Genomic DNA, 114647 nt, shown 5'->3' with positions numbered 1-114647 from the left:
CCATTGGCGCTTCTGTTTCATAATCCACTGACACGCCGTTGCTGTTGTTGGTGACGGTCACAGTATAGGTAGCCTTACCCATTATTTACTCCTTATGCGTGTTGACCACTTTACCGATGCCCGCACCGCTGAGCGTGACGGCAGGATCCGCGAAAAAGTCGATATTAAAATAGGTGTCGTCGGTCAGAAGCTCAATGCGGTGCCATTTTTGCGGTGGGGAGATGCCAAAAGAACCGGCCTCAATGACCACTTCCAGATCGGGCTCGGTGGCGTCGCCATCGGCAAAGCCAAAGTAACGCACCGCACCCTGCATGACGGACAACCGACCGTACACGCCGGCTTTGGTGTTGTGATGGGTAAAAAGCGCTTTTGGGGCGGTCTCTTTATTCCAGAACGGCGTCGAGCGGGTATGAACAAAGTTTTCAGGAATACGTAACATCATAGTTTCCTTCATGTTGGCGGGTGCTTAAAGGGACTTAAGCACCTCAGGTTCAACAAAGAATTCAATATTGAACAGGGTGTCGTCGGTCATCACCTCAATGTGGTGCCATCTCTCTGGCGGGAAAACGCCGAAACGACCCGCTTCAATGACGAGCTCGCTGTCAGGCTCAGGTGTAAATTCATCAGCATAGCCCAGATAACGCACTGCGCCACGCATCACCGAAAGGCGAGGGTAAACGCCCGGACGCGTGCCCGTATCAAGGTGACGTTTAAAAATGCCAGCTGGGGCCGTTTCTTTGTTCCAGAAAGGCGTGGAACGGGTGTGAATGCAACTCTGCGGAATGCGTAGCATGTTTCCTCCCTTAAAAGCCTGCTGTTATTAAACTGCTTTCTGCGGGGATGGATTTATCAAAAAGTGCATTTAATTTGCATGTTATCAATAATAACCGTTTTGCTTTACCCGGCGTTGTTACACAAGGTACTCAGTTGTTATTATCCATAGTATTTAAGTGGTTATGATGTAACGAAAAAACTTGATCTGTGTCAACATATGACGCATATTGCGTGCGGTTATTTTTCGGCTCAGGTAAACAGAATGACGTTGTATCAAAAGATGTTGGTGTTCTACGCAATCATGGCCTCCATCTGCGCATTAATCACCTGGTTCCTGTCTAAAGATCGTAAACGTATTCGCCTGTTGAGCGCATTCCTGGTGGGTTCCACCTGGCCGATGAGCTTTCCTGTTGCCCTGTTGATCTCTCTTTTCTGAAGCACGCTTCCAGAATCGGCATCCAGACATAGCATTCCATACATTGAGGCTGTATAAATATACAGTCTGTCATACATGGAGTGCTTATGAACAGTTTCTATTCGCAGCAAGCAGGCTGCACTGTGCGCTGGCAGGATCTTCCCGGTTTCGGTGACCCGGTTGTGTTTATCCACGGGTTGGGCTGTGCATCGTCGTATGAATATCCTCGTATTGTCTGTGATACCCGTTTCGGGGGGCGCAGAGCCATTCTGATCGATCTTCCCGGTAGCGGTTACAGTGACAAACCTGACATCTACCGTTATCGCACGAGCGAACAGGCGCAGGTGGTGGTTGAACTGTTAAACCATCTCGGCCTGGATAGTCTATGGCTCTATGGTCATAGCATGGGGGGGAGTATCGCGATCGAAACGGCAACGCTGTTAACGTCGCGCGTTAAGGGCCTGATAGTGTCTGAACCCAATTTTCATGCGGGTGGCGGGATGTTCAGCCGGGCAATTGCGGCCCAAACGGAACAACATTTTCTGGCTCAGGGCTATGATGACATGCTGCGGGCGGAAACGTCGCCGTGGGCTGGAAGCCTTCAAAGTAATGCCCCCTGGGCCGTCTGGCGCGGCGCAACAAGCCTGGTCGAGGGCGTTAAACCTGACTGGGAACACCTGTTCTTGTCATTGCGCTGCCCGGTAATGTTAGTTTTTGGTGAGCGATCCCTGCCTGATGACGATTTTAATCGTCTGCAACAAAACGGCGTTGCTGTAAAAATTATCCCTGATGCGGGCCATTCAATGTCCTGGGAAAACCCGTCAGCGTTGGCTCAGGCTTTGTCTGGCTTCATAAACGGCTCATGAATGGGCAGCCCGCATTGTTGCGGGCTGGAATGATTAAGACAGCAAGGCAGACAAGGCTTTCCGTGCCGCAGGCTGAACGTCATACGGACACTGATAATCCACGTTCTCAATCGCGCGGGTGTAGAGCGCAACCAACCAGTCATAGACATAGGCTGTCGCCGCATGGACAGGCTGCTCGCCAAGTCGGGTAAGACGGGGTGAGGCGCTGCTCACAACGGGCGTCACAAAAATTGGCTCACCTTTGCGGATCCGGCTTGCAGGCCGTTCAGAGACGGGTGTCAGTTCATAGCCAAGCCAGCTAATGAAATTGCCTGTCGCGGCATGCAGCTGCGCGGCGCTGCTTTTATCTTTTTCTGCAATGCGTTGCAGTTGCAGCGGCAGATCCAGCCGGTAGCTGGTAACGATCAGCACATCCGCAATCTGCTGTAGTACCTCTGCGTCCAGGCCCAGACGGGCAGCCGCCGCGTCGTTGCGACTCCACTGACGAAGATGGTTAACCCACACGTTATGGGCCAGCCGCGCTTTGTCTTTGGTCTGCAACGCGCCAGGATTTTCCTGCGTCTCTTCCGCAAACAGATCGATAACATCGTTAAACAGGCCGTTGACCTGTTCCTCACGAGGCTGGTGGACGGTCAGCAGCGTCTCAAACGCGTTTAACGGCGGCAGAAGCCCCTCAAGCAGTTCACCATGACGAGCGGCACTGCCTTGCAGCGTTCGGACCATTTTTTCGGCCATTGCCCGCCCTGCGCCTGGCTCCTGAGTGAGAGGCGCGACATATGGGCGCATCAGCGTTGACAGCGACTCTTGTAACAGCCTTTTCAGCGCGCGGAGACGCTTCTGGCGCTGTGCCGGCAGGGTAGCCTGCGACAGCCACTCAATCACTCGCTGCATGCTGTGGCTATCGAGCGCCTGAAGCGTGCCCCAGCGCAGACCCGGCTGGCCCAGCAATTGCTGCACCGCTTCGTCCAGATTCTGCTTTGTGGTAAACCGCGCATCATGAGGGGTAATGGCCCAGACCAGCCCCGGCAACGCGGATTCTTCAACCGGCTGCGTCTCTTTGACCCAGTTTTGCAAGAGCCTTGCCGTTTTCGCGGTCTGCTGGTGGTGCGCCGTTGCATTGCAGATAACCAGGACATCTGGCTGAATGTGCTGACGATAATGCTCCAGCAACCACAGGCATTTTGCCTGCATCATCAGCGGCGTGTTTTCCTCAGAAATGGCCGGAATATCAATGACGTCAACGTTATCCAGCACGCAGTTCTCAACGGGCAGCACCACTTCGCGGGTCAGAGATGCCAGTACATCAACGGGCAGGCTAATGGCGTTAAGCAGCTCGCCGTTTTTTACCGGATGAAGCAGTGTTTCCTGTGCTTCCGGCACGGTAAACGCCCTGTGAGTAAGAAAGCCTTCGCAGGGTAGACCAAAGCTGTCCACCAGCAGACTCAACGGCGCCGCAAGTGCGCTGGCATGGCTGGTTTGATGCAGCACCTGGGCGAATTTAAGCCACTGCTGGGTTAACTCCTGCTGCTCACCCCACAGCAGAGACCAGACGCTGGCGCGGGTGCTGAGATCAAGCGACGGAACCAGCAGAGCAAACTGGTGCCACAGGGCATCATCAATATGCTGCTTAGCGCCGGGTACTACGCTTTGCCAGAACCGGGCTATGGTCGCGACTTCCCGCGCCGTCATTCCCGGCACGCTCTGCGGTTGACGCAGCGCCCGCCACTTCTCAAGCCGTGCTTCAATCACCGATTTATCCACCGCGCGGATCTGTGGATCCAGCGTGGTGCGCGCGATAAACAGCTGCACCAGCTCGGCCTCCGTTACCAGGCGCAGGCGCAGGGGAAACGCGTCGTCTGCGACCTCGCGGGACGCTCTGCTGAAACGCACGGCCATGTTGGTCGGTGCATGCCCGGGGTTAATATGCGAGAAGTAATCAAACGTGCGTTGACCCGGCGTAACGTTCAGCCGTTCGTCCCCGCTGCCGCACAGGGCAGCCAGCAGGTGCGCTTTCGCGGCCTGCGAGTGGCCATATAGGCCGATACTGCCCTGGCTGACAAGGGCGCGATCGAGCGCCTCTTCACGCGCGCTTACTGCGTTAAGGCGGGCAAGCAGGGCGTCGGCTTCGTTATCCAGCATCGGGGCGTGCTGTCGCGTCTCGTTGATCCACCCGATTAAGGCCTGAGTGGTGGCAGTCGTCGCAGTCATTTGAGGTATACGCTCCCGCTGTCGATCCAGTAGTGGCTGCCGCTGTGTCGGCGATCGGCCAGAGTATTCAGTTTAAAGGTCAGGGCATCCGGCGGCACTGGCGTGCCGTCCTGTAGCCAGGCATCACTCAGCTCGAAAGATTCCGGACCTCCCTGCTTAGTGCCGCCACGCAGCTTCAGGCGCACGTTCAGTACGCCGTCGCCCGCAATGGCTTTCGCCAGCTCGGCAGAGTTGATGCTCAGGGTATAGAGCGGCGTCGCGGGCCAGCGGGCATTGGCCAGCTGCCGGAAGCCGAGCGTAACGTTGCCGCGCAGCGGGAAGTGCAGACGGGCGTCCAGTTTCGCGCCGGGTTTATCGAGGTCGATATCGTGATACCAGACGTTCTCGTCCCGCAGGGTATTGATCGTGTTATCCAGCACGCCCAGATAGCGCACCGTAGAGTACGCGCCGATATCCGCTGCTTTAAAGTTAAAGCGCGGCAGACGAAGATCCAGCGCCAGGCTACAGAGCATCGCTCCCACCGCAGCGGTGGATTTCGGGTTGCCGATCCGTCCCTGCTGGCTGAACGGATACCATTCATGAACCTGGTATTTATCCAGCCAGACGATGCGGTTGACGGGCACCGGTTGCAGGTGGCGAATCAGGGCCTGAACGCCCGGCAGACAGCCCGGCCGTCCCGTGATCAGCAGGATATCGCAGCTGTAGTGAGAGATCGCCTCACATACCGCATGAAGCGGGGCGGCAAGCGTGAACTGACCCGCCAGCATGGCGTCCCGCATCTCCCGAAAGCTGACGTGCAGCGGTACGCTGAACAGATCAAAGTGTTCTGAGCCGGCAGGCAACGCATGGTCAATCGCCTGCTGGAGATAATTCATCACGTTGCGCGTCGGTTTTTGCGTAAGCAGGTCGCCAAAGGTGGCATGCAGCCCGGCCAGCGGATCGTCAACATCGCTCGATTCCCACGCCGCCAGGATCGCGTGACCTATCGGCATAAAAAGCTGAAGCGCCGTCTGCTGGCGCAGGACCGCCTGGGTATCGATCCGCCCGGAATCACCGAACAGGGATGCCATCAGTTGGGAGGCATCGGCTATGCCGGATTTCTGAAGCTGGGTTTGCAGCGCGGGCAGAACGTAGCGCTGGATCACGTCCAGCAGCGTATCATCGCCAGCGACCTTGAACCCTTCGCGGAACAGCAGCTGCGGGGTGATTTTGACGTTATTTCCGGAACCATCATCTAACTGATAGTGCGTGATGGCCATATCCGTCGTGCCGCCGCCGATATCAATCGAGGCCACGCGCAGCGCACGCCCCGGCAGGACGCCAGGCTCAGGCGCGCGATCCGGACGGGCGAGGGAGGCGAAAAAGGCCTCGGTCTGGCCACCGAAATGGGAAATGGCTTCGTTATACAGCCACACCAGCTGGCCGCAGCTGGCCTCGTCCCACTCCATCTGGATCTCAGGGACCGGCACCACGCTTTTTTCCTGCTGCTTGCGGCTGGCAAAATCTTCATCCTGCGGGTGCCAGCCCATCGCTTTCCAGACGATGGCGATGGCTTCGAACATGCGGCGACGGAAAATCTCGCGCTCCTGTTTCGGCATTGCCGAAGGCAGGGTGAGGATCAGCGTCCGCAGCTGGCGGGGAGAGGCCGGGAAGCCGAGCCGCAAGCGGGTGGCCACGCTGTTAATCTGGCCAAGCGCCTGAGCCAGCAGCTCGCAGAGCATGTGCGTCATCAGGGTGCTGCGGCTGTACTGCGGAGAGAACACCGGCAGACGCTCATCCTGCGGCAGCGTAAAGAGTGGTTCCCCGTCGTCGTTCATCAGGTTCATCAGCGGAAACGCAGTTGCCAGCGGTTCGCGCTGGGTTTTGCTGTTCATCTGGCTAAAGCGCCAGTCCTGCACTACCGGCGTCTCGTCCCACAGATAGCGACGCGGGCTGGAAATTCCACTGTTGCCTTCCGTGCCCAGACGCTGCATTGCCAGCTTACGCGCTTCATCACCCACGCGGACAATGGACGGCCAGACGAATGCATCCTCCCGGCCGCTTTCCACCGAGAAGTGCTGCTTGCCAAAACGCGCTTCGGAAAATTCAAGACGGCTGGTAAACAGCGGCTCATTCAGGAACTGTGGCTCACTCAGAGATCGTACCTGAAGTTCAGCCGTCTGGCGCAGGCCGTCGTTGGCATCACCATGATCTTCAATAATCACGCCGCAGGTGTGGGTGTTGCCTACGTCAAGGATCAGATCGACAGGAATAGCAGGGGTGCTCAGGGTATGGGTGACAAACTTCACTTCCGGCACGGTGAGTTGTTCCCCGAGCATGGAGAGCAGGTTGAGCCAGTGTGCCTGATATTCAAAGCTGCGCATGGCCTGATGCAGCTCCCGCTCGGAGCGTTTTTCAACCCCGTCGGCAAATTGCGTAAAGGCTTCGCGCAGCCAGCCGTCAATCCAGGTCTGGTCAAGGAAACTCTCAACCTCACTGTCGCGCCAGGCGAGCGCGAAACGCGTGCCGTTAAGGATATCGTTTTCAACCGGCGACAGCGCAGACGTCGCATGCTCTGCAATCTGGCTGTCGAGCGCGACGGTGACCCGGTGCGTATTGCCAGCCGCGTCGGGCGTGGAAAGCTTTCGTACCTGGACGCGTGCCCAGTTATCCGGGCCATCAACAAACGTCCGCGGCGGGTTAAAGCGCAGGAAAGGGAGCGGCAGCCAGACGCCGTCCAGCACGTTCAGGGAGTTACGCAGTGGAATGGTGCTTTCAGGCTTGACCACTTCCGGCTGCCCGCCATCGGTGGCAGGCAGCGTGTACCGGCCGTTAACCAGATCAAAATCCAGGCGCAACAGCGGGCCATTTGCCGTTTTACGCACGAAACGCCCGTTGCTGGCGGTGTCCTGCGGAGTCAGGCCAAAATCGAGAAACTGCACGCCGCTGTTAGCAATCAGCGTCACGCTCTGTTTATAGTCGCAAAGATTAACCAGCATAGGATCAGACACCTGCTTTCTTGAACGTCAGAGGAACGATGGTGTTGGCATCGTAACGTGCGGTGCATTCCGCCACGTCGCTGGCACCTGCCTTACAGGTCACTTCCGGCATCGGATAGCGTGAACCGTCGGTGCAACGAGCGTTTCCGCGCGTTTTGATCAACAGCTCGCCGTTGCTGTGTAATCCGGAAAAGACGTCTACCCGGCAGACAATGTTGTCGCCATGCACAACCCGGGCGAAACCTTTATTGTTCTGGATCTGGTAGCGCAGCGACGGCGGTTTGCCGGTGAGCGGATCCTGCACATCGAGAAACGCGCGCCAGGTGCCATTCAGGAAGCGCGTTAACCCCGCTTTGACCTGGTTTGCCTCCATCACCATCGCATCTTTCGGTATCGCGGTAATGACCACTGGTTCGGCTGCCGGTGCAGGCGTTTTCACCTTCGGCTCTACCACTTCGGCCTGGTGCAGCGGGAGTTTCAGCTCAAGCGGCTCGACCGTCTTTACGGGGGCCGGAGCAATGGCGACAGGCACTGGCGCTGGTGTGGCAACAGGCGCTGCGGTCGGGGCCTGTTTTGGCCAAAGCAGCGGGGTGGCAATGGCCGCAATAATGACGGCGGCAACCGGCAGCAACCACAGGGGGGAGCGACGTTTTTTCTGCATGGCCGCCGGTGCGGGCTCTGGCGGCGCGGCGTTCATGCGCACCGGCTCTGGCGTATACAGTTCATCTTCGGTGATACGGACGGAAGCCACAGGCGTGATAAGCGGCGCGTCGGCCTGCTCAAAGGTCACTACCGGGGCCGGTTCTTGCTCCTGTTCAGGTTCAGGCTCGTTAATCACCACTGGCTCAGGTTCAGGGACCAACGATTCGCGCAGGCAGTCCAGCACGTCGTCGCGCGCGTTCTCGTTAAGATTGACGAAACCCCAGAAGCAGATCACCGGTTTGCCATCCACCAGGAAAACAAAGTTTTCACCGGGAAACTGAAAGGCTTTTGAGAGCAGAGAGCCAAACAGTTGCTGCGCCGTTTTCGGTGACTGAAGGCATTTTTTACTCAGCGACTCCACGCTGGCGAGCGTGTTTTCCAGATAGCGTAGGGCGCGATAACGATCATCTTCATCCGCCGCCTTCCAGCTGGAGACGGTTCCCTCAACCGGGGAGTACCAGTCAACGCGATCGCCGCCGTCGTAGACCTGGGGGATGGCCAGACAATCGACGATAGCCTGTTGTTTGCGCAACCGAAGCGCTTCGCGGATTTGCAGCGCTGATTCAAAAACGGCCTGTCCGCCGCCACCAACGGCCTGAAAATCATCCAGATTACCGCTGCGTAAAAGTGTTTTTGCCACGATTTGGTCCTGTAGACTTCTTCACGCCATTACTTTAACGAAACAGCTAAGCAAGCAAACGGCGGAGGAGACGATAAAAGGGACGATTTCTTGCGGCATTGATCGTGATGGTTGTGCTTGACGAATAATGAACCTTAAGGCAAATCGGTTTCTGCGGGGTGATGCTAAAACCAGCGAAATGTACGGCTTTAGAATAACCTGATAGTGATTCGTTATTTGTCAGGCCAATACGTCTGTGCTGTTATTACTGTTCACTATAATAAAACCGAAAGGGTAATAACCATGTCTACAGGGAAAACCGTGCTCGCCCTCGCGCTGAGCGCGCTGCTACCGGCAAGCGCCGCATGGGCGGCAAATAAAGACACCATTATCTACTGCTCCGAGGCGTCGCCGGAGTCGTTTAACCCGCAGATCGCCAGCTCTGGACCTTCGTTTGTCGCCAGCTCGCAAACGCTGTATAACCGTCTGATTAACTTCGACCCGGTAAAAAACACGCCGGTGCCTTCTCTGGCCGAGTCGTGGACCATTTCGCCAGACGGCAAAACATACACATTTACCCTGCGTAAAGGGGTAAAATTCAACAGCAATAAATACTTCAAACCTACCCGTGATTTTAACGCTGATGACGTTATTTTCTCCGTTATGCGTCAGAAAGACCCTAAGCATCCCTATCACAATGTTTCCCAGGGTAATTACGAATACTTTAATGACGTGGGCCTCGACAAGCTCATTCAGGATGTGAAAAAGATCGACGATTATCACGTCCAGTTCACGCTGAGCGAACCCAACGCGGCGTTCCTGGCCGACTGGGGAATGGACTTCGCCTCGATCCTCTCTGCCGAGTACGCGGACGCGATGTTGAAAAAGGGGACACCTGAAAATGTGGACACCTGGCCAATCGGCACCGGCCCGTATGTGCTTCAGCAGTACAAGGTGGATTCGCTGATCCGCTACGTCGCCAATCCGAACTACTGGGACGGTGAGGTGCCGACCAAACACCTGATCTTCTCCATCACGCCAAACGTTGAGACGCGTCTGGCGAAGCTGCAAACGAACGAGTGTCAGATCATTCCTGCGCCGTCGCCGGTGCAGTTTGAAGCGATCAAGAAAAACAAAGACCTGACCCTGCACTCGGTGGATGCGCTGAACGTGGGGTACCTGGCGTTCAACACGGAGAAAAAACCGTTTGATAACGTGCTGGTGCGCCAGGCTCTGAATTACGCGACGGACAAAAAGGCCATTGTGAACGCGGTCTTTATGGGGTCTGGTACGGTCGCTAAATCGCCGATCCCGCCGAACATGCTCGGCTTTAATAAAGACCTGAAGGATTACGGCTACGATCCGGAAAAAGCGAAAGCGCTGCTGAAGCAGGCGGGTCTGGAAAAGGGCGCGGAAGTGACCCTCTGGTCCATGCCGGTTCAGCGTCCGTACAACCCGAACTCGCGACGCATTGCGGAGATGATCCAGGCTGACTGGGCGAAAGTGGGTGTGAAGGCGAAAATCGTCTCTTACGAGTGGGGTGAGTACCTTTCCGGCATGCGCAAAGGCGAGCATGATTCCGCGCTGTTCGGCTGGATGTCTGATAACGGCGATCCGGACAACTTCGCCGATGTGCTGCTGGGTTGTAACAGCATCAAAACCGGATCTAACGCCGCGCGCTGGTGTGATAAGGGGTATGATGAGCTGGTGCAAAAGGCCAAACTGACCAGCAACCCGGACGAACGTGCGAAGCTGTATGGACAGGCACAGGAGATTTTCTATCAGCAGGCACCGTGGATTGCGTTAGCTAACGGCAAAACGTTCTACGCGACCCGCAGCAACGTGACCGGGTACAGCGTGAGTCTGATGGGCAGTGACTTCTCGAAAGCGAAGCTGAACTGATCGTATTCTTGCCGGGTGGCGGCTATGCCTTACCCGGCCTACAGCTAGCACCCGTAGGCCGGGGAAGCGTAGCGTCACCCGGCACGTGATAAGGAGTGACAATGTCACATTTAAACAAAGTTATCGCCCGCGTCGATGCCACCATCGAAGAGAGCGTGATTACCCACATGAACGAACTGCTGATCGAATTAAGCGATGATGCAGAGCTCAGCCGTGAAGATCGTTATACCCAGCAGCAGCGCCTGCGTACCGCGATTGCGCATCATGGCAAGCAACATAAAGAAGAGGCGGAGGCACGCCATGCCCACCTCACGCAGGGTGGGACTATCCTGTAAGGGTTAAAACTGGCGCCGTGCCACCAGCCAGGCGCCAACCACCAGCATCACTGCGCCGCAGACCGGGCCAACCAGCGCGCGCAGGGGAATGCCGTTGCTCTTGAGGATGTCCATCACCAGACCGCCAATCAGCTGGCTTGCCACCAGTACGGCAATGGTCGTTGCCGCGCCCACATTCTGATATCCGCTAATACTGGCGAAGACAAAAAAAGACCCCAGCAGGCCGGGGATCAACGTCCACCAGCGCACCGTTGACGCCAGTTCGTTAAACCCCGCCAGGCCATTTTTCACCAGTAACATGCTGACAAACAACACAATCCCCACCAGCGAGTTCAGCAGCATGGCGATAAGAATGGTGGAAGAGGATTGCGTAATGCGCACCATAAGGGTGTTTTGTACCACCAGCCCAATCCCGGCGGCCACCAGAAATGCTAACGTCAACGATTGATTCATGGCAGAGCATCCGGATCGCTGCGCTCATCGAGCTGGAGTTGCATAAAGGTTAAATCCAGCCAGCGACCGAATTTGGTTCCTACCTGCGGCATGTTTCCGGTGGTAACAAAGCCCAGGGTTTCATGCAGATGAATCGACGCCTGGTTCTGCGCCTCAATACCGGCAACCATCACATGTTTACCAATCTGGCGGGCTTCCTTAATTAATTCCATCATTAGCAGTCGACCAATGCCTTTGCCCTGATGATCGGGATGAACGTAAACCGAGTGCTCCACCGTATGGCGAAAACCGTCGAATGCTCGCCAGTCGCCAAATGAGGCGTATCCCGTCACTACACCTTCTTCTTCACTGACCAGCACCGGATAACCCAACAGCGTGCGCGCCTCAAACCATGCAATACGGTTATCGGTATCGACAGTTGTATCGTTCCAGATTGCGGCGGTGTGCAGCACCGCATGGTTATAAATTTCACCGATAGCGGCACAATCTTCTTTGCAGGCATGACGAACAATCATGGTTAACCTCTGGCTGTGTTGTTCACTATAGTAGTATGATTTTCTCACAATATTACACAGTTCATGTATTCCATCGCTACGACAAAATCCCTGTTTTTTTGTCACAAAACTCCCCCGAAAAACCATCCGTACACTATAGTATGACGTCATGAATACAATGACAGACAATATGAATCAACGCATTAGCGCCCGCATACGCCTTGAACGCGAGTCGCGTGGCTGGTCATTAAGCGAACTGGCCGAACGGGCAGGTATCTCACGCGCCATGATCCATAAGATTGAACGGGGTGACAGTAGCCCAACGGCGACGCTGCTTGCTCGGTTATCCGGTGCCTTCGGTATTAGCATGTCTACGCTCATTGCGCGCGCGGAAATGCAGGAGGGCAAACTGTTACGTCTGGCGAACCAGCCCGTCTGGCGCGATCCGCAAACCCACTATTTGCGTCGCCATGTGTCGCCGCGCACCGATATGCCTATCGACCTCGTCCAGGTGGAGCTACCCGCAGGCAGCGATGTGCCGATGCCCGCTTCCTCTTACGCGCTGGCGCGACAGCTGATTTGGTTGCAGGCAGGTGAACTGGTCTTTCTGGAGGGGGATACCCGCCATGAAATGAAGGCCGGAGATTGTCTGGAACTCGGGCCGCCGAACGACTGCCGGTTTATCAACGAAACGGATGAATCGTGCCTCTATCTGGTCGTGCGGCTTAATCAGTCCGGCTCATAATGCAAAGGCGATCCGCAGGATAACGTGCCAGACTTGAATGACATTTTCAGCAGTAAGGAGCGAAGAATGAATCAATCAACTACGCAAAACCGACGCTGGGTACTGGCTTCCCGTCCACACGGCGCGCCGGTTGCCGAAAATTTCCGCCTGGAAGAGCAGCCGATCCCCACGCCCGCAGAGGGACAGGTGTTATTACGCACCGTATGGCTCTCGCTTGATCCGTACATGCGGGGCCGTATGAGCGATGCGCCATCCTATTCACCTCCTGTCGAGATTGGTGCGGTGATGGTGGGCGGCACGGTAAGCCGCGTCGAGACCTCCCGCCATCCGGATTATAAAGAGGGTGAATGGGTGCTGGGTTACAGCGGCTGGCAGGAGTATGAACTGTCCGACGGGCAGGGGCTGGTGAAGCTGGGTGAAAACCCGTCGCATCCTTCATGGGCACTCGGCGTGCTCGGGATGCCGGGCTTCACCGCGTATATGGGGCTGCTCGATATCGGCCAGCCTCAGGCAGGAGAAACCCTCGTCGTGGCGGCGGCCACGGGGCCGGTTGGCGCAACGGTGGGGCAGATCGGAAAAATCAAAGGGTGCCGGGTCATCGGCGTGGCTGGCGGGGAGGAGAAATGCCGTCATGCGGTCGACGTGCTCGGTTTCGACGCCTGTCTGGATCACCATGCGGATGATTTTGCCGAACAGCTGGCGAAAGCCTGCCCGCAGGGCATTGACGTGTATTATGAAAACGTCGGCGGTAAAGTCTTTGACGCCGTGCTGCCGCTCCTGAATACCTCCGCGCGCGTGCCGGTTTGCGGACTGGTCAGCGGCTACAACGCGACCAACCTGCCGGAGGGGCCGGATCGCTTGCCGCTGCTGATGGGGACCATCCTGAAAAAACGCATCCGCATGCAGGGCTTTATCATCGCTCAGGACTATGGTCATCGTATCGGCGAGTTCCAGCAGGAAATGGGACGCTGGGTGCAGGAAGGCAAAATTCACTATCGCGAGCAGGTCACCGAAGGGCTGAACGCGGCGCCGGAGGCGCTGATTGGGCTGCTGGAAGGGAAAAACTTCGGCAAGGTCGTGATCCGCGTGGCGGCGGACTAAACAGAGCATCGGTTATGGCGGGCAAAGTCCGCCATAATTATTTGTGAAGATACGATATATTGTCTTTAATTAATCCATAAGCATTGCGCGCCATCGGCCCAGCTGAGCCAGAAGTGGTAAACGTAATAGTAATTGAACAATTTTTATTTTAACGCGCGCCCTTCATACCAGGCATGACGATACAGGATATATCAAACCGGCGATGTTTTTTTAAACAGTCGCTGAAAATGGCATTTTGTTTTGGCTACGGGAATTAAACATGCTTGATTTGGAAAACCTGGAAAAAGCACAAAGAATCAGTCTGACGATGCAAGTTGAGAACAGTTTAAAGGGAGCGTTAATTACGGGCTCATTAAAACCTGGGGCTCGACTCATCACGAAAGAGATTGCGGATAAATTAGGCACCAGCATCACACCAGTGCGCGAAGCCCTGCTGCGTCTGGTGTCGGCAGGTGCATTACAGGCCACGCCTGCTCAGGCGTTTTTGGTGCCAGAGGTTACGCTGGAGCGTTATAACGAAATTAACGCCATCCGAAAACAGCTTGAGCCGATGGCCGTTGCGGCGGCATGTCAGAATATGACCGAGACCAAACTGGGTGCATTACGCGCGCTGTCAGATAACTTCAGCACCGCCATGCATCAGGGCGACGTGCAGAAAGCGATCCATGCCAACCGCGTGTTCCGGTTTACGCTCTATCAGTATGCCGAAATGCCGACCCTGAACTCGCTGATTGAGCAGCTATGGGTACGGATTGGTCCGTGTATCAACTACCTGCACGAAGAGATGAAAGATATCCCTGCCACGACTTACCATTATGCCGATCTGCTTTCTGCGCTTGAGCAAAGGGACGTGACGGCCAGTCGGGAAGCGATCGACCGAGCCATTGATGAAGCCAATATCCTCCTGCAACGGCAATACTACAGTTAAGGATCGCACTGGCGCACTTATTTTTTTATTCGTTTTAAACTTCCCTGAGTATATTCCCGGCGCTTAAGGCTACCGGGAATGATGTTATTTTTTTACCGGCAACGTGCGCTGCCGGAAAATGTTTTACTCAAAGCGATAAGAGACCGACAGGCCCACGCCATAGTTACGGCCAGGGGCGGGTTCGTAATAGCGATTGTAGCCGGCGTTTACAATCTCTGAACCGACGTACTCTTTATCGAACAGGTTATCGACGCGACCAAAGATGTCCATTCCCCATTTGCCGTAATTGAGTTTATACCCGGTATTCAGACCGACCACGGTATAAGAGGGCGCTTTGGCGGTATTGGTGTCGTTTGCCATCACGTCGCTCATGTAGCGGGCATCTGCCCCCGCGTACCAGCCTTCCTCAGGCTCCCAGCCAAACGACGCATACCCCATATTACGGGCAATCCCCGGCATTCGGTTGCCGCTACAATCTGCTTTATCGCAGACGTTGGTACGGTAGGTCGCATCGAGATAGGTCCACGCCATTTTCAGCTTCCAGTTTTCGGCAAACTGCTGGTCAAGCGCAATTTCCACACCCTGACGGCGCGTTTTCCCCGCATTTTTGTAGGTAGTGCGACCATCTTTGTTTTCGTCCACTACGATCTCGTTGTCGGTATCCGTGCGGAACAGCGCCGCCGTCAGGATGCCATTGCCGATGCGGGTTTTGCTGCCAATCTCATAGGTGTTGTTGGTTGACGGTTGCAGGTTGATATTGAGGCCGCCTTTGCCATCAGAACGGTATGAGAGTTCGTTGATGGTAGGGGTCTCAAATCCCCGTCCCGCCGCGGCATACAGGTTCCAGGCGTCGGTCACGGCGTATTTCACCGCACCAGCCGGGAGCCATTTATGGTAGCTGGCGTCACCGCTGTCATCGCCGTTTTGAGGGGTAATGTAATGATCGTTGGAGTCAAACCAGACGGAGCTGTAACGCACGCCCGCCTCAACGGACAGCTTTTGCGTGAGCTGCCATTGGGTTTGCAGGTAGGGATCAAGGTTCCACATCAGGTTACGTTCGTCACGGCGTTTGTTACCCTTCACGCCAAAATCCGGCACGCCGTTGTTCATCACGAAGTTTTCATACCCGCGGCGATTTTCACTCATATTTTCGTAGTTCAGGCCGGTGGTAAACGTTACCGGCACCAGAAGCTCACCGCGGTGGGTCCAGCGGGTATCAATACCCTGATAGTGGCGCTGCATATCAATTACGCCACCCGAATGCGCAGGATTTTCAGTCTGCGCGGTATCCGGAATGGACTGGTACTGGGTCATTTCACGCTCACCGGCGTACATCATCACGCTGAGGTCGTCCTGTTCGCTCAACTGACGGTCGTAGCGGATCCCGGCCTGGGTCTGCTTAATGGTTTTACGCGTGTTGTACTGATCGCCACGGGGTGACTGGCGTGGGTTGTTCTGCCACTCCTGATAACTCAGTCCGCCCGGATCGTTGGCTTTCATGTCGACGCTGTTAAAAATCAGCGTTAGCTTGCTGACATCATCAATGCGTACGCCCAGTTTCGCATTGGCGAGGTTTTTCCGTGCGCCGCTGTGGTCGCGATAGCCATGGGTGGTGAAGCGGGTTGTGGATACCGCATAGTCCACATCCCCCGCCTGAGTCCCGTCGCCCACCGCACCGGTGGCCTTCATGCCGTAACGCCAGGTGCCGTAACTGCCGTAATAGCTGCTGGCTTCAATTGTGGCTGGCTGTTGTCCGGTCTGGGTGTTGATGTTGATTACGCCGCCGGAGGCATTGCCGTACAGGGCAGAGAAGGGGCCGCGCAGCACGTCGACGCTCTCAATGCTGTTGAGGTCTATGTTTGACGTCTGCCCCTGGCCGTCGGGCATGGTTGCCGGAATGCCGTCCACGTACATGCGGATCCCGCGTACGCCGAAGGTTGAACGCGCGCCGAATCCGCGAACGGAAAGTTGCAGATCCTGAGCATAGTTCTGGCGGTTCTGGATTTGCAGGCCAGGCACGCTCCCAAGGGATTCAGAAAGGTTGATGCGCGGTGTGGCATGTCGCATATCCTCGCCGCTCACCACGCTGACTGCGGCCGGGGTGTCCAGTTCGGAGACAGTTTGCGGCGTGGCGCTGACGATCAGGGTCTGTTCATCCGCGGCCATCGCACTCAGCGGGCCAAAAATGACGGGAGCGAACAGCAGGGGTAGTGATGCCTTGCGGGCAGTAATAATTTTCATGGAGTAAACCGGTTAAGAAAAATTCGAACCAAATCAACTGGAACCTGTGTATATATGTTAAATCCTTTGTAAATGTTATGAAAACTATAACCGCACATTTCGTGAATGTAAGGCTTTGAAGGAAAGAAATACTCCACATTCAACTGATTAATGATTACTATTCTCATTAAAATAACGGCAAAGCGATGACTTTGCCCACCGGAAGTGATGTCAGCGGTAAATCTCCTCATTTAAAAAGGAATTGTTATGTCTTTACGTCATCTGTGCTCGCCGCGCCTGCGTGGGTCTCTGCTGTTGGGCTCTTTACTGTTTGCCGGTACGTTCCAGGTTCATGCCGCTGAAGAGATGTTGCGCAAAGCGGTCGGCAAGGGCGCGTATGAAATGGCCGTCAGCCAGCAGGAAAACGCGCTGTGGGTTGCGACGTCACAAAGCCGCAAAACCGATAAGGGCGGCGTGGTTTATCGTCTGGATCCGGTCACGCTGGAAGTGACGCAGGCGATTCATAACGATCTCAAGCCGTTTGGCGCCACGATCGATAACGCCACCCAGACGCTGTGGTTCGGTAATACCGTCAACAGCGCCGTGACGGCGATTGACGCCAAAACGAGCGAGGTGAAAGGGCGCCTGGTGCTGGACGATCGCAAGCGTAGCGACACGGTGAAGCCGCTTCAGCCGCGCCAGCTGGTGGCCGATGACACGACCAATACGGTGTACATTACCGGCATCGGCAAGGAGAGTGTGATCTGGGTTGTTGATGGCGCAACGCTGAAGCTGAAGGACACTATCACGAACACCGGCACGTTCAGCACCGGACTGGCGCTGGATGCGAAGGCAAAACGCCTGTATACCACCAATGCGGACGGCGAGCTGGTGACCATTGATACGGCAACCAACAAAATCCTCAGCCGTAAAAAAGTGCAGGATGACGGAAAAGAGCACTTCTACCTGAACCTGAGCCTGGACACTGTCGGCCAGCGTGCGTTTGTGACGGATTCAAAACAGCCAGAAGTGCTGGTGGTGAATCTGAAAGATGGCAGCGTGATGCAGAAAATCGCCGCGCCAGAATCGCTGGCCGTACTGTTTAACCCGGCGCGTAACGAAGCCTATGTGACGCACCGCGAGGCGGGCAAGGTGAGCGTGATTGACGCCAAAACCTACAAAGTGACCAAGACCTACGATACCCCGGTTTACCCGAACAGCCTGGCGCTGTCCGCGGACGGTAAAACGCTGTACGTAACGGTGAAACAGAAATCAACCCGTCAGCAGGAAGCGACCCAGCCTGACGATGTGATTCGTATCGCGCTCTGATGTGGGATTTGCCCGGTGGTGGTGCGCTTACCGGGCATAAAAAAACCATGAAATGCAGGCCGGGTAAGGCGAAGCCGCCACCCGGCTTTTTTATTAACGCGACGTCTCTTCCACCAGCGGACCGTCCTGTTTGTCATCTCCAGGATGAACCGGTGCGGTACTGTGGATTTCATTCACGCGTTTACGAACGCCAAACCAGCCAGCAATCAACAGCACCGCCAGCAGCGGTATTGTGGCGATGGTGTAGGTACCGTTCGGGTAGTCGAAGGCCATCAGCACCAGCACGCTCAGCAGGAACAGCAGGGTAAGCCAGGAGGTCACCGGTGCGCCCGGCAGCTTGAAGCTGACGTCAGCCGCTTTTCCTTCTTTGATCGCTTTGCGCAGACGCATCTGACACACCACAATAAAGGCCCAGGAGGCAATAATGCCCAGTGCAGCGACGTTCAGCACGATCTCAAACACCTGAGACGGCACCAGATAGTTCAGGAACACGCCAAAGATATACACCACCAGAGTGGCCAGAATACCCGCGTAAGGCACCTGCTGCTTGCTCATCTTCGACATAAACTTCGGCGCAGAGCCCCCCATCGACATGGAGCGCAGGATACGGCCCGTCGAATAGAGTCCGGAGTTCAGGCTGGAGAGCGCGGCGGTCAGTACCACGATGTTCATGATGCTGCCCACGTACGGCACGCCCAGCTTAGAGAAGAAGGTTACAAACGGGCTTTGGCCCGCCTGGTATGCGTTCCACGGCAGCAGCAGAACCAGTAGCACCACGGAGCCCACATAGAACAGGCCGATACGCCAGATCACGCTGTTGATGGCTTTTGGCACCATCGTCTGCGGATCTTTGCATTCACCTGCCGCCGTACCGACCAGTTCGATGGAGGCAAAGGCGAACACCACCCCCTGCACCAGAACCAGCGCTGGCAGCAGGCCGTGCGGGAAGAAACCACCGTTATCGGTAATCAGGTGGAAGCCGGTTGCGTTACCGTCCAGCGGTTTACCGGTGCCGAGGAATACGGTACCGACCACCAGGAAGATCACAATGGCCAGCACCTTAACCAGCGCGAACCAGAACTCCATTTCGGCGAACCATTTCACGCCGATCATGTTCATGGTCCCGACAATTGCCAGCGCTCCGAGGGCGAACACCCACTGCGGCACATCGCCAAACGCGCCCCAGTAGTGCATATACAGCGCAACGGCGGTGATATCGACAATACCGGTCATTGCCCAGTTAACGAAGTACATCCAGCCCGCGACATACGCGGCTTTTTCACCAAGAAACTCGCGGGCGTAAGAGACAAAGCTGCCGCTGGAAGGGCGGTGGAGTACCAGTTCGCCGAGGGCACGAAGGATGAAGAAAGAGAAGATCCCGCACACCAGATAGACCAGGGCGAGAGCGGGGCCAGCCATTTGCAGACGTGCGCCTGCACCTAAAAACAGACCTGTACCGATAGCGCCGCCGATGGCGATCATCTGCACCTGACGGTTGCCCATCGCCTTGTGATAGCCCTCTTCATGAGAGTTCAACCAGCGACGTTTCGCAGCATGATGATCGGCTGCGCTTTTATTGCTTGTTTTCATTGAGTTACCTGTTTGCCTGTCTGAACCATTAACGTGATAGTCCTGCCTGGCAGATGCCGAAACAAACGATTGCTTCTGCGCAGACACATGCTGCCTTTCCAGTCATTCTGTGTATGGATAAGGCAAAACATGGCGAGGCATCCTACCCGCAATTGATAAGCGACGCAAAATATAACCGTGCCGAAAGTGATGCACGTCGAAGGAAATCGTGTGGTCAGAGCAGACGGGGATCACAACGCGCTGAATCGTGGCGTTTTTTTAGGCAAAAAGGTCTGCGAATGCTGATTTAATCATCAGGTTTACTTAATAGTTACTTATAGGTAGAGACTATGTATGCCGCAGGGCTGCAATAAGTAATGCAAAGGCGGTAGTGTGCTGGCGGCGGCTCGGATAATACAGATGGTATCCCGTAAAAGCCGGACACCAGGCTTCAAGCACACCCACTAACCGGCCCTTAGCAAGGGCGTCCTGAACCGCATCTTGCGGAACATACGCCAGCCCCAGACCGTTTTCGGCGGCATCGATGCGCTGCGGCAGGCTGTTTAGGATCAGCTGGCCGTCAACCCGCACGCGCAGCTCACGTCCGTCCCGTTCAAATTCCCAGGCATATAATCCGCCGCGTGTGGGCAGGCGCATATTAATGCAGCGGTGCTGATCGAGCTGCTCCGGCGTTTTCGGTATGCCGAAACGTTGCAAATACTCTGCTGACCCGACAACCGCCATGCGCATGTCCGGCGCAATACGTACCGCAATCATATCTTTCGCCACCTGCTCACCCAGACGCACCCCCGCGTCAAAGCGGCCATCGACAATATCAGTCAGCCCATTGTCCACCGTGACTTCAACGTTGATGTCAGGATACTGCGCCATAAAGGGTTTAAGCACAGGCCACAGCACCGTAGACATGGCGTGTTCCCCGGCGTTAAGGCGAATATTCCCGGCAGGTCTGTCGCGGGTATCACGCAACGCGGTGAGTTCCTGCTCGATCTCCAGCAGATGGGGGCTTAAGCGCCTAAAGAGTTGCTCGCCGGCCTCGGTAGGGGCCACGCTACGGGTGGTGCGGGTTAACAGACGGACTTCCAGCCTCGCTTCCAGCTTGCGCATTGCGTGGCTGAGTGCCGACTGAGATACCCCAAGCTGCGCCGCGGCGCGGGTAAAGCTGCGCTCCCGGGCGACGACCATAAAGGAAAGCAGATCGTTGAAGTTGTCTTTTAACATGGCGGCTTACTCGATTTATGAATTGAACTCATGGTTCCTTTCTGATTATGCACTCTAATGCTCCCCATGGCTTTACGCTACTGTTAACGCAACAGCAAACGAGGAGTAAATCATGAAAATTATCCGTAGCGGTTCGTTACCTTCCGTTCAGGGTCCAGAGGCCTGGTTTACCGGCAGCGTGCGCATTGACGCGCCTTTCCAGGCGACTGAACCGGCAAAAGTCGGTGGCGCGACCGTCACCTTTGAACCCGGCGCACGTACCGCCTGGCATACGCATCCTCTTGGACAAACGCTGATCGTGACGCAGGGGCGCGGCTGGTTACAGGAGTGGGGGAAAGAGGCGGAACCGCTGAATCAGGGGGATATCGCCTGGATCCCACCCGGCGTGAAGCACTGGCACGGCGCAAGCGCGCAGACGGCGATGACCCATATCGCCATCGCAGAAGCGGTCGACGGGAGTCCGGTGGCGTGGCTGGAGAAGGTCACCGACGAGCAGTATCCGAACGAGTAGTCTGGCGTTTCGTAAACAAATTATTAACGTTATGATTCGATCCGTTTTCTTCAGCATTTGCAGGCGGAACGGTGAAAATCAATATCATAGGTACCAGCGGAAGTGGGAAAAGCACGTTTGGCAGGCGAATCGCGGAGGCGCTGGCTATCCCTTACATTGAGATGGACAGGCTTTACTGGCGAGCGAACTGGCAGGGAACACCGGACGATGAGTTTCTTGCAACCCTGGAAAAAGCGCTCGCCGCCTCGCCTGACTGGGTCCTGGACGGGAATTACAACCGCACACGCGACGTTAAGTGGCGCGACGTCGATCTGGTGGTGTGGATAGATCGTGGGTTTATCCGCACGCTCTGGCAAGCGGTGACGCGGGCCTCCAGACGCGCCTGGCACAAACAGGAGCTCTGGCCCGGCACGGGGAACCGCGAAAGCTTTCGTCGGTCGTTCCTTAGCAAGGACTCTATTATCATCTGGACGATCAAAACCTGGCGCAGCAACCGCAAACGCTATCAAGCGGATATGCAAAACCCGCAGTACAAACACATTCGCTTTCTCCGCATTACCCGACGGCAGGATGCCGAAAGACTCATTGCCTCGCTTAAATCACGCCGATGACAGACTCTCTATTGCCGTTTTCCGGCAATCCAAATGTAAATTAATTGTTTCTCAGAGGTGAAATCCGCCTTTAATAATGACGACATGTTAAGTCAAACGAGAACGCAACATGTCATGGCGAATCAGCATTCTGGATAAAAGCCCTGTCGCAGAACACGAAACAGCCGCCGATGCGCTGGCGCGAACCTTAGCACTGGCGCAGCAGGCAGAAACGCTGGGTTATCACCGCTTCTGGATTGCCGAACACCACAATACCCCGCAGCTTGCCAGCCCCTCGCCGGAGCTGCTTATTGCCTGGATCCTCGGGCAAACAAAGCGTATTCGCGTGGGCTCAGGCGGCGTCATGCTGCAACATTACAGCCCCTACAAAGTCGCCGAAAATTTTAACGTACTGGCCGCCATTGCGCCGGGCCGGGTTGATCTGGGCGTTGGCAAAGCGCCCGGCGGTCTGCCGCTCTCTACCCGCGCCTTGCAGTACGGCCTAAATCCGCAGGAAAAAGGCAGCTTTGCGGACCAACTGACGCAGCTTGATCGCTGGATCCGCCCTGAAAATCAGTCAGCGGAGGAGGACGTTCGCGCCACCCCGCTGCCGCCGGTGCCTGCCCGAGGATTTCTGCTGGGCGCCAGTACCGAAAGCGCGCTGCTGGCGGCCTCCCTCGACTGGCATTTTGTCTTTGCCGCCCATCTGAATGGTGATCCTGAGCTGCTGCGCGAGGTCGTCACAGCCTGGCGTCAACACAGCGTCCGGGAGGTGATTGTGGCCGTGCAGGTCATTGTTGCCCCAACCCAGGCTGAGGCCGATGCGCTGGCGCAGAAGGTTGAAGTGTGGGGCGTGGAGCTGGCAAACGGACAGCGCGTCACCGTCGCCAGCGAAGAACAGGCCTACGCCTTTGCGCGGCAGGCGGGGAGTGAACCGGTGCGCATTGCGCGTCGGGCGCAGTCTCTGCTGGCCGGAACGGCGGCGTCGGTGCTTGAACAGCTCAACGCGCTGCATCAGCAGTGGGGGATTGACGAATTTATCATCGACACGCCGGTCGCTGATGGCGCAACGCGCGTGCAGTCCCTGCGACTGCTGGCCGAGGCGCGTCTTAACAGGGAGGTTACCGTATGAGCATTAGCGAACAACTGATTGCCTGGCGCCGTGAGCTGCACCAGAACCCTGAGCTGTCCGGTCAGGAGGTCGAAACAACGGCCCGCCTGCGCGAGTGGCTGACGGCAGCCGGGATTGCACCGCTGCCTTACGATCTCCAGACCGGGCTGGTTGCGGAGATCGGCACGGGCAACGCACTGGTTGCGCTGCGCGCCGATATCGACGCGTTACCCATCGACGAGCGCAGCGGGGTGCCGTTTAGCTCCCGGCGTGCCGGGGTGATGCATGCCTGCGGACACGACATTCACACCAGCGTGATCCTCGGCGCCGCGCTAAAGCTGAAAGAGCGGGAAGCCTCGCTTAACGGTCGCGTGCGGATCCTGTTCCAGCCTGCGGAAGAAAATTTCGGCGGAGCGAAAAGCATGGTGCGGGCCGGGGCGTTACGCGACGTACGCGCGATTTTCGGAATGCATAACGAGCCTTCACTGCCGGTCGGCGAGTTTGCCACGCGCGGCGGCCCGTTCTATGCCAACGTCGATCGCTTCGTTATTCACGTGACCGGCAAAGGCGCGCATGCCGCACGTCCCCATGAAGGCAACGACGCCATCGTGCTGGCAAGCCAGCTGGTAACCGCGCTGCAAAGCGTAGCCAGCCGTAACGTCAATACGCTGGATTCGGTTGTTCTGAGCGTGACGCGCATCGCCGGGGGGAATACCTGGAATGTGCTGCCGGAAAGCGTTGAGCTGGAGGGCACGCTGCGCACGCACCGCACGGAAGTGCAGCAGAACGTGAAAGCGCGCGTCGGTGAAATCGCCGCCGGATTTGCCAGCGCCTTTAGCGCGCAGATCAACATCACCTGGTACGCCGGGCCCACCGCGCTGGTGAACGATGAGCACTGGGCCGTGTTTGCCACCTCGGTCGCGCGCGAAGCGGGATATGAAACCCGGCATGCGGAACTGCACATGGGCGGGGAGGATTTCGCGGTCTATCTGCAAAACATACCCGGCGCGTTTGTCAGCATTGGCAGCAACAGTCCGTTTGGGTTACATCACCCGGCATTTAACCCGGACGAAGCATTAATCGAACCCGCTGCCCGCTATTTTGCTCAGCTCGCGGAAAAAGCCCTGCAACACGTTTAATTAATTTGAGGTGAATATGACTGCACATCGTCAATTGCGGCTGGGGACCATTTTGCATGGTGCATCCGGTAATATGTCTGCCTGGCGCCATCCCGCGGCGGTCGCGGATGCCAGCATTAATTTTGATTTCGTTAAAGAAACGGCTTTAAAAGCAGAAGAGGGCAAGCTCGACTTTATATTTGTGGCCGACGGCCTTTATATTAACGAGAAATCCATTCCGCATTTTTTAAACCGCTTTGAGCCGCTGACGGTGTTGTCCGCGCTGGCGAGTATCACCTCGCGCCTGGGGCTGGTCGGCACGTTATCCACCTCGTACAGCGAGCCTTTCACCGTTGCACGCCAGTTCGCCAGCCTCGATCACCTGAGCAACGGACGCGCGGGCTGGAACGTGGTGACGTCACCGCTGGAAGGGTCAGCGAAGAACTTCTCACGTGAAAAACACCCGGAGCATGCGCTGCGCTACCGCATTGCCGATGAGTATCTCGACGTGGTGAAGGGGCTGTGGGATTCCTGGGAAGGGGATGCCTTTATCCGCAATAAAGAGAGCGGACAGTTCTTTGATGCGTCGAAACTGCATACTCTTGATCACCACGGTGATTTCTTCCAGGTTTCCGGCCCGCTGAATATTGGCCGCACGCCGCAGGGACGTCCGATAGTCTTTCAGGCTGGTGCGTCCGACGACGGTAAAAAGCTGGCGGCAAAACACGCTGACGCCATCTTTACCCACCATGACACGCGGGGAGAAGCCCAGGCTTTTTACCGCGATGTTAAACAGCAGCTGGAAAGTCACGGCCGTCGCGCAGAGGATTTACATATATTCCAGGGCGTCAGCGTGATTGTTGGAAACGACGCCGATGACGTAGAAAACCAGTATCAAACTACGGCGGCACTGGTCTCCATTAATGATGCGCTGAATTACCTCGGACGATATTTCGAGCATCACGACTTCAGCCAGTATCCCCTCGACGCGCCGTTCCCGGATATTGGCGATTTGGGCAAAAACAGCTTTCGCAGCACCACCGATGAAATCAAGCGTAACGCCCGTGAGCGGAACTTAACTCTGCGTCAGGTCGCGCTGGAAGCCGCATCGCCGCGCCCGCGTTTTTCCGGCACACCGGAGCAGGTGGCCGATGGTTTACAGGCCTGGTTCGAAGAGAAGGCGGCGGATGGCTTCATCATTCAGGGCGGCACGCCGGACACCTTTCCGCGCTTTGTCGACCAGGTGGTGCCCGTTTTACAGGCGCGCGGCCTGTTCCGCACCGACTATCCCGGCACCACGCTGCGCGAAAGTCTGGGCTTAGACGAGCCCAAAAATCAGTTCACACAACAATAAAAGAGAAAAACGCTATGCAGAAATCATCGCTTATTCTGGCGCTTGCGCTGGCCTTTACCCCTGCCGTCTGGGCAGAGAACGTCAATATTAACGGCACCGGCGTGAGCATTGAGGCCAATAAAACGCCGATCAATACCGCCAAAAACAGCGATGCGATCGCGCAACTGCCGAAAGACTATCGCTTTGCCGTGCCGGGGAAATTTACCGTGGCGGTGGCGGGACTGAATCAACCGCCGCTGACGGTCTTTTCCGACGACAACAAAACTCTGCTGGGAAGTGAGGTCGACATTGCGCGTCTGGTAGCGGACAGCCTCGGACTGGAGCTGAACGTGGTGCCCACCTCTTGGGAGGACTGGCCGCTGGGGGTTGCCTCCGGGAAATACGACGCGGCTATCAGCAACATCACCGTCACTAAAGCGCGCAAAGAGAAGTTCGACTTCGCCACCTACCGCAAGGATTCACTTGGCTTCTACGTGAAATCCACCAGTCCGATCAACTCGCTTGTGAAGGCAGAGGATATCGCCGGGCTGCGCATCATCGTAGGTTCCGGCACCAACCAGGAGGCCATCCTGCTGGCATGGAACGAAGAGAACCTCAAAAAAGGGCTTAAACCCTTTACGCCGATATACACCAAAGACGACGCGGCCCAAACGCTGGCGCTTCAGTCCGGACGCGCGGACGCCTACTTTGGCCCGAACGTGATCGGTGCCTGGAAAGCGGCGCTTAACGGTAAAACCAAACTGGTCGGCAGCGTCGACGGCGGCTGGCCGAAGGCGGCGCATATCGCGGTGACGCTGAAAAAAGGCAGCGGCCTGGTCGAACCGGTTCAAACCGCGCTGAACGGCGCGATCAAGAACGGAGATTACGACAAAGTGCTGAACCGCTGGGGGGAAGGCGTGGAGCGTATCTCCAGTTCCGAAGTTAACCCGGCGGGTCTGGGCGATTAAGGAGGCGCTATGCGCGAACAATTTCGTGACGTTTCGCCGGAAGATGCCGATCTTCAGCCCATTATCGAGGGGCTTTTTGGTGAATACGCCGCTCGTTACGGCGACTACTTTTCAAAGGATGCGGAAGTCGAGCTGACAGAGTGGTACCTGGCGCCGCAGGGGCTGTTTATCGTTCTGGAGCGCGATGGCGAGATCATCGCCACCGGGGCGTATAAGCCCTTCGACGAACATACCGCAGAGATCAAACGTATCTGGACGAATAAAACGCTGCGCCAGCAGGGGCTGGCCGCGCGCGTGATACAGGAGCTGGAGCGCCGGGCGGTGCTGGCGGGCTACAGCCACATCTACCTGACCACGGGGTTTCGTCAGCCGGAGGCGGTGCGGCTCTATCTCAGCCAGGGGTATCAGCCGCAGTTCGATCTCAACCGCGACCCGGAAGAGTACAGCCAGCCGCCGTTCGACGGTCGGCTGCGTTTCACCAAGACGCTGATCCGCGAAGCGCTCAGCAAAACCGCATAAGGAGCGACGATGAGCAACGTTGAAACCATAAAAGTGGTCCCGGCACGTTATCCGCTGCGCGCTGCTGGCGCCGTGGTGGCGCTGTTTGTGCTGGCGGTCGTGATTCAGTCCGTGGCTTTTAATCCGCGCTGGGAGTGGGCGGTATTTGCCCGCTGGTTCTTCGACCCGGTGATCCTCGAAGGCGTCGGCCAGACGCTGCTGCTGACGTTGATAAGCACCGTACTGAGCGTGGTGATTGGCGGCATGCTGGCGCTGGCGCGGCTCTCGTCATCATGGCTGTTGAGCAGCCTGGCGTGGGGTTACATCTGGCTGTTCCGATCGCTGCCGCTGATCGTGGTGCTGATTATCCTCTATAACTTCTCCTATCTCTACGACACGCTCTCTCTCGGCGTGCCTTTTACCGACATTACCTGGGGCAGCTTTGAAACCATCAACGTTCTCGGGCAGTTTTCTACCGCCATCGTGGGGCTGACGCTGGTGCAGAGCGCCTATACTGCGGAGATCATTCGCGGGGGCTTCCTTGGGGTCGACCACGGTCAGTATGAGGCGGCCGCTGCGCTAGGTCTGCCGGCGTGGCGTCGCACCGTGCGCATAATTCTCCCGCAGGCACTGCGCACCATCCTGCCGTCCGGGTTTAACGAAATTATCAGCCTCGCCAAAGGGACGGCGATGGTGTACGTGCTGGCGATGCCGGAACTGTTCTACACGATCCAGATGATCTACAACCGCACCCAGGAGGTGATCCCGCTGTTGATGGTGGGGGCCGTCTGGTATCTGGTGATCACCACCGTACTGTCTGCCATCCAGCATGTTATTGAGCGTGGACTCGCCCGCAGCGAGCGCCGCTCCGCCGTAAACCAGAACCGGGCGGCGAGTCGCTCGCGTTCGGTCACCACTTCGCCAGCACAGGAGCCTGTTCATGCAAGCCTCTCCTGAAGGTCACATTTCCATTACCGGCGTCAGTAAGTTTTTTGGCCGACATAAAGCGCTCGATAACGTCACGCTTGAGATCCCGCCGGGCTCCGTGACGGTGATCCTCGGCCCCTCTGGATCGGGAAAATCGACGCTGCTGCGCGCCATTAACCATCTGGAGCGCGTAGACGAAGGCTTTATTCAGATTGACGGGGATTACATCGGCTATCGCCGTCAGGGTGACAAACTCTACGAACTCAAAGAGAAAGAGATCCTCAAACAGCGCGTCAACGTTGGGTACGTGTTTCAGAACTTCAATCTTTTTCCGCATCTCACGGTGCTGGAAAACCTGATTGAAGCACCCATCGCGCATAAAAAGTTCAGTAAAAAAGAGGCTGTTGAAAACGCCTACAGCCTGCTGGATGTGGTAGGACTGCGCGATAAAGCCGATGCCTGGTCGCGTCACCTCTCCGGCGGCCAGCAGCAGCGTATCGCCATTGCCCGCGCGCTGGCGCTGCGCCCGCGCGTGATGCTGTTTGATGAACCAACCTCGGCGCTGGATCCGGAACTGGTTGGCGAAGTGCTGGACGTGATTAAAAAACTCGCCCGTTCCGGCACTACGCTGGTGGTGGTCACCCATGAGATCGGCTTTGCCCGGGAAGTGGCGGACCAGGTGGTATTTATGGTCGACGGTAAAATTGTGGAGCAGGGCAGCAGCGATGACGTTTTAAACCGACCGTCTCATCCGCGAACGCGCCAGTTCCTCTCAAAAGTGCTGTAAGGAGCGCAGATGAAATATGGACTCCTGGCGGGGCTGGTCTTCACGACGGCGAGCCACGCCAGCATTGATTTAAAGGCCAACGAACAGCCGCTGCCGGTGACGGTTGATCAACAGGCAGTGGCGAAAATCCCGGCGAACTATAAATTTGTTGAGCCGGGTACCCTCACGGTGGCGATTTCAGCCCTGAATTCTCCGCCGCTTGCGCTGCTGGCCAGTGATAACCGCACCCGTATTGGCAGCGACCCGGATATCGCCCGGTTGCTGGCGGGCAGTCTGGGGCTGAAGCTGAAGCTGGTGCCAACGGCGTGGGAAGACTGGCCGCTGGGGATCACTTCCGGGCGCTATGACGTGGCGTTGGTGAATATCGCCGTCACCGAGCAACGTAAGGAGAAGTTCGATTTTGCGACCTATCGCGTCGATTCCCTGGCATTCTCGGTGAAATCCACCAGCAACGTACAGTCGATCACCAGTGCGAAAGATCTGGCCGGGAAAAAGGTGATTGTCGGGTCTGGCACCAATCAGGAGCGTATTCTGCTGGGCTGGAACGAAGAGAATAAAAAGGCCGGGCGCGAGCCTGCGTTGCCGGTTTACCTGACCGACGACGCCTCAGGCAATCTTTATATTCAGTCCGGCAGGGCGGATGTGTTCTTTGGACCGCAGTCCGTTTCGGCCTATAAAGCCGCGTTAACCGGCAAAACCCGCGTCGTGGGTTTAGGCCCGAAGAAAGCCTATGTCGCCACCACAACCAAAAAAGGTAATGGGCTGGTGTATGCGTTGCAGGCTGCGCTGGACGGTGCGATTAAGCGCGGGGAGTATCAAAAGGTGCTGGCGCGCTGGGGGGAAGCGGGCGAAGCGGTGACGTCTTCAGACGTTAATCCGCCCGGGATAACCTACTAATGGTGCTCTATACCCTAAATAATTCGAGTTGCAGGAAGGCGGCAAGGGAACGAATCCCCGGGAGCGTACATAAGTACGTGACTGGGGTGAGTGAATGCAGCCAACGCACCTGCAACTTGAAGTATGACGGGTATACACTTAGGGTTTTCATCCCTGAGGGGGCAACATGATCAAACTCTATGGCGTACCTGGCTGGGGATCGGCAATCAGTGAAGTGATGCTGACTCTGGCAGACATCCCGTATCAGTTCGTCAACGTGGACGGGTTTGACCAGCCCGGCCCGCAGCGCGAATTGCTGTTGAAACTGAACCCGCTGTGCCAGGTGCCGACGCTGGAGCTGGAAAACGGGGCGATCGTGACGGAAACCGCGGCGATCGCCCTGATGGTGCTCGACAGACGTCCCGACCTCGCGCCGCCCGTTGGGCAGGCCGAGCGCCAGCAGTTTCAGCGCCTGCTCATCTGGTTTGTGGCGAACGTCTATCCCACCTTTACGTATGCAGATTACCCGGAACGCTGGGTTCCTGATGCCCCGGAACAGTTGAAGAAAAACTGCATTGAGTACCGAAAATCGCTTTATCTGTGGTTCGACAGCCAGCTCAGCGCCTCGCCGTTTGCGTTTGGCAAACAGCTGACGCTGCTTGACGTCTATATTGCCGTTGCGCGTACCTGGGGTCCACGCCATGAGTGGTTTGCCACCAACACGCCTAATTTTACCGCCGTCGCGGATGCCGTCTGCGCGCTGCCGGAACTGCACAAGGTGCTAAAAGCTAACGATATAATCTGATAACGTGGAACGCTCACCTATAAAAGGAGCCCTGCCCATGCCACACGTTGATATCAAATGTTTTCCACGCGATCTGACTGACGAACAAAAAACGGCCCTGGCGGCGGATATCGCCGAAGCGATCGCCCGCCACCTGAACAGCAAAGATCGCTCAATCTCCGTGGCGCTTCAGGAGGTTCAGGAAGCTGACTGGAAGGCGCAGGTCTGGGATACCGAGATCGGCCCGAAACTGGATGAACTGATTAAGAAGCCCGGCTATTCGATGTAACTTGCCTGCCGGGTGGTGCAATTTCACCCGGCGATCCCCACTTTTATTCCCTTTCGCAAAAATCGATAATAAAAACCATAACGATTCCGCTACAATTCATCCTTCCGAACAATATTCGTTAAATCAGCAGGTAAGCACTGCAACTGCACCAGATTAAGTACAAATAAGTAAAAGGATAATTTTTCCATGACAAAATTACCTCAGTTTTCACTCGCCTTTATTCATCCTCGTTACTGGCTCAGCTGGGCAGGCATTGCCGCGCTCTGGTGCACGGTTCAGCTTCCGTACCCGCTGCTGTTGAAAACAGGTCACAGGCTTGGGCGTCTGGCTATGCGCCTGCTTCCACGCCGCTTGGAGATCGCCAGACGAAATCTTGAGCTTTGCTTTCCTGATATGAAAGAGGACGAGCGCGAGCGTTTACTTGAGCGTAATTTTGAATCGGTTGGAATGGGCGTCATCGAAACCGGGATAGCGTGGTTCTGGCCTAACTGGCGCGTGCGGAAACACTTCAGCGTGACCGGCTACGAACATATGGAACAGGCGCGGGCGCAAGGTAGGGGCGTGGTGCTCATTGGCATGCATTTTCTCACGCTGGAATTAGGCGCACGCATCTTTGGCATGCTCAACGCGGGTATTGGTGTGTATCGTCCCAACAATAATGCGTTGCTCGACTGGCTGCAAACGCGCGGTCGTCTGCGTTCCAATAAAACCATGCTTGACCGCTATGACCTGAAGGGCATGATCCGCGCACTGAAGCAAAACGAGATCCTGTGGTATGCCCCGGACCACGACTATGGCAAAACGAATAGCGTGTTTGTGCCGTTTTTTGCCGTCCCGGACGCCGCGACAACTGCCGGGAGCTACATGCTGGTGAAAAGTGCCAGACCGGCTGTGATCCCGTTTGTACCGCGCCGAAAAGCAGATGGCACAGGGTATGAGCTGCTTATTCTGGAAGATATCAGCGATACCTTGCAGGGAGGCGATAAAGCGTCGGTGGCCACGCAAATGAACAGAGCGATTGAGCGCGCCGTGATGATGGCGCCTGAGCAATATATGTGGCTGCATCGCCGGTTCAAAACCCGCCCTGAAGGCCAGCCGGACCGGTATAAACGCAAAAAACAGGTCGCGTCTACTGCAAGAACCTTATCTGCCAGCGATATTTCGGACCGGTCGAGTATCCAGCAGTAGTCGGTCAGGGCGGGTGCCGGTGCGCTCCGCCCTTTATAAATCCTGCCGCGCTGGATAGAATTACCGCATCCACATTGACGGGATGCCCCACATGACCGGAAGAGTCGATTATCATCTTGAAAAATACCTCCTTACCGAAGCCGGCGAGCCCGAACGTTTGACGCGCCAGTGGGCCGAGGTGATGCGCGAGTGTCATGACCAGAAATCCGGGGCAGAAGAGCGGCTGCGTCTCGCGCTGCTGAACGTGGATTATGTGACCAGCTTTGAGCTTCCCTTCCGGTTACTTCTTACCCGTTCACCGCAGCTGATTGATGGCATCAGAAATGAGTTCCAGCTCAGTCAAAAAAATGTCCTGTTCAACGGCAAGCGGTTTGGCTGCGTTTACAGCCTTAAACAGGATTTGAACGGCATACCAGATGAATTTACCTACCACCTGAAGACCCGTATTCAGCGGATCGATGCGTCCGGTGGTTCGGAAGTGCCTTACCGGCAAATCGCTCAGCAGGTGAAAGCCCCCCGCGAGCGCCTCCAGCTGGCGCTGGAACAGGGGCTTGCGGTCACCGCGCTTGACGGGCTTTTCTGGTTTGGCCTCCAGCGCATAGCCGCCGACGTGCAGCGGTTAAGGAAGACCGGGATGAGAATAGTGACGTCCGATACGGAGGTGTTCGACACCTTTACCGGAACAACACGGCGCATTCCGGTTTATCGTCTTGAGGACGCTGCCGCTACTTAGCCTGGAGCAGGATCGCCAGCAGTCCCGGAAAGCGGGCGTCCAGATCCTCTCTTCTCAGTGAGATCATATTCTCGCGCCCCTGCGGGCGCTGCCAGATCACGCCGCTGTCGCGCAGCACGCGCCAGTGGTGAGTCATAGTGGATTTCACCACCTCTTCCGGGCGCAGCGCGTTACAGCTCAGTTCGCTGCCGTCGGCCAGCCTGCGAATAATCGCTAATCGCAGCGGGTTGCCGAGGGCGAACAGCACATTTTCCAACACTATTTGTTCAGGTTCCGGGTGGTTTGGGATCATCGTTTTCCTGCGTCTCGCGTGAGATTGAGCTATATCAACAATAGGTCAACCGTTAAAAAATAGTTCGATAATACTCGTACAATGGGACTATTATAACAAACGAACGAATACGCGACCATCCCGGTCGTCACAAACCAGTCTTGAAGACTTAAGGAAATAACATGCCCCGACCCATTCCACTCGAACGTTATCGCAACATCGGTATCTCCGCGCATATCGATGCGGGCAAAACAACCACCACTGAGCGCATCCTGTTTTACACCGGGATGAGCCACAAGCTGGGTGAAGTACACGATGGCGCGGCAACCACCGACTGGATGGCGCAGGAGCAGGAGCGCGGGATCACCATTACGTCGGCGGCGGTAAGCTGTTTCTGGCCTGGTATGGACAGAGGCTTTGAACCGCACCGCATCAATATTATCGACACCCCCGGGCACGTGGATTTCACCATTGAGGTGGAACGTTCCATGCGTGTGCTCGACGGCGCGGTAATGGTCTATGACTCCGTCGGTGGCGTGCAGCCGCAGTCGGAAACCGTCTGGCGTCAGGCGAATAAATATCATGTTCCGCGTCTGGCATTCGTCAACAAAATGGACCGCCCGGGCGCAGATTTCTTCCGCGTGGTGCGGATGATGCAGGAGCGGCTGAAAGCCAATCCTGTCCCGATTGTGATCCCCGTGGGGGCAGAAGAACACTTCACCGGCGTGGTGGATCTCATCAAGATGCGCACCATTTTGTGGGACGATGCGACGCAGGGCATGGCATTTAGCTACGCGCCGGTGCCTGACGATCTGCTGAGTACCGCCCAGACGTGGCGAGAAAAAATGGTCTCGTCTGCGGCAGAAGCCAGCGATGAGCTTATGGATAAGTATCTTGAGACGGGCGAACTGGATGAAGCGGAAATCATCAAAGGACTGCGGATCCGGACTATCTCCGGTGAAATACAGCCCATGCTGTGCGGCAGCGCTTTCAAGAACAAGGGCGTGCAGCGCATGCTCGACGCGGTGATTGAATTGATGCCGTCTCCACTGGACGTGCCCGCTATTGATGGGGTAGACGAAGACGGACAGCACGCCGAGCGCCACCCAAGCGATGATGAACCGTTCTCGGCGCTGGCCTTCAAGCTGATGAGCGATCCGTACGTCGGCCAGCTGACCTTCATCCGCGTCTATTCCGGCATACTGCGTAAAGGCGACGCGGTGTACAACCCGGTGAAGGGCAAGAAAGAGCGTATCGGGCGCATCGTGCTGATGCATGCCAACGATCGCCATGAGGTGGACGAGCTGCGCGCAGGGGATATCGCAGCCTGTGTCGGGCTGAAAGACGTCACCACCGGTGACACGCTGACCGACCCGAATGCGGTGATCACCCTTGAACGGATGGAGTTCCCGGACCCGGTTATTTCGCTTGCGATTGAGCCGAAAACCAAGGCCGATCAGGAGAAAATGGGGATCGCTCTACAGCGCCTGGCGGCGGAAGATCCGTCGTTCCGCCTGCACACGGACGAAGAGTCCGGTCAGACGATTATCTCCGGGATGGGCGAGCTGCATCTGGAGATCATCGTCGACCGCATGAAGCGCGAGTTTGGCGTTGAGGCGAACATTGGTCGTCCGCAGGTCACCTACCGTGAAACCCTGCGTAAAGCGGTGAAAGATATAGAAGGTAAATTTGTCCGACAGTCCGGCGGGAAAGGGCAGTACGGTCATGTGGTCCTGAGCCTTGAGCCGTTAGCAGCCGGGAGTGGTTTTGTGTTTGAAGATGCCACCAAAGGCGGGGTGGTGCCGCGGGAGTACATCCCGTCGGTGGAAAAAGGGTTGCGAGAAGCCATGAATACGGGTGTGCTGGCGGGCTATCCGGTGGTGGATGTGAAAGCGACCCTGACGTTTGGTTCTTACCATGACGTTGACTCCTCGGAGATGGCCTTCCGCATGGCGGCGATCCTCGGCTTCAAAGAGGGCGCACGGCGGGCGGACCCGGTTATTCTTGAGCCGGTCATGCACGTTGAGGTGGAAACGCCGGAAGAGTATGCCGGGAACATTATGGGCGATCTCTCCTCCCGTCGCGGCCTGGTGCAGGGGATGGCAGAGCAGTACGGCAGCCAGATTATTCGCGCTGACGTCCCGCTGGCTGAGATGTTTGGTTATGCCACCACGCTGCGCTCGATGTCCCAGGGGCGCGCGACGTATACGATGGAATTCCATCATTTTGCGGAAGCTCCGCGGAATGTGGCGGAAGAGATCATTGCGAAGCGTGTGAAGAGTTAATTAATTGCACATGGTAGTCATTTGGCTACCATGTGTTTTTATTATTGCGACAGAGATTTTATGCCTGTTACTTAATTAGCGTCGCCGATCGCACTTTCCATTTTCCTTGCTCTTCAACGAGACAATCTGCAATAACATGATCTTGCTTCTTACCAAATGCGACATAGACGTTTGTGCAAACGGCGTCAAAATCAGAATGTAAGACGGTTATCTGATTCCAGTCATCATCCCAGTCCTGCGCTTTGATAAACATATCCGCATCGGGCATATCTTTATCGTTACTGTCGCCAGAGTACATTTCTTTAATTGCTGCAATGGTCCCTGAGGCTACGTACTCGTTCATAATGTCTGGATTGAGTACGGGTGGTTTGTTCTGATCTAACTGCGCTATATACCATTGATTGAATTTAAGTGCCGCCTGACCCGGTGCATAAATATTTTCTGCGGCCGCGAGCGGAGACAGGGCGAAAAGTAAAAAGTAGAGTGGTTTCATTAATCATGCCTGAACAGTTCGTAATGAGGTTGTATGTTGCGGTAAGCCTGCCCAGGATACATGGTGCGTTGCACAAAATCGCTGATCCACTGTTGACCATCGTATATACAAACGTGACCGCTATCATGACCAACTATATTTTGGATAACTGCGACGTCACCAGCATGGGGTTGATCATATACCAGGTGAAAGCCTGCATTGACTAATGTGCGCCCCATATCTTTTGCCAGACGCGTGTTGGGGATTTTTAATCGACCACCCGCTCTGATCGCTTCTGTTACGTAACGAGCACAATAACCCGTGCTGCTGGGTTGCGCGTGTGATTTCGCATATGATATTGCGCCATCTTTGTTCCATGACATGGATATTTTCTTTACGAAAGATTGTTTATGCAACAGCTTCTGAAATATCCTCCGTTTAACATCGTCATGATAAACATAAAATGCCATAGAAATTTTATATAATTCATATGGGTATAATTAAAAAATCATTCCAGCGCCTTCACCATTTTCCCGCTCGCGACAAACGTACCCGCTCCCATGTGATGCAACGTATTCAGCTTATCCCCGTCAAACTGCCAGCGTCCGGCGACAAATGCGCGTTCATCCGCCGCGGCGGAAACCACTTCGCCAAACAGAGTGTCATATTTCTCTGCCGCAGAGGTGACAGGTAATAACCTGCACTCCATCCAAGCCAGACATTTCTCTTCTATAACCGGCAGGTCAAGCTCAGGGCCATAAATAACCGGGATCCCGTAGCAGTTAAATTTATCCTCGTCGCGCCCGCTGACGCTGCCGACCGCCCAGGTCCAGTTGGCTGCCGCCACGCCGGGGATCACAATGCCGAATTTCCCGCTGCGTTCGATCAACTCCCGTGACCACGCGCTTTTGTCTACCACAATCGCGATACGCGGGGGTTCAAATTCCACCGGCATAGACCATGCGGCGGCCATGACATTGCGACGATCGATGGTCTCATCCCGGCTGGTGATGAGCACGGTTGGACCGTGATTCAGAAGGCGGCTGGCGTGACGTAATTCAACAGGGCGAAAGTGGCTCATAGGATCTCCTCGTGTACACGATGAGTATGACGAAAAAGCACTTTTACGCATATGCAAAAGGGAAAATAGTTTATAAACAGGGGATATCACCTCCTGGAGCAAATCATGTCCCCATTTCTGAGTGCTTATTTTGCCCGCACGGGCTGGCAGCAGCCCGTACAGGTTAATATCGATACCCTGCGGGGGCTGCATTTACACCATAACTGCGCGATCCCCTTCGAAAATATCGACGTCGTTTTGCCGCGGGAAATCCATCTGGACGACGGGTGTCTGGTGGATAAACTGGTCACCGCACGTCGAGGGGGGTATTGCTTCGAGCAAAACGGCTTGTTTGAGCGGGTATTGCGCGAAGTCGGGTTTACGGTGCGCAGCGTGCTGGGGCGGGTTGTGCTGGCTAATCCGTCGCAGATGCCGCCGCGTACGCACCGGTTGCTGCTGGTTGAGCTGAACGGCGAGCGCTGGATCGCCGATGTGGGATTTGGCGGACAAACGCTGACGGCACCGATTCGTTTGATCGCCAACGAGGAACAGGAAACCCCGCACGGGCGTTATCGTTTGCTGAGCGAGGGTAACGACTGGATACTGCAATTCCGCCATCACGACCACTGGCAGTCGATGTATCATTTTGACCTGGCGACCCAGTACTTCAACGATTACGTGATGGGAAACTTCTGGTCGGCGCACTGGCCGCAGTCCCATTTCCGTCATCACCTGCTGATGTGTCGCCACCTGCCGGACGGGGGCAAGCTAACGCTGACCAACTTTAATTTTACCCACTGGCAGAACGGTCATGTGGAAGAGCAGATCCATTTGCCGGATGCGGAGGCGCTGTATCAGCTGATGCAGGCGCGGTTTGGCCTGGGCGTTGATGACCCGAAGCACGGCTTTACCCTGGCAGAGCTGACGGCCGTGATGGCGGGGTTTGATACGCATCCGCAGGCGGGGAAATAGCCCGGTGGCGGCTACGCCTTACCGGGCCTACGGGAGTGTGAACGTAGGTGGAATAAGGCGTAGCCGCCACCCGACAAAATTAACGGCGCGATCTCACAACCTGATAGCGACGGGTAAAATACTCAAACGGCGCGCTCCACACGTGCACCAGGCGGGTGAACGGGAAGATAAGGAAGATCGTCATCCCCAGCACCAGATGCACGCGGAAGATCGGCGCGACGCCGCTCAGCATTTCCGACGAGCCTCCCTTGAACGTCACGATCCCCTGCGCCCAGCCGACCAGCTTCATCATCTCGCTTCCGTCAGGATACTGGGCGGAGAAAGGAATGGTCGACAGCCCAAGGATGCACTGAAGCAGCAGGATACTCATGATGATAATATCCGGCGTGGTGGACGTGGCACGTACCCGCTGGTTGAACAGGCGGCGGATCAGCAGCATAGAGCCGCCAATCAGCGTTAGCACCCCGCAAATGCCCCCCGCAATCATGGCTAACTGCTGTTTAACCGCGATGGGTAAAAACCAGGCGTACATCCAGTGCGGGGTTAACATGCCGAACAGGTGCCCGAAGAAGATCCCCAGAATGCCGATATGAAACAGGTTCGAAGCCCAGTTCATCCCGCGCTTGCTGAGCATCTGGCTCGACGAGGCGCGCCAGGTGTACTGCCCGTAGTCGTAGCGCAGCCAGCTGCCAAGGAAAAAGACGGTGGCGCAGATGTACGGATAAATGTCATAGAAAAACACGTTCAGGTAATGAGTCATTTTGGGCCTCCGGCGCTGACGTCCACGTACTGCGGCGCGACGTCCTGGCTAAAGCGTCGTTGATATTGCTGCATCGGCGAACTGTCGCACGATGTGGCGTTGTCTTCGATAAACTTGACCTGTTCCTCTTCCCACACGGCGTCCAGCGCCTGACGGGTATCATCCCGTTTTTCACCGGATACCTGTTTCGCCACGCTGTCGCTGGAAAGCCGTGTTTCCGCCAGCGACAGCAGGGCGTCAAACAGCTGGTAATGCGCGACCTCGCGCTGTTTCAGGCGGCCTCCAATCAGCGCCAGTATAGGCGCGACGTTTTGCAGCCCTTCACGTGCCTCGTCGTCGCTGACGATACTGAGATATTCCAGATAGAGCGGCAGATAGTCCGGCAGCTCGCGGCAATCCAGCTCCAGCCCGGCTTTCTCATACTGGCTCATCAGGTCGACCATCGCCTGACCGCGATCGCGCGACTCGGCGTGAACGTGCTCGAACAGCAGCAGCGACGTTGCGCGTCCCCGCTCGAAGACTTCACACCATTCGGCCTGCTTATCCAGCAGCGGGGCGCTCAGGTGCTGCTGCGCAAACGGCAGCAGCATGGGCGCATCCTGTTCCACCAGGGAAAGCGCTTCGTCACGGTTTTCCCACAGCAGCTCATCGGGATACTCAATGAGCAGCGCGATGATTTTGAGGATTTGCATTACTCTCCCTCCCCGTGATCGCGCACTTCGGTGATGTTGATCGCGTCGATGCGGCTGCTGTTGAAGAGGTTGAATTTTGTGTCGGAGCCGTGACAGCCGTCGCCGAAGGTGAAGCCGCAGCCGTTTTTCTCCGGGAAAGCGTCGCGTGCCATTTCGCGGTGGCTGGTGGGGATCACGAAGCGGTCTTCGTAGTTGGCAATCGCCAGATAGCGGTACATCTCTTCAACCTGCGCTTCGGTCAGGCCGACCTCTTCAATGGCGCGGGTATCGGTCACGCCTTCCACGGTCTGGGAGCGCTTGTAGTGACGCATTGCCATCATGCGCTTCAGGGCGCGCAGCACCGGGCCGGTATCGCCCGCGCTGAGCATGTTTGCCAGGTACTGCACCGGGATGCGCAGGCTTTCTACCGCAGGCAGTACGCCGTCGCTCTGCGGCAGACCACCCGCGTCCGCGTAGGACTGAATCGGTGACAGCGGCGGCACATACCAGACCATCGGCAGGGTGCGGTATTCCGGGTGTAGCGGCAGGGCGAGCTTCCAGTCCATCGCCATTTTGTAAACCGGGGAACGCTGCGCTGCGTCGATGACGTTCTGCGGGATGCCCTGCTTCAGGGCTTCTTCAATCACCGCCGGATCGTTCGGGTTAAGGAACACGTCGCACTGGCGCTCATACAGATCGGTTTCATGCTCGGTGCTGGCCGCCTCTTCAATGCGGTCTGCGTCATACAGCAGCACCCCGAGATAGCGGATGCGTCCGACGCAGGTTTCCGAGCAGACAGTCGGCTGGCCGGACTCGATGCGCGGATAGCAGAAGATGCACTTCTCTGACTTGCCGCTTTTCCAGTTGAAGTAGATTTTTTTGTACGGACAGCCGCTAATGCACAGACGCCAGCCGCGGCATTTGTCCTGGTCGATCAGCACAATGCCGTCCTCTTCGCGCTTGTAAATTGCACCGCTCGGGCAGGTGGCGACGCAGCTCGGGTTCAGGCAGTGCTCGCACAGGCGCGGCAGGTACATCATGAAGGTGTTTTCGAACTGGCCGTACATCTCTTTCTGGATCTTCTGAAAGTTTCGATCGCGGGCGCGTTTTTCGAACTCGCCGCCCAGCAGCTCCTCCCAGTTTGGTCCCCAGACGATCTTATCCATCCGCTTACCGTCGATCAGCGAACGTGGGCGGGCGGTAGGGAGGTGATCCCCCTCCGGGGCGCGGTGCAGATCCTGGTAATCGAAGGTGAAAGGTTCATAGTAATCGTCAATCTGCGGCAACACGGGGTTGGCGAAAATTTTCGACAGGACGCCCATTTTTCCGCCGAGGCGTGGGGTCAGCTTGCCGTGAATACCGCGGATCCAGCCGCCTTGCCACTCATCCTGATCTTCCCAGTTTTTCGGATAGCCGATGCCGGGTTTGGTTTCGACGTTATTAAACCACGCGTACTCCATCCCTTCGCGCCCGGTCCAGACGTTCTTACAGGTGACCGAGCAGGTGTGGCAGCCAATACATTTATCGAGATTCAGTACCATGCCAACCTGTGAGCGTATTTTCATTTTTTCGCCTCCTGTACCTGATCCCGACCTTCGCCGTCCAGCCAGTTAATGTTTTTCATTTTGCGGATCATGATGAACTCGTCGCGGTTCGAGCCGACGGTGCCGTAATAGTTGAAACTGTACGCCAGCTGCGCGTAGCCGCCGATCATGTGGGTCGGTTTCGGGCAGACGCGGGTAACCGAGTTGTGGATCCCGCCGCGCCGTCCGGTTACTTCTGAACCCGGAATGTTCAGGATTCGCTCCTGAGCGTGGTACATCATGGTCATGCCCGGCGGCACGCGCTGGCTGACCACCGCGCGGGCGGTGAGGGCGCCGTTGGCGTTGAAGGCTTCAATCCAGTCATTGTCCTCAATGCCCAGCTCGCGCGCGTCGGTTTCGCTGATCCAGACGATGGGCCCGCCGCGCGACAGGGTCTGCATCAGCAGGTTTTCGCTGTAGGTGGAGTGAATGCCCCATTTCTGGTGCGGCGTCAGAAAGTTCAGCGCTTTTTCAGGGAAGCCGTTCGGCGGGATCTCGCGCATATGGGTGACGCTGCGGGTATCAATCGGCGGACGATAAGCCACCAGACTCTCCCCGAAGGCGCGCATCCAGGCATGATCCTGATACAGCTGCTGGCGGCCGGAAATCGTGCGCCACGGGATCAGCTCGTGAACGTTGGTATAGCCTGCGTTATACGACACGTGCTCGCTCTCAAGGCCGGACCACGTTGGGCTGGAGATAATTTTGCGCGGCTGCGCCTGAATATCGCGGAAGCGGATTTTCTCGTCTTCTTTGTTCAGCGCCAGATGGGTGTGATCGCGCCCGGTCAGTTCGCCGAGGGCCTCCCAGGCTTTGACCGCGACTTGACCGTTGGTTTCCGGCGCAAGAGCCAGGATCACCTCTGAAGCATCAATGGCGGTCTCGATGCGCGGACGGCCTTTCGCCGGGCCGTCGGGCTTGACGTAGTTGAGCTTGCCGAGGAAATCGACCTCATTCTGGGTGTTCCACGATATGCCTTTTCCGCCGTTGCCGAGCGTGTCCAGCAGCGGGCCAAGCGCCGTAAAGCGCTCGTAGGTTTCCGGATAGTTGCGCTCGACGACTGCAATGTTTGGCGCGGTTTTGCCGGGGATCAGATCGCACTCGCCTTTGCGCCAGTCCAGAATATCAAAAGGCTGCGACAGCTCCCCCGGGGAGTCATGCTGTAGCGGCTGTAGCACCACGTCAGTTTCGGTGCCAAGATGCCCGACGCACACTTCAGAGAAGACTTTGGCGATGCCCTTGTAAATCTCCCAATCGCTGCGGGACTCCCACGCCGGGTCAACGGCGGCGGAGAGCGGGTGAATAAACGGATGCATGTCCGAGGTATTCATATCGTCTTTTTCATACCAGGTGGCGGTGGGCAGGACGATATCCGAGAACAGGCAGGTGCTGGACATACGGAAATCAAGCGTCACCAGCAGATCCAGCTTGCCCTCAATGGCGGCGGTTTGCCATTCCACTTCCTCAGGCTTCACATCGTCCGTTGAGCCTAAATCCTCACCCTGAATACCGCTCTCGGTGCCAAGCAGGTATTTCAGCATGTATTCATGGCCTTTCCCGGACGAACCGAGCAGGTTAGAACGCCAGACGAACAGGTTGCGCGGGTGGTTCTTGCCGTTGTCCGGCTGTTCGCAGGCGAAGCGAATATCACCCGATTTTAACGCCTGTACGGTGTAATCCTGCGGCGACATCCCGGCGGCGTCGGCGCGAGCTTTCACGTGCAGCGGGTTGAGGTTGAGCTGCGGCGCGGAAGGGAGCCAGCCCATACGCTCGGCGCGGACGTTGAAATCAATCAGATGACCGGTAAACTTCGATGCGTCTGCAAGGGGAGAAAGCAATTCCCTTGCGGTGAGCTTCTCATAGCGCCACTGGCTGGCGTGGTTGTAAAAGTACGATGTGCTGTTCATCTGGCGCGGCGGACGGTTCCAGTCCAGCGCGAAGGCCAGCGGCAGCCAGCCGGTTTGCGGGCGCAGCTTTTCCTGGCCGACATAGTGCGACCAGCCGCCGCCGCTCTGCCCGACGCAGCCGCAGAAGACCAGCATGTTGATCATCCCGCGGTAGTTCATGTCCATGTGGTACCAGTGGTTCACACCGGCCCCGAGAATGATCATCGACCGTCCGTGGGTCTTATGCGCCGTGTCGGCAAATTCACGGGCGATTTTTTCTATCAGATAAGCGGGGACGCCGGTAATTTGTTCGCCCCAGGCCGGGGTGTAGGCTTTTATCTCGGCGTAGTTTGTCGCCGCGTTACTGTCTTCCAGACCGCGATCGAGGCCGTAGTTTGCGAGCACCAGATCGTACACGCTAACCACGCGTCTCTGGCTGCCGTCGGCCAGCGTCAGGGTTTTACTCGGTACTCGGCGAGTCAGCACCGGCTCCTGCTTCACGCTGCGGAAATGCGGGTTCTCGTTGCCCCCGAAGTAAGGGAAGGCCACGTCTGCCACGCTGTCGTGGGTGATGAGCAGGGAAAGCGTCAGCTCGGTTTCCTGTCCCGCGGCCAGCGACTCCAGGTTCCATTTGCCTTTTTCACCCCAGCGGAAGCCGATGGAACCATTCGGCGCCACCAGATTTCCGGCCACGTCAAAGGCGATGGTTTTCCACTCCGGATTATTGGTTTCACCCAGCCCGTCGGCCAGATCCGATGCACGCAGCATGCGGCCCGGCACCACGCGACCGTCAGCCTGTTCATCCAGCAGAACCAGCATCGGCATGTCGGTGTAGCGGCGGCAATAGTTGAGGAAGTAATCGCTCGGGTTATCAAGATGGAACTCTTTGAGGATCACATGCCCCATCGCCATGGCAAGGGCGCTGTCGGTACCCTGTTTGGGGGCCAGCCATTGGTCGCTGAGCTTTGCCACCTCCGAGAAGTCCGGCGTAATGGCGACGGTCTTGGTGCCTTTGTAACGCACTTCGGTAAAGAAGTGGGCGTCGGGGGTACGCGTCTGCGGCACGTTCGAGCCCCAGGCAATGATATAGCTGGAGTTGTACCAGTCCGCCGATTCCGGCACGTCGGTCTGTTCGCCCCAGGTCATCGGCGACGCCGGAGGCAGATCGCAATACCAGTCATAGAAGCTCAGGCAGGTGCCGCCGAGCAGGGAGAGATAGCGCGTACCGGCGGCATAAGAGACCATCGACATGGCCGGGATGGGGGAAAAACCGGCTACCCGATCCGGGCCGTAGTTTTTGATGGTCCAGACGTTGGCGGCAGCAATCAGCTGGTTAAGCTCTTTCCAGTTTGAGCGGATAAAACCGCCTTTACCGCGCGCCTTCCTGTAGCTCTGCGCTTTCTGCGTATCGTTCTGAATGGCGTCCCAGGCCAGCACCGGATCGGTATGCTGCGCCAGCGCCTCGCGCCAGAGTTCGATCAGCCGACGGCGCACCAGCGGGTATTTCAGGCGGTTGGCGCTGTAGAGATACCAGGAGTAGCTTGCGCCGCGCGGGCAGCCGCGTGGTTCGTGGTTAGGCAGGTCAGGGCGGGTACGCGGGTAGTCGGTCTGCTGGGTTTCCCAGGTCACCAGGCCATTTTTGACATAAATCTTCCAGCTACAGGAGCCGGTGCAGTTAACGCCGTGGGTGGATCGCACAATTTTATCGAACTGCCAGCGTTGACGGTAGCTGTCCTCCCAGTCGCGGTTGGTGTGGTACACCTGCCCGTGCCCATCGGCGAAACTGTCGCCTTTTGTTTTGAAGTAACGGAAGCGGTCCAACAGTTTGCTCATGACATTTCTCCTGCTTCGATAGCATGGCCGGAGGGTGAGGCATCACGCTCCGGCGAAGATGTAGTTATTATTTTTGTGAGGATTTGCGGCCGTACACCAGCCAGGTGACGAGCACGCAGACGATGTAAAACACGAGGAAGACTTTCATGGCGCCCACCGGGGATCCGGTCATCGCCAGGGATGTGCCAAAGGCTTTGGGAATAAAGAACCCGCCTACCGCACCGATGGCAGAGATAAAGCCCAGCGCGGCAGCCGTTTCGGTCACCGCTTCATGCTGTGCCTGTTCGTCGCTCCCGCCCTGTTTTTTTACGCGGTCGAGGGTGATTTGGCGAAAGATAATCGCGATCATCTGGAAGGTCGAGCCGCTGCCCAGGCCTGCGGTCAGAAACAGACCCATAAAGACCAGATAGAAGGCGATAAAACTGCCTGAACCAGACCCGGGGAGTGTCAGGAAAATCAGGGCGCTAAAGATGGCCATAAAGACGAAGTTGATCAGCGTCACCCGTACGCCGCCCAGCCTGTCTGAAATCATCCCGCCAGCCGAACGCGCCAGGGCGCCAATCAGCGGACCAAAGAAGGCGAGGTGGAGGATATTTACGTCCGGAAACTGGGTTTTCGACAGCATGGCAAAGCCTGCCGAGAAACCGATAAACGAGCCGAAGGTTGCCAGATAAAGCAGGCTCAGCAGCCAAAGGTGAAAGCGCTTAAGTACCGGAAGCTGGCTGGCAATGGATGCTTTCGAGCTGGCGATGTCGTTCATGCCAAAAAACGCCGCAAGGGTGGCCAGAATCAGCAGCGGCGCCCAGATCCACGCCGCGTTCGCCAGCCACATCGTCGAGCCATCCTCCTGGGGGACGCCATGAACGCCGAGAAAGGTAAACATCGGCAGGAAAATCACCAGCGGCGCAACCAGCTGCATCACGCTCACACCCAGGTTACCCAGCCCGCCGTTAATGCCCAGCGCGCTGCCCTGTCTGGCTTTCGGGAAGAAGAAACTGATGTTTCCCATGCTGGAAGCGAAGTTGGCGCCGGCAAAACCGCACAGCAGTGCGATGATGATAAAGACCCAGTAAGGCGTGGCGGTATTCTGGATGGCGATCCCAAGCCAGACACAGGGTACGACCAGGATAACGGTGCTTAACACGGTCCAGTAACGCCCGCCAAATATCGGCACCATAAAAGAGTAGGGGACACGCAATATCGCGCCGGAGAGAGAAGGTAATGCCGTTAGCATAAAAAGCTGATCGGTGCTGAAATTAAATCCGACCTTATTAAGGTTTACCGCAATAGCGCTAAACAACATCCAGACACAAAACGCGAGAAGCAAACACGCCACGGAAATCCACAGGTTTCTTCGTGCGATATGTTTCCCTTTATTCTCCCAAAATTGCGCATTTTCCGGTTTCCAGTTACTCAACAGATGCTGGTTACTCTTCTCGCTTTGATGTGACATATCACCCTCTTGCTTACCCAAGTGGAGAGAAAAAATTAAATAAAAACAGAAAGATACCTGTCGATAGCTTGTGGGAATTATTGGATGTTATGGGATACATCTGAAAGGATAGATAAAAAAGCGAATCCCTGAGTTTGGAATGGGAATCAGGGTTCGCTTTATGTGTTACTAATTGTAACTTTTTGCGGAAATTAATACCCCGATGGGAGTATTAAAACAATTCGAGGGAGATAAGTTTATCCAGATGCTTATTAAAGGCCGCGTCGTCCATTTCAGGCATATTTAATACGTATATGCCATCCAGGCCACATACCAGACCAATTAAACGCCAGGCGATATTTTCCGGCTGGTCAGCAAGCGTAAAGGCGTTGGCCTCCGCCCCGGCCCTGATAATCGCAACCGTTTCCTGGTGCCACATCTCCATAGTCAAAACGTAGGCGCCTTTAATATCGCTATCCCGGCTGGCGAGAATTTGCGCCTCTCGCCACAGCCGAATGTAGGGCTCAAACCCGCCGTCATCGCTGCCGAGCATGGCATGCAGGCGCTCGCGCCAGCCAGCGTTTTCGCCAACGATTTCAGCATCCAGCAAATCGCGGATTAGCCGGACAAACGCCAGCGACTTAAGCTCGCCCGCCGACGCAAAGTGGTGATGCAACTGCCCGGTGGCGACGCCCGCTTCGGTGGCGATGCGGCGCACGGTCATTGCAGCGAATCCTTCGGTCAGCGCCACGCGCATCGCGGCCTGGAGGATCTCTTCCCGCCGCTCGTCCTTGCTCAGATAACGCATAATTTCTCACTCTCAATGGCAACGAAACGAGTGTAACAAAGAGCTGGACAAGTGTTCAACTTTACGTAGGATCGCAATCTGGACATGTGTCCAGTTTTTAACTGAAAAGGAAATTTATGTTTCGTCAGTGGTTAGCGTTAGTGATTATCGTGCTGGTATATATCCCGGTGGCGATTGACGCGACGGTGCTGCACGTGGCGGCACCAACATTGAGCATGACGCTGGGTGCCAGCGGCAACGAATTGCTGTGGATTATTGATATTTACTCGCTGGTGATGGCGGGGATGGTGCTGCCGATGGGCGCGCTGGGCGATCGCATAGGTTTTAAGCGCCTGCTGATGATCGGCAGCGTGCTGTTTGGCCTGTCATCGTTAGCGGCGGCTTTTGCGCCGTCCGCGGGCTGGCTGATTGCCGCCCGCGCGTCGCTGGCGATAGGCGCGGCGATGATTATTCCGGCTACGCTTGCAGGGATCCGCACGCTGTTTATTGATGCGCGGCACCGTAATATCGCCCTCGGCGTCTGGGCTGCCGTTGGGTCGGGCGGCGCGGCGTTTGGCCCGCTGATTGGCGGCATGCTGCTGGAGCACTTTTACTGGGGTTCGGTGTTCCTGATTAATGTGCCGATCGTGCTGATGGTGGTTTCGCTTGCTGCGCGCTTTGTGCCTGCTCAGCAGGGGCGGCCCGAGCAGCCGCTCAATATCAGCCATGCCATTATGCTAATTGTGGCGATTTTACTGCTGGTCTATAGCGCCAAAACCGCCCTGAAAGGGGTGCTGTCGCCGTGGATGGTGACCATTACGCTGCTTACCGGGGCGGTGATGCTGTTTATCTTCGTCCGTATCCAGCTGCGCGCGCGCGTACCGATGATCGACATGCGTCTGTTTTGCCATCGCATTATTTTAAGCGGCGTGGTCATGGCGATGACCGCCATGATTGCGCTGGTGGGCTTTGAACTGCTGATGGCGCAGGAGTTGCAGTTTGTGCATGGTTTTACGCCGTTTGAAGCAGGGATATTTATGCTGCCGGTGATGGTGGCGAGCGGATTTAGCGGGCCGATCGCGGGTGTGCTGGTCGGGCGTCTGGGGCTGCGCATTGTCGCGGCCGGAGGCATGGGGCTAAGCGCAGTCAGTTTTATCGGCCTGTCGATGCTTGATTTCAGCACCCAACAGTGGCAGGCGTGGAGCCTGATGGTGCTGTTGGGCTTCAGTGCCGCCAGCGCACTGCTGGCATCGACGTCAGCGATCATGGCTGCCGCGCCGAAAGAGAAAGCGGCCGCCGCAGGCGCGATCGAAACCATGTCCTACGAGCTGGGCGCTGGTCTGGGGATCGCCATTTTCGGTTTGCTGTTAACCCGCAGCTTTTCGGCGTCTATTGTACTGCCGCAGGGGCTGAGCGCGTCGCTGACCGATAAAGCCTCGTCGTCCATCGGTGAAGCGATGAAGGTGGCGCAGGAGCTGACGCCGTCACTGGCCGAGCCGGTGATGACGGCGGCGAAAACTGCGTTCATCACCTCGCACAGCGTGGCCCTGGGCAGTGCGGGAGGTATGCTGCTGATTCTGGCGGTCGGGATCTGGTTTAGTCTGGCGAAGGTCGGAGGGCAGCAGTAATAAAAAAGGCCAGCCGCGAGGGCTGGCCTTTTGAACTAACAGATCTTAGAACTGGTAGGTCAGACCTACAGCCACGATGTTGTCGGTAGCCACTTTGGCATCTTTGGTGAACTGGCTGTCATCCACGAGGTTGATTTTGTAATCAACGTAGGTGGACATGTTTTTGTTGAAGTAGTAGCTCGCGCCAACGTCAACGTATTCAACCAGATCCTGGTCGCCATAAGAACCGATGTCTTTACCTTTGGATTTCAGGTAAGCGATGGATGGACGCAGACCGAAGTCGAACTGGTACTGCGCCACAACTTCGAAGTTCTGCGCTTTGTTGGCAACGTGACCGTTACCGAACGCCGTCATGTTGCGGGTTTCAGAGTAGGTGGTTGCCAGGTAGATGTTGTTCGCATCGTACTTCAGGCCAGCAGCCCAGACTTCTGCGTTTTCGCCACCGGCGTTCAGGTTGCTTGCAGCACGAACCTGACGGTCAGTACGGTCAGATTTCGCGTAGGTCGCACCCACACCGAAGCCGTCGAATTCATAGGTAGAAGACAGACCCCAGCCGTCACCGTTGGATTCGGTGATCTCTGAACGGTCGTTTTTACCCTGGTACTGAGCAGCCACGTTCAGGCCGTCAACCAGACCAAAGAAGTCGGTGTTACGGTAGGTTGCAACGCCAGTGGTACGGCCGGTCATGAAGCCATCAGTCTGCGTCCAGGTATCGCCACCGAACTCTGGCAGAACGTCAGTCCACGCGCCGATGTCATAAGCCACACCGTAGTTACGACCGTAGTCGAAGGAACCGAATTCATCGAATTTCAGACCAGCGTAGGCCAGACGGGTTTTGTTGCCGTCGGAACCCTGAGCTTCGGAGCGATTGCCCTTGAACTCATATTCCCACTGTCCGTATCCGGTCAGCTGATCGTTGATCTGAGTTTCACCTTTGAAGCCCAGACGAACATACGTTTTGTCGCCGTCGCTACCAGCATCATCAGAAAAATAGTGCAGACCAGTAACTTTGCCGTACAGATCCAGTTTGTTACCGTCTTTGTTAAAAACTTCAGCCGCGTTAACAACGCCAGCTGCCAACATGGAAGTCACTGCCACTGCAACTAATTTAAGTTTCATCTTAAATAATCCTTATAATTTTATTTAGGTATTTCCTAAGCCACCCGAGCGATTTTAAACGAGGTTTATCGTCAATGGCAGACTATTTTTAAAATTCCGTAGACTGCTTTCAATAATAAGTTTCAAAATATTAAAGATAATTTCAATTAGTGTGATCCCGATCGGGTAAATTGCCCTTAAATCGCTCAATCAGGTTAATATATAGACATAAATTGATTATTAACAAAGCACGATAATATTGCTGTAAATAATTGTCGGACGTTTTAGTTTTTCGATGGAATTAAAGGGTTTTGACAGAGAGTGTCAACGTGTGGGGCGCGATAACATCTTTTAAAACAGCGGATTATGAATTTTTCGGTGAGCCAGTGTCTGTTTTCTAAGTGAAATATTCAGAAATAAACTATTGCACTTTGTGCTATATAGCGCGGTAATATTGGCGCTGAACTAATTACCTGTGTTGTCAGTTTATGTCAACTTCCACAACGGCTCTGGCTATCTGTGGGCATTCTATACAGAAATTTTAGTTGTCTCGAATGTTACTAATTATATTCGAGGGTGTGATCACACATTAAATAATTGTTAATTTTGTGCCGGGCATATTGGGTACCCGGCAAAAAATAAAAATACTATTTGCGGGTGGCATACCAGCACAGTAACGATCCGGCGCACACCATTAATGCCCCTTGCCAGAATGAGAATGAAAGCGGAGAGCTCAGCACAATAGCCGCCAGCGCGGCGGAAAGAACGGGCGTGAAATAAGAGACAGCCGCAAGCACCGTGACGTTACCGTGAAGAATACCGATATTCCAGGCGGCGTAGCCAAAGCCAAGCGCAACCCCACACATCAATAGCTTCACCACAACCGGGACGCTGAACACCATTTCGGGCTGATCGCTGACGGCATATTTGACCCACAGGCTCAGGGCGGTCAGCAGGACGAAAAGGGTAATGCCATTTTGCCCTTTGGCATACTTGCTGGTGACGGTGCAGTAGGCGGCCCAGATAAAAGCGCCAGCAAACGCCAGCCCATAACTCAGCGGACTTGAAACGACGTTCTGCATGATGTCATTCAGTTGCAGACCGTTTTCGCCACCTAAAACCCAGCACACCCCCAACAGCGAGATGAGAAGCCCAGGGATGACCCACAGGGTGGATTTTTGCCCGTTGAACAAAATCGCGAAGGCAATCGTCAGGCTTGGCCACAGATAATTGACCATACCGACTTCAATCGCCTGTGAGCGCGTCGCGGCATATCCCAGCGACAGGGCCAGGCACATCTCATAGCTGACAAACAGGATGCTGCCCGCAAGAAGATAGCGCCTGGAAAAACGCCGAAGATCGGGAAAACCCACCGTTACCAGACACAGCAGCCCGCTGACGGTGTAAATCATCGCCGCGCCGCCCACCGGGCCCAGTCCTTCACTGACGCTGCGGATGAGACCCACCATGGTGCTCCACAGCAATATGGCCGCCAGGCCTGTCAGCGTTGCTCTTTTTCTGTCCATTACCCTGCCAGTCTTCAAAAAATCAAAGGAAAAACTTATAGCATCTATCCGCTTCACCTGGCGAATTTTCTACGGGGTAGATACCCCGAAAAGAGTAGCAAATCGTACCAGCGGTGACTATTTGGGGGGCTAAGTATAGCGACCTTGATTTGACGCAATAAAAAAAGGGGCTTTGCTGTTAGTTTGCCGCGCGAAGTCTTATCAGATAACGAGGACAACAATGGACGTCAGCCGCAGACAATTTTTTAAAATCTGCGCGGGCGGTATGGCCGGAACAACAGCCGCGATGCTGGGATTCGCTCCCAAAATGGCGCTGGCTCAGGCACGCAACTATAAACTGCTGCGCGCGAAAGAGATCCGTAACACCTGCACATACTGCTCCGTGGGTTGTGGGCTATTAATGTATAGCCTGGGTGATGGCGCGAAGAACGCCAAAGAAGCGATTTATCATATTGAAGGGGACCCGGACCATCCGGTGAGCCGCGGGGCGCTTTGCCCGAAAGGGGCGGGGCTGCTGGACTACGTCCACAGTGAAAACCGTCTGCGCTACCCGGAATATCGTGCGCCGGGGTCTGACAAATGGCAGCGTATCTCCTGGGACGACGCTTTCTCCCGAATTGCAAAACTGATGAAAGCGGATCGCGACGCCAATTTTATTGAGAAGAACGAGCAGGGCATCACGGTAAACCGCTGGACCTCCACCGGGATGCTGTGTGCCTCTGCGGCAAGTAATGAGACCGGCATGCTGACGCAAAAATTTGTGCGCTCCCTCGGCATGCTGGCGGTTGATAACCAGGCGCGCGTCTGACACGGACCAACGGTAGCAAGTCTTGCTCCAACATTTGGTCGCGGTGCGATGACCAACCACTGGGTTGATATCAAAAACGCAAACGTCGTGGTGGTTATGGGCGGTAACGCCGCTGAAGCCCATCCGGTGGGGTTCCGCTGGGCGATGGAAGCGAAAAACAACAACGATGCGACGCTGATTGTCGTCGATCCACGCTTTACGCGTACGGCATCGGTGGCTGATATCTATGCGCCGATCCGCTCCGGTACGGATATTACGTTCCTTTCCGGCGTACTGTTGTACCTGATCGAAAACAATAAGATTAACGCGGAATACGTTAAGCATTACACCAATGCCAGCCTGCTGGTGCGGGAAGATTTCGCTTTCGAAGATGGTCTGTTCAGCGGCTATGACGCCGAGAAACGTCAGTACGATAAATCATCCTGGAACTATCAGTTCGACGAAAACGGCTACGCGAAACGCGATGAGACCCTGAGCGATTCGCGCTGCGTGTGGAACTTGCTGAAACAGCACGTTTCCCGCTATACGCCGGACGTGGTGGAAAACATCTGCGGTACGCCGAAAGCGGACTTCCTGAAAGTGTGTGAAGTGCTGGCCTCCACCAGTGCCGCCGACAGAACCACTACTTTCCTGTACGCGCTGGGCTGGACGCAGCATACCGTGGGCGCGCAGAACATTCGCACCATGGCGATGATCCAGCTGCTGCTCGGCAACATGGGGATGGCCGGTGGCGGCGTGAACGCCCTGCGCGGGCACTCTAACATTCAGGGCTTAACCGACCTCGGCCTGCTGTCGACCAGCCTGCCGGGTTACCTGACCCTGCCGTCCGAGAAGCAGACCGACTGGCAAAGCTGGCTTGACGCCAACACGCCAAAAGCGACGCGTCCGGACCAGGTGAACTACTGGAGTAACTATCCGAAGTTTGCCGTCAGTCTGATGAAATCGTTCTACGGCGACGCGGCGCAGAAAGAGAATGACTGGGGCTTTGAGTGGTTGCCGAAATGGGACCAGGCTTACGATGTCATCAAGTATTTCAACATGATGGATAAGGGCGACGTCACGGGGTATATCTGCCAGGGCTTTAACCCGGTGGCGTCATTCCCGGATAAAAACAAAGTCGTTCGCAGCCTGAGCAAGCTGAAGTACATGGTGGTTATCGATCCGCTGGTCACCGAAACGTCTACGTTCTGGCAGAACCACGGTGAATCAAACGATGTCGATCCGGCATCCATTCAGACGGAGGTGTTCCGCCTGCCATCGACCTGCTTTGCGGAAGAGGACGGTTCTATTGCCAACTCTGGCCGCTGGCTACAGTGGCACTGGAAAGGTCAGGATGCGCCGGGTGAAGCGCGTAATGACGGCGAAATTCTGGCCGGGATTTACCATCGTCTGCGCGAGATGTACCGCACAGAAGGCGGCAAAGGCGCTGAGCCGCTGCTGAAGATGAGCTGGAACTACAAGCAGCCGGATCATCCTGAGTCCGAAGAGGTGGCAAAAGAGAACAACGGTGTGGCGCTGGCCGACCTGTACGATGCCAACGGCAATCTGGTGGCGAAGAAAGGCCAGTTGCTCAATAGCTTCGCGCTGTTGCGTGACGACGGTACCACCGCCTCGTCCTGCTGGATCTACACCGGCAGCTGGACTGAGCAGGGTAACCAGATGGCCAACCGCGATAACGCCGATCCGTCAGGCCTGGGTAACACCCTGGGCTGGGCATGGGCGTGGCCGTTAAACCGCCGCGTACTGTACAACCGTGCCTCCGCAGACGTGAACGGTAAGCCGTGGGATCCGAAACGCATGCTGATCGAGTGGAACGGCACGAAGTGGACGGGGAACGATATCCCGGACTTCAACACCGCCGCGCCGGGTAGCAACACCGGGCCGTTTATCATGCAGCCGGAAGGGCTGGGACGTCTGTTTGCTATCGACAAACTGGCGGAAGGGCCGTTCCCTGAACACTACGAGCCGATGGAAACGCCGCTCGGCACTAACCCGTTGCACCCGAACGTGGTGTCAAGCCCGGTGGTACGCATCTACGAAGACGACGTGCTGCGTTTAGGTAAAAAAGACAAGTTCCCGTATGTCGGCACTACTTACCGCCTGACCGAGCATTTCCATACCTGGACCAAGCACGCGCGGCTTAACGCCATCGCGCAGCCGGAACAGTTTGTGGAGATAAGCGAAACCCTGGCGAAGGCGAAAGGCATTGCCAATGGCGATCGCGTGAAGGTCAGCAGCAAGCGCGGCTTTATTCGCGCGGTGGCGGTGGTCACCCGTCGTCTGCAAACGCTGAACGTGCACGGCCAGCAGGTGGAAACGGTGGGCATACCACTGCACTGGGGCTTTGAAGGTGTAGCGCAGAAAGGCTACATCGCCAATACCCTGACGCCAAACGTCGGCGATTCCAACTCGCAAACGCCGGAGTATAAAGCGTTTCTGGTCAACATCGAGAAAGCGTAAGGAGCGATTAAATGGCGATGGAAACACAAGACATTATTAAACGCTCCGCGACCAACCCGATAACGCCCGCGCCTCGTGCGCGGGACTACAAGGCAGAAGTCGCCAAGCTGATCGATGTCTCTTCCTGCGTGGGCTGTAAGGCCTGCCAGGTGGCCTGCTCGGAGTGGAACGATATCCGCGACGAGGTGGGGCACTGCGTAGGGGTCTATGACAATCCTGCTGATCTGAGCGCCAAGTCCTGGACGGTGATGCGCTTTAGCGAAACCGACCAGAACGGCAAGCTGGAGTGGCTGATCCGTAAAGACGGCTGTATGCACTGTGAAGATCCGGGCTGCCTGAAGGCATGCCCGTCTGCCGGGGCAATCATTCAGTACGCCAACGGGATCGTCGACTTCCAGCAGGATAACTGCATCGGCTGCGGTTACTGTATTGCGGGTTGTCCGTTTAATATCCCGCGTCTCAATAAAGAGGATAACCGGGTCTATAAATGCACCCTGTGCGTCGATCGCGTCAGCGTCGGCCAGGAGCCTGCCTGCGTGAAGACCTGTCCTACCGGGGCGATCCACTTCGGCACCAAAAAAGAGATGCTGGAAGTGGCGCAGCAGCGGGTGGATAAGCTCAAAGCGCGCGGCTATGACAAGGCCGGGATTTATAACCCGCAGGGCGTGGGCGGCACGCACGTCATGTATGTTCTGCACCACAATGACCAGCCGGAGCTGTATCATAATCTGCCGAAAGATCCGGCGATCGATACATCAATCAACCTGTGGAAAGGGGCGCTTAAACCGCTTTCAGCGGCGGGCTTTATCGCCACCTTTGCCGGGCTGATTTATCACTACATCGGTATCGGGCCGAATAAAGAGGTGGATGACGACGAGGAGGAGCATCATGAGTAAGTCGAAAATGATAGTGCGCACAAAATTTGTCGATCGCGCCTGTCACTGGACGGTAGTCATCTGCTTCTTCCTGGTGGCGGTATCCGGCATATCGTTCTTCTTCCCGACGCTACAGTGGCTCACGGAAACCTTCGGGACACCGCAGATGGGGCGCATTCTGCATCCGTTCTTCGGCGTGCTGATTTTCGTGGTGCTGATGTTTATGTTCGTGCGTTTTGTTCATCACAACATCCCTGACAAGCAGGATATTCCGTGGCTAAAAGGGATTGTTGAGGTTCTGAAAGGCAACGAGCATAAAGTCGCGAAGGTGGGGAAATACAACGCCGGGCAGAAGATGATGTTCTGGACCATCATGAGCATGATTTTTGTGCTGCTGGTGACCGGGGTCATCATCTGGCGTCCGTATTTTGCGCACTATTTCCCGATTCAGGTAGTGCGTTATGCGCTGCTGATCCACGCGACCTCGGCCATTATTCTGATCCACGCCATTCTGATCCATATGTATATGGCCTTCTGGGTGAAAGGATCGATTAAAGGCATGATTGAAGGGAAGGTGAGCCGCCGCTGGGCGCAAAAACACCATCCGCGCTGGTACCGGGACGTTGAGCGTCTTGAAGCGCAAAAAGAGAGTTCGGAAGGGTTGAAGTAAACCTTGCGCCGTCGGCATTGTCCGGCGGCGCTGCGCTTGTGCTGGCCTGCTTCCCCGTATCAAAATCGCTCTGCAATATACCGGAAGGGATATTTTGTAGGCTTCACTTTGCCGATCTTGCGTTTCGGTAAATCCACTTTGTCTACGTGAATTTCTTTATAGGGGATCTGTGAAAGCAGATGCGAAATAATATTCAGCCGCACCCGTTTTTTATCTTCTGAGCGCGCCACAAACCACGGCGCCCAGGCGGTGTCGGTCGCTTTAAACATCGCGTCACGGGCGAGGGTATATTCATCCCACAGATTAAAAGATTTTATGTCCATTGGAGACAGCTTCCAGATCTTGCGACCATCATTAATGCGATCGCGCAGGCGGCGTTCCTGCTCTTTTGGCGTTACTTCAAGCCAGTATTTCAACAATATGATCCCGGCATCGACCATCGCTTTTTCCATTACCGGCGTTCCATCAAGAAATTTTTCGGTCTGCTCTTCAGTACAGAAACCCATTACTTTTTCCACCCCCGCGCGGTTGTACCAGCTGCGGTCAAAAATAACGATTTCCCCGGCAGAGGGCAGATGAGGAACGTAACGCTGAAAATAGAGCTGACTTTTCTCTTTATCGGTGGGGGCCGGTAACGCAACAACGCGAAACACCCGGGGGCTGACGCGTTCGGTGATGGCTTTGATGACGCCGCCTTTACCGGCGCCGTCTCGCCCTTCAAAAACAATACAGACTTTTAACCCTTTGGCGACCACCCATTGCTGGAGCTTAACCAGTTCAACATGGAGGCGGCGCAGCTCTTGCTCGTACGTTTTGGTTTTGAGCGGCGCGTTTTTAACGACATCATCAACAACACGGGTTTTCTTCTTACTGACCATGGCGGGTCTCCCTATGGGTCCGGTCGCGGGATCGAGGCCGTACTAAGCGTGTAATCGGCCTGAATGAATGGATTAATGTGTCAGAAAGCTGATTTGAACTGGTTCACCATACAAGTTTAATCAATAATGCACGCTGCGTATTTTTTAACAGTGGTCGCGGTATGAAAAAGACAATTTTTTCGTTAGCACTGGCTACCTTTGGTCTGGGGATGGCTGAATTTGGCATCATGGGCGTGCTGACAGAACTGGCCCATGATACGGGCATTTCGATTCCCTCTGCCGGAAATATGATTTCGTTTTACGCTTTTGGCGTGGTGATCGGCGCGCCGATTGTGGCGCTGTTCTCCAGCAAATTTTCGCTGAAAACAACGCTGCTGTTTCTGGTGGCGATGTGCGTCGTTGGTAACACACTCTTTACCTTCTCTGACTCCTACGTGGGGCTGGCGGCGGGGCGCTTAATCTCTGGTTTTCCGCATGGCGCGATTTTCGGCGTGGGGGCGATAATCCTGTCAAAAATCGCACCGCCGGGTAAAGTGACGGTCGCTGTGGCCGGGATGATTGCCGGGATGACCGTTGCCAACCTGCTTGGCGTACCACTCGGGACGTGGCTGGGACATGAATTTAACTGGCGTTACACCTTCTTTTTGATTGCGGTCTTTGACGCGCTGGTGATCCTGTCTGTTCTGCTGTGGGTGCCAGACATTCACGACACGACAACCACCCGGCTGACAGAACAATTCCATTTCCTGAAGAAACCGGAACCGTGGTTGATTTTTGCCGCTACGATGTTTGGCAATGCCGGGGTGTTTGCCTGGTTTAGCTTCGTGAAGCCGTTTATGGTCAACGTGTCAGGCTTTTCCGAGGGCGTGATGACCGCGATCATGATGCTGATGGGGCTGGGCATGGTGCTGGGAAATGTCTTCAGCGGCAAGCTGTCGTCGCGCTTTAGCCCGCTGCGCATTGCTGCCACCACCGACCTGGTGATTGTGGCTTCGCTGCTGGCGTTGTTCGCCTTTGGCGAGCTTAAAACAGCTTCACTGGTAATGGGGTTCGTGTGCTGCGCCGGGCTGTTTGCGCTCTCTGCGCCGCTGCAAATACTGCTGCTGCAAAATGCGAAAGGCGGCGAGATGCTGGGGGCCGCAGGCGGACAAATGGCGTTTAACCTCGGCAGCGCAATTGGCGCGTATTTCGGTGGAATGATGATTACGCTCGGCTTTAGCTGGAGTTATGTCACGCTGCCGGCAGCGATCTTATCCTTCTCAGCGATGACCTCTCTGTTGATGTATGGTTATTTATGTGCCAAAAAGCGTCAGGCCAACGCAGGAGCGCTGGCCTGATTCCACATGTTGCCCGCTGGTCGCGGGTGGTGGAGTGGACTACACGAATTTCGCCAGCGGGTCAGCGGCGGCAAAAGCAACCGCTTTGTCTGCTGCTGGCGGGTAAATCAGTTCGTTGGTGATGGCAACTTTGATCTTTTTGCCTTCCTCGCGCACGGATTTAATGCGCTGGTCCCAGCCCTCGGTGTATACCGCGCCCCAGCTACCCAAATCCAGACAGGTAACGTAGTTCACCTGACGGTAAGGGTACGGCTCCACATTTAACAGGCTGGCCGCCGCGTTGTGTCCGGCGAATTTCCCCAACTGGATCGCGTGCTGGCAGGTCATCAGCGCCGTGTTGCCCACATCGTCCGTTTTGGCATGCGCCATATCACCCGTCGCGTAAACCTCCGGATGCGCAGGAACCTGCAATGTGTCGGTGACGATAAGGCGTCCCTGAGTGTCGCGTTCCCCGTCAATTTGCAGGCTGAGGGGGTTAGCTTCTACCCCTGCCGTCCACACTACAGTGGCGCTGGCAATGCGTTCTCCGTTTTTCAGCGTTACGCCGCTGGCATCGATGGCTTCAACTTCACTGTTTAAACGCCATTCAACGCCCAGCGCGCTGCTTGCTTCTTCAATGGTGTTTCTCAGCGCCCCGCTGTAACGCCCGCCAATGGTTGCACCCCTTTCAACTACGATTACTTTAGTCTTTGTATGGGTGCCGAAGCGAGTGCGGAGTCGGCCAGGGAGTTCCGTTGCCAGCTCGATGCCGGTAAAGCCGCCGCCACACACGACCACGGTATTACGCTCCGGGGTGGAGGGGCGCGAAACCAGCGAATCAAGATGTTGCTCGAATAACCTGGCGGAGTCGAGTTGGTCGATATCAAAGGCGTATTCAGCCAGACCGGCAACAGGAGGACGTTTAGTCTGGCTACCGGTTGCGAGGATCAGACGTTCCCAGGCGACGTCAGCAATCGCGCCGTTTGAATCGCGATACAAAACGGTTTTAGACGAGGTATCAATACGTTGTGCTTCGCCCGCAATAAAGGCGATACCCAGCTCAGCAAACAGTTCGGTCAGCGGCGCGACCATCGTCGACACGTTCTCTTCATAAAAGCGTGGGCGAACGCGTAGCTCCGCAACAGGGGCCAGCACGGCAATGCTGAGGCTATTGTTACCCGCCAGGGCAGAAAGGCGCGCGGCGCTGACCGCAGCCCACATACCGGAAAACCCACTACCCACAATTAAAATCTGCTTTTTCATACTCGATTCTTTAGTGCGTCAGGCTGTATGTCTGACATAACTGCCACTATACTTGTCGGAGTTAACTGCGACAACTTCTTTCTGAGTTAAAAATCGTTATAATGCAGCGAACAATGACCCGGAGTGAGCCATGGCGTTTTACAGTTCTGGTGTGGAATATGGCATTCATAGCCTGATGTGTATGGTGGATGCAAAAGGCAATGAACGTGAGATGAGCGTCCGGGAGATGGCGGCCTTGCAGGGCGTGCCGTACGACTATCTTGGAAAAATCTTCACCCGGTTATCACGCGCGGGGCTGGTTATCAGCACCGAAGGCAAAGGGGGAGGCTTCCGGCTGGCGCGTCCGGCCGAGCTGATCAGCGTGCTGGACGTGGCGCACGCCATCGACGGCGAGAAGAATATGTTTGAGTGTCGGGAAGTGCGTCAGCGCCTGGCGGTGTTTGATGAAACGCCACCTGCCTGGGTCTGTGACGGCCCGTGTGGGGTGCGCTCGGTCATGGACAGCGCGCAGCAGCGGATGGAAGAGGAGTTAGGGCGCCATACTATCCTGGATCTGGCGCGGAAGATGTATCGAAAAGCGCCTGACACGTTCCAGATCGAGGTTCAGGAGTGGATTTCCGATCGCCGTTCGTCCACGTGAAAAGCCGGGCAGGGCAATGTCGCTACCCGGCCACCGCGGTTAAGAACGTAAATCAATCACCATACGGCCACGGATCTGGCCCTGTTCCATCTCTTTAAAGATGGCGTTGATATCTTCCAATGGGCGCATCGTGACTTTCGGAACCACCTTACCTTCAGCCGCAAACTGGAAGGCTTCGAGCAGATCCTGACGGGTACCCACCAGAGAGCCCACCACCTGAATCCCATCCAGGACCAGACGTGGAATATCCAGGCTCATCGCTTCCGGCGGCAGGCCAACAGCCACCACGCGGCCTCCGGCGCGAACTGCGTCAACGGCAGAGTTGAAGGCCGCTTTCGCTACTGCCGTCACCACCGCCGCATGCGCACCGCCGGTTTTCTCCTGAATCACTTTTGCCGCATCTTCACTGCGCGAGTTCACGGTTAAGTCTGCGCCCATGCTGGCAGCGAGCTTCAGCTGCTCGTCATTCACGTCAATGGCGATAACCTTCGCATTGAAGACATTTTTGGCGTATTGCAGCGCGAGGTTGCCCAGACCGCCCAGGCCATAGATCGCAATCCACTGGCCGGGTTTGATGTCAGAGACTTTTACCGCTTTGTAGGTGGTAACCCCGGCGCAGGTGATACTGCTGGCCGCCGCGGAGTCCAGCCCGTCCGGGACTTTAACCGCGTAATCCGCGGTTACGATGCACTCTTCCGCCATGCCGCCGTCAACGGAGTAACCCGCGTTTTTCACGTCACGGCACAGCGTTTCGTTGCCGGTATTACAATATTCACAGTGGCCACAGCCTTCAAAGAACCACGCCACGCTTGCACGGTCACCTACTTTTAGCGACGTGACGCCAGGACCAATCTCTTTGACGATACCAATCCCTTCGTGGCCGAGGATCACCCCGGTTTTGTCGCCAAAATCACCATTCTTAACATGGAGATCGGTATGGCACACGCCACAGCACTCCATCTTCAGCAGCGCTTCACCATGTTTAAGCGCGCGTAAGGTTTTCTCTGTAACATTAACCTGATGATCCTGAGTGACAACAGCAGCCTTCATGTGTTTCTCCTTTCATGATGAGTATCTGCATAGCAGGTGTAATACCCATTAAGGATTAATACTTTGACGCTGTAATGCAAGGCAACCGCAACATAATGTCATCATTTAGCTCAGTTTCAGATTAAGAATACGGCGATCCTCTAATAATCAGTAGGGAAAAACACTGACGTAAAAAAGACCCGGCGTAATGACCGCCGGGTACAGACTTACAGTTGGGCTTCTATCTCCTCAATCTCTTTTCGCCATTGCGCCTGCAACTGCGGTTTTTGATGTTTGGGCTTACGCGCCAAATCTTCTTCCAGCAACGTTTCCAGGGCGACAAGGCGTTCGAGCAGATCGTCTGACGCTGAAGAGGGTGCCTTCAATGCGGCGTTCGATGCCTCAGGTACAACCGGACCGGCGTCCTCACGCAGGCGCTCAAAGACCGCCTCCGCATCGTGCCATTCGCTCAGCCTGCCGTCCTCAATCAGCCAGAAGCGGTTACAGCACTGGCTAATTAACTGACGATCGTGGCTCACCAGCAGCACTCCGCCTTCAAACTGTTGCAGCGTTTCCGCCAGCGCCTCTTTGCCCTCCATATCCAGGTGGTTGGTCGGTTCATCCAGGATCAGCAGGCTATAACGGGCAAGGGTCAGGCCGACGAACAGCAGGCGCGAACGTTCCCCGCCGCTGAGCGTACTGACTTTTTGCCCGTGCCGCGCCCACGAGAAGCCGGCACTGATGAGCGCCATTTTACGGGTTTGCGGATCTGGCGCGAAAGGTTCCAGCGCATCCAGCAGCGCCGTATCGTCTGGCAACTGATGCAGCGTCTGGTCGTAGTAGCCGGGTGAGACGCGCGGATGACGCTTAAGCCGCTCGTCCGAGATCTCGTCGCAAAAATGTCGCCAGATAAGCTTCAGCAGCGACGATTTTCCGCAGCCGTTACGACCCACAATTGCCACGCGATCGCCGCTCTTCAGCCGCGCGCTGACGAGGGTAAACAGGTCTGGCAGACCCGGCGCCGGGGGGACGCCGAGGTCGGTTATTTCCAGCAGGCGGTCGGCCCGAAGCGCGTCCCCGCGCAGGGTTAAGGTCCACGGGCTTCCCGCCGTCAGTTCCGTCTGGTTTTCTTTAAGCCGTTCGACCTGTTTTTCCATCTGCTTAGCCTTGCGGGAGAGATCTTCGTTGTCGTAGACCTTGCCCCAGGTCGCGAGGCGTTTGGCGCTGGCCGTGACGCGGTCGATCTCTTTTTGCTCTGCCTTATGCCGCAGCGCATCGCTTTCGTCTTTCGCCTTCAGCGACTGACGGGCGGCAGTGCAGGGAAGGGCGAAGTAGTGCAATGTTTTATCGCGCAGGATCCAGCTGCCGTTGGTTACCGCGTCCAGCAGTTGCCTGTCGTGTGAAACCAGCACAAAGCTGCCGGACCAGCTCTGTAAAAACTGCTCCAGCCACAGCAGTGTCGGCAGGTCGAGGTGGTTGCTCGGTTCGTCCAGAAGCAGCAGATCCGGATCGCTTATCAACGCCCGCGCCAGCAGCAACCGCGTATGCTGACCGCCGCTCAGCGTGGCGGATTGCAGCGCCGTTTCCTGCGTCGTAAAGCCCATTCCGGCCAGCAGCGTCTCGGCCTTCCAGCGAAGACTGTCGCGCTCACCGGTCGGCAGCTGCGCCAGCACCGCATCCAGCATGGTCAGGGGATAAAGGGTCTCCGGCAGATGTTGTTCCACGCGCGCCAGCAGGCAATGTCCCGCCAGTGAAACGGTTCCGGCAGCAGGGGACTGCGTCCCGTCGAGGATTTTCAGCAGCGTACTTTTTCCGCAGCCGTTATCACCCAGCAGGCCAATGCGGTCGCCTTTTTTCAACGTAAAGGAGAGAGAGTCGAAGAGCGTGCCAAACGCGGTATCAACACGTAAAGAATGTGCAGTGAGTAGAGTGCTCATTGTTGCTTACCCAGGAGTTACAGGCATGTTTATGCCTCGTCAAACATCGCTGACGATAACTCAGTAAGCCCGAGAGAAGGGATTTCAGGGGTTAGTGTCTTCGCTCAAGCGGAAGTTATCGCAGCACGATACCGATAACGCTTGAGCTGGTGCGATCACCAAATGTATGTGAAACATTGAAAATTTCACAGTACAGCATAATTGGCCTCCTTATATATTCAGTAGGTTAATGGATGAAGGGAGTGTAGCGGGGGAAAATGGGTTTGGCTAGTGGGAAGTGCCGTATATTCCCCTCACCCTAACCCTCTCCCCAAAGGGGCGAGGGGACTGTCCGGTGCGGTTTTACCCTCTCCCCTTTGGGGAGAGGGCTGGGTGAGGGGCGATGCTTAAATCGAAGTACGACGATAGCTACGGTATTCCGGCATCCAGAAATTATCATTAATCGCCTGCTGCAACGCATCGGCAGAGGTTTTCACCGCGACGCCTTGCTGCTGCGCCATTTTGCCTACCGCGAAGGCAATTGCGCGGGACACTTTATGAATGTCTTTCAGCTCCGGCAGTACCAGGCCTTCACCGTTATTCACCAGTGGTGAGTGACCTGCCAGCGTTTCGCTCGCGGACATCAGCATTTCGTCGGTGATGCGGGACGCGCCGGAAGCGATCACTCCCAGACCAATACCCGGGAAGATATAGGAGTTATTGCACTGCGCAATGGGGTAGAGCTTGTCCTTCCACACCACCGGATCGAACGGACTGCCGGTCGCGACCAGCGCATTGCCTTCGGTCCAGGCGATGATATCCTGCGGCGTCGCCTCCACGCGTGAGGTCGGGTTCGATAGCGGCATCACGATAGGGCGTTCGCAGTGCTTATGCATCTCGCGAATGATCTCCTCCGTGAAGAGGCCGGTCTGCCCGGATACGCCGATCAGAATATCCGGTTTCACGTTGCGCACCACGTCAAGAAGCGAGAGCACCTCGTTATCCGTATCCCAGTTTTTCAGGTTCTCGCGCTTCTGCACCAGTTTGGTCTGGAACGGGAGCAGGTTTGGCATACCGTCGGTCAGCAGGCCAAAACGGTCCACCATAAAGACGCGGGAGCGGGCGAGCTCTTCGCTTAAGCCTTCGCGCTGGGTCTGAGCAATAATTTGCTCGGCGATGCCGCAGCCCGCGGAGCCTGCACCCAGGAAGACAATTTTCTGATAGCTGAGCTGGCTGCCTGCCGCACGGCTCGCAGCAATCAGCGTACCGACGGTCACTGCCGCAGTGCCCTGAATGTCATCGTTGAACGAGCAGATCTCATCGCGGTAGCGGTTCAGCAGCGGCATGGCGTTTTTCTGTGCGAAGTCTTCGAACTGCAACAGCACGTCCGGCCAGCGGTGCTTCACGGCCTGGATGAAATCATCCACAAACTGATAGTACTCGTCGTCGGTAATGCGCGGGTGACGCCACCCCATGTACAGCGGATCGTTCAGCAGTTGCTGGTTGTTGGTCCCCACGTCCAGGACCACCGGCAGGGTGTAGGCCGGGCTGATCCCGCCGCAGGCGGTGTACAGCGAGAGCTTACCGATGGGAATACCCATCCCGCCAATGCCCTGGTCGCCAAGGCCCAGAATACGTTCGCCATCGGTTACCACGATCACCTTGATGTTGTGGTTCGGCACGTTTTGCAGAATGTCATCCATGTTGTGACGGTTCTGATAAGAGATGAACACGCCGCGGGAACGACGGTAGATCTCCGAGAAGCGTTCACATGCCGCGCCGACGGTTGGGGTGTAAATGACGGGCATCATCTCTTCGAGATGGTTCTGCACCAGGCGGTAGAAGAGGGTTTCGTTGGTGTCCTGGATATTACGCAGGTAGATGTGCTTATCGATTTCGGTTTTAAAACCCTGATACTGGATCCAGGCGCGTTCCGCCTGTTCTTCAATGGTTTCAACCACTTCAGGCAGCAGGCCCAGCAGGTTAAAGCTGCTGCGCTCTTCCATGCTAAAGGCGCTGCCTTTGTTCAGAAGGGGAAACTCCAGTAAAACCGGACCGGCGTAAGGAATATAAAGGGAACGATGTTTTTTCAGTTTGTTGTCCATGTCACTCACTCTTTTTAAGAAGATCCGTCCCTGACACTGCTGTTTGTCATCTTTCTGGCCTGTGCTACGGGGTGCGGTCGGTTGGTATTATAAAGGAGCTGAATATTAATTACCGCAACACATAAACAAAAACACCATCGGGATTACCGATGGTGTTGTGAATATCGTGCCGGAACTTACTTGCCGGAAGGGCGTTTTCTGCCGGTAGCGTGGGTAACCTGCGTTTCGCTACCCTCCTCAATAACCACTTTACGCTTGTTAGAGAGCTTGTAGTTCAGTCCCAGAATGTGGCGTGCCTGACGGTTCGATTTCATTTTAACTCCTCAATCCCGTTGATAGTTTTAAGGACAAGTTTGCTCACGCAAACGAAATGTAACCCCTTAGGTTGCTGATCCAGCTTAGCAGGTTTTTACAAAGGTGCATTTTGCCCGCTGACCACATAGTTGATGGTTTGCTGGTAGATGTCACTGAGGATGTCATTGTCTGTGGCTTCCACCCACTTGGTCAGTTCCATCAAAATGTCATCTTCGGTAACAACACCGTGCTCTGCCTGAAGACCCTGCGCAATCGCGTTAACGAGTTCGGGTTGTGCTGCTGTGGTATGTGCCGGGTAATAAGTAAACATGCTGCCTCCGTGTCGTTGTCTGTTTAATGTTACGGCGTGCAAAATCGTAATTCACATTCAGATTGGCAAATATTTTCGTCGTTGTGGTTCAGATTCGTCCTGGAAATAAAAATATCATCTCTCCTGGCACACAAATAAAATTCAGGGTTTCCAGCGGCGTAAATTTGTCGTTTTTTCATAAGGCATGGGCGTCGGCCAGGAGATCAATTCCACAATACTGCCCCAGGGAGTCTGTCCATAGCAGAAAGCATTCCCTTCACCTTGCTCATCCGGAAACGTGAGCGGCTTTGGCGCGGTAAACATCTCCCCGCCGGCAGCGGTGAAAGCGGCTATCGCCTTATCAAAATCATCAACATAAACAGCAAAATGCTGGAGGCCAAAGTCGCTGGCGCGGGCGGGCATTCCCTGTTCAGGGCCATGCATTTCGAAAAGTTCAATGCCGGGTCCATGGGGCATAACAAGCATGCGAATGGCGTGAATTTTTGTGCCGGGAAATAATTTTAAGGTGTGCTGCTGGGCGGCCTGATCAATATTATCGGTTTCCGCATCGACAGAATGATATAAAACCTGTGCGCCGAAAGCGCGTTCAAAAAATAGGGTGGCTTTTTCAATGTCGGGCACCGTAATACCGATATGGTCGATGCCCCTTACTGACGATGGCATAGTAAACTCCTGCTATAAAAAATTTAAATATAGCAGGAGATAATCAGGATATTACCACTTCATTTCGCCGGTATTCACTTTGGCACTCAATTCCAGCGAACTGGCTTCCGCCAGATTCGGCCACTGTTTTTTCATCGTGCTAATGACGCCGGTTGACGCTTTATGTGTCATGAGGGCCTGTTCAAACTGATGTAGATAGCGACGGGTAAAGTCGATAGCGCCGGTACCCGCTGGCGGTGTCCCAAGGTAGTGGCCCGGAATAACGTGTTCGGGCTTAAGGGCTGCCATGCTATCCAGCGTCTGCTGCCACTGTTTGCGGCTTTCCGGCGTTTGGGTATCCGCCGTCCAGACGTGAATACCCCACGAGACGCCCGTGCCGCCGAGGATGGTTTTTGCGGATGGGATCCAGACGTACGCCGCATAGCTCTCAGGCTCTTCAATATTCACTCTTTCACCATCAATCATAAAGGTGGTTGAGGCAAGCACCTGCGGCACGTAGAGCTGCGTCGGCGCGCCGTCTTTCATCTGTGGCCCCCAGAAGGCGAGCTTCGCGTCTTTTGTGGCCCTGATATGGTCCACCACCTGTTGCGTGGCGACAACTTTGGCATTAGGGAAGGCTTTCACCAGCGGTTGCAGGCCGAAATAGAAATCCGGATCGCCGGAGGTGATCACGATTTTGTTCAGCGTTTTACCGCTGTGGCGAATTTTTTCCACCAGCGCTTCGCCATCTTTCACGCTGAACTGGGCGTCAAACAGTACCGCCTCTTTCGGGCCAGACACCAGCGTGGAAGAAACGGCAAAAATGCCTTTTTCCTGCGGGTTGTACGTATCAACGGTCAACGGCGCGGCAAAGACGGCCGGAGTGAAAAGGGTTGTCAGCAAAGCAAGGCGGGCGATAGTCATGGTCATGTCTCTGTTCTTCAGGAAAGTCTCTATTGTACGGATCTCTTCATTTGCCAGAATTCCTGAAACAGGAGATGCTTAGTTTCATAAATCGAGCAAATGGAGGTCAAAATGGATCGCGTTATTGCCGCCCAGGTGTACAACCGCATCTGTGAGCTGGGGAGTTTAAGCGCGGCGGCGCGGGCGCTGGGGATCTCCCGTCCGATGGTGAGCCGTTATCTGGAGCAGATGGAGAAGTGGGCCGGGGCGCGGCTGGTGAACCGCTCCACCCGCAAGCTGACGCTGACGGCGGCGGGGGAGAAGGTCCTGCAAAAGACCCGCACGCTCTCGCAAATTTCTCAGGAAATTGAAGATCAGTCAGTGAAGGATTTACCCTCAGGCACGCTTCGTGTCGCCTGCGCGCACTTTACGGCGATGCATATTATCGTTCCGGTGCTGCCCGATCTGTTGCAGCGTTACCCTCAGCTGCGCATTGAGCTGGATGTTAACAATCATCCGGTAAGTCTGGTGGGCGAGCGAATTGACGTGGCGATCCGCATCACCGATAACCCTGAACCGGGCATGATCGCCCGCCGACTGGGAGAGTGTCGGTCCGTACTTTGCGCCTCGCCGCACTACCTTGCCAGTCGGGGCGTTCCAGTGCAGCTGGAGGATTTATCCCGGCACAACTGCCTGCATTACAGCTTTTTTGCCGGTCAGTCGTGGCGTTTTTTGACGCCAGAAGGGGAGTCGGTCACGACGGCGGTCAGCGGCAATCTCAGCGCCAGTATCTCGTCATTGCTGATGGAGGCGGCGATAAACCACTGTGGTATTGCCATGCTGCCCGAGCGCGAGGCCGACGCGGCGCTACGGCAGGGCAGCCTGGTGCCGGTGCTCGGCGCCTTTACGCCAAAACCGATCGGTATTTTTGGTATTTATCAGTCGCGAGACTATCAGCCTGCGGCGCAGCGTGTGTTCCTGGATGCACTTGCAAACCACCTTGCCACGCGCTCGGACTAGTCTGTCTTCCCTGCAAAATGGATTATGCGTCCTATACTTATCCCTTTGTAAGCCAAAAGGAGAGCAAGAATGACGATTCATAAGCACGGTTCAGCACACTGGTCTGGCGACATCAAACGCGGCAAAGGGATGGTCTCAACAGAGAGTGGCGTCCTTAACCAGCAACCTTACGGCTTTAACACCCGCTTCGAGGGCGAAAAAGGGACTAACCCGGAAGAGCTGATTGGCGCAGCGCACGCGGCCTGTTTCTCTATGGCCCTGTCTCTAATGCTGGGCGAAGCGGGTTATACTGCCGATTCCATCGATACCACGGCGGATGTCTCGCTGGATAAAACCGACAGCGGTTTTGCCATCAGCAAAGTGGCGCTACAAAGCAAGGTGACGGTACCGGGTATCGATCCGCAGCAGTTCGACGGCATTATTCAGAAAGCGAAGGCGGGTTGTCCGGTATCGCAGCTGTTGAAAGCCGAAATCACGCTGGATTACAAACTGAACTGATATCAGGCCGGGCAAATGCCCGGCTAACCTTTCACTGCCGCAGGGAAAACCTCGGCAAGCCACGCAATAAACACTCTCAGGCGATGCGTTAAATGCCGACTCTGGGGATAGACCACGTGAAAAGGATACGCCTTAGGACGCCAGTCGCTCAGGATCTCTACCAGCGCGCCCGTTTCCAGATGCGCTCTCGCAGCATAGCCAAACGTCTGAATAATCCCTAAACCCGCCAGCGCCGCGGCCAGATGTGCGTTGCTTTCATTGACCCCAAGGTGGTGCGGAACGCTGATCTCCAGGGGCTCACCCCGGTCAAGGAAGCGGAACGGAAATGCGCGTCCGGTAACCGGGGAAAGGTAGCTAATCAGCTTATGGCCGTTGCGCAGCTCCTGCGGATAGGCAGGGATGCCGTGAGCTTTAAGATAGCCCGGCGCCGCGCAGGCGATCATCCCGGCATCACCGATATGCCGCGCGATAAGCGAAGAGTCATCCAGCGGGCCGCCGCGGATCACGCAGTCCACGTTTCCGCTGATTAAATCTACCGGACGATCGGCTACCCCCAGGTTAATGCGCAGATCCGGGTAGCGCTGAAAAAAATCCGGCAGCAGGGGGATCAGCACGTCCCGGGCGGTTGAGCCCCCCACGTCAATACGCAAATGGCCTTTGGGCGTGCAGCACGATGCGCGAAAGGCGGTATCAATGTCCTCTATATCAATTAATACCCGTAGCGCTTTCTCGTAGTATTCCATGCCTTCTGCCGTCGTGACCACCCGGCGCGTCGTGCGATGCAGCAGCCGTGTTTCCAGGTGCGCTTCAAGTGATTTTACCAGCTTGCTCAGCGTGGCTATCGGCATGTTCAGGGAGTCTGCCGCTCGGGTAAAGCTTCCGGATTCAACCACCCGCGTAAAGGCACGCATTGCCATTAGCTGATCCACATAGATCTCCTCTGATTATTTCCTGCTGTGAAAATTCATTTTCATTTTTGCCCGTTTATCGCTAATCCCGCAAGGTCTAAAGTCTGCCTGACGCGGGCAAACGCTCCTCTTTTACATCACAACAAAAGGTTATGAGTATGAATACAACGCTTGCAGGAAAAATCGCTCTGGTGACCGGTGGCAGCACCGGTATTGGTCTCGCAACGGCACAGGAGCTGGCGGCGCAGGGAGCGAAGGTCTATATCACCGGACGTCGTCAGGCCGAACTGGATGCTGCCCGGGCAGACATTGGCGCCGCGGCGGTAGCTATCCGCGCGGACGTCTCCAGAATGGCCGATCTGGATGCGGTTTACGCGCAGATTGCTAAAGAAGAAGGACGACTCGATATTCTGTTCGCCAACGCCGGGGGCGGCGACATGCTGCCGCTGGGCGCTATCACCGAAGAGCAGTTTGACCGGATTTTTGCCACCAACGTGCGCGGCGTGCTGTTCACCGTCCAGAAAGCGCTGCCGCTGCTCTCATCTGGTTCATCCATTATCCTCACCGGATCGACGGTTTCGATTAAGGGGACGGCGAATTTTAGCGTCTACAGCGCCAGTAAAGCCGCCGTGCGTAACTTTGCCCGCTCCTGGGCGCTGGACTTACAGGGCCGCGGGATACGCGTCAACGTCGTCAGCCCTGGCCCCGTGAAAACGCCCGGTCTTGGCGATCTGGTTCCCGAAGAACAGCGTCAGGGATTATACGATGCGCTGGCGGCCCAGGTACCGCTGGGTCGCCTGGGCGCGCCGGGCGAAGTCGGGAAAGCCGTGGCGTTTCTGGCGTCCGATGCCGCCAGCTTTATTAACGCCACGGAGCTGTTTGTCGATGGCGGGATGGCGCAAATCTAGCGGTTACGCCAGCAGCGTACGCTTCGGCCTTCGGCTGCGGGCTGAAGCGGCTGCGGCCGTTCACATCCCTGCATCGCCAGCGGGCAGCGGTCGCGGAAGTAGCAGCCAACGGGCAGGTGGCGATTACCGGGAAGATCGGTTTTGCGTAATGCCAGATCTTCGTCCAGCGGTTCTCCGGTACGGGGAACGGAGTCAAGCAGCAGCTGCGTATACGGATGCCGCGGCTGACTCAGCACCTGGTCCGCCGGACCCAGCTCCACGATCTGCCCCAGATACATCACTGCCACCCGGTCGCTCATGTGCCGGACCACCGAGACGTTGTGCGAGATCAGTACGTAGGTCAGATTTCGCTGCTGTTGCAGGGCAACCAGCAAATTGAGGATCTGCGCCTGGACAGAAATATCCAGCGCGCTGGTGGGTTCATCCAGCACGATGATGTCCGGATCTGAAGAGAGCGCCCGGGCGATAGCGATGCGCTGGCGCTGTCCGCCCGAAAACGCATGCGGCAGGCGGTCAAGATATTCTGCTCGAATGCCCACCTGCTGCGCCAGCGTCTCAGCCAGCTGACGACGCTCCCGTTCGCTGCGGCGTTGCTGTATCCACACCGGCTCGGTGATGATGCGCCAGACGGGTAAACGCGGATCGAGGGACGAGAGCGGGTCCTGAAATACCATCTGCATACCGCCTGCCGCATTTGCGCGCTGACAGGCACCTGTACTCGGTTTGAGCATGCCCATCAGCAGTTGCGCCAGCGTGCTCTTTCCACAGCCGGATTCCCCCACAACGCCCAGCGTTTCGCCGCGATGGATCCGGAGATCCATGCCGTTGAGGGCGTGTACCTGCTCCGTCACGCGCCCCAGCCAGTTTTTGCGCGCAGGAAAATTCACATGCACGCTATCCAGTTCCAGCAGTACCTCAGACATGGCGTCTCTCCTGTTGTGGGTACCAGCAGGCAGCCTGTTGGCCTTCTGCGCCCGTGGAAATTAAGCGCGGCGTTTCGCTGCATTTCGCCCCGGCAGCAAAACAGCGTTCGCGAAAGGCACATCCGCGCGGGAGGTGGCTGAGGTTAGGTACCGTGCCGGGAATGGCCGGGAGGATCTCGCGCGGTTCACCATTTTCCGGGGCACACCGCAGCAGGCCAATCGAATAGGGGTGTACAGGATGGTGGATCAAAGTCTGCGTGCTGCCGCTTTCGATCACGCTGCCCGCGTACATAACGTACATCCGGTCACAAAGCTGCGACACCACCGCCATATCGTGACTGATAAACAGCACCGACGTCCCGCTGGCGCGCGCTTTGTGTTTCAGTAGCCGCAGCACCTGACGCTGAACGGTCACGTCCAGCGCGGTGGTCGGCTCATCGGCAATGATCAGCTCCGGCTCGCAGGAGAAGGCAAGGGCGATCATCACCCGCTGGCGCATGCCGCCGGAAAGCTCAAACGGATAGCGATCCATCACCTGTGCCGCATCCGGGATTTGCATCTCGCCCAGCAGGGCGATCGCCTTCTGCTGCGCGTCGCGGCGGGAAAGCGACTGATGCTGGCGGATCACCTCCACCATTTGTCTGCCAATCCGGCGCGTAGGGTTAAGCGCCGTCATCGGCTCCTGAAAAATCATCGCCACCCTGGCGCCGCGCCACTGACGAAGCTGTTTTTCCGACGCGTTCAGGACATCTTCCCCGAGCAGGGTGACCCGGCCATGGTGAACATGGTAACTGCCTTCCGGCAGCAGGCGCATCGCCAGCATCGCGGTGACCGATTTTCCCGAGCCGGATTCGCCCACCACGCCGACAATTTCACCCCGGCCAATCTCCAGCGAGACGTGGTTGAGCGCGTGGACGTCACCGCGAAAAATGGGGAAGCTCAGATGCAAATCTTCAATCGATAATACGGAATCACTCATGACTGCTTCCCTCCTGATTTGGGATCCAGCAGGTCGCGAAGACCATCGCCAAACAGATTAAACCCAACCGCCGTGATCAGAATTGCCGCCCCCGGAAACGCGCAGTACCACCACTGGTCAAGCACGTAGTTACGCCCCACGGCCACCATCGCGCCCCATTCGGCGGTCGGCTGCTGCGCGCCTAATCCAATAAAGCCCAGCGTGGCGGCCATCAGAATGGCGCTGCCGATATCCAGCGACGCCTGTACGATCAGCGGCGGAAGGGCGTTACGCAGGATATGCCAGCTGATCAGGTGCCAGCGCGATGCGCCAAAGGTGCGGGCGGCCTGCACGTAGGTGAACTGGCGCACCAACAGCGTTTGCCCGCGTGCCAGCCGCACGTAAAACGGAATGCGTACAATCGCAATCGCCAGCATCGCGTTAAACAGGCTTGGGCCGAGCGCGGCGGCCAGCGCCATCGTCAACACCAGCGAGGGGATGGAGAGCATAATGTCCATGATACGCATAATGATGGCGTCGCCGCGTCCGCCGAGTACGCCGGACAAACAGCCGAGCAGAGAACCGATGCCGCCCGCAATCACCACCACCGCCAGCCCCGCCGTGATGGACTGCTGGCTGCCCACCAGCACGCGGCTGAACAGATCCCGGCCCATCTCATCGGTGCCAAACCAGTGCTGGGCTGAAGGCGCCTGCAATCGCGCGGTCAGATCCAGCGCGTTCGGATCGTGCGGGACTATCCACGGCGAGACCACCATCAGCAGCAGCATCACGATCATAATCACCCCGCCGATCAGCGTGAGCGGGCTTTTGCGTAACATCCAGAATAGCTTTGCCCAGTTAATGCGCTGTTTAGCGGTGCTGACAGGGACGGGCGTTTCCTGAGTTAACATCATTCGGCACCTCCGCGCCCGATTCGCGGGTCGATCCACAGATACAGCAGATCCACCACCAGATTGACGAAGACATAGGCCAGCGATACCACGACCGCGAAGCCCATGACGGCAGGGAAGTCCAGCGCCTGAATGGAGGTCACCACCCAGGCTCCCATTCCCGGCCAGGCAAACACGGTTTCGGTAAGGACTGCCCCGTACAGCAGATCGCCCAGCGCCAGCCCGAGCACGGTAATGGAGGGGATCATGGCGTTGGGTAAGGCGTAGCGCAGCACGATGTACCACCCCGGCAACCCGCTCGCGCGGGCGGTACGAATATAATCCTCGCTCAGTTGCTCCAGCATCGCGGAACGTACCTGACGCGCCACAATACCCAGATGCACAAAGGCCAGGGTCAGGGAGGGGAGAATCAGGTGCTGTAGGGCGTTGAAAAACACCTCGCCGTTGCCTTCCAGCAGAGCGTCCAGCAGATAAAAACCGGTAACGTGGGCGGGCGGATCGAGCCAGTCGTCCAGCCTGCCGCCGCCGGGCAGAATTTGCAGTTGCCCGTAGAACAGAACGATAACTCCCAGTCCCAGCCAGAAGGCAGGCGTCGAGATGCCGGTCATCGCCATCAGTCGCACCAGGTGATCCAGCCAGCGGTTACGGTACACCGCCGATAAAATGCCCAGCGGCACGCCAATCACCAGGGCCAGCAGTAAAGAGCAGAAGGCCAGTTCCAGCGTGGCGGGGAAAAAGGCTTTCAAATCTTCCGCAACGGGGCGACCGGTGCGAATGGATGTGCCCAGATCGCCATGCGCCAGCGCCTCTACATAGCGGCCAAACTGAATATAGAGCGGTTGATCCAGCCCCAGCTGCTGGCGGATGCCCTGCACGATTTCATCGCTGGCGCGGTCACCGGCCAGCAGGCGGGCCGGATCGCCGGGGATCAGGTGTGAAATAATAAAAGTAATAATACAGACACCGGCCACCACCAGGATTAACCCCCAGCAGCGCTGGCGCACAATGCTCCAGAACGTCATACACTTCCCCCCGGCGTGGGCCGTTACTTACTCATGGTGGCGATGTTAAAGACCTGCTCAAGCATCGGATTAAAGGTGAAGCCTTTGACCTCTTTGTTCATCGCCAGCTGATAGTTCTTCTGGAACAGATAAACGTAAGCCGCCTCGTCAATCACCACTTTCTGCGCCTGCTGGTAATCTTTGGTGCGCTCCGCCTGATCGGTGGTTTTCAGTGCCGCCTGCAACAGCGCATCGACCTCTTTGTTCTCATAGAATGAGCGGTTACCCGGCAGCCCTTTTTTGTCCGATTCGAACCAGTAGTTCATGAACATGTACGGGTCAGCGAAGTCCGGGCTCCAGTTACCAATCGCAATGTCATAATCACCTTTGCCGACGCGGTCGCGCATGGTGGCGTTCGCCAGTTTCTCGAGCTTGACGTTAATCCCCAGCTTGCCCAGGCTCGCCTGCGTGGAGAGGGCGATAGGCTCCCAGTTCGGGTCGTTATCGGAGTAGAGGAACGTCAGGCTGGCGGGTTTATCGTTGACTTTTTCCAGCGCCGCTTTGGCTTTGGCCTCGTCAAAGCTGTACTGCATGGCGTTCGCATCAAAGCCCCACATGCCCTCCGGGATCGGGCCGCGCATCTGCTTGCCGTTCCCGCTGAGAATGCCTTTCACCATCCCCTGATAATCGGTCGCCCAGGAGACCGCGCGGCGCAAATCCACCTGATTCATCGGAGGCTTACTGTTGTTCAGATAGAGGTAGGTCACCCGCAGGGACGGGTATTCCGCCACGGCCACTTTGCCTTCCTGCTTCAGAGCGGCAAGCTGATCCACCGGCAGGGCGTCGGCGATATCCAGATCGCCACGGGAAAGTTGCAGGCGACGCGAGGCGCTTTCACCGATAATCTTGACCGAGACGCGCTTGAAGTGCGGCTTTTCACCCGGCCAGTGTGGGTTGGGCACCATCACCAGCTGCTGACCTTTCCGCCAGCTTTTCAGCATAAACGGTCCGGAACCCGCGGTGTTTTGCGCCAGGAAACCGCGTGCGTCGTCGGCGGCATTGGCTTTCAGCACCGCCGGGTTGACGATCGACGCGCCGTCATTGGCCAGCGTGTAGAGGAACGGGGCGAACGGCTGGCTGAGGGTGAATTTCACCGTATGCTCATCCACCGCGTCCACTTTCAAATCTTTCGGGAACGCTTCGGAAGGTCCCTGGTTAATTTTCAGCAGACGTTCAAACGACAGCTTGACCGCTTCGGCGGTCACCGGCGTGCCGTCGGAGAATTTTGCATTATCTGCCAGGGTGAACGTCCACTCTTTCTGGTCGTCAGACGCCTTCCAGCCCGTCGACAGATCGCCTTCCACCTCCGTGGTGCCAGGCTTGTATTTCACCAGACGCTGGTACGAGGGGTAGGTCACCGTCCAGTCGTTGTTATCGATAGTGACCGCCGGATCCAGCGTTTGCGGATCGGCAGCTTTCCCAATCACCAGCATATCTTTTGGCACCGCCGCCAGCGCGAGAGGGGCGCTCAGGGTGAGCGTAGCGGCAATCAGGGTTGTAAGCAGCGTTGTTTTCATGGCGGGGCTCCAGAATTACAGTGAGTGTGTGGTCGGATAACAGGCGAACTGGTCATCTAACAGCGGGTAGCTGGCGGCATTCGGCAGTTCGAAATGCCACCATTCGCTGCTGATGCCTACAAAACCGCCGCCGTACATAACGGCGTTCAGGAGCAGACGATTTCGCTGCGCCTCAGGCGGAACGGAAGGGTGCCAGGAATGAGAACGGTCGTGCATTTCGTCAAACCCGGCGCCCATATCCAGCACGTTGTCGTGTTCATCCATCAGCGTGACGTCAATGGCGGTGCCCCGGCTGTGGTTAGAGCCAATTGCGACATCCACCACGTATTCCGGATTGGGGCAGGCATCCCAGAGTTGCGACTGCGCCTGCTGGGGGCGGTAGGCGTCGTAAACCACCAGCTTCAGACCGGCCAGCGCGGCGATGCCGATCGCTTTCGCCAGCGCGGTGGCGGCATCCGTATGCAACAGGCACGCGGCGTGCTGGTAGATCGGGCGGCCAGTGATGTTATCGGCGGTCGCGTATTTCAGATCGATATGCAGCGTGGGAAAGGTTTTCGCCACATCAATCAGTTGACTCTCTTCAGGCATAGCTCCGCTCCTTTAGCGTTCAAATTGACCAAACTCTTGTTGTAGTTGTCGGTTGATTGCCAGACGTTCCGGCAGCGCATCCCCCAGCGCCTCCACAACGCCCGACAGCAGCAGGTTGAACAGACAGCTCACCGGCGCCAGCGAATCCCAGAAATGGCCGGTATCGGTCTTCACCTGGAGTAAATCAATCGGGTAATCCCGCGCCCACGGGCACCAGATATCGGTGATCAGCGCCATCGCCAGGTCTTTTTCGCTCGCCACGCGGCAGTACTGGCGGGCAATGGCGGAGTAGGCGCGGGTATCCGTCAGCACGATATACGGGTTCGCAAAGCCGGAGTTAAGCGACTCCACCCAGCTACCGGAGAGCCCTTCTGAATAGCTCACCCGCGGGCGCAGATACTCCAGATGGCTGAAGAACGCATTGGCGATCCCGCGCGTGGACTGGATCCCCAGCACGAAAACGGCGTCGGCATGGGTAAGTTGCTGGACCACCTGCCTGAACGTTTCGCTTTGCGCCAGCTGGTAGACATGGGCAATGGCGTCCACCTCCAGCGACAGGGAGTGCTGAAGGCGATCCGACAGCGGCTGTTGCTGCTTCCAGGAGTCGAGACGCTCGTTAATGCCCCAGGGCTGGTGGGGATCGCGCAGGCTTTTTTTGGCGTCGTCCAGGTTGCGGTAGCCCAGCTTGCGCAGAAAGCGTCCGACGGTGATCCCGCTGGTGGCCGTGGCCAGCGCCACGCTCTCTGCCGTTTCAAAGGGGATCTGCCCGACGTGCGCCAGCATCCAGCTTGCCACCCGCTTTTCGCTTGGGGTGAGCTGGCTAAAGGTCGCTTCGATACGGCTCAACACCTCAGGTTTGGTCGTCATACCGCCTCGCTGTTAACTGGCTGTCAAAGGCCGGGTTTCTGTTACCGGATTAACAATGCAGGACGCGTGCCATGTTCACATTGCGGCGAAAACGCGCTGTGCAGCAAAGTTAATGCAATATTTGTTTAACAGGTGATCAACATTTGTGCAGCGTAGTTCACTTTTGGTGCAGTGTGCAGGCTGAAGGGTATCTATTTGGTGAATACGTCAGCCTCTTCACATTTTTTGGTAAGATGAAAGCTCTGGGAAAAAAGAGGGAGCCTTACATGGCGAATTTGCCCTGGCGGGTCAGCGTGCGCCTGATGGCTCTCGCAAAAAAAATAGCGATGGTCATCGGGATCATTGTGCTCGTTCTGCTTTCGGTGCGGGTTTATCTTTCGCAGCAGGGGCCAGCCCTGCATCACTGGCACACCTGGCGGGCTGATGAAATGTCCGTGCAGGAGATGGATAACGCGACCTTCGCAGCGTATGTCGCGCGGGAAAACGCCATCTTCACCGCTCTCGACGCTGAGGTGACGGCGAAAGTCACCCCCGCAGAGCGCACGCCGCTGAACCGTTATTACCGCCAGAGCCTGGTGTGGCCAGGACACTTTTCCCCGGATGCAAACCGGTCGTTCGTGCTGATGCCTGCCGGAAAGCCGCGCGGGGGGGTGGTATTGCTGCACGGTCTGACGGATTCGCCCTACAGCGTCAGGCATCTGGCAGAGAATTATCAACAGCACGGCTTTGTGGCCGTAGTGCCTCGTTTGCCCGGACACGGCACGGCACCGGGCGCGCTGACAGACGTTGACTGGGAGGCGTGGCTGGCGGCAACGCGCCTCGCGGTTCGTGAAGCGACACGCCTGACGGGGAACGATCTCCCCCTGCATCTGGTGGGCTACTCCAACGGCGGGGCGCTGGCGATGAAATATGCCCTCGACGCCCTTGATGCGCCTGCACTGCGTCAACCTGAGCAGATCGTTTTGCTCTCACCGATGATTGGCGTCACGGCGTTTGCGCGCTTTGCCGGATTCGCCGGGCTACCGGCTATGTTACCGGCGTTTGCCAAAGCCGCGTGGCTCAACATTTCGCCAGAATATAATCCTTATAAATACAATTCGTTCCCGGTGAATGCGGCACGTCAGTCCTGGCTGCTTACCCAGGCGCTGCATGAGCAGATAAATCGCGGTGTTCATGATCACAAACTGGCGCAGCTTCCGCCGATACTTGCATTCCAGTCGGTCATGGATTCAACGGTCAGTACCCGCGCCGTGGTCAGCGGGCTGTTTGACCAGCTTCCGGCAAACGGCAGCGAACTGGTGGTTTTTGATATCAACCAGGCCGGGAGTTTCCGTCCACTGTTCAGGCCATCATCCTGGACGGCGGTGGCTGACCTGCTGCCGGAGGCAAAAAGACGTTACAGTGTCACAATTGTGACCAATGCCAGCTCCGACAGGTTTGATATGGTGGCAAAGAAAACGCCAGCGGGCAGCACCCGGGAAACGGTGATGCCGCTGTCGGTCGCGTATCCGCAGGAGGTTTATTCCCTGTCACATGTTGCCATTCCGTTCCCGCAGGATGACGATCTTTATGGCCGCCATCCTGCGGTGAAAAACCGCTACGGTATCAGCCTCGGGACGATAGCCCTGTGGGGAGAAACATCGGTTCTGAGCGTCGGCAAAGATGCGCTGATGCGCGTGACGTCGAATCCGTTCTACGACTATATGCAGACGCGGATCGACAGCCGTATCGGTGATAATTAAGCCCAACGTGGAATAGATTAGGTCACACCGGGGAACTGTGTTAAACAGTACCGTTCAGGCGTATACCCCATACCGGACCCCGTTTCTGTGCTGACAACTCTCATTTATCGAAGCCAGCTGAGCTTAACCTGCACCTCTGCAGCGTTAAGCGCGCTGGTTGAACAGGCCAGGATCCGTAACACGGAGCAGGGCATCTCAGGCATTCTTCTCTCCCGTGGACGTGACGTTCTGCAAATTCTCGAAGGCACGGAACAGCGCGTCGTCGCGCTTTTTAACTCCATCCGTGCTGATGACCGGCATACCGGCGTAGTGGAGCTGATGCGCGATTACGGCCCGCGCAGACGTTTCGAAGACGTGGGAATGCTGCTGTTTGACCTGGACGTTCAGACCCCGAAAGCGGTTCTGGCGTCGGTTCTGCATTACAGCAAGCTGGAAAGTTATCTGACTTCTGAGGATCGGGTCTTCAAATTCATTCAGACCTTTATCACCGGTAAAACCGCTATCCCACCCGCTTCGGACTATGAGCCCGATAAATGGACGCTTTCGCGAGAGCGCGCGCCGTTTGGTAAAGGGTTAGGTCTGCTGGCGGGACAGCCCTGCCAGTTTGCGCTGCAACCCATTGTCGAGCCGTCCGAAGGCAAGATCAGTTCTCTCGAAGCGCTTATACGCGGAAACGACGGCGGCAGCCCGGAGCATTTCTTCCGTAGTCTCGATCGTGAACTGATTTACGAAGTCGACCTGCAAACCAAAGCCTGGACCTTTGCGCTGGCGCAAAAGCTCGGCATCGGCAGCCACAAACTGGCGGTGAACCTGCTGCCAATGTCGCTGGTTAACGTGCCGGGCGCGGTAGAGTTCCTGGTAACGCAGATCAAAAAGCACAATCTACAGCCGGAGCAGGTGATCATTGAAGTCACTGAGAACGAGATGATTTCAGGCTTCAACCAGTTTAACAGCGCGATTAAACAGCTGCGGGCGGAAGGGGTTGGGCTGGCGATAGATGATTTTGGTTCCGGCTATGCTGGTCTTTCGCTGCTCACGCGGTTCCAGCCGGATAAACTCAAAATCGACAGAGAGATCGTCAGCGATATCCACCTGAGCGGGCCCAAGCAGGCGATTGTGAAGTCGATAATCAGCTGCTGCACCGATCTGGAGATTACGCTGGTCGCAGAAGGCATTGAGAAGATAGAAGAGTGGTGCTGGCTTGAATACGCCGGTATTCGCCGCTTCCAGGGCTTTTTGTTCGCCCGCCCGCAGCTCAATGGCGTGGGTGATATCCACTGGCCCCATCGGGTGGGTTAAGCAAATTTTCCCTCGCCATATTTCCCCGACACCCTGCCTGTGCTTAAATAGCTAAACCGGTTTAACATGATTTAGCTAAGAAGGTGATATGGAGACGATCTGGGTACTTGGCGATGCAGTGGTGGATCTGTTGCCCGACGGAGAGGGCAAACTGCTGCAATGTCCTGGCGGCGCACCGGCCAACGTCGCGGTAGGGGTAGCGCGTCTGGGCGGCAGAAGCGCCTTTATAGGCCGGGTGGGCGACGACCCCTTCGGGCATTTTATGCAAAAAACGCTTGCGGATGAGCAGGTTAATACAGAATGGCTGCGGCTGGACCCGCAGCATCGCACCTCCACGGTGGTGGTGGATCTCGATAACGACGGTGAACGTTCCTTTACCTTTATGGTTCGCCCGAGCGCTGACTTGTTCCTCGACGCCGCCGACCTCCCGTCATTCCGCGCCGGGGAGTGGCTGCACGTCTGCTCTATCGCGCTCAGCGCCGAACCCAGCCGTTCCGCGACGTTTCAGGCGATGGCCGCGATCAGACAGGCGGGGGGATTCGTCAGCTTTGACCCCAATATTCGCGCCGATCTCTGGCACGATGAAGTCGAGCTGCGTCAGTGTCTTGAGCGGGCATTAGCCTGTGCAGATGTGGTGAAAATCTCGGTGGAAGAGCTGGCGTTCTTAACCGGAAATGCGCAGGTCCATGAGGGGCTGGCGGCGCTGATGCGCACTTGTCCGGCCAGGCTGGTGCTGGTAACGCAGGGAAAAGAGGGCGTCACCGCCTGGCAGGAAGGCGCGTTGACACACTATGCTGCATCACCCGTGGAATGCATTGATACCACTGGCGCGGGGGATGCTTTCGTCGCAGGGCTACTGTTCGGTCTGGCACGTTATGGCCAGGCCCGTCTCTCAGAGGTCATCACGTTAGCGCAGCGCTGTGGGGCGCTGGCGACAACCGCAAAAGGGGCAATGACCGCGCTGCCTTATCATCACGAACTGTAATTCACCTCTCCAGGCCACCATTCGGCGGCCTGAATTGTCGCCTCGATCACACTTACTAAAACGGTTTAGCAAAAAACATTGCCGATCTAAAATTCAACGGTTTAGTATCACCAGCCTAAACCGGTTTAGCAATTTAGCACTTTCACCGATAGTTATTAGGGATGCGACAAAATGTATAAAAAACGCAGACTTGCCGTGATGATAGGCATGCTGGCCGGCAGTACCTCTGTTTTTGCCCAGACGGATATGACCCGTATCGAAGCGCGCCTGGCGGCGCTGGAGCAGCGTTTGCAGGAGGCGGAAACTCGCGCGCAGGTTGCTGAAAAGCGCGCCACGGCAGCGGAACAGAAAACGCAGCAGCTGGTGGCTGCGCAGCAGGAAGCGCAAACCTCCACACAGGCGGTGGCGCAACGCACCACGGTGCTGGAAGAAAAAGCCGACCGGACAGGCGGTTTTGAATTTCACGGTTACGCCCGTTCCGGCCTGCTGATGAACGACGCGGCCTCCAGCAGCAAAAGCGGCCCTTATCTGACGCCCGCCGGGGAAACGGGCGGGGCCATCGGGCGTCTGGGGAACGAAGCGGATACCTACGTTGAGCTGAATGTTGAGCACAAACAGACGCTGGAGAATGGCGCGACGACGCGCTTTAAGGCGATGCTGGCCGACGGTCAGAAAACCTATAACGACTGGTCGGCAGACAGCAGCGACCTGAACATTCGTCAGGCCTTTGCCGAGCTGGGCAATTTGCCGGACTTTACCGGCGCGCTGAAGGGCAGCACCTTCTGGGCGGGTAAGCGTTTTGACCGCGACAACTTCGACATTCACTGGCTGGATTCCGACGTGGTATTTCTCGCCGGGACCGGTGGCGGCGTCTACGACGTGAAGTGGAACGATACGCTGCGCAGTAACTTCTCCCTTTATGGCCGTAACTTCGGCAGCGAAGAGGAGATCGACAACAACGTTCAGAACTACATCCTCAGCATGAATCACTTCGCCGGGCCGGTGCAGATGATGGTCAGCGGCTTACGAGCAAAAGATAACGACGACCGTAAGGACAGCAACGGCGATCCGATTAAAACCGACGCGGCCAATAACGGAGTACATGCGCTGGTTGGTCTGCATAACGAGAGCTTCTACGGCCTGCGGGAAGGTTCCGCCAAAACGGCGCTCCTTTACGGCCACGGTCTGGGCGCCGAGGTGAAAAGCATTGGTTCAGACGGCGCGCTGCTGTCAGAAGCCGATACCTGGCGTTTTGCTAGTTACGGTGTCACGCCTCTGGGCGGTGGCTGGCACATTGCGCCCGCCGTGCTGGCGCAAAGCAGTAAGGACCGCTACGTGAAGGGCGACAGCTATGAGTGGATCACGTTCAACACGCGTCTGATCAAAGAGGTGACCCAGAATTTCGCCCTCGCGTTCGAGGGCAGCTATCAGTACATGGATTTAAGCCCGGAAGGCTACAAGGATCGCAATGCGGTTAACGGTAGCTTCTACAAGCTGACCTTCGCCCCGACGTTAAAGGCGGGCAAGATTGGCGATTTCTTCAGCCGTCCGGAGCTGCGCCTGTTCGCCACCTGGATGGACTGGAGCAGCAAGCTGGATAACTACGCCAGCGATGACGCCTTTGGCAGCAGCGGCTTTAACGCGGGCGGGGAATGGAACTTTGGGGTGCAGATGGAAACCTGGTTTTAACCCTTCACGCTCCCGCATCGCGGGGGCGTTTCGAACACCATAAAAAGAGGTCAGGAAGAGGTATCTATGGATTTTAATCATATTGCGCGCGAGCTTATTCCGCTGCTCGGTGGCAAAGAGAACATTGCCAGCGCGGCACACTGCGCCACGCGCCTTCGTCTGGTGCTGGTCGATGATGCGCTTGCCGACCAGCAGGCTATCGGCAAGGTTGAAGGCGTGAAAGGCTGTTTTCGCAACGCCGGGCAGATGCAGGTGATCTTCGGCACCGGGGTGGTGAATAAGGTTTACGCCGCGTTTATTCAGGCGGCAGGAATTAGCGAGTCCAGTAAATCGGAAGCGGCGGATATTGCGGCCCGCAAGCTGAACCCGTTCCAGCGTATCGCGCGTCTGCTCTCCAACATCTTCGTGCCGATTATCCCGGCGATCGTGGCCTCGGGTCTGCTGATGGGCCTGCTGGGGATGGTTAAAACCTACGGCTGGGTTAATCCGGATAACGCGCTCTATATCATGCTGGATATGTGCAGCTCGGCGGCGTTTATTATTCTGCCGATCCTGATTGGCTTCACCGCCGCGCGGGAGTTTGGCGGCAACCCGTATCTGGGGGCAACGCTCGGCGGCATCCTGACTCATCCGGCGCTGACCAACGCCTGGGGCGTAGCGTCCGGCTTCCACACCATGAACTTCTTCGGTCTTGAAATCGCCATGATTGGCTATCAGGGAACCGTATTCCCGGTACTGCTGGCGGTGTGGTTTATGAGCATTGTGGAAAAACAGCTGCGCCGGGCAATACCGGATGCGTTAGATCTGATCCTGACGCCGTTCCTGACCGTCATTATCTCCGGCTTTATCGCGCTGTTGATTATTGGCCCGGCGGGACGCGCGTTGGGCGACGGGATCTCCTTCATTCTTAGCACCCTGATTGCCCACGCGGGCTGGCTGGCCGGGCTGTTGTTTGGTGGGCTCTATTCGGTGATTGTCATTACCGGCATTCACCACAGCTTCCACGCCATTGAAGCCGGGCTGCTGGGTAATCCGTCGATTGGCGTTAACTTCCTGCTGCCGATCTGGGCGATGGCGAACGTGGCGCAGGGCGGGGCGTGTCTGGCGGTGTGGTTCAAAACCCGCGATGCCAGAATCAAAGCCATTACCTTACCGTCGGCGTTTTCCGCGATGCTGGGCATCACCGAAGCGGCAATTTTTGGCATCAACCTGCGTTTTGTGAAGCCGTTTATCGCGGCGCTGATCGGTGGTGCGGCGGGCGGTGCCTGGGTGGTGTCGGTGCATGTCTACATGACCGCCGTTGGCCTGACGGCGCTTCCCGGCATGGCGATTGTCCAGGCCAGCTCGCTGCTCAACTATATTATCGGCATGGTGATTGCCTTTGGCGTGGCGTTCACCGTCTCTCTGCTGCTGAAATATAAAACGGACTCTGAATAATGACCTTATCTTCCCGCTGGCATGCCGTGTTGCAGGCCGTGATGCAAGGCCAGCCGCGTGCGCTGGCGGACAGCCACTATCCGCAGTGGCATCCCGCGCCGGTGACAGGGCTGATGAACGATCCGAACGGGTTTATCTGGTTTGCCGGGCGCTACCATCTGTTTTATCAGTGGAACCCGCTGGGCTGCGATCATCGCTACAAGTGCTGGGGGCACTGGAGCTCAGCAGATCTGGTGCACTGGCAGCACGAGCCAATGGCGCTGATGCCTGACGAAGAGTATGACCGCAATGGCTGTTACTCCGGCAGCGCCGTGGATAACAACGGCGTGCTGACCCTGTGCTATACCGGCAACGTTAAGTTTGACGATGGCGGCCGCACCGCCTGGCAGTGTCTGGCGGTGCAAAATGACGACGGCACGTTTGCCAAACTGGGACCGGTGTTGCCTCTGCCGGACGGGTATACCGGGCACGTCCGCGATCCGAAAGTGTGGCGCCATGACGGGCTGTGGTACATGGTGCTCGGGGCGCAGGATCGGCTTAAGCGCGGCAAGGTGCTGCTGTTTACGTCAGCCGATTTACACACCTGGGCGTCCTGCGGCGAAATCGCCGGTCACGGCGTCAACGGACTCACGGACGCGGGCTATATGTGGGAGTGCCCGGATCTGTTTGAGCTTGATGGCACACACGTCTTGATCTGCTGCCCGCAGGGGCTGGCGCGCGAACCGCATCGCTATCTCAACACCTATCCGGCCGTCTGGATGAGCGGGGCATTTGATTATCAAACCCCTGCATTTACGCACGGCGAGCTGCATGAGCTTGACGCCGGATTCGAATTTTACGCGCCGCAAACCACGGTGGCAGAAGATGGCCGCCGCATCCTCATCGGCTGGATGGGCGTGCCGGACGGCGAAGAGATGCTCCAGCCTACGCGGGCGCACGGCTGGATCCACCAGATGACCTGTCCTCGCGAGCTGCGCTACCGCGACGGTAAGCTCTGGCAGACCCCGGTCCGTGAGCTGGAAACGCTGCGCGAGGATGAACACCACTGGCAGGGACGCGCCAGCGATGCCCCGGTGCTGGCGGGAGCGCGTCTTGAGTTCGAACTGAGCGCCTCGTGCGTGAACGTGGATTTTGCCGGCGCGTTGCGACTGATTGTGGATGATGCGGGGATCCGTCTGGAACGCGCCAGTCTGAAAACCGCAGACACGCTGACCCGCTACTGGCAGGGCACTGTTCATCATTTACGCGTGCTGTGTGACCGTTCCAGCGTCGAAATTTTCATCAATCACGGTGAAGGCGTCATGAGCAGCCGCTATTTTCCTGACCATCCGGCCCAGGTACGCTTCGAAGGTGCGTCCGACATCACATTACGCTACTGGTCGCTGCGCAGCTGCATGATAGAATAGAGGTTTTGGCAGCCGGATCTAAGTCGTTGTGAGAAAAACAAAACGCGTCACCATTAAAGATATCGCGGAGCTCGCGGGGGTATCAAAAGCCACCGCCAGCCTGGTGCTGAACGGCCGCAGCAAAGAGCTTCGGGTGGCGGAGGAGACACGCGAGCGCGTGCTGGCGATTGCCAAAGAACATCATTATCAGCCCAGTATTCACGCCCGTTCGCTGCGGGACAACCGCAGCCACACCATTGGTCTGGTGGTGCCAGAAATCACCAACTACGGGTTTGCCGTTTTTTCTCATGAGCTGGAGACCCTCTGCCGCGAGGCGGGTGTTCAGCTGCTGATCTCCTGTAGCGATGAAAATCCGGGCCAGGAGACGGTGGTGGTCAATAACATGGTGGCCCGCCAGGTGGACGGGCTGATTGTCGCCTCCAGCATGCTCAACGACGCGGACTATCAAAAGCTGAGCGAACAGTTGCCCGTTGTGCTTTTTGACCGTCATATGAACGACAGTACTCTGCCGCTGGTCCTCACCGATTCAATTACCCCAACCGCCACACTGGTGGCCGACATCGCGCGCAAGCATCCGGATGAGTTCTACTTCCTCGGCGGCCAGCCGCGGCTTTCCCCGACGCGTGACCGTCTGGAAGGGTTTAAGCAGGGGCTGCGTGACGCTGGCGTCGAGTTACGTCCGGAGTGGATCATTCATGGTAATTACCATCCGAGCTCCGGCTACGAAATGTTTGCCGAGCTTTGCGCACGCCTGGGCCGCCCGCCAAAAGCCCTTTTTACCGCCGCCTGCGGTCTGCTGGAAGGGGTGTTGCGCTATATGGGGCAACATAATCTGCTGCAAAGCGATATGCGTCTGGCCAGCTTTGACGATCACTATCTCTATGATTCTCTGACCATTCCTGTCGATACCGTTCGTCAGGATAACCGCCAGCTCGCCTGGCACTGCTTTGATCTGATTGGCAAACTGATTGAAGGGGAAACGCCGGAGCCGATCCAGCGTAAGCTGGATGCCACCCTGCAACGGCGATACAAGGCCGTGGAGTGACAGGGTAACGTATGAGGGGTACATCTATAACTTTAATTAATTAAAGATTGGATTCAGCCGATAACCAAAGGGAAATTATATCCCTGAGGTGTGTTATGTCGTTGAAAAAATCATCCCTGATTATCCTGTTTTCCCTGCTTTTCTTCTTTGTGGCCAGCACTATCACCAGCGTTGGGCTCATCATTAAAAGTAATACTTCGCTGGATAATGTGAACAAAGAAATTCAGGTTGTCCTGTCCATTATTGATCCCATTAACCACAGCCGAACCCTGCGCGTCAGGGTTATGGAGTATGTGAAAATGGTGGAAGCGGGGGACGCTACCGACCCGTCTGCGAAACTGGCCTCGGTTAAAGAGGCGCTGACCAAAGCCGATAGTGCATTTTCGGCGTTTATGGCCTCGCCGCGTTTGCAGGAAGAAGCCCCGCTGGTCACTGCCTACCAGGAGGCGTGGCAAAACTACCGTAACCAGGGACTGGCACCGCTGATTGCCGCTGCCGCCGCTCACGATGTGTCGCGGTTCAACGCTCTTATTCCCGTGGTGTCTCAACTCGATCGCCAATATGAAATTGTGCTCGATCAGGTTCTCTCCGTTCACCAGAAGTACGCCAAAACGCTGAACGAGGAGGCGAGCCATAATTTTGTGTCGGGTCTGGTTATTATCGCCAGCATTGCGGTGCTGTTCGTGGTGGTGATTTTCGCCGTCAGCCTGCTGATGAAACGCGTGGTCTTTGCGCCGGTGAACCTGGCGCGCGAGCACTGTCGCCAGATTGCGGCCGGGAAGCTGGACGTACCGGTACCGATCAAGCGTGATTCCGGGAATGAAATCGATCACCTGATGTCCTCGATGGAGCAGATGCGCCAGGCGCTGCTCTCCACCATTTCTCAGGTGCGCGATGCCAGCCACACCGTGACGCATGCAGCGCAGGAAATTGCCTCCGGCAATATCGACCTGGCCTCCCGTACCGAGCAACAGGCTTCGGCCCTGACCCAGACGGCCGCCAGCATGGAAGAGCTGAGCGCGACGGTGGCGAATAACACCGACAACGTTTTCCAGGCCGGTAAGCTGGTGCAGGATGCCGTGAAAAATGCCCATACCGGTGAAGCGGTAACCCGTGAAGTCATCGAAACGATGAATACTATCGCGTCCAATTCGAAGCGTATTGAGGACATCACCAGCGTCATCAACAGCATTGCTTTCCAGACTAATATTCTGGCGCTAAACGCGGCCGTTGAAGCGGCGCGTGCTGGCACGCAGGGGCGAGGATTTGCCGTGGTAGCAAGTGAAGTGCGCACACTGGCCCAGAAAAGCGCGGTGGCGGCGAAGGATATCGAAAGCCTCATCGCCCAGTCAGTTTCCAGCGTGAAAAACGGTGCGGAACTGGTGAATCGTTCGGGAGAGGTGATTGATTCTATTATCAGCTCTGTGAATAAAGTGCATATGCTGATGGAACAGATTTCGGTTGCCTCAGAAGAGCAGAGCCGCGGGATTGGTCAGGTTGGGCAGGCCGTAACGGAGATGGACGGTGTGACCCAGCAGAACGCGGCGCTGGTGCAGCAATCCGCCGCCGCCGCGGCCTCGCTGGAGGAGCAGGCGCAGCAGCTGTCCCAGAGTATCTCGAGCTTTAGTTTGCCTGCTACGGCGTGATGTTCAGAGAGGCTCCTGAGGGAGCCTTTTTAATGTCTGCATGTAGCCGCTGCACAATCTCCTTCAGCCATTACTGTTATCCGTACAAAGCCGCTATCACATAAATTTTATCTTTCCCCGGCAATATTTCTGTTCCTCATCCGTCTACCTCATCAGAGACCATAATCATTCAATATAAACGAGGTACACATGAGAAATTTTGATATGCACGGAAAAGGTCACGGGCGTGGTTTGGGCCGCCATCGTATGGGTAAGGGCATCGTGATTGGCACAGTCCTGTTCGTGGTGCTTGGCCTGCTGGTCATGTCCCTGTGGAACGCGTTGCTCCCGGCCATCCTGGGGGTTAAAGCCATTGGCTTCTGGCAGGCGCTGGGGATCCTGCTGCTGAGCCGCATTCTTTTCGGTGGGCTGGGTTTCCGTCCGGGCATGTTCGGTGCGCACCGCCGTATGCACGAACAATGGATGAATATGAGCCCCGAACAACGTGAGGCCTTCATTCAGCAGCGTCGGGCGGGATTTGGGCGCCACGGTCATTGCCGGTGGCACGATGGCCGGGATGAAAAGCGAGATGATAACGGTGCAAAAGCGCCGGAAGCCGAGTGAGCGATATGAAAGCCGGTGAGGCGGGGGAATCATTACTGATCTCGGCACTCAATGCCTGCCGCACGCGGCTAAAAGCCTTCATTCGCGGAAGGACTGCGGTTCGTGATGATGTCGATGATATTCTTCAGGAAGTGACCTGGCAGTTGATGAAAGTGGAACAACCGGTCGAGAACGTCGCCGCCTGGCTGTTTCGCGCCGCACGAAATGAGATGATCGACCGGGCGCGAAAAAAGCACGAGGTTTCACTGCCGGGGTACCTGACAGCAGATGACGAGGACTTTCCGGAGCAGGAGATTGCAGAAACGTTATTCGGCGTACCGCAAACGCCGGAAGAGGAGTATCTCAACATGCTGCTATGGGAAGAGTTGGGGCAAGCCCTGTCGGAACTGCCGCCACCTCAGCGCGAGGTGTTTGAAAAAACGGAATTTGAGGGCTACAGCATGAAGGTGCTGGCAGAGGAAACAGGCGACAGTGTGCAGGCGTTATTATCCCGTAAACACAAAGCTGTGCGATTTTTGCGTAGTCGCCTCAAGGATATTTATGAAGCGTTGACAGGGCAATAAACTTCGACCACTCTGAAAAACAATATCTTAGAGGGGGCGTTATGCTTCAACGGTTAGCAAAGAAAAAGGTGCTGTTACTCTCTGCTCTGATGGTTTCGGGGCTGGTCAGGGCAGAGGAGTCGCTTCCGGATGTGGTGAAGCACTTCAGTGAACAGCAGGACATCAAGATCATTAAGAAAATTGACGCACCCGGCGGCGCGCCAGCGTGGCTGGGGCAATATCAGGACATGGGCGTGACGCTCTTTCTGACCCCTGACGGAAAGCACGTCGTGTCTGGCTATCTGTATGATGAGAAGGGAACCAACCTCAGCGAGGCCTTTTTCCAGAAAGAGATCTACGCCCCGATGGGCCGCGAGATGTGGAAAAAGCTCAATGCGGCGCATCCCCTGAAGGAGGGCGCGGAGAGTGCCCCGCGCAAAGTCTTCGTCTTTGCCGACCCGTTCTGCCCGTACTGCAAGCAGTTCTGGGCTGAAGCGCAGCCGTGGGTGAAGGCTGGCAAGGTCCAGCTCAACACGCTGCTGGTTGCGTTTCTTAACCCGAACAGCGGGCGTAACGCCTCCGCGATCCTGAATGCGAAAGATCCGGTGTCGGCCTGGAAAGCGTACGAGCTGTCCGGCGGTAAAAAGCTGCCGAAACCTGAAGGAGCGGCGTCCCGGGAAACCGTTGAGATCCTGCAAAATCACCAGACGCTCATGGACAGTCTCGGCGCGAATGCCACACCGGCTATTTATTACCTGAATGAGCAAAACGAACTGCAACAGGTCGTGGGTATGCCAGACGCAAAACAGCTTGAGGCAATGTTCGGACCGAAGCCGTAAAAAGAAAGGCAGAAACAGGACGTTTCTGCCTTTTTTCAGTCAACTACCCCAGCGTCCCCGGAGGTAATTTACTGCTTCCTGCGTCTGCGGCTGGTTAAGATAGTCTTCACGGAACAGGATGGTGCCCTTAACGTCTGGCAGTGAATCATTGAGGTCGAGCTGTTTTTTCAGCTCCGGTACGCCGCCGTTCACCGTCCAGTCCGGTTCGTTTCTGGAAGGCGCGCCCACTTTGTAGAACGCGATCCCGATATACAGACGGGTATGGGTTGGTTTCACCACGTCAGCCCACCATTTTGTCAGCACATCGTAACGTGCCGCGTCGCGGGCGAAGGGCCAGTAGATCTGCGGCGCAATGTAATCCAGTAATCCCTGCTGTACCCATTTGCGCGTGTCAGCGTAGGATTCATCATAGGCTGCGGCGCCGCGCGTGTCCGAGCCTGCCGGGTCGAAGGAGCGATTGCGCCAGACCCCCGCCGGGCTGACGCCAAATTCGACCTCAGGTTTAGCCTGCTTGATCGCCCTGGAGACCTGCACAATCAACTGCTGCGTATTGTGTCGACGCCAGTCCGCTTTTGACGCAAATCCTTCGCCATAGCGCCTGAAGGTCCAGGCATCATTCAGGGGGGAGCCCGGCGTCTCGGTGTAAAAATAGTCATCGAACTGAACGCCGTCGACAGGGTAATGATTTACCACTTCCATCACCACCTGGGTTATCCAGTCCCGCACCTCGGGAATGCCCGGGTCGAGAACAAAACGATCCCCCGAGGTGCGGATCCACTCCGGATGCAGGACGTACACGCTCGAAGGATGAAGCGACGAGGTGCGGTTAAGCGCGGCGATGGTCGACGGCTTCGTGTTGGTGGAAACGCGGTATGGGTTAAACCAGGCATGAACCTTCATCCCACGCTTGTGCGCTTCATCCAGCATAAACTGAAGCGGATCGTAACCGGGATCTTCCCCGATAGTCCCCGTCAGGGTATCTGACCAGGGCAGTATTTTAGAAGCCCACAGCGCCGTACTGTCCGGTTTTACCTGAAAGAAGACGGTGTTGATCCCAAGATTTTTCAGCTTATCGAGCTTGTCCGTCAGCGCCCGCTGTTGCTGGGCGATGCGCTGGTCCGCGCTACGGCCATTCACCGATGAAACGGGAGGCCAGTCGAGACGGGAGACGGTCGCCAGCCAGATCCCGCGCATGGGTTCTTTAGTCTGCTGTACAGGTTTCGCCTGCGGCAGCGGGGTTACGAGTGATTTAGGTGGTTTGGAAGTGCAACTTACCAGTAAAAGCGCGCAGCCAAGCAGCGCGCCAGTCCGTTTTACGTGTCGCATCATTTGCGTGTTAGCTCCTGGGTGTCCGGCTATCCGTCCAGGGATTAAACGCCGGTTCGTCCTGTTCCCCGTTACCGTCATCGTGAAGGGAGTCGAGGTAGAGGGCTTCAACTTCCGCCCGCGCCCATGGGGTGCGGCGCAGGAACTTCAGACTCGATTTAACACTCGGGTCCTTGCGAAAACAGTTGATTTTGATTCGGTTGCCCAGTTCATTCCAGCCATATCGCGCAACCAGCGCGTTAACCTGCATTTCGAGGGTTACGCCATGCAAAGGATCGTTGGAAACATGTGCTGTCATAGGCGTCCGGTAGTCTCATTTTTTATGGGGATGTGATAAACGCTCAAAGGTTACAAGAAAGCAGGGGACGCGGCAATTTCAGCGTGAGGTTCTTCACCCGTGAAGGGTGAAGAAGATTTTCCGGTTAACGCTATTTTTTAAACAGTTCAGGTGCCCACGGCGTTGGGTCTACCTCCATAAAGGGCGCACGCTCAAAGCGGGACTTCAGCGCCCAGGGCACCGTACAGTCGAAAATCGTTTTGCAGGTGATCCCGTTGCCACGAATGGAGGGGCTGTAGTCCGGCGCCTGAGACGGATCGAGCTGGTGTCCACGGATCCCCGGCAGATGGGTGATGCTGACATCGCCCTGCATACGGGTCGTCATCGCCCACAAGATGTCGTCGCTGTCGAAAATATCCACATCTTCGTCGACGAGAATAATGTTTTTAAGCTCGGAATAGGTGGCTAACGCAATGAGAGCCGCCTGACCCTGACGCCCTTCGTCAGAGGGCTGGCGTTTTTTCACCTGCAATACGCCAAGGAACTTGCCGCCGCCAGCGGTATGCGCATAGACGTTTTGCAGAAAACCGGGGATGGCTTCTTCCACCGCATTACGGATGCTGGCCTCCGTTGGCAAACCGGCCAGCGTGGTGTGCTCTTCGCCCGGTCCTACCAGGGTTTGCAGGATCGCCTGATGACGCATCGTGACGGCCTTCACTTTGATTACCGGTAAGGAGGGGTTAGCCTCCCCGCAGTAGCCGGGAAATTCCGGCATCGCGTGCCCGGTGTGGGTATGCTGATCTTCTTCTACGCGCACGCCCGGCAGCAGTTCGCCTTCGATGATAATTTCCGCACGCGCAATCGCTTTTTCATTTACGGCCACACCCTGCACCAGCTCGACGGGGGTCTGACGTAACGCACCGGCGACACCCAGTTCGTTGTAGCCGAAGGGCGTGGTAGGGGCTTCGAAACAGGCGCCAATATAGATAGCGGGATCGAGACCCATATTGATCGTGACCGGCAACGGTTTACCCGCCTCCTCGGCTTTCTTACGGAACACTTCAATATGGCGGCCCGCGGCAAGAAACATGGAGAGCTCATCGCGCTCCTGAACGCAGAGACGGTGAATAGTGACATCGGTCAGTGAGGCATCTTCCGGATCGCTTGCCAGCACCAGCCCCAGACAGAAGAACGGACCGGCATCTATCGGCGTGTTGGTCGGTGCCGGAAGCAATTTACGCAGATCGAAGTCCGGATTGTCGGCATAAAACACCTGTTCCTGACACGGCGCCTGGGCCGCCGGGACGACAACGGGAGCAATCGGGTTTTTCACGGCCTGGCCGACATGTTTTGCCAGTTCAGAGGGTTCGCAGCCCAACAGGAGCGCCGCCCGCTCGCGGCTGGCGTGCATTCCGACCAGAATACGGGAGTCGGGGTATCCCTTAATAGCGTTAAACATCATCGCCGGGCCAATGCGCGTCGGACGTTTTACCGTGCCGCCAGCACCAATATGCCGGTACACACCCGCCAGCTCCGCGTCAGGATCGACCGGATGGCTGGTTTCAAGGTATTGACCTTCATGGCGTTTTAGCAGTTCGATAGCACTTCTGAGATCGTTGATGTGGTTTTCCATATTTTTCCCCCCTCGGATGAATGCATCCATTCTTAACCGGACGAAGAGGGCTATCAATTGCATCATTTATGCTATTTTAATATGAATTTTATTATCAATAATAAAGGCATGGTATGCAGTTTCGACTGATGCGCAATTTTATCGTGGTGGCGGAAGAGCTTCACATGCATCGAGCGGCGGAGCGCCTTAACATGGCGCAGCCCGCGCTGAGTCAGCAGATAAAAACGCTTGAAGATCGTCTGGGGGTAATGCTCTTTAGCCGGGCGAATCGTCGCCTGACGCTGACGCCAGCCGGTGAGGCGTTTCTCAGTAAAGCCAGAGTCGCGATTTTAATGACCGATCAGGCGATTCTGGATGCCAGACAGACGGCCAGAGGAGAACAGGGCGTGCTGAATCTCGGATGTGTTTCAAGTGCGATATTCGACAGTAAGCTGCCCGCCGCGCTGCGGCTTTTACATGAGAAATGGCCCGCCATCAGCCTTTCCATGATGACGGGAAATGTGCAAACCCTTTATACCGGCGTGCAAAGCAACCAGCTGGATGTGGCCATTATTCGTGCCCCGTTACCGCTGCTGCCTGACGATCTGCAAAGCCGTCCTTTCACAACGGAAAAAGCCGTGCTGGCCTTACCTCGTCAACACAGCCTGGCGGGCTCCGCCGCGCTGACGCTTGCGTCGGTGAAAGAGGAGAAGTGGATCGCCCTGCGCGACCCGGAGGGGATGGGGCTGGAGCAATATTTCTACGATGCCTGCCACAGCGCGGGCATACAGCCTGACGTTGTGCAAAATGCCACCGATGTCCCCACGGTGATAAGCCTCGTCTCGGCAGGGTTTGGCATCGCCATGCTGCCGGCTTCAGCGAAGGCGATATGCGTACAAAACGTCGTCTTTGTGAATATTCTTGACCGACTCCGGGAGAGCGAGCTGACGCTGGTTTGCCACCGGATTATTCGCTCTGAGGTGCTGAAAAAATTGATGAGTATCCTCGATCATACCTGACGTCCGGCGGCCTGAAGAAGCTGTTCTCGCAGCCAGCGGTTAGCCGGATCCTGGCTGTTTTTCGGGTGCCAGTACATACCGATGACGATCGGCGGGAGATCCAGCGGCGGCGGAAAAATATCAAGCGTTTGCGTAAACCGTAGCAACATGCGTCTGGGTAAGGTGCAGAGCAAATCGGTACCGGCAACAATCGCAGGCGCCATCGCATAGCTTTGCGTCGACATCACTACGTTACGCTGGTGGCCAAGCCCCGCCAGATGCTGATCGACAAAGCCCGCGAACGGGTCGCCCTCGGATGAAACCACCAGGTGGGAAAGGCTACAATAGCTATCCAGATCCATCGGACCCGTACCGCGCGGATGGCCTTTTCGCTGAGCTGTGGCATATTCATCGTCAAACAGCTTGCGTCTGACCCATGCATCGTGCGCCACCGCGTTAACGCCGACATAAATATCCACATCGCCATTTTCCATCTGCGCTGGCAGCAGTTGGGTTTCCGGGAGCGCAAAACGCAGGCGGATACCTGGCGCCGCACTGCTAATCTGATTCTGCAACTCTGCCCCCAGCATCAGCGCCGGGTTCTCGTGCAAGGCAATCACAAAGGTGCGGTTGCTGTTCTGCGCGTTAAACGTGGTGGGTTCAAGCATCGCCGATATACCCTGCAAAACCGTCGCGACCTGCGGCCTTAACGCCTCGGCGCGCGGCGTCGGTAACACCCCACGTCCGTGTGGGGAAGGGACAAACAGCGGCTCACCAAACAACACGCGCAGGCGCGCAAGGCGGGCAGACATCGCCGGCTGGCTGATGCCCAGCCGCGCGGCGGCATGGGTGATATTCTGGTCCCTGAGTAACGCATCCAGCGTCAGGATCAGGTCCATATCCATATCGGAGGGGGACATCTTATTTTGCGTCACGGTTGGTATAGGTCACCGGAACCCACGCGTAGCCGTCCCGCTCACCTTTCGTCACATAGCCGATCCCGGGGAAAGGCAGATGTGGCGCCGCAATCAGCGCTTTATTTTTCACAAACTCAGCGAAAGCAGCGTTGCGCACCCGGGCGGCGCCGTCCTGATCCTCATCGTAAGCAATCGTCACGTTGGGCTGTGGGAACTGAACCGCGGCAACGTGAATGATGTCGCCGACAAAAGTCATTTTTTCACCTTTGCTCTCCAGCGTGTAGAACGCGGAGCCTGGAGTGTGACCCGGGTGAACCGTACCGCTGATGCCCGGCAGAAGCTGTTCCGTGCCGGAGAAGGTCGTCACTTTTCCGGCATCCAGATAGGGCTTTAAGGTCTTGTGCGCGACGTCGAAGTAGTTCTGGTCATAGCCAGACTTTTTCTGGTTCTCGTCGTTAAAGAAGAAATCGATATCCGGTTTGCCGACATACACCTGCGCGCGGGTAAACACGCGCTGACCGTCTTTAACCAGGCCGCCAGCGTGATCGGAGTGCGCATGGGTGATCAGAATATCGGTAATATCTTCGGGTTTGATGCCCTGGGTCGCCAGGCTCTCAATCAGCCGCCCGCCTTTGCCGGGGCCAAACAGCTGACCGGAACCGGTATCCACCAGAATTTTGTGGCCGGGGATGGCGATATAGAACGCGTTAATCGACGCTTCCACCGGATTGGCCTGGAAGTTTTTAGCCAGTAACGCATCGGTATTTTCCGCCGTCGTCTGGCGCAGTAAGGCGTGCAGATCCTGCGGCACGCTGCCGTCCGTAAAGGCGGTGACAATCGTATCGCCAACCTGAACGCTGTAGCCGCCAGCCTGCTGTTTCACCACATGCTGCGGAACGCTGGCCACCGCGTGGATAGCGGGAAAGAATAAAACCGAACCGGCCAACAGGGTTGATATCGCAAGTTTTTTCACAGTAAACATGATGGGCTCCTCAATAGTAAGTTCATCATAGTTCAACTGCGATTTTTGAGAACCGCCGGGAAGTGAATGTGACCTATCCATGGAATGGATAGGTCTGAGAGGATGCTTTACAGCACGCCGGTACCGCCGTCAGAGCACCACACTTGCCCGGAGGCGTATGAGCAGGTATCGGAGGCAAACAATACATACAGCGGTGCGATTTCAACCGGCTGGCCCGGTCTGCCCAGGGGCGTATCTTCCCCGAACTTCTGAACTTTGGACTGCGGCTGGCCGCCGCTGGACTGAAGAGGCGTCCAGTATGGACCTGGCGCGACGGCATTCACCCGAATTCCACGCGGTCCCAGCTGCTGGGCCAGAGACTTGGTAAAGGCTACGTTACAGGCTTTGGTCTGCGCATAGTCCACCAGGATCGCGCTCGGTTTAAACGCCTGAACGGAAGTGGTGTTAATGATCACGGCGCCTTCCTGCAAATGGCGTAGCGCAGCTTTGGTGATCCAGAAGGGGGCATAGACGTTGGTCTTAAACGTCGCGTCAAAATCTGCCGTGGTGAGATCGTCGATCGATTCGCAGTACTGCTGGCGTCCGGCGTTATTCACCAGGATATCCAGGCCACCCAGTTCCGCGACGGCTTTTTCCACCAGCGTATCGCAGAACGACTCCACGCGAATGTCGCCCGGAATGGCGACCGCTTTACGGCCTTCAGCCTGAATCAGCGCAATGACCGATGCCGCATCGGACTCCTCTTCCGGCAGATAGCCAATAGCGACATCTGCGCCTTCACGGGCATAGGCGATCGCTACCGCGCGACCAATTCCGGAATCACCGCCGGTAATCAGCGCTTTTTTTCCTGCCAGTTTTCCTGACCCGATATAACTTGTTTCACCATGATCCGGTATTGGCTTCATTTCCGATGCCAGCCCGGGGGCCCTTTGCGGTTGTTCAGCAAACGGTGGACGAGGGTAATGCAGCGTGTGATTATTTCCTGTAGACATACCGGCCTCCTTAATAGTGAATTCCAAGATTAGTCGTTAATTAAACGTAAGCGGGCAAAATTGACAAATTCAGACAAATCTATCTTCCGGTAGCGGATATAAAATATTTTCTCAAGCCAGCATGTAATACCAGAAAAGGGCGACCTCATCTTTTTCCGGCAGGGCGTTGTAAAGATAGCGATCGTAACCGCCGAGAATAAACCCATAGTGACGATAAAAAAGACAGGCAGAAACATTAACGTTCTGCGTCTCCAGCCGTAACCCGGGCGCATTGAGGCTTCGCGCCCAGACGTGGGTGGCGGACATCAGCTTGTGCGCCGCGCCCGTACGACGCTTTGAACGCTCCACGGCAATGTAATCCACCGATATAAATTTATTCCAGTTGCAGGACGCGGTAATAAAACCGGCGATTTCACCGTCATCCGTTTCGGCGATAAGAAATATTGAATCCGGATTAACGCAATGATTTTCCAGCGTCTGGAGATCCAGTTCATAGGTTTTAAGATAAGGTTCGGTCAGCGCCTCGATATGCAAATCACCATTGAGAAAAGGCTCTCTGGCAATCTCATCGACCGTAAAAGAAAAATCACAGCATTCAAGACGGGCAAGGTCGGTGCTTAATCCTTTTCGAATATGCATAGTATTCCTTAAGTGGGAGTTATATATAGATAATAGACGAAGCGGCATACCCTGCTGGCATAACACTCTGTAGATCCTGGTCTAAGCTTGTATTTCGTTCCGCGTAAAATGTGGTCATTCGAGGACAATGAATGGAATTCAGAACATGTCGCAGGCACTGGGGTGCTGAGTTTATTTCCGATGACGTTGTACGTTTTCGCGTCTGGGCAGAAGGGCAAAAAGATCTCACGTTGCGTTTAACCGATACCGACATTCCCATGGCGGCGGTGGGCGACGGCTGGTTTCAGATTGACGTGCCCGGCGTCAGGCACGGTACGACGTATCAGTTTGTTTTACAGGATGGAATGGCGGTGCCGGACCCGGCCTCGCGCGCGCAGCAGGCTGACGTCAATGGCCCGTCGGTGGTGATCGACCCGCGTCGCAGCCTGCCCGCTCAGCGCGAATGGCAAGGACGACCGTGGGAAGAGACGGTGATCTACGAGCTGCATATCGGCACCTTCACCGGGGAAGGAACCTTCAGGTCGGCCATAGACAAACTGCCTTATCTGGCCGAACTGGGTATTACGCAACTGGAAGTGATGCCCGTGTCCCAGTTCGGGGGCGCGCGCGGATGGGGGTATGACGGTGTACTGCTGTATGCCCCGCACTCGGCTTATGGTACACCGGATGATTTTCATGCCTTCATTGATGCCGCCCACGCGCTCGGGCTTTCCGTGGTGCTGGATATCGTACTCAACCACTTTGGCCCGGAAGGGAATTACCTGCCGTTGCTCTCGCCGGCGTTTTTCCATCAGGATCGTATGACCCCGTGGGGCAACGGTATTGCCTATGAGGTTGAAGCTGTCCGGCAATACATCGCTGAGGCGCCGTTATTCTGGCTCTCGGAGTATCATCTTGACGGTCTGCGCTTCGACGCCATCGACCAGATCCATGACGACGCTGAGACCCATATTCTTCCCGAGATAGCGCAACGGATCCGCGACGCCTTTCCGGATCGGCATATCCATCTGACCACCGAAGACAGTCGCAACGTGATTTTCCTGCATCCGCGTGATGAGCATGGTCAGACGCCGCTTTTCACCGCCGAATGGAATGATGATTTTCACAACGCCGCGCATGTCTTCGCGACGGGAGAATCACACGCCTACTATCAGGATTTTGCCTTTGAGCCGGAGAAAAAACTGGCGCGGGCGCTGGCAGAAGGCTTTGTCTACCAGGGGGAAATCTCGCTTCAGACCGGAAAATCGCGCGGGGTAGAGTGTCGCGAGCAACCCCCACAGTTTTTTGTCGATTTTATTCAAAATCACGACCAGGTCGGCAACCGTGCCCAGGGGGAGAGGCTTATCTCTCTGGCTGGGGCGGATAAAACGCGCGTGCTGTTCGCGGCGCTGCTCCTGTCGCCCCATATTCCGCTGCTGTTTATGGGCGAGGAGTATGGCGAAACGCATCCGTTCCTCTTTTTCACCGACTTCCACGGCGACCTGGCGAAAGCGGTGCGGGAAGGGCGCGCGAAAGAGTTTACCGGCCATGCCGGGCACGATGAAACCGTACCGGACCCCAATGACGTAAATACCTTTATGCGGTCGAAGCTTGACTGGAACAAGGCAGACACGGAGGAAGGCAGGGCGTGGCTGCACGTCACGCGCGAGCTGATTGTGCTGCGTCAGCGCTTTATCGTCCCGTTACTGAAACAGCGGGGCACCGTGGAGGGTAACGTCCTGCAAACGGCGCTCGGCATGGTTGCCGTGAGCTGGCGTTTTCCGTCCGGCACGTTGTCGCTGGCGTTGAATATCGGCAAAAAGCCGCTCGCCTTAACGGACCTGCCCGGAAAAACGATCTTTAGCTGGCCGGAGGCAGTCGAAAACCTGCCGCCGAACAGCATTGTTGTTCGCTTTGCTGATGGAGAAGCAGCGCTATGATCCCTTCCTCTACTTACCGAATTCAGTTTCGCAACGGCATGATCTTTGACCGCGTTGCAGACCTGATTCCGTATATGAAAGACCTTGGTATCAGCCATCTTTACGCGTCGCCTGTTTTCACCGCAACCACGAATTCCACCCACGGCTATGACGTGACCGACCCCAACGAAATTGACCCGGCGATTGGCGGGCGGGAAGGGTTTGACCGCATGGCGGCGGCGCTGAAACAGGCGGGGATGGGGCTGATTCTGGATATCGTTCCTAACCATATGTCGACCTCGCTGGAAAACCGCTGGTGGCGAGATGTTATCGAACATGGCGGGCAGAGCCGCTATGCGGCGTATTTTGATATCGACTGGTCCCGACCGCTGACGTTGCCGTTTCTTGGCGACACCTTTGAAGCCGAGCTGGAGCGGGGGACTATCACCTTAAAACGTGACAGTGTCACAAACAGCGCAGCGCTGGTTTACTATGATACCGCCTATCCGCTTAATCCCGGCACGTATGCCGAAGGCAAGAGCATCGCTGAGATCCACGAGGCGCAAAGCTGGCGGCTGATGTCCTGGCGTGAAGCGCCGAAACAGCTTTCATGGCGTCGCTTTTTTGAAATCACCGGGCTGGTCGGCGTGCGGGTAGAGGATGAGGCGGTATTCGCAGATACGCACCACCTGATCCTTGAGCTTGTCCACGCCGGGGTTGTCGACGGCCTGCGCATTGACCATGTGGACGGGCTTGCCGATCCGCTGGGCTATTTGCAGCGACTGCGTGCGGCTACCGGACCGGATTGCTACATCACGGTGGAAAAAATCCTCGCCAAAGGGGAACAGCTTCCTCCGGAGTGGCCCATCTCAGGTACTACGGGTTATGAGTTTATCGCCTCCCTGGCGGAAGTGCTGGTGGATGATACCAACCTCTCGCGGCTGGAGATGCTCTACGACGAGACGCTGGGTACGACCGTGGACAGGCAGGCGGAACTTCGCAACGCCAAAGGGCTGATGACCGATCGTAATTTTGAGGGTGAATTTACCACGTTGCTCAAAATAGCCAGCGAGCTGGCCGGGCATAACGGCGCCGAAGTGGAGCATGATGATATCCGCCATGCCCTGCGTGAGCTGCTTATCGCGTTTCCGGTGTATCGCACCTACGGCACCGCTGAGGGACTGACGCCACCGGATGTGGCGCTGCTCAGCCGTGTGGTCGCCAGCGTCAACGCCTCTGAACCCGCTCTGAGCCTGATCGTGCGTATTCTTACCGGCGATCTGCCGGAGCATGACCACGCGCTGGCCTCGCTTTTCCGCACCCGTTTTCAGCAACTGACCGGGCCGCTGATGGCGAAATCGGTAGAGGATACGCTGTTCTTCCGCCATAACCTGGAGCTGGCCCTGAACGAAGTCGGCGCCGACCCGACGCCGCGCGCGTTTTCACTTTCCCGTTTTCATCAGGAAATGCGCATTCGTCTTGCCCGCCAGCCCGATGCGCTGCTGGGAACCTCCACCCACGACACCAAACGCGGCGAGGATGCACGAGCTCGTCTGTATACGCTGACGGAAGCGCCAGATCTGTGGGGAGAAAATCTGGCGCGCTGGCGGCAGATGAACCAGACGCAGGTCCGATTCCTCAACGATGGCACCGCGCCGAACGCCGCCGACACCTGGATGATCTTCCAGGCGCTGGCGGGCGTCTGGCCAGCAACCCTGTCGCCTGAGGATCGTGATGGCCTTAAGTCACTGGAAGAGCGTTTCCTCAGCTTTATCGAGAAAGCCCTGCGCGAGGCCAAGCAGCGTACCGACTGGATCGACAGCAACGAAGGTTACGAGAGCGTGGTCCTGGACTACGTGCGCCATCTGCTTTCCCCGGATAACACCCTGTTCCTGCGTGATTTCAGTGCCGCACTCCAGCCGTTTATTCGGGCTGGGTTAATGAACAGCCTGAGCCAGACGGTGATCAAGCTGACTGCGCCTGGCGTACCGGACATCTACCAGGGCAGCGAGGGGCTTAACTTCAGCCTCGTCGACCCGGATAACCGCCGCGAACCGGATTTCGCCGCACTGGCGGAAAACCTCAGCGTAGCGGATGGCACCGTTTTTAACGATGCGCAACGCTGGCGAGACGGCAGCGTGAAGCAGTACGTTACCGCCACGCTGTTACGGCTTCGGCCACATTACCCCGCACTTTTCCGCTACGGCGACTGGCTGCCGCTGAAGGTAACCGGTGAGCGGGAGGAGAATCTGATCGTTTATGCCCGCATAAAAGATGACGAGGCGCTGATCGTCGCCGTGCCGCGTCTGGTGTTTGACGTCACCGACAATGCGATGCTGTGGGCCAACACTATCGTGGCCATACCCCAGGAGCTGGCCGGGAAGCACTACCGGGATCTGTTTACCGGTGAGCGTCGCCTTCTGCCAGAGACGCTGGATTTAACGTCTGAAAAGGGATGTTTGTTGGTTCTGCTTACCTGCGACTAATCGAGGAGAACAAAAATGCCAAAGGATACAACGTTTGAAATTCGGGCCGGTCATGGCCAGCAGTTGGGCGCAAATTATGACGGGAAAGGGGTAAACTTCGCCCTGTTTTCCGCCCACGCGGAGCGGGTGGAGCTGTGTCTGTTTGATCCTTCGGGAAAAACAGAAATCGCCCGCCTGGAACTGCCGGAATATACCCATGAGGTCTGGCACGGCTATGTGCCGGATCTGAAACCGGGGGCGCTGTATGGCTACCGTGTGTATGGCCCCTACGATCCGGAGAACGGTCACCGTTTTAACCCCAATAAGCTGCTTATTGACCCCTATGCCCGTGAACTGGTGGGTGACATTGAGTGGAACGATGCCCACTTCGGCTATGAGCTGGGACACGATGAGCTGGATCTCAGTTTTGATACGCGAGACAGCGCGCCATTTACGCCCAAATGTAAGGTCATCGACCCCAATGCCGTTGACTGGCAGGACTCACGCCGGCCCGATATCCCGTGGCCGCATACCGTGGTCTATGAAAGCCACGTAAAAGGCTTTACCCAGCTTAACCCGGCTATTCCGCCTGAACTGCGCGGTACGTTTGAGGGGATGGGGCATAAAGCCTCGGTGGAGTACATCAAAAGCCTCGGCATTACCTCGGTCGAGCTGCTACCGGTTCACTGGTTCCCTGACGATCAGCACCTGCTCGATCGCGGCCTGAAAAACTTCTGGGGCTATAACTCGCTCGGTTTCTTTGCGCCAGCGTCCCGCTATTACGGCCCGGCGGGCATCCAGGGTTTCCGCGACATGGTGCGTGCCTATCATGACGCGGGCATCGAGGTGATCCTCGACGTGGTCTATAACCACACGGCGGAGGGCAACGAGCTGGGACCAACCCTGTCGTTTAAGGGGATTGATAACTTCTGTTATTACCGCACCATGCCGGATCAGCACCGGTATTACATCAACGACACCGGCACCGGGAACACCGTTAATACTTCGCACCCGCGCGTGTTACAGATGGTCCTGGACTCCCTGCGCTACTGGGCGGAGTCGATGCAGATTGACGGTTTCCGCTTTGACCTCGGGACCATTCTCGGACGTGAGCCAGAGGGGTTCGATCCGCGCGGCGGCTTCTTTGATGCCGTGACCCAGGATCCGGTGCTGTCGAAGCTGAAGCTCATCGGTGAGCCGTGGGATATCGGCCCCGGCGGGTATCAGGTGGGGGGCTTCCCACCTGGCTGGGGTGAGTGGAACGACAAATACCGCGATACGGTACGTGAATACTGGAAGGGGGATAACGTTTCTAACGATTTTGCCGCCCGTCTGTTAGGGTCCGGTGATTTGTACGATCTGCGCGGGCGTCGTCCGTGGGCCAGCGTCAATTTTATCACCGCGCATGACGGCTTCACGCTGAACGACCTGGTATCGTACAACGAGAAACATAACGCCGATAACGGGGAAGATAATAACGACGGACATAACGATAACCGTTCGTATAACTACGGCGAGGAAGGGCCGACGGAAAACCTGGATATCATTGCCACCCGCGAGCGGCAAAAGCGCAACTTCCTCACCACGCTCTTCTTCTCGCACGGCACGCCGATGCTGCTGGCAGGCGATGAGTTTGGCCGGACGCAAAAGGGCAATAATAACGGCTATTGTCAGGACAGCGAGATCTCCTGGGTAAACTGGGAAGGACTCACTGAAAACGACGAGAAGCTGCGCGACTTTACCCGTCGGTTGATTGCCCTGCGCGCGACGCAGCCGCTGCTGCGACGTGAGAACTGGCGCGACGGGCTGGAGATCCGCTGGTTTAACGCCGGCGGCGGACCGCAGCAGTCGGAACAGTGGGACGAGGGTTCCACCCTTGGTCTTGCCATCAGCCGTCCTGATCTTGAGCAGGAAGAGGGCGTCTGGCAAGACGTGCTGATGCTGTTTAACCCGTTTGAAGGTACGGTGCCATTCCAGATCCCGCAGTTTGGCGAAGGGGGTTGGGTGCTCGAACTCTCGACGTCGGAGGATGCCCCCACGGGGGAAATCATCACTGAATCTGTCGATTACGAGCTGGCCGGGCGGAGTATCACCCTGTTCCGCCGTCCTTAAAGCGAAGCCGCCGCGCGTGCGGCGGTATCATACAGGGAGGAGATCGCGCGGAGTAACTGCGCGGTCTCGCCAATCGACGCGCCCGGAATACCGCTTTCCGCATGAATGTTGATCAGGCAGGCCTCCCGCACCTCCCGGTACTTCATGCACAGCGCTTTTCCCTCCTCCGTAGTGGAGAAAAAAAGCTCTTTTCCCGCTTTCTCGCTGGTGACGTAGCCCGCCTTGACCAGCTTTTTCAGCGCATACGTCACCACGTGGGTATCTTCCACGTTCAGCACAAAGCAGATGTCAGCCAGCTTTTTCTTACGGTTGCGGTGATTCACGTGGTGCAGAAGCGAAACATCAAAGGCCCCCATATCCGGTTCACCCGCTGCGGTCATGCAGCGCACCATCCATTTGTTAAACGCATTGCTGGTCATGATCAGCGCATATTCCAGCTCTGATAATTCAGCACACCGCTCTGAGACGAGATGACGGGAGGAGACGATTCGCCCGTCCGCAATATCGTCGTGGTTTAACGCTGTCGTCTTTTTCTTTACTGTCATAACGATCCTTCCCCCGAAATGTAAACCCGTCGATAAAATAAGAACATTTTATTGATAAATTGTTTACATGTTTTTGACGTTCAGATATAGCTTTTTAGTGCAGGTTCTGTGGAGCCTCACGCAAAACACAACATCGCGCGCCGTAATGCACCGGCTTCGCTCTGCTGCGAAGTATAAAAAATAGCCGTCGGCGCGCAACGCTCACTTTGGATAGGGTAACGTTTATGGACAGTTCTACACTGTTGCCACTTATCGGGATTCCGGTGGTGGTTATTGGTTTTGCACTGCGTTTCAACCCGCTGCTGGTTGTCGTGGTGGCGGGCCTGGCGACGGGCCTGCTGGTTGGCATGGATTTCGGTATGCTGCTGGAAACCTTTGGCGAAAAGTTCGTGAATAGCCGATCGCTTGCCACCTTCATTCTGATCCTGCCGGTGATTGGCCTATTAGAGTATTACGGGCTGAAAGAACGCGCCCAGGCCTGGGTCGCGAAGATCGCCAGCGCCACCTCGGCGCGTATCCTGATGCTCTACTTTGTTGCCCGCGAAGGAACGGCTGCGCTGGGCCTGATGTCGCTTGGCGGCCACGCGCAAACGGTGCGTCCGCTGCTGGCGCCGATGGCGGAAGGGGCAGCTCTGAATGAATACGGGGAACTGCCGCAGACTATCCGCGACAAAATCAAAGCCCATGCCGCCGCGTGTGACAATATCGCGGTTTTCTTTGGGGAAGATATTTTTATCGCCTTTGGCGCGGTACTGCTGATTGATGCGTTCCTGAAAGAGAACGGGATCGAGGGGATCGAACCGCTGCATATCGGCCTGTGGGCCATTCCGACCGCCATTGCGGCACTGATCATCCATATGACGCGTCTGCTACGCCTCGATGCCAGCATTCGTCGCGACGTGATGGCCTGGAAAGCAGAGCAGGGTACGCAGGAGATCGCACCATGATGACCCTCATCACCATTAACCGCGTGTACTACCTGATCGGCTTCGTCGTGATGCTGCTGGTTGTGATGACCCTTCGCGATCGCGCTAACCCGAAACGCTATACCACGGCGCTGTTCTGGTTTCTGTTTGGCGGGATCTTCCTGTTTGGCGATCTGATGGTGCAGGAGCTGGGTAAGTCCCTGGCGTATCGCATTATTGGCGGCGCCGTTATCGTGATTGCGCTGCTGGCCGGTTTCGGGCTGGTCGGGAAAGGGCGTTATAAAATGTCCACCGAGGAGGAGCGCGTTGCCTCGTCGAACCGGCTGAAAAACTGGCTGTTTTTACCGGCACTGATGATCCCCGTGGTAACGGTCATCGGGACGCTATTTTTGAAAGGCGTGTCGATTGGCGGTGTCTATCTGCTCGACCAGAAACAGCTTACGCTGGCGGCGCTGTGCGTGGCCTGTGTGGCAGCTATCCTCACCGGCTGGTGGCTGACAAAAGGTACGCCGCTGCATGCGGTTCGTCAGTCGCGTCGGCTGGTCGATACCATTGGCTGGGCGGTGATCCTGCCGCAGATGCTCGCCATGCTCGGCGGGGTGTTTGTGGTGGCGAATACCGGCGAATCGGTACAAAAGGTGGTCAGCCTGTTTGTGAACCCGGACAGCCGCTTCATGCTGGTGGTCATTTATTGCGTGGGGATGGCGCTGTTTACCATGATCATGGGTAACGCCTTCGCAGCCTTCCCGGTGTTAAGCGCCGGTATCGCTCTGCCATTCCTGATTAATGTCCATCACGGTAACCCAGCGCCGCTGCTGGCTATCGGTATGTACGCTGGCTATTGCGGCACGCTGATGACGCCGATGGCCGCCAACTTCAACATTGTGCCCGCCGCGCTACTGGAGCTAAAAGACAAATATCAGGTTATCAAGATCCAGATCCCGACCGCGTTAACCCTGCTGGTGGTGAACGTGTTCTTAATGTATTTCCTCGTGTTTCGCTAAGGAGCTGCAATGGAATTAACGCAACATCAGGCTGACGCCTTCGCCAGAATGCCGTTGACCTATTTACGTCAGGAATACCCGAACCACATTATGCATCTGCTCAACGATGACGGCGACGTTCTGCCGCCTCGCGAGCTGCACCCGATCTTTTACGGCTGTTTTGACTGGCACTCTGCGGTGCACGGCTACTGGCTGCTGCTGCGCTGCCTGCGTCTCTGGCCCGAACTGCCGTGCCGGGAAGAGATCATCACTCTGTTCGAAGAACACCTGACCGACGAGAAGGTGGCGAAGGAGTTGGCCTATTTTACCGCGCCGTTCCGCGCGTCGTTTGAGCGGCCTTATGGCTACGGCTGGCTGCTGGCGCTGGCGCAGGAGCTGAAGCAATCGTCACTGCCGCAGGCGGAGCGTTGGTACCAGACGCTGCAACCGTTAACGCTGGATATTCGCCAGCGGCTGGTGGATTACCTCAGCAAGCTTACCTATCCGATCCGCGTCGGGACGCACTACAACACGGCGTTTGCGCTCGCGTTGGGGCTGGATTATGCCCGGGCGGTGAACGATGACACGCTTGAGCGCGCCATCCTGGACGCGGCAACGCGGTTTTACCTCGCGGACACGCAATATCCTGCGCATTATGAGCCGGGTGGCGACGAGTATATCTCCGGAGCGCTGACCGAGGCCCTGCTGATGAGTAAGGTGGTGGAGGATTTCCCGGCCTGGTTCGATGCGTTTCTTCCTGAAGTGGGCGCCGTTTCTGCGCTGATGAACCCGGCAGAGGTGAGCGACCGCACCGACCCGAAAATCGCGCACCTGGACGGGCTTAACCTCAGCCGCGCCTGGTGTATGAAGCACATTGTCCGTGCTCTGCCGGAAAATCATCACGCCCGGAAGCCATTACACGATGCCGTTGCGCGCCATCTTTCGGCAAGCGTGGAGCATGTTGTCGGCAGCCACTACAGCGGCGGGCACTGGCTGGCGAGTTTTGCGCTGCTGGCGCTGGAGTAGCGCTTAGTTATATTTTCGTGCTCATCCTGTTTCCGCAGGATGAGTGATTTTACGCAACCGACTCGCGCTGACGACGACCGCTACCGCAGAAGCCGCGGCGGCGACCCACAGTGCAACATGAATTGACCTTTCATCTGCGGCCAGCAGAACGGCCACGGCGGCGGCGCCCAGACACTGCCCGAACGTGCGCATAATGGATAAAACACCGGATGCATAGCTCGCATGCTCACGAATAACGTTGGAGAGCATTTCCCGGTTATTGGGACTCTGAAAGCAGCCAAACCCCATGCCGCATACCAGACTCCGCAGGCAGATATCCCACATTGTAGGGCGGTCGGGTAATGTCGCAAGAAGGATCAAACCCACGACAAAAATCACCAGCCCCAGGGTGGATATCGCCGGGGCTGAAATCGTGTCCGCCCACCGGCCTGCATGCGGCGCAATCAGTACGATCCCTAGCGGCCACGGCGTAAACAGCAGGGCAGACAACACCGGACTGTAGCCGTATTCGCTCTGAAACAGGAAAGGCAGTGCAATAAAAGTGATCCCCTGGCTGACAAAAGCAATCATTGACGTGAAGGCCGCGAGGGTAAAACGTTCATTTTTAAACATCGTCGGCGGCAGCAAGGGGTTATCCGTGCGGCGGATCTGCCAGATAAACGCCATGCCGCTCAGCGCAGCGAGCACCGTCCAGCAAAGACTGCCGGGGTGATAAGTAGCCTCCTGGAGGCTGTTCGCCGCCATGATCGTCGACCCCAGCAGCAGCGCCGACAATATGGCGCCCGGGGTGTCGAAGGGCGCTTGCTTTCGAACCGCATCCCGCGGCAGCGCTTTGACCGCCAGCAGTAAGGCGAGGGTGCCGGGAACCACGTTTATCGCAAACAGCCATTGCCAGCTCAGGGTGTGAAGGATCGTACCACCCAATACCGGCCCGATAGCGGAGCTGGAGGCGATGAGCAGAGCGTGTAACCCCAGAATGCGGCCAAGTAATCGCCCGGGAAATACGGATCGCAGGATTGCGGGGGCAATACTCAGCGTCGCCGCGCCGCCGATCCCCTGAAGCACGCGCATACCGATGAGCACTTCGGGCGTCTTCGCCAGCGCGCAACCCAGCGATGTCAGGGTAAAGGTTGTCAGACCTGCCAGAAAAACGGGGCGATAACCCAGGCGGGCCGCAAGCGCCGCGAATATCACCAGCGACATCGCGGCCGCCAGCAGATACCCGTTGGCAAACCAGACGGCAATACTGGCAGGTACCTGCATCTCCTGAGCCATGGAGGGCAGGGCAATGTTGATCATGGTGCCATCAAACACGCCCATTAAGGTGGTGGTCATAATTGCGGCCATCACCCGTGCGCGCGCCGGGCCAGGCAGTCCTTCGTCGCCGGGTTGACTGGAAAAGAGCGTCATCAGGTTGTCCTCTGAGAAGAGTGTATGGATGACAAAACTATAAAGATGGCTTTTACAGGGCGGAAGGCGCACCATTTGCACTTTATCGTTGCATGAAACGCCTTATCTGAATGTACAGGAATGAGCGCTATGACCGATCCTGATTTTAATTTACTGATTGCACTCGACATATTGCTGAGCGAAGCGAGTGTCGCAGGTGCGGCACGCCGTCTGAACCTCAGCACCTCGGCCATGAGCCGGACATTAAGCAGGTTACGCGACGTTACAGGCGACCCGATCCTGGTGCGCGCCGGACGTAACATGGTACTGACCCCGTGGGCCGAAGCGACCCGGGATCGCGCCAGGCGTGCAGTGCACGAGGCCAGGGCGGTATTGCAGCCCTCAACTGAAACGTTCAGCGCGCGAAGTCTGGCGCGTCTTTTTACCATCAGGGCAAACGATGGTTTTGTGGTGGCGTTTGGGCCTGCGCTTATAGCGGCTGTGGCCGACGCCGCGCCGGACGTCTGTATACGCTTCGCGCCGAAGCCGGAAAAAACGTCGCGCTATCTTCGGGAAGGGCTGGTTGATCTGGAGATTGGCGTCCAGAGCAATATGGGGCCTGAAATACGGCTGCAACGACTGTTTGAGGATCGGTTTGTGGGCGTCGTGCGTAAGGGGCATCCGCTGGCTAATCAGGCAGAAATAGGGGTGAAGGATTATGTCGCCTGGGGCCATGTGGTAGCGTCACCTGAGGGCGCGTTGCACGGTTCCGTTGACGATGCGCTGGCCGAACTGGGGACAAAACGTAAAATCGCCAGCGTCGTTCCGGGATTTCCGACGGCGCTGTCCGTGGCGCTGGCATCAGATCTTATTGCCATGATACCCGCGCTCTATTTACTCAATCAGCAGGTAACGGAGCAGTTACACGTTTTCGAGCTGCCGTTCAAAAGCCGTCGTATTACGGTTTCACAGATGTGGCACCCAAGAATGGAACGCGATCCTGGTCACCGCTGGTTGAGAGAGCAAATTCTTGCGATATGCGGTGTGGAGAGGTCAGACATGATAAAGAGCGCTGTATAGCGATTGCTATACACGCCGCTTATGTTATGCTTGTAAAGCAATTGCTATACAAGAGGTATACCCATGAAATCAGATGTTCAACTCAATCTCAGAGCCAAAGAATCCCAGCGGGCGCTTATCGATGCCGCCGCAGAGATCCTCCATAAATCACGTACAGACTTCATTCTGGAGATGGCCTGTCAGGCAGCCGAGAATGTGATCCTCGATCGACGTGTATTCAATTTTAACGATGAACAGTACGCAGAGTTCATTGACATGCTCGATGCCCCGGTCGCGGACGATCCTGCCATAGAAAAACTGCTGGCAAGGAAACCGCAGTGGGACGTGTAACAGCGCCAGAGCCCTTATCCAGCGTCCATCAACTGGCGGAGTTCGTCAGCGGAGAGGCCGTGCTTGACGAATGGCTAAAACAAAGAGGTCTGAAAAACCAGGCGCTCGGCGCAGCCCGAACGTTTGTCATTTGTAAAACGGGCACGAAGCAGGTCGCGGGATTTTACTCACTGGCTACCGGCAGCGTTAACCATACGCAAGCGACAGGTAATCTGCGGCGTAACATGCCGGATCCCATTCCCGTGATTATACTTGCCCGTCTGGCTGTTGATGTCTCGTTACGCGGAAACGGGTTGGGAGCCGATTTACTCCACGATGCGGTTTTACGCTGTTATCGGGTAGCTGAGAATATCGGGGTGCGGGCGATCATGGTTCATGCACTCACTGAGGAAGCCAAAGCGTTTTATATCCACCATGGTTTTAAAGCCTCGCAGACTCAGGAACGGACACTGTTTCTCCGGCTTCCTCAGTAGAGGCAAAGGGAGGGGGTAGGATGCGATGGGCTTATCTGACGAGGGATAGGCTTCATAATATTCAATTTAACATAATATACATTATGCGTACTAAGATTAATTAAGAACAAATCCAGCCGTTTTGGGCCCAGCCTTGTTCTGCTCATTCAGCGAATTATGCCCATAGATTCTATGCCATCAACGTTCATAACTGTCGTTACAGTCTTGCGTGTTCTCTACGGCAGTCACCTGCACATTCTGAAAGCGCAACCCATCCACACCGGAAATTTTCCCAAACTCTGTCGCGTCAATAAAAATCCCCTCCAGCGTTAACCCGGCCACAGGACGCTCCGGATACCCCTCAATGAAAAATGCCCGCGAGAAATATTTGTTGTCTGAGCGACGCGCCGTCATATTTTTAATCGTCAGTCCGCTGACCTCAGTAAGACCGGCTTCGCCCTCAACACCTTCAGCCAGCTTGCGCCAGTGTTCTGGTTTATCAGATAAATTGCTCTGGTCGCCATAGCTGTACTGCGGAAACCAGTTCAGCTGGATCAGCACCGGAAAACGTACGTCCGTAAGACGTAAATTTTGGACGGTGATATCACGGATAAACCCGCCACGGTTGCGGGCCGACTTAATGCGAAACCCGACGCCCGTTCCGTTAAACGCGTTATCTTCTATCAGGACGCGTTCAATGCCACCTGAAGTTTCACTCCCCAGCGTGATCCCGGATCCCTTATTCAGCGTACATCCTCGAATCACTATATCCCGCGCGGTACGTGCTTTTTGCGCCGCTTCGCGTCCTCGTCCTGATTTGATGCAAATATTGTCGTCATTGCAGGACACAATGCAGCGTTCAATCCGCACTTGTTCGCAGGAGTCGACGTCAATCCCGTCGGTGCTCGGCCCCGCAGAATTGCTGATTTGCACAGCCTCAACCGCGATACGGCGCGAATAACAGAGGTGTATGTTCCAGAATCCGGACTCCCGACTGGTAAAATCACGCAGCAGAATGTTCTGGCTTTCAAAGACCAGGATATTGCGCGGGCGCTGACAGTCGTAATCAACCACCCAGCGTAATCCTCTGGCGCTGTAATCGCCAACCATGCCGCTGCGTTCGTCGTCGCCCCAGAAGCGTTGCCACCAGATGACACCCTGCCCGTCTATCGTGCCTGTACCGGTAATGCTGACGTTTTCACAATCAATGATATTAATAATGCCTGCCGGCCAGCGCATATCAATGCCGGCCACCCGGGTGTTTATCAGGGGATAATCAGCCAGATCCTGGCTTCCAACGAGCTGTGCGCCAGCATCCAGGCGAAGCGAAACACCGCTTTTCAGAAACAGTGCGCCGGTCAGAAAACGGCCTTGCGGAATAAGAATGACATCGTTCTCTTGAGCACTGTTTATGGCCTGCTGAATGGCAGACGTTGACAGGCGTTGCGCGGTTGGGTCCGCGCCACACGCCAGAATGGAGATCGCTTTCATGGCTTGTCCTTAAACAAATGAAAGCCTTAGTCTAGAAATCCGCGTGAAGGATAACCTTTGTCTTTTTGACAGCCTGGCGGTCAGGCTGGCAAAAAAGCGGATATTTACTGGCTTGCGATCACCGTAACGCCCTTTTCTTTCATGGCGCTCACCCAGCGTTCATCCGTTGTGTTTTCAACAACCAGCGTATTCACCAGCGACAGGTCGCCAATCACGAACGCCGAGGCCGTGTTGATCTTTTCCGGCGAGGCCAGTACCACCGTTTCCGCCGCTCTGCCGGAAAATGCACGTTTGATGCACGCTTCTTCATAATCTCCGGTGGTCAGCCCGGCCTCAGGATGCACGCCGGTGACACCCATGAAAAACAGATCCGCATGAATATTATTGATGCCTTCAATTGCGGCCGCGCCGACCGTGACGATGGAGTGTTTATACAAACGACCACCAATCAGGATCACCTCTATGCTCGGATGGCCGACCAGACCCAATGCGATACCCGGGCTGTGCGTCACCACGGTTATCGGTAAATCGGGTGGGAAGAATGTAATAAGTTCAGAGGTGGTCGTCCCGCCATCAATGATCACCACCTGCCCCGGTGAAATGAGCTGCGCGCCTCGCCGTGCCACGCGTTTTTTTGCATCCATTTTGACGGACTGACGCTCGGCAAAAGGCGCAATCGCTGAAGATGCTGGCAGTGCACCGCCGTGAACACGCTGCAAACGCCCTTCTGCCGCCAGTTCACGTAAATCCCGGCGGATAGTGTCCTCAGACACCGAGAAAAAGAGGCTGAGCGCAGTTGACTGGACCTGGCCTTCCGCCTCCAGTTTTTCCAGAATCAACTGTTTACGCTGGCTTGTGAGCATGATTTATTCCTGATGTTGCACGATGTGTCTTGTATTTGCACGATAGTGCTGTTTATGATGCTTACTCTACGAGAGGAGAGCCAAACGTGCAATCAAAACGTGCAGATATACGCATCATCAACAGCGAAACGTTGTCCGACAACTGGTATAACCTAAAAAAATACACTTTTGACTTCCAGCGCAGCGATGGCGACTGGCAGCGGCAAGAGCGTGAAGTGTATGACCGGGGGAATGGCGCGGCGATCCTGCTCTATAATCGCGACAGCAAAACCGTCATTCTGACGCGTCAGTTCCGTTTCCCGGTGTTTATCAATGGTCACGAAGAGGATCTCATTGAGGCGGCCGCCGGGTTGCTTGATAACCTTGACCCGGAAAGCCGGATTAAGGCCGAAGCGGAAGAAGAAACCGGGTTTAAGGTGACGCGCGTAGAGAAAATTTTTGAGGCCTATATGAGCCCGGGCTCGGTTACCGAGAAACTCTACTTCTATCTGGCGGAATATCATCCGCAGGATCGGACCAGCGCGGGCGGCGGCGTTAAAGCTGAGGGGGAAGATATCGACGTGCTGGAAATGACGCTGGACGACGCGCTTCGGGGCATTGAAAATGGGCAGATCGTCGACGGAAAAACCATCATGCTGCTCTATCACCTGGCCCTCAAAGGCATTTTATAATCTCACCATTAGCCAGATACCTGCCCCGGCGCAGGTATTTGCCTGTGCTATTCTTGCTGAACACCTCAACATGGAGATGCGAAAATGGCCGACTGGGATCCCTCTCTTTATCTACAATACAGCGCAGAACGCACACGTCCCGCCGCTGAGTTACTGGCCCGGGTGCCGCTTGCTGACATAACCTCAGCCGTGGATTTGGGCTGCGGGCCAGGCAACAGCACCGCGCTGCTGAAACAGCGCTGGCCTTCTGCGCAGATCGCCGGCGTGGATAACTCCCCGGCCATGCTGGAGGAAGCC

105 protein-coding genes and 1 pseudogene (2 of these 106 only partly in view) are annotated in these 114647 nt (G+C 56.4%); 55 read left to right on the top strand and 51 right to left on the bottom strand.

The features are described 5' to 3' along the window. The 3 genes in view from RY075_RS12160 to RY075_RS12150 are tightly spaced (at most 27 nt apart) and all read right to left on the bottom strand, a layout consistent with a single transcriptional unit that may run on beyond the window. Nucleotides 1-82, bottom strand: partial view of a DUF1869 domain-containing protein gene (locus RY075_RS12160; RefSeq protein ID WP_003856955.1) — the beginning only. The gene continues 101 nt to the left of window position 1, outside the view; 82 of the gene's 183 nt are visible here — the first part of the coding sequence; the start codon lies at nucleotides 80-82; the stop codon falls past the left edge of the window. 3 nt (nucleotides 83-85) lie between these two features. Next, nucleotides 86-439, bottom strand: a complete 354-nt coding sequence (locus RY075_RS12155) for a DUF1971 domain-containing protein (protein ID WP_003856958.1) — start codon at nucleotides 437-439, stop codon at nucleotides 86-88. 27 nt (nucleotides 440-466) lie between these two features. Beyond that, nucleotides 467-793 (bottom strand): DUF1971 domain-containing protein, encoded by a 327-nt coding sequence (locus RY075_RS12150; protein WP_015570441.1) that lies wholly within the window; start codon nucleotides 791-793, stop codon nucleotides 467-469. 243 nt (nucleotides 794-1036) lie between these two features. On the opposite strand from RY075_RS12150, the gene RY075_RS12145 reads away from it, so the two are divergent. Both RY075_RS12145 and RY075_RS12140 read left to right on the top strand, forming a co-directional pair. Further along, the gene (locus RY075_RS12145; RefSeq protein ID WP_003856960.1) at nucleotides 1037-1210 is read left to right on the top strand and encodes a GhoT/OrtT family toxin; all 174 of its coding nucleotides are present in this window, start codon (nucleotides 1037-1039) and stop codon (nucleotides 1208-1210) included. A gap of 86 nt (nucleotides 1211-1296) precedes the next feature. Beyond that, nucleotides 1297-2055, top strand: a complete 759-nt coding sequence (locus RY075_RS12140; RefSeq protein ID WP_032658563.1) for an alpha/beta hydrolase — start codon at nucleotides 1297-1299, stop codon at nucleotides 2053-2055. 33 nt (nucleotides 2056-2088) lie between these two features. On the opposite strand, the gene RY075_RS12135 is transcribed toward RY075_RS12140, so the two are convergent. From RY075_RS12135 to RY075_RS12125, 3 genes are read right to left on the bottom strand one after another with little or no spacing between them, the layout of a single operon-like run. Next, nucleotides 2089-4263, bottom strand: coding sequence for a virulence factor SrfC family protein (locus tag RY075_RS12135; RefSeq protein WP_063401978.1), 2175 nt, complete (start codon nucleotides 4261-4263; stop codon nucleotides 2089-2091). Beyond that, nucleotides 4260-7241, bottom strand: a complete 2982-nt coding sequence (locus RY075_RS12130) for a virulence factor SrfB (RefSeq protein WP_109948783.1) — start codon at nucleotides 7239-7241, stop codon at nucleotides 4260-4262. Before RY075_RS12130 ends, RY075_RS12135 begins: the two co-directional genes overlap by 4 nt. Nucleotides 7242-7245: 4 nt before the next feature. Continuing rightward, entirely contained in the window at nucleotides 7246-8583 is a 1338-nt protein-coding gene (locus RY075_RS12125) for an SrfA family protein (protein WP_023324697.1), read from the bottom strand. Nucleotides 8584-8865: 282 nt separating this feature from the next. On the opposite strand from RY075_RS12125, the gene RY075_RS12120 reads away from it, so the two are divergent. Continuing rightward, entirely contained in the window at nucleotides 8866-10464 is a 1599-nt protein-coding gene (locus tag RY075_RS12120) for an ABC transporter substrate-binding protein (protein WP_003856968.1), read from the top strand. Nucleotides 10465-10565: 101 nt separating this feature from the next. After that, the gene (locus RY075_RS12115; RefSeq protein ID WP_003856971.1) at nucleotides 10566-10799 is read left to right on the top strand and encodes a YdcY family protein; all 234 of its coding nucleotides are present in this window, start codon (nucleotides 10566-10568) and stop codon (nucleotides 10797-10799) included. Between the two features lie 3 nt (nucleotides 10800-10802). On the opposite strand, the gene RY075_RS12110 is transcribed toward RY075_RS12115, so the two are convergent. After that, complete coding sequence (locus RY075_RS12110) at nucleotides 10803-11252, bottom strand: DMT family transporter (RefSeq protein WP_032658547.1); 450 nt, start codon at nucleotides 11250-11252, stop codon at nucleotides 10803-10805. Beyond that, nucleotides 11249-11767 carry a GNAT family N-acetyltransferase gene (locus RY075_RS12105; protein ID WP_109948784.1) on the bottom strand — a complete coding sequence of 173 codons (519 nt, stop codon included), beginning with the start codon at nucleotides 11765-11767 and terminating at the stop codon, nucleotides 11249-11251. The genes RY075_RS12110 and RY075_RS12105 overlap by 4 nt, the downstream gene beginning before the upstream one ends. A gap of 148 nt (nucleotides 11768-11915) precedes the next feature. On the opposite strand from RY075_RS12105, the gene RY075_RS12100 reads away from it, so the two are divergent. From RY075_RS12100 to RY075_RS12090, 3 genes are all read left to right on the top strand, one after another. Next, nucleotides 11916-12491 (top strand): helix-turn-helix domain-containing protein, encoded by a 576-nt coding sequence (locus RY075_RS12100; protein ID WP_003856978.1) that lies wholly within the window; start codon nucleotides 11916-11918, stop codon nucleotides 12489-12491. 66 nt (nucleotides 12492-12557) lie between these two features. After that, nucleotides 12558-13592: an NADP-dependent oxidoreductase gene (locus RY075_RS12095; protein ID WP_109948785.1), complete on the top strand. Its 1035-nt coding sequence runs from the start codon at nucleotides 12558-12560 to the stop codon at nucleotides 13590-13592. Nucleotides 13593-13851: 259 nt separating this feature from the next. Then, on the top strand, nucleotides 13852-14520 hold the full coding sequence (locus RY075_RS12090) for a GntR family transcriptional regulator (protein ID WP_032658540.1): 669 nt from the start codon (nucleotides 13852-13854) through the stop codon (nucleotides 14518-14520). A gap of 123 nt (nucleotides 14521-14643) precedes the next feature. Here RY075_RS12090 and pqqU read toward each other — a convergent pair whose 3' ends face one another. Next, nucleotides 14644-16761 carry a TonB-dependent receptor PqqU gene (pqqU, locus tag RY075_RS12085; protein ID WP_023314203.1) on the bottom strand — a complete coding sequence of 706 codons (2118 nt, stop codon included), beginning with the start codon at nucleotides 16759-16761 and terminating at the stop codon, nucleotides 14644-14646. Between the two features lie 246 nt (nucleotides 16762-17007). Between pqqU and RY075_RS12080 the strand changes: the two genes are divergently transcribed. Then, complete coding sequence (locus RY075_RS12080; RefSeq protein WP_023324693.1) at nucleotides 17008-18069, top strand: YncE family protein; 1062 nt, start codon at nucleotides 17008-17010, stop codon at nucleotides 18067-18069. 93 nt (nucleotides 18070-18162) lie between these two features. Here RY075_RS12080 and ansP read toward each other — a convergent pair whose 3' ends face one another. Together ansP and RY075_RS12070 are read right to left on the bottom strand one after the other, a co-directional pair. After that, entirely contained in the window at nucleotides 18163-19659 is a 1497-nt protein-coding gene (ansP, locus tag RY075_RS12075) for an L-asparagine permease (protein ID WP_022648235.1), read from the bottom strand. A 327-nt stretch (nucleotides 19660-19986) separates the two neighbouring features. Beyond that, nucleotides 19987-20877 (bottom strand): LysR family transcriptional regulator, encoded by an 891-nt coding sequence (locus tag RY075_RS12070; RefSeq protein WP_032658533.1) that lies wholly within the window; start codon nucleotides 20875-20877, stop codon nucleotides 19987-19989. A gap of 112 nt (nucleotides 20878-20989) precedes the next feature. Between RY075_RS12070 and RY075_RS12065 the strand changes: the two genes are divergently transcribed. The 13 genes and pseudogenes from RY075_RS12065 to RY075_RS12005 all read left to right on the top strand — a co-directional run bounded on the left by RY075_RS12065 (nucleotide 20990) and on the right by RY075_RS12005 (nucleotide 32590). Next, a complete protein-coding gene (locus RY075_RS12065; protein ID WP_023314200.1) occupies nucleotides 20990-21388 on the top strand; it encodes a cupin domain-containing protein in 399 nt (132 codons plus the stop codon). A gap of 71 nt (nucleotides 21389-21459) precedes the next feature. Beyond that, nucleotides 21460-21999: a shikimate kinase gene (locus RY075_RS12060; RefSeq protein ID WP_003856993.1), complete on the top strand. Its 540-nt coding sequence runs from the start codon at nucleotides 21460-21462 to the stop codon at nucleotides 21997-21999. A 109-nt stretch (nucleotides 22000-22108) separates the two neighbouring features. After that, nucleotides 22109-23110: an MsnO8 family LLM class oxidoreductase gene (locus RY075_RS12055; protein ID WP_058647904.1), complete on the top strand. Its 1002-nt coding sequence runs from the start codon at nucleotides 22109-22111 to the stop codon at nucleotides 23108-23110. Continuing rightward, entirely contained in the window at nucleotides 23107-24228 is a 1122-nt protein-coding gene (locus RY075_RS12050; RefSeq protein WP_045894447.1) for an amidohydrolase, read from the top strand. The genes RY075_RS12055 and RY075_RS12050 overlap by 4 nt, the downstream gene beginning before the upstream one ends. 16 nt (nucleotides 24229-24244) lie before the next feature. Further along, nucleotides 24245-26508, top strand: a pseudogene (locus tag RY075_RS12045) (NtaA/DmoA family FMN-dependent monooxygenase). Between the two features lie 9 nt (nucleotides 26509-26517). Then, nucleotides 26518-27027 (top strand): GNAT family N-acetyltransferase, encoded by a 510-nt coding sequence (locus RY075_RS12040; RefSeq protein WP_023324690.1) that lies wholly within the window; start codon nucleotides 26518-26520, stop codon nucleotides 27025-27027. A gap of 9 nt (nucleotides 27028-27036) precedes the next feature. Next, nucleotides 27037-27963 carry an amino acid ABC transporter permease gene (locus tag RY075_RS12035; protein ID WP_023324689.1) on the top strand — a complete coding sequence of 309 codons (927 nt, stop codon included), beginning with the start codon at nucleotides 27037-27039 and terminating at the stop codon, nucleotides 27961-27963. Next, nucleotides 27947-28720: an amino acid ABC transporter ATP-binding protein gene (locus tag RY075_RS12030; protein ID WP_023324688.1), complete on the top strand. Its 774-nt coding sequence runs from the start codon at nucleotides 27947-27949 to the stop codon at nucleotides 28718-28720. The genes RY075_RS12035 and RY075_RS12030 overlap by 17 nt, the downstream gene beginning before the upstream one ends. A 9-nt stretch (nucleotides 28721-28729) precedes the next feature. Continuing rightward, complete coding sequence (locus RY075_RS12025; RefSeq protein ID WP_003857009.1) at nucleotides 28730-29617, top strand: transporter substrate-binding domain-containing protein; 888 nt, start codon at nucleotides 28730-28732, stop codon at nucleotides 29615-29617. A gap of 166 nt (nucleotides 29618-29783) precedes the next feature. Continuing rightward, nucleotides 29784-30401 carry a glutathione S-transferase family protein gene (locus RY075_RS12020; RefSeq protein ID WP_022651235.1) on the top strand — a complete coding sequence of 206 codons (618 nt, stop codon included), beginning with the start codon at nucleotides 29784-29786 and terminating at the stop codon, nucleotides 30399-30401. Between the two features lie 37 nt (nucleotides 30402-30438). Further along, the gene (gene pptA, locus RY075_RS12015) at nucleotides 30439-30669 is read left to right on the top strand and encodes a tautomerase PptA (RefSeq protein ID WP_003857012.1); all 231 of its coding nucleotides are present in this window, start codon (nucleotides 30439-30441) and stop codon (nucleotides 30667-30669) included. A gap of 186 nt (nucleotides 30670-30855) precedes the next feature. Then, nucleotides 30856-31857 (top strand): Kdo(2)-lipid IV(A) acyltransferase, encoded by a 1002-nt coding sequence (locus tag RY075_RS12010; protein WP_045333075.1) that lies wholly within the window; start codon nucleotides 30856-30858, stop codon nucleotides 31855-31857. A gap of 91 nt (nucleotides 31858-31948) precedes the next feature. Then, nucleotides 31949-32590: a DNA-binding protein gene (locus RY075_RS12005; RefSeq protein WP_003857016.1), complete on the top strand. Its 642-nt coding sequence runs from the start codon at nucleotides 31949-31951 to the stop codon at nucleotides 32588-32590. Here the strand turns inward: RY075_RS12005 and RY075_RS12000 are convergent. Then, on the bottom strand, nucleotides 32583-32882 hold the full coding sequence (locus RY075_RS12000; RefSeq protein ID WP_000612740.1) for a helix-turn-helix domain-containing protein: 300 nt from the start codon (nucleotides 32880-32882) through the stop codon (nucleotides 32583-32585). The genes RY075_RS12005 and RY075_RS12000 overlap by 8 nt on opposite strands. Before the next feature lie 161 nt (nucleotides 32883-33043). Here RY075_RS12000 and fusA point away from each other — a divergent pair, with 161 nt between their 5' ends. Next, the gene (gene fusA / locus RY075_RS11995) at nucleotides 33044-35146 is read left to right on the top strand and encodes an elongation factor G (protein ID WP_045342985.1); all 2103 of its coding nucleotides are present in this window, start codon (nucleotides 33044-33046) and stop codon (nucleotides 35144-35146) included. Nucleotides 35147-35213: 67 nt separating this feature from the next. On the opposite strand, the gene RY075_RS11990 is transcribed toward fusA, so the two are convergent. From RY075_RS11990 to RY075_RS11980, 3 genes are all read right to left on the bottom strand, one after another. Continuing rightward, the gene (locus tag RY075_RS11990) at nucleotides 35214-35639 is read right to left on the bottom strand and encodes a DUF3828 domain-containing protein (RefSeq protein ID WP_003857021.1); all 426 of its coding nucleotides are present in this window, start codon (nucleotides 35637-35639) and stop codon (nucleotides 35214-35216) included. Then, on the bottom strand, nucleotides 35639-36001 hold the full coding sequence (locus RY075_RS11985) for a hypothetical protein (protein WP_038416106.1): 363 nt from the start codon (nucleotides 35999-36001) through the stop codon (nucleotides 35639-35641). The genes RY075_RS11990 and RY075_RS11985 overlap by 1 nt, the downstream gene beginning before the upstream one ends. Nucleotides 36002-36126: 125 nt before the next feature. Beyond that, complete coding sequence (locus RY075_RS11980) at nucleotides 36127-36699, bottom strand: flavin reductase family protein (RefSeq protein ID WP_045333073.1); 573 nt, start codon at nucleotides 36697-36699, stop codon at nucleotides 36127-36129. Between the two features lie 105 nt (nucleotides 36700-36804). Here RY075_RS11980 and nhoA point away from each other — a divergent pair, with 105 nt between their 5' ends. Further along, complete coding sequence (nhoA, locus tag RY075_RS11975; protein ID WP_003857025.1) at nucleotides 36805-37650, top strand: N-hydroxyarylamine O-acetyltransferase; 846 nt, start codon at nucleotides 36805-36807, stop codon at nucleotides 37648-37650. A 79-nt stretch (nucleotides 37651-37729) separates the two neighbouring features. Here the strand turns inward: nhoA and narI are convergent, their stop codons facing one another. From narI to RY075_RS11945, 6 genes are all read right to left on the bottom strand, one after another. Next, nucleotides 37730-38410 (bottom strand): respiratory nitrate reductase subunit gamma, encoded by a 681-nt coding sequence (narI, locus tag RY075_RS11970; RefSeq protein ID WP_003857027.1) that lies wholly within the window; start codon nucleotides 38408-38410, stop codon nucleotides 37730-37732. Beyond that, nucleotides 38407-39102 (bottom strand): nitrate reductase molybdenum cofactor assembly chaperone, encoded by a 696-nt coding sequence (gene narW, locus RY075_RS11965; RefSeq protein WP_022651230.1) that lies wholly within the window; start codon nucleotides 39100-39102, stop codon nucleotides 38407-38409. Before narW ends, narI begins: the two co-directional genes overlap by 4 nt. After that, on the bottom strand, nucleotides 39102-40646 hold the full coding sequence (gene narH / locus RY075_RS11960; protein WP_003857031.1) for a nitrate reductase subunit beta: 1545 nt from the start codon (nucleotides 40644-40646) through the stop codon (nucleotides 39102-39104). The genes narW and narH overlap by 1 nt, the downstream gene beginning before the upstream one ends. After that, the gene (locus RY075_RS11955; protein WP_211989022.1) at nucleotides 40643-44383 is read right to left on the bottom strand and encodes a nitrate reductase subunit alpha; all 3741 of its coding nucleotides are present in this window, start codon (nucleotides 44381-44383) and stop codon (nucleotides 40643-40645) included. Before RY075_RS11955 ends, narH begins: the two co-directional genes overlap by 4 nt. Before the next feature lie 67 nt (nucleotides 44384-44450). Next, on the bottom strand, nucleotides 44451-45836 hold the full coding sequence (locus RY075_RS11950) for a NarK family nitrate/nitrite MFS transporter (RefSeq protein WP_003857034.1): 1386 nt from the start codon (nucleotides 45834-45836) through the stop codon (nucleotides 44451-44453). A 211-nt stretch (nucleotides 45837-46047) separates the two neighbouring features. Continuing rightward, nucleotides 46048-46623: a TetR family transcriptional regulator gene (locus RY075_RS11945; RefSeq protein ID WP_003857036.1), complete on the bottom strand. Its 576-nt coding sequence runs from the start codon at nucleotides 46621-46623 to the stop codon at nucleotides 46048-46050. A gap of 116 nt (nucleotides 46624-46739) precedes the next feature. Between RY075_RS11945 and RY075_RS11940 the strand changes: the two genes are divergently transcribed. Continuing rightward, a complete protein-coding gene (locus RY075_RS11940) occupies nucleotides 46740-48230 on the top strand; it encodes an MFS transporter (RefSeq protein ID WP_003857038.1) in 1491 nt (496 codons plus the stop codon). 45 nt (nucleotides 48231-48275) lie between these two features. Here the strand turns inward: RY075_RS11940 and RY075_RS11935 are convergent, their stop codons facing one another. Together RY075_RS11935 and yddG are read right to left on the bottom strand one after the other, a co-directional pair. Then, complete coding sequence (locus RY075_RS11935) at nucleotides 48276-49349, bottom strand: porin OmpD (protein ID WP_003857040.1); 1074 nt, start codon at nucleotides 49347-49349, stop codon at nucleotides 48276-48278. A 626-nt stretch (nucleotides 49350-49975) separates the two neighbouring features. Next, nucleotides 49976-50854, bottom strand: a complete 879-nt coding sequence (gene yddG / locus RY075_RS11930) for an aromatic amino acid DMT transporter YddG (RefSeq protein WP_023314188.1) — start codon at nucleotides 50852-50854, stop codon at nucleotides 49976-49978. A 220-nt stretch (nucleotides 50855-51074) separates the two neighbouring features. On the opposite strand from yddG, the gene fdnG reads away from it, so the two are divergent. Genes fdnG through fdnI form a run of 3 tightly spaced genes read left to right on the top strand, consistent with a single transcriptional unit; the run spans nucleotide 51075 to nucleotide 55667 of the window. Continuing rightward, complete coding sequence (fdnG, locus tag RY075_RS11925; RefSeq protein ID WP_099544046.1) at nucleotides 51075-54122, top strand: formate dehydrogenase-N subunit alpha; 3048 nt, start codon at nucleotides 51075-51077, stop codon at nucleotides 54120-54122. An 11-nt stretch (nucleotides 54123-54133) separates the two neighbouring features. After that, entirely contained in the window at nucleotides 54134-55018 is an 885-nt protein-coding gene (gene fdxH, locus RY075_RS11920) for a formate dehydrogenase subunit beta (protein WP_003857048.1), read from the top strand. Beyond that, on the top strand, nucleotides 55011-55667 hold the full coding sequence (gene fdnI / locus RY075_RS11915; RefSeq protein ID WP_003857050.1) for a formate dehydrogenase-N subunit gamma: 657 nt from the start codon (nucleotides 55011-55013) through the stop codon (nucleotides 55665-55667). Before fdxH ends, fdnI begins: the two co-directional genes overlap by 8 nt. Before the next feature lie 59 nt (nucleotides 55668-55726). Here the strand turns inward: fdnI and ppk2 are convergent, their stop codons facing one another. Further along, complete coding sequence (gene ppk2 / locus RY075_RS11910) at nucleotides 55727-56545, bottom strand: polyphosphate kinase 2 (protein ID WP_023314186.1); 819 nt, start codon at nucleotides 56543-56545, stop codon at nucleotides 55727-55729. A gap of 161 nt (nucleotides 56546-56706) precedes the next feature. Here ppk2 and araJ point away from each other — a divergent pair, with 161 nt between their 5' ends. Beyond that, nucleotides 56707-57882, top strand: a complete 1176-nt coding sequence (gene araJ, locus RY075_RS11905) for an MFS transporter AraJ (protein WP_003857053.1) — start codon at nucleotides 56707-56709, stop codon at nucleotides 57880-57882. 39 nt (nucleotides 57883-57921) lie between these two features. Here the strand turns inward: araJ and RY075_RS11900 are convergent, their stop codons facing one another. Beyond that, entirely contained in the window at nucleotides 57922-59124 is a 1203-nt protein-coding gene (locus RY075_RS11900) for an NAD(P)/FAD-dependent oxidoreductase (RefSeq protein WP_232967736.1), read from the bottom strand. A 130-nt stretch (nucleotides 59125-59254) separates the two neighbouring features. Here RY075_RS11900 and RY075_RS11895 point away from each other — a divergent pair, with 130 nt between their 5' ends. Beyond that, nucleotides 59255-59764, top strand: coding sequence for an Rrf2 family transcriptional regulator (locus RY075_RS11895; protein WP_015570482.1), 510 nt, complete (start codon nucleotides 59255-59257; stop codon nucleotides 59762-59764). A 39-nt stretch (nucleotides 59765-59803) separates the two neighbouring features. On the opposite strand, the gene adhP is transcribed toward RY075_RS11895, so the two are convergent. From adhP to RY075_RS11860, 7 genes are all read right to left on the bottom strand, one after another. Next, complete coding sequence (gene adhP, locus RY075_RS11890; protein WP_023314184.1) at nucleotides 59804-60814, bottom strand: alcohol dehydrogenase AdhP; 1011 nt, start codon at nucleotides 60812-60814, stop codon at nucleotides 59804-59806. Nucleotides 60815-61020: 206 nt separating this feature from the next. Beyond that, nucleotides 61021-62730: an ABC-F family ATP-binding cassette domain-containing protein gene (locus tag RY075_RS11885; RefSeq protein WP_003857057.1), complete on the bottom strand. Its 1710-nt coding sequence runs from the start codon at nucleotides 62728-62730 to the stop codon at nucleotides 61021-61023. A 386-nt stretch (nucleotides 62731-63116) separates the two neighbouring features. Continuing rightward, the gene (locus RY075_RS11880) at nucleotides 63117-64814 is read right to left on the bottom strand and encodes an NAD-dependent malic enzyme (protein WP_232967738.1); all 1698 of its coding nucleotides are present in this window, start codon (nucleotides 64812-64814) and stop codon (nucleotides 63117-63119) included. Nucleotides 64815-64990: 176 nt separating this feature from the next. Further along, nucleotides 64991-65128: a stationary-phase-induced ribosome-associated protein gene (gene sra, locus RY075_RS11875; RefSeq protein WP_003857059.1), complete on the bottom strand. Its 138-nt coding sequence runs from the start codon at nucleotides 65126-65128 to the stop codon at nucleotides 64991-64993. A 95-nt stretch (nucleotides 65129-65223) separates the two neighbouring features. Beyond that, complete coding sequence (bdm, locus tag RY075_RS11870; protein ID WP_003857061.1) at nucleotides 65224-65439, bottom strand: biofilm-dependent modulation protein; 216 nt, start codon at nucleotides 65437-65439, stop codon at nucleotides 65224-65226. A gap of 141 nt (nucleotides 65440-65580) precedes the next feature. Next, entirely contained in the window at nucleotides 65581-66102 is a 522-nt protein-coding gene (locus RY075_RS11865) for a VOC family protein (RefSeq protein WP_003857065.1), read from the bottom strand. A 51-nt stretch (nucleotides 66103-66153) separates the two neighbouring features. Continuing rightward, complete coding sequence (locus RY075_RS11860; RefSeq protein WP_047055554.1) at nucleotides 66154-67005, bottom strand: Vmh family MBL fold metallo-hydrolase; 852 nt, start codon at nucleotides 67003-67005, stop codon at nucleotides 66154-66156. A gap of 111 nt (nucleotides 67006-67116) precedes the next feature. On the opposite strand from RY075_RS11860, the gene RY075_RS11855 reads away from it, so the two are divergent. Beyond that, a complete protein-coding gene (locus tag RY075_RS11855) occupies nucleotides 67117-68004 on the top strand; it encodes a LysR family transcriptional regulator (RefSeq protein WP_003857067.1) in 888 nt (295 codons plus the stop codon). 69 nt (nucleotides 68005-68073) lie between these two features. Beyond that, nucleotides 68074-68502, top strand: coding sequence for an OsmC family protein (locus RY075_RS11850; RefSeq protein WP_232967739.1), 429 nt, complete (start codon nucleotides 68074-68076; stop codon nucleotides 68500-68502). Between the two features lie 23 nt (nucleotides 68503-68525). On the opposite strand, the gene RY075_RS11845 is transcribed toward RY075_RS11850, so the two are convergent. After that, complete coding sequence (locus tag RY075_RS11845; RefSeq protein ID WP_023324676.1) at nucleotides 68526-69431, bottom strand: LysR family transcriptional regulator; 906 nt, start codon at nucleotides 69429-69431, stop codon at nucleotides 68526-68528. A 137-nt stretch (nucleotides 69432-69568) separates the two neighbouring features. Between RY075_RS11845 and RY075_RS11840 the strand changes: the two genes are divergently transcribed. Next, a complete protein-coding gene (locus tag RY075_RS11840) occupies nucleotides 69569-70318 on the top strand; it encodes an SDR family oxidoreductase (RefSeq protein ID WP_003857073.1) in 750 nt (249 codons plus the stop codon). On the opposite strand, the gene RY075_RS11835 is transcribed toward RY075_RS11840, so the two are convergent. The 7 genes from RY075_RS11835 to RY075_RS11805 are packed head-to-tail and all read right to left on the bottom strand — an operon-like array spanning nucleotide 70315 to nucleotide 77143. Beyond that, nucleotides 70315-71241 (bottom strand): ABC transporter ATP-binding protein, encoded by a 927-nt coding sequence (locus RY075_RS11835; RefSeq protein WP_003857074.1) that lies wholly within the window; start codon nucleotides 71239-71241, stop codon nucleotides 70315-70317. The two genes, RY075_RS11840 and RY075_RS11835, sit on opposite strands and share 4 nt — an antisense overlap. Then, a complete protein-coding gene (locus RY075_RS11830) occupies nucleotides 71234-72220 on the bottom strand; it encodes an ABC transporter ATP-binding protein (RefSeq protein WP_022651223.1) in 987 nt (328 codons plus the stop codon). The genes RY075_RS11835 and RY075_RS11830 overlap by 8 nt, the downstream gene beginning before the upstream one ends. After that, nucleotides 72217-73113, bottom strand: a complete 897-nt coding sequence (gene ddpC, locus RY075_RS11825) for a D,D-dipeptide ABC transporter permease (protein WP_338627746.1) — start codon at nucleotides 73111-73113, stop codon at nucleotides 72217-72219. Before ddpC ends, RY075_RS11830 begins: the two co-directional genes overlap by 4 nt. After that, nucleotides 73110-74132 (bottom strand): ABC transporter permease, encoded by a 1023-nt coding sequence (locus tag RY075_RS11820; protein WP_003857077.1) that lies wholly within the window; start codon nucleotides 74130-74132, stop codon nucleotides 73110-73112. Before RY075_RS11820 ends, ddpC begins: the two co-directional genes overlap by 4 nt. A 23-nt stretch (nucleotides 74133-74155) precedes the next feature. Further along, nucleotides 74156-75688 carry an ABC transporter substrate-binding protein gene (locus RY075_RS11815; protein WP_022651221.1) on the bottom strand — a complete coding sequence of 511 codons (1533 nt, stop codon included), beginning with the start codon at nucleotides 75686-75688 and terminating at the stop codon, nucleotides 74156-74158. Between the two features lie 15 nt (nucleotides 75689-75703). Next, complete coding sequence (gene ddpX, locus RY075_RS11810; RefSeq protein ID WP_045349995.1) at nucleotides 75704-76276, bottom strand: D-alanyl-D-alanine dipeptidase; 573 nt, start codon at nucleotides 76274-76276, stop codon at nucleotides 75704-75706. A gap of 12 nt (nucleotides 76277-76288) precedes the next feature. Continuing rightward, nucleotides 76289-77143 (bottom strand): MurR/RpiR family transcriptional regulator, encoded by an 855-nt coding sequence (locus RY075_RS11805; protein ID WP_045349993.1) that lies wholly within the window; start codon nucleotides 77141-77143, stop codon nucleotides 76289-76291. A 266-nt stretch (nucleotides 77144-77409) separates the two neighbouring features. Here RY075_RS11805 and RY075_RS11800 point away from each other — a divergent pair, with 266 nt between their 5' ends. The 11 genes from RY075_RS11800 (at nucleotide 77410) to dsbG (ending at nucleotide 90376) form a co-directional block, all read left to right on the top strand. Continuing rightward, a complete protein-coding gene (locus tag RY075_RS11800) occupies nucleotides 77410-78885 on the top strand; it encodes an alpha/beta hydrolase (RefSeq protein ID WP_232951848.1) in 1476 nt (491 codons plus the stop codon). A gap of 87 nt (nucleotides 78886-78972) precedes the next feature. Continuing rightward, nucleotides 78973-80184 carry a diguanylate phosphodiesterase gene (locus RY075_RS11795; RefSeq protein ID WP_003857082.1) on the top strand — a complete coding sequence of 404 codons (1212 nt, stop codon included), beginning with the start codon at nucleotides 78973-78975 and terminating at the stop codon, nucleotides 80182-80184. Between the two features lie 88 nt (nucleotides 80185-80272). Further along, nucleotides 80273-81169: an aminoimidazole riboside kinase gene (locus tag RY075_RS11790; RefSeq protein WP_032609241.1), complete on the top strand. Its 897-nt coding sequence runs from the start codon at nucleotides 80273-80275 to the stop codon at nucleotides 81167-81169. A 171-nt stretch (nucleotides 81170-81340) separates the two neighbouring features. Next, nucleotides 81341-82858 carry a carbohydrate porin gene (locus tag RY075_RS11785; RefSeq protein ID WP_045349988.1) on the top strand — a complete coding sequence of 506 codons (1518 nt, stop codon included), beginning with the start codon at nucleotides 81341-81343 and terminating at the stop codon, nucleotides 82856-82858. 66 nt (nucleotides 82859-82924) lie between these two features. Next, on the top strand, nucleotides 82925-84295 hold the full coding sequence (locus tag RY075_RS11780) for a sucrose-specific PTS transporter subunit IIBC (protein ID WP_213812073.1): 1371 nt from the start codon (nucleotides 82925-82927) through the stop codon (nucleotides 84293-84295). Beyond that, nucleotides 84295-85701: a sucrose-6-phosphate hydrolase gene (locus RY075_RS11775; protein WP_232967741.1), complete on the top strand. Its 1407-nt coding sequence runs from the start codon at nucleotides 84295-84297 to the stop codon at nucleotides 85699-85701. Before RY075_RS11780 ends, RY075_RS11775 begins: the two co-directional genes overlap by 1 nt. Before the next feature lie 28 nt (nucleotides 85702-85729). Beyond that, entirely contained in the window at nucleotides 85730-86746 is a 1017-nt protein-coding gene (locus RY075_RS11770) for a LacI family DNA-binding transcriptional regulator (RefSeq protein WP_045349982.1), read from the top strand. Nucleotides 86747-86841: 95 nt separating this feature from the next. After that, nucleotides 86842-88392, top strand: a complete 1551-nt coding sequence (locus RY075_RS11765) for a methyl-accepting chemotaxis protein (protein ID WP_233132253.1) — start codon at nucleotides 86842-86844, stop codon at nucleotides 88390-88392. Between the two features lie 189 nt (nucleotides 88393-88581). Continuing rightward, nucleotides 88582-88995: a hypothetical protein gene (locus RY075_RS11760; RefSeq protein WP_032609233.1), complete on the top strand. Its 414-nt coding sequence runs from the start codon at nucleotides 88582-88584 to the stop codon at nucleotides 88993-88995. A 5-nt stretch (nucleotides 88996-89000) separates the two neighbouring features. Further along, the gene (locus RY075_RS11755; protein WP_022651213.1) at nucleotides 89001-89558 is read left to right on the top strand and encodes a sigma-70 family RNA polymerase sigma factor; all 558 of its coding nucleotides are present in this window, start codon (nucleotides 89001-89003) and stop codon (nucleotides 89556-89558) included. Between the two features lie 41 nt (nucleotides 89559-89599). Beyond that, a complete protein-coding gene (gene dsbG / locus RY075_RS11750; RefSeq protein ID WP_022651212.1) occupies nucleotides 89600-90376 on the top strand; it encodes a thiol:disulfide interchange protein DsbG in 777 nt (258 codons plus the stop codon). A 39-nt stretch (nucleotides 90377-90415) separates the two neighbouring features. On the opposite strand, the gene RY075_RS11745 is transcribed toward dsbG, so the two are convergent. From RY075_RS11745 to RY075_RS11735, 3 genes are all read right to left on the bottom strand, one after another. Continuing rightward, the gene (locus tag RY075_RS11745; RefSeq protein ID WP_023314168.1) at nucleotides 90416-91705 is read right to left on the bottom strand and encodes a glycoside hydrolase family 10 protein; all 1290 of its coding nucleotides are present in this window, start codon (nucleotides 91703-91705) and stop codon (nucleotides 90416-90418) included. A gap of 7 nt (nucleotides 91706-91712) precedes the next feature. Next, complete coding sequence (locus RY075_RS11740) at nucleotides 91713-92000, bottom strand: VF530 family protein (protein WP_003857097.1); 288 nt, start codon at nucleotides 91998-92000, stop codon at nucleotides 91713-91715. 130 nt (nucleotides 92001-92130) lie between these two features. Beyond that, on the bottom strand, nucleotides 92131-93612 hold the full coding sequence (locus RY075_RS11735; protein WP_023314167.1) for a UbiD family decarboxylase: 1482 nt from the start codon (nucleotides 93610-93612) through the stop codon (nucleotides 92131-92133). Between the two features lie 113 nt (nucleotides 93613-93725). Here RY075_RS11735 and RY075_RS11730 point away from each other — a divergent pair, with 113 nt between their 5' ends. Next, nucleotides 93726-94610 (top strand): LysR substrate-binding domain-containing protein, encoded by an 885-nt coding sequence (locus tag RY075_RS11730; RefSeq protein ID WP_045342960.1) that lies wholly within the window; start codon nucleotides 93726-93728, stop codon nucleotides 94608-94610. Here RY075_RS11730 and RY075_RS11725 read toward each other — a convergent pair. From RY075_RS11725 to RY075_RS11710, 4 genes are all read right to left on the bottom strand, one after another. Continuing rightward, on the bottom strand, nucleotides 94601-95509 hold the full coding sequence (locus RY075_RS11725) for a LysR family transcriptional regulator (RefSeq protein ID WP_045346210.1): 909 nt from the start codon (nucleotides 95507-95509) through the stop codon (nucleotides 94601-94603). The two genes, RY075_RS11730 and RY075_RS11725, sit on opposite strands and share 10 nt — an antisense overlap. A gap of 1 nt (nucleotide 95510) precedes the next feature. Continuing rightward, on the bottom strand, nucleotides 95511-96488 hold the full coding sequence (locus RY075_RS11720; protein WP_109948798.1) for an MBL fold metallo-hydrolase: 978 nt from the start codon (nucleotides 96486-96488) through the stop codon (nucleotides 95511-95513). A 107-nt stretch (nucleotides 96489-96595) separates the two neighbouring features. Continuing rightward, nucleotides 96596-97480 carry an SDR family oxidoreductase gene (locus RY075_RS11715; RefSeq protein WP_022651207.1) on the bottom strand — a complete coding sequence of 295 codons (885 nt, stop codon included), beginning with the start codon at nucleotides 97478-97480 and terminating at the stop codon, nucleotides 96596-96598. 111 nt (nucleotides 97481-97591) lie between these two features. Continuing rightward, nucleotides 97592-98119 carry a GNAT family N-acetyltransferase gene (locus tag RY075_RS11710; protein WP_003857109.1) on the bottom strand — a complete coding sequence of 176 codons (528 nt, stop codon included), beginning with the start codon at nucleotides 98117-98119 and terminating at the stop codon, nucleotides 97592-97594. Between the two features lie 131 nt (nucleotides 98120-98250). On the opposite strand from RY075_RS11710, the gene treZ reads away from it, so the two are divergent. The 3 genes from treZ to glgX are packed head-to-tail and all read left to right on the top strand — an operon-like array spanning nucleotide 98251 to nucleotide 104594. Beyond that, complete coding sequence (gene treZ / locus RY075_RS11705) at nucleotides 98251-100038, top strand: malto-oligosyltrehalose trehalohydrolase (RefSeq protein WP_338628624.1); 1788 nt, start codon at nucleotides 98251-98253, stop codon at nucleotides 100036-100038. Continuing rightward, nucleotides 100035-102503: a malto-oligosyltrehalose synthase gene (gene treY / locus RY075_RS11700; RefSeq protein WP_325773783.1), complete on the top strand. Its 2469-nt coding sequence runs from the start codon at nucleotides 100035-100037 to the stop codon at nucleotides 102501-102503. The genes treZ and treY overlap by 4 nt, the downstream gene beginning before the upstream one ends. A gap of 15 nt (nucleotides 102504-102518) precedes the next feature. Then, complete coding sequence (gene glgX / locus RY075_RS11695) at nucleotides 102519-104594, top strand: glycogen debranching protein GlgX (RefSeq protein WP_232967650.1); 2076 nt, start codon at nucleotides 102519-102521, stop codon at nucleotides 104592-104594. Here glgX and RY075_RS11690 read toward each other — a convergent pair. Continuing rightward, complete coding sequence (locus RY075_RS11690) at nucleotides 104591-105139, bottom strand: winged helix DNA-binding protein (protein WP_003857118.1); 549 nt, start codon at nucleotides 105137-105139, stop codon at nucleotides 104591-104593. The two genes, glgX and RY075_RS11690, sit on opposite strands and share 4 nt — an antisense overlap. A 224-nt stretch (nucleotides 105140-105363) precedes the next feature. On the opposite strand from RY075_RS11690, the gene RY075_RS11685 reads away from it, so the two are divergent. The 3 genes from RY075_RS11685 to RY075_RS11675 are packed head-to-tail and all read left to right on the top strand — an operon-like array spanning nucleotide 105364 to nucleotide 108074. Continuing rightward, on the top strand, nucleotides 105364-106086 hold the full coding sequence (locus RY075_RS11685; RefSeq protein ID WP_003857121.1) for a DUF969 domain-containing protein: 723 nt from the start codon (nucleotides 105364-105366) through the stop codon (nucleotides 106084-106086). Continuing rightward, complete coding sequence (locus tag RY075_RS11680; RefSeq protein ID WP_003857123.1) at nucleotides 106083-107069, top strand: DUF979 domain-containing protein; 987 nt, start codon at nucleotides 106083-106085, stop codon at nucleotides 107067-107069. Before RY075_RS11685 ends, RY075_RS11680 begins: the two co-directional genes overlap by 4 nt. Before the next feature lie 9 nt (nucleotides 107070-107078). After that, complete coding sequence (locus tag RY075_RS11675) at nucleotides 107079-108074, top strand: DUF2891 domain-containing protein (RefSeq protein WP_058658947.1); 996 nt, start codon at nucleotides 107079-107081, stop codon at nucleotides 108072-108074. A gap of 21 nt (nucleotides 108075-108095) precedes the next feature. Here the strand turns inward: RY075_RS11675 and RY075_RS11670 are convergent, their stop codons facing one another. Next, nucleotides 108096-109484 carry an MFS transporter gene (locus RY075_RS11670; RefSeq protein ID WP_232967649.1) on the bottom strand — a complete coding sequence of 463 codons (1389 nt, stop codon included), beginning with the start codon at nucleotides 109482-109484 and terminating at the stop codon, nucleotides 108096-108098. A gap of 129 nt (nucleotides 109485-109613) precedes the next feature. Between RY075_RS11670 and RY075_RS11665 the strand changes: the two genes are divergently transcribed. The 3 genes from RY075_RS11665 to RY075_RS11655 all read left to right on the top strand — a co-directional run bounded on the left by RY075_RS11665 (nucleotide 109614) and on the right by RY075_RS11655 (nucleotide 111346). Continuing rightward, on the top strand, nucleotides 109614-110543 hold the full coding sequence (locus RY075_RS11665) for a LysR family transcriptional regulator (RefSeq protein ID WP_045349966.1): 930 nt from the start codon (nucleotides 109614-109616) through the stop codon (nucleotides 110541-110543). 63 nt (nucleotides 110544-110606) lie between these two features. Beyond that, complete coding sequence (locus RY075_RS11660) at nucleotides 110607-110873, top strand: DUF1778 domain-containing protein (RefSeq protein ID WP_003857131.1); 267 nt, start codon at nucleotides 110607-110609, stop codon at nucleotides 110871-110873. Next, complete coding sequence (locus RY075_RS11655) at nucleotides 110861-111346, top strand: GNAT family N-acetyltransferase (protein ID WP_032609220.1); 486 nt, start codon at nucleotides 110861-110863, stop codon at nucleotides 111344-111346. The genes RY075_RS11660 and RY075_RS11655 overlap by 13 nt, the downstream gene beginning before the upstream one ends. Before the next feature lie 177 nt (nucleotides 111347-111523). Here RY075_RS11655 and RY075_RS11650 read toward each other — a convergent pair whose 3' ends face one another. Both RY075_RS11650 and RY075_RS11645 read right to left on the bottom strand, forming a co-directional pair. Next, nucleotides 111524-112816 (bottom strand): glycosyl hydrolase family 28 protein, encoded by a 1293-nt coding sequence (locus RY075_RS11650; protein ID WP_109949140.1) that lies wholly within the window; start codon nucleotides 112814-112816, stop codon nucleotides 111524-111526. A 104-nt stretch (nucleotides 112817-112920) separates the two neighbouring features. Further along, entirely contained in the window at nucleotides 112921-113679 is a 759-nt protein-coding gene (locus RY075_RS11645) for a DeoR/GlpR family DNA-binding transcription regulator (protein WP_023324658.1), read from the bottom strand. Nucleotides 113680-113765: 86 nt separating this feature from the next. Here RY075_RS11645 and RY075_RS11640 point away from each other — a divergent pair, with 86 nt between their 5' ends. Together RY075_RS11640 and tam are read left to right on the top strand one after the other, a co-directional pair. Next, entirely contained in the window at nucleotides 113766-114350 is a 585-nt protein-coding gene (locus tag RY075_RS11640; protein WP_302378244.1) for an NUDIX domain-containing protein, read from the top strand. 84 nt (nucleotides 114351-114434) lie between these two features. Continuing rightward, nucleotides 114435-114647: the beginning of a trans-aconitate 2-methyltransferase gene (gene tam, locus RY075_RS11635; protein ID WP_023314159.1), read on the top strand. It continues 546 nt past the right edge of the window; the window shows 213 of its 759 coding nt (coding positions 1-213); its start codon is at nucleotides 114435-114437; its stop codon lies off the right edge, out of view.

Origin of the sequence: Enterobacter sp. JJBC, from assembly GCF_036936505.1 — a bacterium.
Classification (GTDB): domain Bacteria; phylum Pseudomonadota; class Gammaproteobacteria; order Enterobacterales; family Enterobacteriaceae; genus Enterobacter; species Enterobacter hormaechei_C.
Note: the sequence above shows the minus strand (reverse complement) of the source record. Positions and strands in the feature narration are given on the sequence as shown.

What these genes read in the sequence shown, in the direction of transcription:
- RY075_RS12155 (WP_003856958.1), bottom strand. Translation starts at nt 439, where the DNA reads ATGTTACGTATTCCTGAAAACTTTGTTCATACCCGCTCGACGCCGTTC.
- RY075_RS12150 (WP_015570441.1), bottom strand. Translation starts at nt 793, where the DNA reads ATGCTACGCATTCCGCAGAGTTGCATTCACACCCGTTCCACGCCTTTC.
- RY075_RS12145 (WP_003856960.1), top strand. Translation starts at nt 1,037, where the DNA reads ATGACGTTGTATCAAAAGATGTTGGTGTTCTACGCAATCATGGCCTCC.
- RY075_RS12140 (WP_032658563.1), top strand. Translation starts at nt 1,297, where the DNA reads ATGAACAGTTTCTATTCGCAGCAAGCAGGCTGCACTGTGCGCTGGCAG.
- RY075_RS12135 (WP_063401978.1), bottom strand. Translation starts at nt 4,263, where the DNA reads ATGACTGCGACGACTGCCACCACTCAGGCCTTAATCGGGTGGATCAAC.
- RY075_RS12130 (WP_109948783.1), bottom strand. Translation starts at nt 7,241, where the DNA reads ATGCTGGTTAATCTTTGCGACTATAAACAGAGCGTGACGCTGATTGCT.
- RY075_RS12120 (WP_003856968.1), top strand. Translation starts at nt 8,866, where the DNA reads ATGTCTACAGGGAAAACCGTGCTCGCCCTCGCGCTGAGCGCGCTGCTA.
- RY075_RS12115 (WP_003856971.1), top strand. Translation starts at nt 10,566, where the DNA reads ATGTCACATTTAAACAAAGTTATCGCCCGCGTCGATGCCACCATCGAA.
- RY075_RS12110 (WP_032658547.1), bottom strand. Translation starts at nt 11,252, where the DNA reads ATGAATCAATCGTTGACGTTAGCATTTCTGGTGGCCGCCGGGATTGGG.
- RY075_RS12105 (WP_109948784.1), bottom strand. Translation starts at nt 11,767, where the DNA reads ATGATTGTTCGTCATGCCTGCAAAGAAGATTGTGCCGCTATCGGTGAA.
- RY075_RS12100 (WP_003856978.1), top strand. Translation starts at nt 11,916, where the DNA reads ATGAATACAATGACAGACAATATGAATCAACGCATTAGCGCCCGCATA.
- RY075_RS12095 (WP_109948785.1), top strand. Translation starts at nt 12,558, where the DNA reads ATGAATCAATCAACTACGCAAAACCGACGCTGGGTACTGGCTTCCCGT.
- RY075_RS12090 (WP_032658540.1), top strand. Translation starts at nt 13,852, where the DNA reads ATGCTTGATTTGGAAAACCTGGAAAAAGCACAAAGAATCAGTCTGACG.
- pqqU (WP_023314203.1), bottom strand. Translation starts at nt 16,761, where the DNA reads ATGAAAATTATTACTGCCCGCAAGGCATCACTACCCCTGCTGTTCGCT.
- RY075_RS12080 (WP_023324693.1), top strand. Translation starts at nt 17,008, where the DNA reads ATGTCTTTACGTCATCTGTGCTCGCCGCGCCTGCGTGGGTCTCTGCTG.
- ansP (WP_022648235.1), bottom strand. Translation starts at nt 19,659, where the DNA reads ATGAAAACAAGCAATAAAAGCGCAGCCGATCATCATGCTGCGAAACGT.
- RY075_RS12070 (WP_032658533.1), bottom strand. Translation starts at nt 20,877, where the DNA reads ATGTTAAAAGACAACTTCAACGATCTGCTTTCCTTTATGGTCGTCGCC.
- RY075_RS12065 (WP_023314200.1), top strand. Translation starts at nt 20,990, where the DNA reads ATGAAAATTATCCGTAGCGGTTCGTTACCTTCCGTTCAGGGTCCAGAG.
- RY075_RS12055 (WP_058647904.1), top strand. Translation starts at nt 22,109, where the DNA reads ATGTCATGGCGAATCAGCATTCTGGATAAAAGCCCTGTCGCAGAACAC.
- RY075_RS12050 (WP_045894447.1), top strand. Translation starts at nt 23,107, where the DNA reads ATGAGCATTAGCGAACAACTGATTGCCTGGCGCCGTGAGCTGCACCAG.
- RY075_RS12040 (WP_023324690.1), top strand. Translation starts at nt 26,518, where the DNA reads ATGCGCGAACAATTTCGTGACGTTTCGCCGGAAGATGCCGATCTTCAG.
- RY075_RS12035 (WP_023324689.1), top strand. Translation starts at nt 27,037, where the DNA reads ATGAGCAACGTTGAAACCATAAAAGTGGTCCCGGCACGTTATCCGCTG.
- RY075_RS12030 (WP_023324688.1), top strand. Translation starts at nt 27,947, where the DNA reads ATGCAAGCCTCTCCTGAAGGTCACATTTCCATTACCGGCGTCAGTAAG.
- RY075_RS12025 (WP_003857009.1), top strand. Translation starts at nt 28,730, where the DNA reads ATGAAATATGGACTCCTGGCGGGGCTGGTCTTCACGACGGCGAGCCAC.
- RY075_RS12020 (WP_022651235.1), top strand. Translation starts at nt 29,784, where the DNA reads ATGATCAAACTCTATGGCGTACCTGGCTGGGGATCGGCAATCAGTGAA.
- pptA (WP_003857012.1), top strand. Translation starts at nt 30,439, where the DNA reads ATGCCACACGTTGATATCAAATGTTTTCCACGCGATCTGACTGACGAA.
- RY075_RS12010 (WP_045333075.1), top strand. Translation starts at nt 30,856, where the DNA reads ATGACAAAATTACCTCAGTTTTCACTCGCCTTTATTCATCCTCGTTAC.
- RY075_RS12005 (WP_003857016.1), top strand. Translation starts at nt 31,949, where the DNA reads ATGACCGGAAGAGTCGATTATCATCTTGAAAAATACCTCCTTACCGAA.
- RY075_RS12000 (WP_000612740.1), bottom strand. Translation starts at nt 32,882, where the DNA reads ATGATCCCAAACCACCCGGAACCTGAACAAATAGTGTTGGAAAATGTG.
- fusA (WP_045342985.1), top strand. Translation starts at nt 33,044, where the DNA reads ATGCCCCGACCCATTCCACTCGAACGTTATCGCAACATCGGTATCTCC.
- RY075_RS11990 (WP_003857021.1), bottom strand. Translation starts at nt 35,639, where the DNA reads ATGAAACCACTCTACTTTTTACTTTTCGCCCTGTCTCCGCTCGCGGCC.
- RY075_RS11985 (WP_038416106.1), bottom strand. Translation starts at nt 36,001, where the DNA reads ATGTCATGGAACAAAGATGGCGCAATATCATATGCGAAATCACACGCG.
- RY075_RS11980 (WP_045333073.1), bottom strand. Translation starts at nt 36,699, where the DNA reads ATGAGCCACTTTCGCCCTGTTGAATTACGTCACGCCAGCCGCCTTCTG.
- nhoA (WP_003857025.1), top strand. Translation starts at nt 36,805, where the DNA reads ATGTCCCCATTTCTGAGTGCTTATTTTGCCCGCACGGGCTGGCAGCAG.
- narI (WP_003857027.1), bottom strand. Translation starts at nt 38,410, where the DNA reads ATGACTCATTACCTGAACGTGTTTTTCTATGACATTTATCCGTACATC.
- narW (WP_022651230.1), bottom strand. Translation starts at nt 39,102, where the DNA reads ATGCAAATCCTCAAAATCATCGCGCTGCTCATTGAGTATCCCGATGAG.
- narH (WP_003857031.1), bottom strand. Translation starts at nt 40,646, where the DNA reads ATGAAAATACGCTCACAGGTTGGCATGGTACTGAATCTCGATAAATGT.
- RY075_RS11955 (WP_211989022.1), bottom strand. Translation starts at nt 44,383, where the DNA reads ATGAGCAAACTGTTGGACCGCTTCCGTTACTTCAAAACAAAAGGCGAC.
- RY075_RS11950 (WP_003857034.1), bottom strand. Translation starts at nt 45,836, where the DNA reads ATGTCACATCAAAGCGAGAAGAGTAACCAGCATCTGTTGAGTAACTGG.
- RY075_RS11945 (WP_003857036.1), bottom strand. Translation starts at nt 46,623, where the DNA reads ATGCGTTATCTGAGCAAGGACGAGCGGCGGGAAGAGATCCTCCAGGCC.
- RY075_RS11940 (WP_003857038.1), top strand. Translation starts at nt 46,740, where the DNA reads ATGTTTCGTCAGTGGTTAGCGTTAGTGATTATCGTGCTGGTATATATC.
- RY075_RS11935 (WP_003857040.1), bottom strand. Translation starts at nt 49,349, where the DNA reads ATGAAACTTAAATTAGTTGCAGTGGCAGTGACTTCCATGTTGGCAGCT.
- yddG (WP_023314188.1), bottom strand. Translation starts at nt 50,854, where the DNA reads ATGGACAGAAAAAGAGCAACGCTGACAGGCCTGGCGGCCATATTGCTG.
- fdxH (WP_003857048.1), top strand. Translation starts at nt 54,134, where the DNA reads ATGGCGATGGAAACACAAGACATTATTAAACGCTCCGCGACCAACCCG.
- fdnI (WP_003857050.1), top strand. Translation starts at nt 55,011, where the DNA reads ATGAGTAAGTCGAAAATGATAGTGCGCACAAAATTTGTCGATCGCGCC.
- ppk2 (WP_023314186.1), bottom strand. Translation starts at nt 56,545, where the DNA reads ATGGTCAGTAAGAAGAAAACCCGTGTTGTTGATGATGTCGTTAAAAAC.
- araJ (WP_003857053.1), top strand. Translation starts at nt 56,707, where the DNA reads ATGAAAAAGACAATTTTTTCGTTAGCACTGGCTACCTTTGGTCTGGGG.
- RY075_RS11900 (WP_232967736.1), bottom strand. Translation starts at nt 59,124, where the DNA reads ATGAAAAAGCAGATTTTAATTGTGGGTAGTGGGTTTTCCGGTATGTGG.
- RY075_RS11895 (WP_015570482.1), top strand. Translation starts at nt 59,255, where the DNA reads ATGGCGTTTTACAGTTCTGGTGTGGAATATGGCATTCATAGCCTGATG.
- adhP (WP_023314184.1), bottom strand. Translation starts at nt 60,814, where the DNA reads ATGAAGGCTGCTGTTGTCACTCAGGATCATCAGGTTAATGTTACAGAG.
- RY075_RS11885 (WP_003857057.1), bottom strand. Translation starts at nt 62,730, where the DNA reads ATGAGCACTCTACTCACTGCACATTCTTTACGTGTTGATACCGCGTTT.
- RY075_RS11880 (WP_232967738.1), bottom strand. Translation starts at nt 64,814, where the DNA reads ATGGACAACAAACTGAAAAAACATCGTTCCCTTTATATTCCTTACGCC.
- sra (WP_003857059.1), bottom strand. Translation starts at nt 65,128, where the DNA reads ATGAAATCGAACCGTCAGGCACGCCACATTCTGGGACTGAACTACAAG.
- bdm (WP_003857061.1), bottom strand. Translation starts at nt 65,439, where the DNA reads ATGTTTACTTATTACCCGGCACATACCACAGCAGCACAACCCGAACTC.
- RY075_RS11865 (WP_003857065.1), bottom strand. Translation starts at nt 66,102, where the DNA reads ATGCCATCGTCAGTAAGGGGCATCGACCATATCGGTATTACGGTGCCC.
- RY075_RS11860 (WP_047055554.1), bottom strand. Translation starts at nt 67,005, where the DNA reads ATGACTATCGCCCGCCTTGCTTTGCTGACAACCCTTTTCACTCCGGCC.
- RY075_RS11855 (WP_003857067.1), top strand. Translation starts at nt 67,117, where the DNA reads ATGGATCGCGTTATTGCCGCCCAGGTGTACAACCGCATCTGTGAGCTG.
- RY075_RS11850 (WP_232967739.1), top strand. Translation starts at nt 68,074, where the DNA reads ATGACGATTCATAAGCACGGTTCAGCACACTGGTCTGGCGACATCAAA.
- RY075_RS11840 (WP_003857073.1), top strand. Translation starts at nt 69,569, where the DNA reads ATGAATACAACGCTTGCAGGAAAAATCGCTCTGGTGACCGGTGGCAGC.
- RY075_RS11835 (WP_003857074.1), bottom strand. Translation starts at nt 71,241, where the DNA reads ATGTCTGAGGTACTGCTGGAACTGGATAGCGTGCATGTGAATTTTCCT.
- RY075_RS11830 (WP_022651223.1), bottom strand. Translation starts at nt 72,220, where the DNA reads ATGAGTGATTCCGTATTATCGATTGAAGATTTGCATCTGAGCTTCCCC.
- ddpC (WP_338627746.1), bottom strand. Translation starts at nt 73,113, where the DNA reads ATGATGTTAACTCAGGAAACGCCCGTCCCTGTCAGCACCGCTAAACAG.
- RY075_RS11820 (WP_003857077.1), bottom strand. Translation starts at nt 74,132, where the DNA reads ATGACGTTCTGGAGCATTGTGCGCCAGCGCTGCTGGGGGTTAATCCTG.
- RY075_RS11815 (WP_022651221.1), bottom strand. Translation starts at nt 75,688, where the DNA reads ATGAAAACAACGCTGCTTACAACCCTGATTGCCGCTACGCTCACCCTG.
- ddpX (WP_045349995.1), bottom strand. Translation starts at nt 76,276, where the DNA reads ATGCCTGAAGAGAGTCAACTGATTGATGTGGCGAAAACCTTTCCCACG.
- RY075_RS11805 (WP_045349993.1), bottom strand. Translation starts at nt 77,143, where the DNA reads ATGACGACCAAACCTGAGGTGTTGAGCCGTATCGAAGCGACCTTTAGC.
- RY075_RS11800 (WP_232951848.1), top strand. Translation starts at nt 77,410, where the DNA reads ATGGCGAATTTGCCCTGGCGGGTCAGCGTGCGCCTGATGGCTCTCGCA.
- RY075_RS11790 (WP_032609241.1), top strand. Translation starts at nt 80,273, where the DNA reads ATGGAGACGATCTGGGTACTTGGCGATGCAGTGGTGGATCTGTTGCCC.
- RY075_RS11785 (WP_045349988.1), top strand. Translation starts at nt 81,341, where the DNA reads ATGTATAAAAAACGCAGACTTGCCGTGATGATAGGCATGCTGGCCGGC.
- RY075_RS11780 (WP_213812073.1), top strand. Translation starts at nt 82,925, where the DNA reads ATGGATTTTAATCATATTGCGCGCGAGCTTATTCCGCTGCTCGGTGGC.
- RY075_RS11775 (WP_232967741.1), top strand. Translation starts at nt 84,295, where the DNA reads ATGACCTTATCTTCCCGCTGGCATGCCGTGTTGCAGGCCGTGATGCAA.
- RY075_RS11765 (WP_233132253.1), top strand. Translation starts at nt 86,842, where the DNA reads ATGTCGTTGAAAAAATCATCCCTGATTATCCTGTTTTCCCTGCTTTTC.
- RY075_RS11760 (WP_032609233.1), top strand. Translation starts at nt 88,582, where the DNA reads ATGAGAAATTTTGATATGCACGGAAAAGGTCACGGGCGTGGTTTGGGC.
- RY075_RS11755 (WP_022651213.1), top strand. Translation starts at nt 89,001, where the DNA reads ATGAAAGCCGGTGAGGCGGGGGAATCATTACTGATCTCGGCACTCAAT.
- dsbG (WP_022651212.1), top strand. Translation starts at nt 89,600, where the DNA reads ATGCTTCAACGGTTAGCAAAGAAAAAGGTGCTGTTACTCTCTGCTCTG.
- RY075_RS11745 (WP_023314168.1), bottom strand. Translation starts at nt 91,705, where the DNA reads ATGATGCGACACGTAAAACGGACTGGCGCGCTGCTTGGCTGCGCGCTT.
- RY075_RS11740 (WP_003857097.1), bottom strand. Translation starts at nt 92,000, where the DNA reads ATGACAGCACATGTTTCCAACGATCCTTTGCATGGCGTAACCCTCGAA.
- RY075_RS11735 (WP_023314167.1), bottom strand. Translation starts at nt 93,612, where the DNA reads ATGGAAAACCACATCAACGATCTCAGAAGTGCTATCGAACTGCTAAAA.
- RY075_RS11730 (WP_045342960.1), top strand. Translation starts at nt 93,726, where the DNA reads ATGCAGTTTCGACTGATGCGCAATTTTATCGTGGTGGCGGAAGAGCTT.
- RY075_RS11725 (WP_045346210.1), bottom strand. Translation starts at nt 95,509, where the DNA reads ATGTCCCCCTCCGATATGGATATGGACCTGATCCTGACGCTGGATGCG.
- RY075_RS11720 (WP_109948798.1), bottom strand. Translation starts at nt 96,488, where the DNA reads ATGTTTACTGTGAAAAAACTTGCGATATCAACCCTGTTGGCCGGTTCG.
- RY075_RS11715 (WP_022651207.1), bottom strand. Translation starts at nt 97,480, where the DNA reads ATGTCTACAGGAAATAATCACACGCTGCATTACCCTCGTCCACCGTTT.
- RY075_RS11710 (WP_003857109.1), bottom strand. Translation starts at nt 98,119, where the DNA reads ATGCATATTCGAAAAGGATTAAGCACCGACCTTGCCCGTCTTGAATGC.
- treZ (WP_338628624.1), top strand. Translation starts at nt 98,251, where the DNA reads ATGGAATTCAGAACATGTCGCAGGCACTGGGGTGCTGAGTTTATTTCC.
- treY (WP_325773783.1), top strand. Translation starts at nt 100,035, where the DNA reads ATGATCCCTTCCTCTACTTACCGAATTCAGTTTCGCAACGGCATGATC.
- glgX (WP_232967650.1), top strand. Translation starts at nt 102,519, where the DNA reads ATGCCAAAGGATACAACGTTTGAAATTCGGGCCGGTCATGGCCAGCAG.
- RY075_RS11690 (WP_003857118.1), bottom strand. Translation starts at nt 105,139, where the DNA reads ATGACAGTAAAGAAAAAGACGACAGCGTTAAACCACGACGATATTGCG.
- RY075_RS11685 (WP_003857121.1), top strand. Translation starts at nt 105,364, where the DNA reads ATGGACAGTTCTACACTGTTGCCACTTATCGGGATTCCGGTGGTGGTT.
- RY075_RS11680 (WP_003857123.1), top strand. Translation starts at nt 106,083, where the DNA reads ATGATGACCCTCATCACCATTAACCGCGTGTACTACCTGATCGGCTTC.
- RY075_RS11675 (WP_058658947.1), top strand. Translation starts at nt 107,079, where the DNA reads ATGGAATTAACGCAACATCAGGCTGACGCCTTCGCCAGAATGCCGTTG.
- RY075_RS11670 (WP_232967649.1), bottom strand. Translation starts at nt 109,484, where the DNA reads ATGACGCTCTTTTCCAGTCAACCCGGCGACGAAGGACTGCCTGGCCCG.
- RY075_RS11665 (WP_045349966.1), top strand. Translation starts at nt 109,614, where the DNA reads ATGACCGATCCTGATTTTAATTTACTGATTGCACTCGACATATTGCTG.
- RY075_RS11660 (WP_003857131.1), top strand. Translation starts at nt 110,607, where the DNA reads ATGAAATCAGATGTTCAACTCAATCTCAGAGCCAAAGAATCCCAGCGG.
- RY075_RS11650 (WP_109949140.1), bottom strand. Translation starts at nt 112,816, where the DNA reads ATGAAAGCGATCTCCATTCTGGCGTGTGGCGCGGACCCAACCGCGCAA.
- RY075_RS11645 (WP_023324658.1), bottom strand. Translation starts at nt 113,679, where the DNA reads ATGCTCACAAGCCAGCGTAAACAGTTGATTCTGGAAAAACTGGAGGCG.